This window comes from Labrys sp. E2SS-1L (assembly GCF_057073705.1).
This window is the reverse complement of sequence record NZ_CP172713.1, coordinates 1,368,710-1,484,052: the sequence shown is the minus strand read 5'-3', so window position 1 is coordinate 1,484,052 and position 115,343 is coordinate 1,368,710. Positions and strand designations below refer to the sequence as shown.

Sequence of the window (115,343 nt, the reverse complement as noted above, 5' to 3'; positions counted from 1 at the left end):
GCCTGGTGGATCTCCTGGGCACCCTTCGTGGGCGTGTTCATCGCCCGCATCTCGCGCGGCCGCACCATCCGTGAATTCGTGATCGGCGTTTTGCTGATTCCCAGCGCCGTTACTTTCATCTGGTTCACCATCATGGGCGGAACCGCCCTCCATTCGGAGCTGATGGGCGCCGGCGGCTTGGTCGAGGCGGTCAAGAACCAGGGCGCGCCGGTATCGCTGTTCGCCCTGCTGGCCCAATATCCGATGGCGACGGTGACCTCGACCATCGCCATGTTCCTGGTGGCGATCTTCTTCGTTTCCGGCGCGGACGCCGCCTCGGTGGTGATGGGCATGCTTTCCAGCAGGGGCGCACCGCATCCGCAGGCGGGCATCGTGGTGCTCTGGGGCCTGCTCGCCGGCGCCTCGGCCTGCGTGCTCCTGGTGATGGGCGGCCTCGCCGGCCTGCAGACGGCCTCGATCATCGCCGCCGCTCCCTTCCTCCTGGTGATGATCGGCCTGTGCATCTCGCTGTGGAAGGGGCTCCTGGACGAGTTGGAGACACATGGCGTTCTGCATGACGCCAAGGCAGTACAATCGGCCGAATAAGCTCGCCGATTTTCCGGGATGCGGACGGGCGGGCAGGACCCGCCCGTTTTCGCAAGGGCGGGAGGGATGATTTGCGGGCGCGCCCGCCGTAAGGTGCGGGACAGTCACGGCACCGGTCGTCGCTGGCCGGCTGCCACACTCGCAAGGAGCCGAACCCCATGAAGACTCCCTTCGGTCTCGAACTCCATGGCTCTCTCGCGGAGCTCTGCCGGCCCGACCGCATGGCCGTCATCGTCTATGACATGCAGGTGGGCATCCTCGGCCAGATCGCCGATGGTGCCGCCATCACCGCGCGCAATGCCGCCGTGCTGCAGGCCGCGCGGGCCGGCGGCTACCGCGTCGTCTTCCTGCGCCACATGTCGATGCCGCCCAAATTGATGGGTCGCTTCCAATATCGCCAGGCCATGGCCTGGCAGCGCACCGAGGATCCCGCGGCGGTGAAGCCTTGGTTCCTGCGCTCTTCCCCTGGCTTCGAGATCACGCCGGAACTGGCGCCGCGGGAGGACGAGGCTATCCTCGACAAGATCACCTTCTCGGCCTTTGCCGACACGCCGCTCGCCACCATCCTGCGCGATTGCGGCCTCACCGCCTTCGCCATCATGGGCGTTGCCATCGAGATCGGCATCGAGCCGACGGCCCGCCACGGCGCCGATCTCGGCTTCGTGCCCATCATCATCGAGGATGCCTGTGGCACCGGTCACAAGGAGGCGGCGGAGCGCAGCTTCACCTCGCTTGCCTATATGGGCGACGCCATTCTCACGCAGAGCGGGACGCTAACCGGGATGATGGGTCGGGCAACAGAGTGAAGCTCGCGGCACCGGAGGCCCGGCGCCGCATTCCAAACCGGCCTTCCCACTTGCTAGAAGGCCGGCCGGCGATCACTTCGCGGCCACGCCGACCAGCGTGTCGTAGATGAAAGCCGTACCCTCCTTCAAGGATTTGACGGCGATGCGCTCGTCATTGCCGTGCATGCGCTCCAGCGTTTCATTGTCCAGCGGGTAGGGATAGATGCCATAGGTCGGTATGCCGCGGTCCCGCCAGGCGGAAGCATCCGTGCCGGCCTCGAACAGGGCCGAAACCACGGTGGCTTCGGGCCAGGTCTTCTTGCCGGCCGTTTCGAGAGCCTTGAACAGGGGCGTATCGGTCGGGGATGCCTCGGCTTCCGTGCGCTTCTTGTAATAGGCCTTGGCATCGTCTTCCGAAAGGCTGGAGTCGACGCTGATCTTGATATCCGGATCGGCGATGGCTTTCTCGACCTGGCTTCGCACGTCCCAGGGTGTCGAGCCTGGCACGAGGCGCACATTCACATAGGCTTCGGCCGTGCCGGGAATGACGTTTTCCTTCACCCCGGCCTTGATGATCGTCGTCGCCACCGTATTGCGCATCAGGGCATGCCAGAGCAGCGGATAATCGCCGGTGGCGGAGACGCGTTTTCCGGCTTTCTTCAGCGCCGAAGGGTCGTTGCTCGAGGCCAGCGTCTGGAGATCCCGCTTCATCTGCCCGGTTGCGCTCGAGGCAAGGGCCTGGAAATAGGCCTTGGTCTGGCCGGTGAGGGTGGGCTCGGTGTCCCACACCGACAATTTCGCCAGGGCCCGGGTCAGTTTGCCGACCGCGCTGTCCGGTTGCGGGCGCGAGGAGTGGGTGGGCGTACCCGTCACCTTGAGCCGGAGGCCTGCATAGATCTTGTCACGCGTCGTGATGTTGACCTGCCGGGTGACCCCTTGCTTGTCCTGGAAGATCCAGCCGCCTTCGTTCAAGACGAATTCGGCATCGATCTTGTCCCAGTGATTTTTCGCCAGCCAGTCGGTGCCGTAATCGCCGGCTTCTTCGTCGGCTTCGGCCAGGAAGATCACGTCCCTCGACAGTGCGACGCCGCTCTTCTTGAGATCGAGGAGCGCCTGGACGAACACCGCCTGTCCGCCCTTGAAGTCCATGGCGCCCCGCCCCAGGACGTAGCCATCCTTGATTTCGCCGGCAAACGGATCGACGCTCCAGGTGTGCCGTTCGACCGGCACCACATCCGAATGCGCAGCCAGAAGCACGGGCTTCTTGCTGCCATCGCCCTTCAGGCGCGCGATGAAGTGAGCCACCCCATCCTTGGGGGTCTTGATGATTTCATTTTCGATGCCGGCATCGTCGAAGACCTTTTTGAGGTAGGTGACTTCCTCCAGCGTTCGTCCCGGCGGGTTGGATGTGTCGAAGCGCAGGAGCTGCTGAAGAAGCGCGACGGTCTTGTCGGATTCCTGAGCCGCAAGAGGGGAGGTTGAACCTATAAGGGCGATGACGCCCAAAGCCGCAGCGCAATTTGAAAGAATAGATGGACCCAATTTCATAACTTTTCCTCTTGGTATTCTATTTTTTTACGAACATTGCTCCTCTTTCCGGGCGCTTTATGTTGATTACCCTAGCCAAAAAACCTCCTACGACAAGCTGCGATAAATCGATACAACATGCCTGTCCTTGACCGGGCCGAAACAATGCAAGCCGTTGCCGGGAATTCGGGTCTGCGCTTGCGACCGGGGCTCCTTCCGAATGCCGCCACACTTGTTACTCCCACCCCTCCGCCTCCCGGTGGCACTCTCTCCTCACCGATAAAGAACCAAGGGCGGCGCGTGCCGATGCGCTTGAAGCATGCGGTACGGTGGGCGCTCGGATGAGGAGATTTGCGATGACCACTCCAGCCGGAAATGGACAGAACGGAGCCACGGGCATGCACACCCCGCCGGTGGTGTCGCCGCAGGAATGGCAGGCGGCCCATGAGCGGCTGCTGGCGATGGAAAAGGCCCACACCCGCGCCCGCGATGCCCTGGCGGCCCAGCGCCGGCGCATGCCCTGGATGGCGGTGGAGAAGGCCTATGTCTTCGAGGGGCCGCAGGCGCGCGCAAGTCTCGCCGAGCTGTTCGAGGGCCGCAGCCAACTCATCGCCTATCGCGCCTTCTTCGAGCCGGGCGTATTCGGCTGGCCCGACCATGCCTGCCGAGGCTGCTCGATGGTGGCCGACCAGGTCGCCCATCTTTCCCATCTCAATGCCCGCGACACCACGCTTGTCTTCCTCTCGCGGGCGCCGCAGGGCGATATCGCCAGGCTGAAGCAGCGCATGGGCTGGACCATGCCATGGTACACCGTGCTCGACGATTTCGACTGGGATTTCGGCGTGGGCGAGTGGCACGGCACCAATGTGTTCTACCGTGACGGCGAGCGGATCTTCCGCACCTATTTGGTCAACAGCCGCGGCGACGAGCAGATGGGCGGCACCTGGAACTATCTCGACATCACGCCGCTCGGCCGCCAGGAGGCCTGGGAGGATTCGCCCGAAGGCTATCCGCAGACGCCGCCCTATAAATGGTGGAACTGGAACGATGCCTATGTCGCCGGCGCAGCGCCGGACAAGCGCTGGGTGCAGGTGTCGGATGCGGGCGAGGCGAGCTTCCGCAAATAGGAACGCCGATGGCTCCCGGCGGGGTGGCCTCCATTCCATCCGGTGACGGAGCGAGATCGGCGCGCTGGTGCAGGCCTTGCCTGTGTGGGAGCCCGCTTGCCGGCTTGCCAGGGCTGGCGGGCGCCCGCATGATCGTCGGGCAAGGAGGCCGACATGCCCAACGAGATCACGCTGAGCGAGTTGCTGCGCCAGGAGGCGGTGCTCACCTTTCCAGCCTTCGACAACGAGATTGCCATTGATCTGGGCACGCTGGCGCTTGGCATTGCCCGCGAACGCGCCTTGCCGGTGGCGATCAATGTTACGCGCAACCGCCAGCAGCTCTTCCATGCTGCCCTGGCCGGCACTTCGCTCGACAATGACCAATGGATCGCCCGCAAATCGGCGGTGGTCTACCGGTTCGGTCATTCCTCCTTCTATATGGGCCAGTCGACGCTGCCGGGCGGCCCCTCCTTCCACGATCGCTTCATGGTCGACCCCAAGGAATATGCCGCGCATGGCGGCAGTTTTCCGATCATCGTTGAGGGCACCGGCCTGGTCGGCGCCATCACCATATCGGGCCTGCCCCAGCAGGCCGATCATGAACTGGTGGTGGAGATCATCACCCGCTTCCTCGAGCAGCGCTTCGGCAAGAAGGCATTGTAGCGCTCCTCCCGCCCGCAGGCCTGGTGCCGGTCGGCATTCCGGTGCAACTATGGGCTTCCGAGTTCGGTGGCGACGGCGTGGTGCCGAAGGATGTCGAGACGGTGGCACGCAATCTTGCCACCCTGCCGGAGATGCATGCCGCCGCCAAAGCCGGGCATTTCGCCTTCCTGGCGCCCTGCAGCGCCGAGTCTGCCAAGGCCGCCGCCGATTTCGGCGAGGCGGAGATCTGCGCGGATGGGGCAGGCTTCGATCGATTGCCTTCCATCGAGGCTTCAACGCCGAGCTCCTCGACTTCTTCCGGCGGCACCTTGGCGCAGGGCAGGGGCCTTGAGCCGCTGGCCGCCCTCATGCGATGGGTGTTTTGTCGGAGCAGCGTTGGCGCCAGCTCCGTGGTTCCGATCGAAAGCCCCCGCGATGAGTGTCACTATCTATCACAATCCGGCCTGCGGCACTTCGCGCAACACCCTCGCCATGATCCGCCAGTCGGGCGAGGAGCCGGTGGTCGTCGAGTATCTCGACGCCCCACCCTCACGGGACAAGCTCGTCGCACTGCTGGCCGCCATGGCGATGCAGCCGCGCGACTTGTTGCGCGAGAAGGGCACGCCCTATGCCGAGCTCGGCCTGGGTGACCCGAAATGGAGCGACGAGCAGATCATCGACTTCATGCTGGCGCATCCGATCCTGATCAACCGGCCCATCGTCGAGACGGCACATGGTACGCGCCTGTGCCGTCCTTCCGAGGCGGTGCTCGACCTGCTCGACCGGCCGGTCGAGCACTTCGTCAAGGAAGATGATGAAGTCGTGACCTATCGTCGGACCTGATTGCGACTGATCCAGACATGCATGCGGAACGCTCGCCCGTCGCGGCCATCATCGCCCTGGGCGTCACCCAGATCATCGGCTATGGCACGCTCTATTACAGTTTCAGCATCCTGGCCGCCGATATGGCGAAGGGCCTGGGCTGGACCACCGAATGGGTGTTCGGCGCGCTCTCGGCCGCGCTGCTGATCGGCGGTGCCACGGCGCCCTGGGTCGGTCGGCTGATCGATGCGATCGGAGCGGGCCGCGTGATGGCGGTCGGTTCCCTGGCTGCTTCGGCATCATTGGCTGCCTGTGCGCTGGCGCCGGGCGGCGTGGCCTTCGTGGCGGCGCTGATCGCGATGGAGACAGCCTCCAACCTGGTGCTCTACGGCGCTGCCTTCGCCTTGCTGGTGCAGATCCGCCCGCGGGCTGCCCAGCGCAGCATCACCTATCTCACCTTGATCGCGGGCTTTGCCTCCACTGTGTTCTGGCCTGTTACCACCGCTTTGCATGAGCGCATGAGCTGGCAGGACGTCTATCTCGTCTTCGCCGGGCTCAATCTGGCGGTCTGTTTTCCCCTGTATGTCTGGCTCTCGCTTGGGTTGTCGAAGCAGGGTGGTGCGGCCATCGGGCAGCAGTCGGCGGTGGCGGGCCTGCTCGCGCCCGCCCAGCGCAAGGCAGGCTTTCGGCTGATGCTCGTCGGCTTTGCCGCCTTGTCGCTGGTGGTTGCGGCCATCCTGGTCCACATGATCCCGCTGCTGTCCGGCCTCGGGCTCGGAACGTCGGCGGCGGTGGTCGGCACGCTGTTCGGCCCGTCCCAGGTGCTCAGCCGCCTGGTCAACATGGTGTTCGGGCGCAATCTGCCGCCGATCGCCCTCGCGCTGATCGCGGCGACGCTGATGCCGGCCTCCGTGGCCCTGCTCGCCCTCACGGCGCCCTCCACCACGGGCGCGATGGTGTTTGCGGTGGTGTTCGGCCTGGGCAACGGGCTGTTCAGCATCGTGATCGGTACCCTGCCGCTGGCTTTGTTCGGCAGCGAAGGGTATGGCACGCTGCAGGGCAAGGTGATGGCCGCCCGCCTGATCGTGGCCGCGATGGCGCCCTTTGCCTTCGCCTTCGCGCTGACCACCATCGGCGCCGGCCTGTCCCTGGCGGTGACGGCCCTGCTGGGCGGGCTCGGCGGACTGTCCTTCCTGGCGATCCGCTTCCTGGTGGGGCCGGCGCGGGCCGCTTGACGGTTGGGGCCGGCAATCGGCTCGAATGGGAGGATGCTGCATGACTGGCCGCTTGACGATCGAGGTCGGGCTGGTGCGCCGCCTGGTCGACAGCCAGTTTCCCGATTGGGCCGATCAGCCGGTCCGGCCGGTCGAGCGCAATGGCTGGGACAACTCCACCTTCCGCCTCGGCGAGGACAAGAAGGTGCGTCTGCCGACCGCCGCCTCCTATGTGCCGCAGGTCGAGAAGGAATGGCGCTTTCTGCCCGCGCTGGCCCCGCATCTGCCCTTGCCGATCCCAGCCCCGCTTGCCCTCGGCCGCCCGGCGGAAGGCTATCCCTATCCCTGGTCGGTCCAGCGCTGGATCGAGGGCAAGCCGGTGGTGTTCGAGCAACTCACCGATCCCGTCGGATTTGCGGCCGATCTTGCGCAGTTCCTGCTGGCCCTGCAGCGCGCGCCCGCCGAGGGGCCAGCCGCCGGGGCGGATAATTTTCATCGCGGTGGGGCGCTCTCAGTCTACGACGCCGAGACGCGGCGTTGCCTCGATCGACTTGCGGGCGAGATCGATGCCGCTGCGGCGGGCCAGGTCTGGGAGGCGGCACTGGCGGCGCAATGGCAATCGCCGCCCGTCTGGGTGCATGGCGATATCGCCGTCGGCAACCTGCTGCTGCGCAAGGGACGGCTGAGCGCCGTGATCGATTTCGGCAGCAGCGCGGTCGGCGATCCTGCCTGCGACCTGGTGATCGCCTGGACCTTCCTGCGGGGCGAAAGCCGTGCGGCTTTCAAGGCAAGACTGTCGGCGGCGGGATTTGACGAGGCGATCTGGGCCCGTGCCCGCGGCTGGGCCCTGTGGAAGGCCCTGCTCATCTGCTGCGGTCATGGCAGTACGCTGCCGACCGAGCTGTCAGCCAGGAAGGTGATCGCCACGGTGCTGGACGAGCATGCCGGAAGCGCTTCTGCGCCGTCTTGAAGGGGCCGCCCCCGCCCCCGACCCGCGTGCGGCCAGGGGCGGCACTTTTCTCCAGCGTCAATGGTGGCCCGGTCCCTCGACCTTCACCTCGCTGCCATTGGCATCATAGAGCTTGCCGTTGAGGAAATAGTCGCCCTCATGCAGCATCGAGATGTCCTGGTAGCGCAGAGTGCGCTCCATGCCGGCGACGAACACCGATTGCTGGTCGGAATTGCCGGCCCTGAAATGGTTGAACACCAGGTTCAGCGTGATCGCCATCAGCGCGGCCGAGCTGATGCCGGAATGGAAGATGGTGACGAACCAGGACGGGAAGTGCTCGTAGAACTGGGGCGCGGCGATCGGGATCATGCCGAAGCCGATCGAGGTCGCCACGATGATGAGGTTCATGTTGTTGGTGTAGTCGACCTTGGAGAGCGAGCGGATGCCGCTGGCCGCCACGGTGCCGAACAGCACGATGCCGGCCCCGCCCAGCACCGCGGGCGGCACGGCGGCGATCACCCGCCCCATCACCGGCAGCAGGCCGAGCGTCACCAGGATGAGGCCGGCGGTGGCGACCACGAAGCGGCTCTTGATGCCGGTGACGGCGATCAGGCCGACATTCTGGGCAAAGGCGCTCTGGGTGAAGGAGCCGAAGATCGGTGCCAGGGTCGAGGAGAGCATGTCGGCACGCAGGCCGTCGCCGAGGCGGCGCGAGTCGACCTTGGTGCCGATGATCTCGCCGACGGCCAGGATGTCGGCCGAGGTTTCCACCAGGGTGACGATGATGACGATGAACATCGAGACGACGGCGGCGATCTGGAAGGTCGGCCAGCCGAAATGGAACAGGCTGGGCAGGGCCGCGGTGGGGCCGCTGGCGACCTTGGAGAAATCGGTCATGCCGAAGGCCATGGCGATGGCGGTGCCGATCACCATGGCGAGCAGGATCGACAGGCGGGAGATCGCAGCGTTGCCGAGCTTGCTCAGGAGCAGCACGATGCCGAGCGTGGCACCGGCGAGCGCGATATTGGGCATGCTGCCGAAATCGGGGGCCTTGGGATTGCCGCCCATGGCCCAGCGTGCCGCCACCGGCATCAGGGTGAGGCCGATGGTGGTGATGACGATGCCGGTGACCAGGGGCGGGAAGAACTGGGTGATCTTGGAGAAGACCGGGGTGATCAGAAGCCCGAGCAGGGAGGCGGCCATGACCGCGCCGAGCACGGCCGGCAGGCCGCCGCCGGTGGGGCTGACGACGATGGCCACCATGGTGGCGACGCCGGCAAAGGAGACGCCCTGCACCAAAGGCAGGCGGCAGCCGAACAGGGGCAGGCCCAGGGTCTGCAGGATGGTGGCAAGGCCCCCCGCGAACAGCGAGGCGGTGATCAGCATGCCGACCTCCTCGGGCGCAAGCCCGGCCGCCTGGCCGACGATCAGCGGCACGGCAACGATGCCGCCATACATGGTCAGGACGTGCTGCAGGCCATAGGCCAGGTTGGCGCCGATGCCCAGATTCTCGTCTTCAGGGCGCTGCAAAGCTGGGGCAGCCGTGCCGATCGATGTGGAACTCAAGCCGGTTTCCTCCTTCACGCGTTCTTGTTCGAATGCAATTCCCGGACCAGACGAGCGCGGGGCGACGCCACGATGGCCGGTCGGCCTATGCGGGGGATGGCCCGCATGCAAAACGGGTACTTGGCCTGCTGCTCATCGTCCGCGCGGGGGCGCAGGCAAAGGCAAGCAGACATGACCTAGCGAGTAGCGTGCCGCGGCGCGTTCAAGGGCCTGAGGCGAGAGAGTGCAGCGTTCCGGTCTCCCTTGGCCAGCATGCACTCGAAGAATTGATTTAGCTCTATTGATTGCAGCTATGATCCATCAGGATAGAAGCCCTTGGAAGTGGCTCCCGATCGGAAGGACTTCCGCGCCAGATGTGATAATGCCTGTGTAGCGCGGTGGGCAGGGGCTGCGAATATTGCGGTGCCGGCATCAATACGATGCGGCTACTCGGCCGGTGCAGCCAAGGTGCGAGCCGGATCTGCCAGATTGAATGACAGGCTGTGATCCTAAAGCAAAAAGTGCTTACTCACGAGAGCCATCCCGGACGCACTGCAGCATGCAGCGATGCGGTGCAGATCCAGGATGACCAAAAGGTGAGTAATGAAAGCAAAAGCGTTCGGGCGCAAACGCTTCCTTATCTGCGTGCTTTGGTTCGAAGTCGCTTCGCGATCGACGCTTGCCTTCCGTAGCAAAAGGCTTCGGCAGGCTCAGCGCCCGGACGCAAACCACCAGCGGCTCTTGTTGCGCGAGGCGATCTGGTTGCTCGCCTTGCCGTTCCCGGTGACGACCACCAGCCTGTTGACCTCGCCATTGCGATAGGCGCGCAGGAAGCGGGCATAGTCCTTGAAGGAGACGCAGCCATTCGAATCGCCGCGCGGCCCGAGCATGTAGGTATGCGCCAGCAGGCCGTCGCGTCCGAGCACGGTGCCCGATCCGTTGGCAGGGATCATGCGCAGGGCGGCAACGCCATGGAACAGGGCTTCGCGCGGCTTGAGGTCATAGGTCTGCGGCGGCGTGGCGCCCCGGTTCTTCACATGCACCGAGCCGGGATCGTCGAGATAGGGGCCGAGGCCGGAATGGGCTTCGAGACGCTCGCCACTGGGCAGATAGACCGTGCGGGCGGAGATATCGTAGATGGCGGTGCGATTGCCGGCCATCGGGCGCGACAGCGGAGGCTCGATGGCGGGCCGGTCGAGGGGGCGTGCCTCATCCGGGTCGATGGAGGCGAGGGCCGTCAGGGGGATGGCCGGCCGGGTGGGCGGCAGCGGGACCAGATCGGCCGGATCGTTCTCGGCCAGGCCAGCGCCGATTTGACCCTCGGCGATCTGGCCGCCGTCGAGGGGGCGGATCGGCGGCAGGGGTAGGGCTTCGGCTGCGGTATCAGGCACGCTGCCGGTGGCGACGACATCCGGGGCCGCCGCTTCCGCCGGCGGCGAGGGCAAGGCCGCGACCGTCTGCACGGAACGGATGACGGGGAGGGCCTCATGCGTGCCGTCGTCATCAGGGGCAAAGGCCATCAGGCTGGCGAGCATGGGGGCAGACGGGTGAACGCGGCCGTCTGCGGCTGGCAGGCGCACACCCTGCGCGATTTCGGGACCGGTGTTGTCGGTTGCCGGTTTGGGTGCGGCGGCGGCAACCTCATGTTCCACCGGCAGTGGCGCTGGCCGGAGCACGCTCGCCTGTACCAGGGCCTTGGGCGCAAAGGGATCCTCGGCGCGCAGATGCAGATGGGAAGGCTTGGAAGCGGAGACCATCGAAGGCGCTACCAGTGCGACCGCCGTCCAGGTCGCGGCAGCAGCCCCGAAGCACAGGCCCGCAAGCGCCATCCAGCCGGTGGTGTTCCGGCGAGGCCTGCGGCTTCGGACATAGCTGCCGGTGGAACGGGCGTGGGTCATGCTACTCGCTTCCGGGTGGCCAGGCGGCCTTGCGGCGCGAGGACCCCAAGACGCGTCGAACCAAAGAGCTAGAGCAAAAAAGCGTTCACGCCTGAACGCGCTTTGCTCTAGGGGTGGGTACTGTTTGCGGGTGGTTGCGAGGGGGAACGCCCAGCGCCGTCGATCCGCCGACCGACGCGCAAATCTTTGCCCAATCTTGGTAACCAAACCCTTTACGCACGGGCCCGGATTGTCCCGTTCGCGTAATTGCGCGGTTGGTTGGATGTGGAGAGCATGGAAGTATCAGCCTCACGGCTCTATCCGATGATGGAGCGGGGCTGACATCTCGCCGATCGGCGCATGCTTCGTTTCTACGATGTCAGCCGGAGGCTGACACTCCGCATGGATGTGTCTCTTCGTTCTAACACGCCCTCGGTCAGACGATTCCCGGCACGCCCTCCGGTGGTACCGAAAGCAGGGCTGCCAGCGTGTTGAGGCCTTGGCGCAGGGCGTCGTGGCTCGGTGCCGCACCGAGCGAGATGCGCAACGCCGGCGGCGGGGCGCCGACTGCGAAGGCAGCGCTGCCGACCAGGGCGAGCCCGGCTTTGCGGGCGACGGCGCTGAGATCGGCCCCGACCCAGGCCGGCGGCAAGCTCAGCCAGAGATGGTGCGCATCCGCGGCCGCGCGATAGGTGAAGCCATTCAGCGCCGTCGCGGCGATGGCCTGGCGTGCATGGTTCTCGCGCCGGATGGCGGACGTCAGGCGGGCCATGGTGCCGTCCTTGATCCAGGCGGTCGCCAGGCCGGACATCAACGGGGGCGCCATCAGATTGATGATCCGGGTCTGGGCCGTGATTTCGAGCGCCTCGGCCTGGCCCGGCGTGGCGACATAGGCCAACCTCAGGGCGGGCGTCGCGCATTTGGACAACGTGGCGACGTGCCAGCTTCGTTCGGGGGCAAGGGCTGCAAGCGGGGCCGGCGCGTGTTCGGGCAGCGCGCCATAGGCATCGTCCTCGATGAAGGCGACATCGTACCTGCGGGCGATGGCGACCAAGGCCTGCCGCCGCTCGGCGGGCAAGGTCGCGGTGGTCGGGTTGTCGAGCGTCGGCACGCAATAGAGCGCTTTCGGCCGGTTGGCACGGCAGAGCGCTTCGAAATCGTCCGGCAGGAGGCCGTTCTGGTCGGTGCGCACCGCCGCTAGCCTCACGCCGCAGCGAGCGGCCACCGAACGCAGACCGGGATAGGTAACTTCGGGCGCCGCCAGCACCGATCCCGGTTCGAGCAGGGCCGAAACCACGGCGAAGAGAGCCGCTTGCGAACCCGAAGTCACGACCAGCCGCTCCGGCGCCACCGGACCGAGGCGGGGCGCCAGGAAACGGGCGCCGGCTGCACGGTCGCCGGGAATGCCGGCATTGTCCTGGTAATGCAGCCGCGCCAACGCATGGGGGGAGGCAAGGACGGTGGCGATGCCTTCGGCGATCGCCTCGCGCAGGCCGGCTTCGGCCGGCTGGGGCGGCATGTTCATGCTCAGATCGATCAGGGCCGTCGCCTCGGCCGGGCGGTGCTCGTCGACGATGATCCGGGCAGGCACGGTCCGGGAGGGGCTGACGATGGTGCCGCGTTTGGTGTTGCCCTCCACCAGCCCGGCGCGCCGGACCTCGTTGAACGCTCGCGTCACCGTGGTGAGGTCGACGCCGAGTGCCTTGGCGAGCTGGCGCTGGGGCGGCAATTGCACGCCCGCTGCCAGGCGTCCGGAGCGGATGTCGGCCGACAGCGCCTGGGCGATGGCGAGATATTTGGGTGCATCGCGGGCCAGTTCGGCGGGGAGCCAGAATGCCGCAGGCGAATTGTCTTGCATTTGTATGCCTACAATAATACAAAGCGTGTGTTGATTGACCCAGAAAATCGCAAAATTCTTCGATTCCAGGTCGATCCCTTGATTCTTGATGGCAGGATAGTCACATTTGTATGGAAATTCAATCCATACATTCTGCCGGAACGAAGGAGCCCTTCGATGGAAGAACAATCGGCAGCCTCTCAATCGATCTGGCGCTGCGGTATGCGTGGCCGTTGCCCGCGCTGCGGACACGGCAAGCTCTTCAACGGCTTCCTGACGCTTGCTCCCAAATGCAATGCCTGCGGGCTCGATTACTCCTTTGCCGACCCGGCTGACGGCCCGGCCTTCTTCGTGATGATGACCATGGCCTTTCCGGCCACCGGCTTCGGCATGTGGATGGAACTGAGCTTCGAGCCGCCGCTCTGGGTGCATTTCGTCACCACATTGCCCTTCCTGCTGCTCTCCTGCATTCCCATCCTGCGTCCGATCAAGGGCGTATTGGTGGCGAGCCAGTACATCAACAAGGCGGAGGAGGGGCGCCTGGTGCTGCAGGACGAAGCCCCGCACGAGCAGCCGCGCCTGGCCCGACAGAGCTGACGGGCCCGATTGCCTCACCCGGTCGCAATGGGCCAGAATGACGCTTCTTCCGGTGCAAACGCATTCGTGACCGAGCGCTGGGTTGCGCCGGTCTTGGGTTCGATACCTGAAACAGCGGGGCTCGCCTCATGTATTCGTCCTTCGCCGTTCCGGTGTCGCCGCGCGGTTTCCATGACCGGATCTATGCCGGCGAGATCGCTCGCTTTGGCGGGCTCTCGCCGATGCAGGCATTGGTAGCCTTCACCCGAGACCTGCTGGAAGAGGCCTTCCTTCCGCACCAGCCGCCGGAGATTCATCGTCATCTGTCTCACGACCGGCAGGTCGAGGAGTTTTCCCGGCTGCAGAAGGCGTTCGTCCAATCGGCGGAAGTCAAGCGCCTGTGGAGCGAGGTTTTCGCGGTGCTCGGGCTCGATCCGGAGAAGCTCGCGCGTGACCGGCTGCATCTCCGCTTCCAGCCTCACCAGGCGCCCGAAGCGAACCTGCCGAGGGCTCGCAGCACCGCCACCATCGCCTTTCACCGCGACACCTGGGGCTCCAATCTGTATGCCCAGACCAATTGGTGGGCGCCGATCTATCCGATCACGGCCGGGCGCACCTTCGCGATCTATCCGGATCTGTGGACCCGGGCGGTGCCCAATACCAGCGCCTCCTTCGATTTGGAGGCCGTGCTGGCCCGCGCCAAGATCGCCGGCCGCCATGCCGTCGATGCCGACGATGCCATTCCGCATCTGAGCGGGGCCGTGGATGTCGGGGCCGTCGAACCGGTGGTGGTCGAGCCAGGCGAGGTGATCGCCTTCTCCAGCGCGCATGCCCATGCCGGCGTGCCCAACAGCACCGACTTCACGCGCATTTCGCTGGAGACGAGGACGCTGTGGATCGAGGATGTCGCGGCCGGACGCGGCGCCCCCAATGTCGACGGCGATGCGCCCTGGATGGCCCCCGGCTGGTTTAGGCGCGTCAGCGACGGTGCCAGGCTGACGGAACTCCTGGGCCTCAACGCCCTCGAGCCTTACCGGCGCGAAAGCCCGGCGGCCTGACGTCTCACGTCGCCTGTTCGGCCTCGTGCCGCTTGCGGTGGCCGCTCATCGAGGCCCCCGCATTGTAAGGCAGCTTGGCGTTCACCGGCGAAGCCAGCAGGGAGATCGCGGTGACGAACAGGAAGGCCATCGAGAAATCCGTCAGCGTAGCGTGCTCATGGCCCAGGACCAGCTTCGAGCCGGTCAGAGCGAGGGCGCCGGCGCAGATGCCGAACGATAGCATCAACTGCTGGAAGGTGGTGTAGAAGCTGTTGGCCGAGGAGGTGCGGGTTGGCGGAATGTCGTCGTAGCAGACGGTGTTGTAGGCGGTGAACTGCAGCGACATCGAGAAACCGCAGACCAGCAGCACGGCGAAGATGGCCCAATGCGGCCAGTCGGGGCGGAACAGGGCACAGGCTGCATAGAGCAGGCTGGAAAAGATGCTGTTCCAGATCAGCGTGGTGCGGAAGCCGAAGCGCTTGAGGATCGGCTTGGCCGCCGCCTTCATCAGCATCGAGCCGCAGGCGGTGGCAAGGGTGAGCAGGCCGCTTTCCGCCGCCGACATGCCGAAGCCGATCTGCATCATCAGCGGCAGCAGGAAAGGCTGGGCGCCCTGGGTGATGCGCGAAAGCGAGCCGGCGACCAGCGAGATGCGAAAGGTGCGCACCCGCATCAGGCTGAGGTCGAGGATCGGGGCGAAGTCGCGCGGCTTGCGAGCATGGACGACATAGATCGCACCACTGACCAGGCCGATCACCAGGAGGGCGATGGCGAGCGGCGCCTCCTCGGCGCTGCCGCGGCTGGTCATTTCGAAGCCGAACAGCAGGCAGGCGAGCGAAATGCCGGAGAGCACGAATCCCTTCATGTCGAAGGGCTCGCGCTTGTCTTCCTTCATGTTGGGAATGAAAATCTGGGTCAGCACCAGGCCGAGCAGGCCGATCGGGATGTTGATGTAGAAGATCCAGCGCCAGTCGAGGAAGGTGACGATGAAACCGCCGACCGGCGGGCCGAGGATCGGGCCGATCAGCGCCGGCACCAGCAGCCATCCCATGGCGGAGACGAGGTCCGACTTGTCGACGGTGCGCAGCAGTACCAGGCGGCCGACCGGCACCATCATCGCCCCGCCCGCGCCCTGCAGGAGCCGCGCGGCGACCAGGACGGGCAGAGTCGGCGCCCAGGCGCACAGGATCGAGCCCAGCATGAACACCGCGATGGCGATGGAAAACACGCTGCGGGCGCCATAGCGGTCGGCGATCTTGCCACTGGCGGGAATCAGCACGGCCAGGCTGAGCAGATAGGACGTCAGAGCGATGCTCATATGCGCAGGCGAGACGTCGAAGGATTTGGCCATGGTCGGCAGGGCTGTCGCCAGGATGGTGGCGTCGAGCTGTTCCATGAACATGGCGCTGGCAATGATCAGCGCGGTGGTTCTGAAATTGGGCCGTGCCATCCGGGGCATCAGGCCAGCGGTCACTTCGGACATTGGAGCAGGCAATTCATGACAAGGCCCGTCCCGAGGGGCGGGCCAAAATGGTGGCCGACTCGACGCCGGTCATGACGCTTGATTGGTTATAGGCACGCTTTTGTTCTGACGAAATGGCAAAAGTAGGGAGAGGCAACATATAGTTTCGCATAGCTGAATCGCGCTGCGCGAGACACAGGTCGCTTGGCAGGCCGGATGCGCTACTGCCGGATGTTCCCAATATCTTATCCAGGGATATAAGATATTATCCATTTGGATCGCTCTCCTTGGAAAAGAGCTCGATTCTTCCGAAATTTTTGCTGTTTTTGCGCAGTGATGGTGCTTTCTCGCTTGATTTTTGTCGTTTTCGGGCGGCATAAGCCTAGTCATCGGGAAGGGGATGGGCCTCTTCCTTCAAGAGCCGGACATGCCGTTGCCGACCCATTTCGACATCTTTGCGTTTGCGGATGACGCCTCCTCCCTGCCGGCTTGCATGCCGGGCATGGGCGTGGCTACCCGCAGCCAATGCAAAGGTGCCGGCCGCGACCTGTCGAATGCGAACCGTATGATCGTCGCCCGACTGGCGCAGGATCACACGAGAATCTGAACCGGCGGCAGGGCAGTCCCCTCCGCCTTGATGGCAGGAGGGTATGTACGCCCGCGACACACTCCAGACAATCCGGACAGTCGGCATGCTCCGCATGCCAGTGCGTGACCGCGTGCACATCATCGTGCTGTCATCATTCCGTCTTTTCGTTGCCGGACAACTGTCCAGCTAGACCAGCCAACGGGGCTGGCGGGAGTCAGACAGCGAAAACCAGAAGCACCAGAAGCCGGCCGGGCGACCGGTCATCCATTCCTCCAACCAGTGTTAACTCCAGGAGTCGAGCGTTGAGGTAGTCATGTCGTCCCACCCTGCTTTGATATTGAATGCCGATTTCAGACCCTTGCGGTATTTTCCGCTGTCGCTGCTGTCGTGGCAGGATGCGCTGAGGGCCGTGTTTCTCGACCGCGTGAGCGTGGTGGCGGAATATGATGCCGTGGTGCGCAGCCCGTCGACGACGATGCGTCTGCCCTCGGTGGTTGCCTTGCGCGACTACCAGAAGGTGGAGCGCATGGTGCCGTTCACCCGTTTCAACCTGTTCTTGCGCGACGGCTTCACCTGCCAATATTGCGGCGATGGTTTCCAGGCCCGCGATCTGCAGTTCGAGCATGTGGTTCCCCGCTCCAAGGGCGGGGCGACCTCGTGGGAGAACATCGTCGCGGCCTGCGGCGACTGCAATGCCCGCAAGGCCGACCGCATGGACATGAAGCCCTTGCGCCAGCCGGCGCGGCCTTCGCCCTGGGAACTCCTGGAGGCGAGCCGGCATTATCCGCACAACTATCTGCACGAAAGCTGGGTCGACTATCTCTACTGGGACAGCGAACTGGTTTCGTGACAACCAAAAGGACAGGGAGGGCGGTGGCGACACCGCCCTCCTTGCGTTTGCGGCATGGGCGTCACGGCGTCTGCTGAATTCAGGGATTTTCGAGGAGGAACCAATGCCGGAACTGGCGGACTTCAAGGTCTTGACCTTCGATTGCTATGGCACGCTGATCGACTGGGAAACCGGCATCTGGAATGCGCTCCAGCCCCTGCTCAGTGCCGGCGGGCGGGTGATCGGCCGCGAGGAGGCGCTCGCTGCCTTCGCCCGCCGCGAGACCGAGCAGGAGCTCCAGACGCCTTCGCTGCTCTATTCGTCCCTGCTTTCAGTCACCCATGCGCGGCTGGCGCAGGATTGGGGCATTGCCGCCCATGCCGACCTGCATGAGCGTTTCGGCGCCTCCGTGCCGGACTGGCCTGCCTTTCCGGATTCGGCGGGGGCGCTCTCCTATCTCAAGCGCCACTACCGGCTGGTCGTGCTCTCCAATGTCGATCGCCGCAGCTTCGCGGCCAGCAATACCAAGCTCGGTGGCCTTTTCGATGCGGTCTACACCGCCGAGGATGTCGGTTCCTACAAGCCGGACCCGCGCAATTTCAGCTACCTGCTCGAGCATCTGTCGCTGCAGTTCGGTCTCGAGCCGGCCGATGTCCTGCACACCGCCCAGAGCCTGCACCATGATCATATGCCGGCGGCCCGTATCGGCCTGGCGCGAGCCTGGATCGACCGCCGCGCCGGCAAGCAGGGCGGTGCCACCTTGGTGGTGGAAGGCGTGCCGGAGCCGGATTTTCACTTCCACAGCCTCGACGCATTGGCCGAGGCGCATCGCAAGGATCCTGCCGGCTGAGGGCGACCCTATGGCGCCCTCGCATCGATCAGCCCCTGCTGGCGCAGATCGCTCCAGAAGGCGTCGGGAATGGCGACACCCAGCAGGCTGACATTCTCGGCCGCCTGTTCCGGCGTAACGGCGCCCGAGATCACGCTCGCCACGATCGGGTGGCGCAGCACGAACTGGAAGGCTGCCGCCTTGAGCGGCACCTTGTGGGCAGCGCAGACGGCCTCGATCTTGCGCACCTTCTCGATGATCTCCGGGGCGGCCGGGGTGTAGCGATAATAGGGCGTGGGCACGCCGGCACCGGTGGCGAGAATGCCGGAGGCGAAGGGCGAGCCGATCACCACGCCGACGCCGCGCTCCTGGCAGAGCGGGAATTCGAGGTCGAGCGGGCCCTGGTCGATCAGCGTGTAGGGCATGGCGACCAGGAAGAAATCGAGGTCGAAGCGCTTGAGCATTTCGGGAATGGTGCCGAGCACGTTGACGCCGGCGCCGATGCCCTGGATCTCGCCGTAGTGCTTGAGCATTTCGAGCGCCCGCCAGCCCGAGCGCTCCAGGTCGAGGAAATGCTGGGCGACGAGGTCGGCCGAGCCGACATGCGGAACGTCGAGGTCATGGATGAGCAGGAGGTCGATACGGTTGATGCCGAGCCGCATCTGGCTCTGCTCATAGGCGCGCATCACGCCGTCATAGGTGTAGTCGAAACGCTCCTGGAAGGAGAGGCCGCCATACCAGAACGGTCCCTTGAAAGTATCGACGTCCTTGGGTCGGTGGAAGGTGCGCCCGATCTTGGTGGAGAGGATGAAGTCCGAGCGCGGCCTCTGCCGCAGCGCCTCGCCGAAGCGCAGTTCGCTGAGGCCGCGGCCATACCAGGGCGAAGTGTCGAAATAGCGGATGCCGGCGTCCCAGGCGCCCCTGAAGGTGGCGCGAACCTTGTCCTCGTCGAGGTTCTCGAACATGTCCCCCATCGGGCCGCCGCCGAGGCCGACGGGCGTGAGCATGACGGAGGTCTTGCCGAGCCGGCGGGGCGCGGCATTGCCGGGCATGATGGGGAGTTGCATGGATTTCCGTCCCTGACGTCCTGAAGGTTGGATTCTGATTTGTCCGACAATGGTAGTGGCAAACTCCGTCCTGTCCAGAGGCCATGGCACCATTATGCCTGTTCCAGCCTCGCCCGCGCCGTACGCAGGATGGAGGCGGTGATGTCCTGGAGGCCCTTTTCCACGGCCCGGCTCCAATGCCAGTAGAGCGGCACCAGCAGACGCGAGCCGGGATGTATGGTGACGAGAGACCCCTCGTCGAGATAGGGAGACACCAGCGACAGCGGGTTCATGCCCCAGCCGAGCCCGGCCAGGGCAGCGTCGACGAAGCCGCGCGAGGAGGGGATCCAGTGGCTGGGCCGGCTTATGGGCCGGCCAAAGGTCTCGACCAGCCAGCGGTCCTGCAAGGCGTCCTTGATATCGAAGGTGAGGCAGGGGGCCTGCCGCAGAGCCTCCTCGCTGAGACCGTCGGGAAACCAGCGCCTGACGAAGGCGGGACTGGCCGTGGCGACATAGGTCTGCACGCCCAATGCGCGGCTGCCGCAGCCCTGGAAGGGGCCCGGTGCCATGGCGACTGCCGCGCTGACCTCGCCGCGTCGCAGCCATTCGGCGGTGTTGCTCTCATCGTCGAGCACCAGATCGAACAGGCGCCCCTCCAGCCCCGACAGGGCAGGGAGGAACCAGGTTGCCAGGCTGTCGGCATTGACGGCGATACGCACGGTAGGGGCAGCCCCCGACGGCATCAGGCCGCCAAGTTCGCTGCGCAGCGCATGCTCCATCAGGCCGACTTCCTCGGCATGGCGGCACAGCCGCCTGCCGGCCGATGTCGCCGTGCAGGGTTGGCCCCTGACGACCAGGCCGGTGCCGAGGCGCTCTTCCAGGAGCTTGACCCGCTGCGAAATCGCCGAGGGCGTCACCCCGATCTCCTGCGCCGCCTTGTCGAAGGAGCCGCTACGCACCACGGCGGCCAGGGCTTCCAGCAGGGCGTAATCCAGCATCGGATTAATTTTCCTAATCTAGAGATAGATTAATTAAATTCTCTAATTTCATCGGTGCGTGTAGTCAAACGCCGCCGCGACCAGTGGGTCGGATCGGGACAGCCCGTGATGGGGGAGACCATGACCAACGCGCTCATATCCGGATTTCTGCTCGGCCTCAGCCTGATCGTGGCGATCGGCGCGCAGAACGCCTTCGTGCTGCGGCAGGGCCTCAGGCGCGAGCATGTGTTCTGGGTCTGCCTCGTCTGCGCCCTGTCGGATGCCGTGCTGATCAGCGTCGGCGTTGCCGGCTTCCAGGCTGTCGGCGTAGCCGTGCCCTGGATCGAACCGGTGATGCGCTATGGCGGCGCCGCCTTCCTCATCCTGTACGGTCTCCGCAGCTTCCGCTCGGCGCTTGCCGATCATGGCGGGCTCGATCCGGCCGAGGGTACGGGGCTTGGACTTGGCCGGGCGCTCGCCACCTGCCTCGCCTTCACCTGGCTCAACCCGCATGTCTATCTCGACACGGTGGTGCTGCTCGGCTCGATCTCCACGCAATATCAGGGGGCCAAGCTCGCCTTCGGTGCCGGTGCGGTCACCGCCTCCTTCCTGTTCTTCTTCTCGCTCGGCTATGGCGCGCGCCTGCTGCGCCCGCTTTTCGCCCGGCCCGGCGCCTGGCGGGTGCTGGACGGGCTGATCGGCATGACCATGTGCGGGCTGGCGCTGAAGCTGGTAATGTGAGGGCATTGGGAGCCGGCCCTCGGACCGGGCTGGACCCGCGGCTTTTCCGGCAAAGGACGCCTTGAGAAGGAGGTGCTCTTTCTTCCCTTATTTCGTAGCCCCTCACCCTTACCCTCTCCCCGTAAGAACGGGGCGAGGGGGACGCAAGCGTCTCGACTTGTCTTCGAGACAGACACTCATCTCGCCCGACGGTTGGGCGAGATGAGACCGTGTCGGCAAAAACGAGTCGTCGAAGTTCCCCTCGCCCTGTTCTTACGGGGAGAGGGTAAGGGTGAGGGGCTGCGTTACTGATCAAACAAAGTACTTATTCTTTGGCCGGCCCGAAGACCGGCCCCCGCGCTCACTCCTCGTCCTTCAGGCGATAGCCGATGCCGGCTTCTGTCTGGATGATGCGGGGATTGGCCGGGTCGCGCTCGATCTTGGCCCTGAGCTGGCCGATGAAGACGCGCAGGTAATGCAGGTCCTCGGCATGCGCCGTGCCCCACACCGAGGTCAGCAACTGGCGGTGGGTGACGACGCGGCCGGCATGACGCGCCAGCATGGCGAGCAGGTCATATTCCTTGGGCGTGACGCGGATGGCCTCGCCGTCCCGGCTCACCAGCCGCTTCAGCGTATCGATCACCAGGCCGTCGCTCTCGAAGCGGGTGGCATTGCCCTCCTCATGGGCCCGATGGCGCAGGGCGGTGCGGATGCGGGCGATCAATTCGCCGATACCGAAGGGCTTTTCGACGTAATCGTCGGCACCGAGGTCGAGCGCGGCGATCTTCTCGCTCTCCCGATCCCGGGCCGACAAGACGATTACGGGTACTTTCGACCATTCCCGCACCTTGGTGATGATGTCCTTGCCGTCCATGTCGGGCAGGCCAAGGTCGAGAATGACGAGATCCGGCGCGGTGGTGGCGATCAGGCGCATGGCGTCGGTGCCGTTGACGGCCGGCGTCACCTCATAGCCGGCGGCGATCAACGCCGGTTTGAGGAAGCGCTGGATCTGCGGCTCGTCGTCGACAACCAGGATGTGCATAGGGGAGGGAACTCTCATTCACGGGGTGCGGATTTTCGGACTCGCTTTTTCGATGCGCGTCGTCAGGCGGGTCCGAAGACCCGCCCCCCAATGTCTTCATCATGCCTCGGCTGGCAGGCGGATGACAATGCGGGTGCCGCGCTTGCGCACGGCCGGGCTCTCGGCTGTGATGGTGCCGCCCATGGCCTCGATGAAGCCGCGGCTGATCGAGAGCCCGAGGCCGGTGCCTGGTGCCCGGCCGTCGACCTTGCCCCGCCGATAGAATTTGTCGAAGATCTTTTCCAGATCGGCCGGCGGAATGCCCTTGCCCTGGTCGGTGATGGTAACCACCACTTCGTTGTCCTCGCGCCGGGCGAACACGGCGGTCGAGGAATCCTCCCCGCCATATTTGTGGGCATTGTCGAGCAGGTTGAACAGGACCTGGCCGAGCAACGCCTGGTCACCGCGCACCAGCGGCAGGTCGGTTGCCAGGCTGGTCTCGACCAGGCGGGTCGGAAAGGCTTTTCGCGCGCGCTCCACCGCGCCGCGGACGACGTCGGCGACATCGAGGAGGTCGCGTCGTGCATTGAGGGCGCCGGCCTCCAGGCGGCTCATGTCGAGGAGATTGGCGACGAAGCGGCTCAGCCTGGCTGCTTCCTCCTCGATGGAGGCGAGCAGGTCGTCGCGGCTTTCCTCGTTCATCTTGGTGCCGAGCTGGCGCAGCGTGGTGACGGCCCCTGTAATGGAAGCCAAGGGCGTGCGCAGATCGTGCGAGAGCGAGGAGAGCAGGGCGCTGCGCAGCTTCTCGCTTTCCTCGAGCGCGGCGGTGCGCACATTCTCCTTGGCGAGCTTGGCCCTGTCGATGGCGATGGCGGTCTGGTCGAGAATGGCGACCAGAATACGCTCCTCGGCCGGGGAAAGTGGCTCGGCCCCCTCAGGCTGCGCCAGGCCGAGCACCCCGACGGCGCCATTCGGGGTCAGGATCGGCCTGAACTCGAAGGCGATGTTGGGCAAGGTGCCGGTGCCCCGACCGGCGATCTCCTTCTTCTCGAAGGCCCAGCGCAACGCCGTCATGTCGGTTGAATCGAGGTTGATGTCCGGTGGCCAGGCGGCCGTGACGGTGAGTTCGTCCTCCTGGGGCACGGCGATGACCACCCGTCCGTGCAGCGTCGCCTGCGCATGGGCGACGGCGGCCCAGAGCACGTCGTCCAGGCTGGTGATGCCCGAGAGCTTTCGGGAGAACTCGTAGAGCGACATGATGTTGGCGGCGCGCCGCCCTTCGCCCTCTGCCCGCTCGCGTACCCGGCCGGCAAGGTCGCCCGCCACCACCGCCACGATCAGGAACACCGCCAGGGCGAAGACCTCGTGCGGCTCGGCGATGGTGAAGTTGTAGAGCGGCGGGATGAAGAAGAAATTATAGGCGAAGAAGGACAACACCGCCGCCGTGATGGCACTCCAGCGCCCGACCGTGAGGGCACTGGCGAGCACCGCCATGAGGAAGAGCATGGAAGCGTTGGGCAGATAGACGAAATGCCGGAGGCCGACCCCGATGCCGACGGCGGCCGCCACGCAGCCCACCGCCATGGCGAGGCCGGCGAGCGAGGGCTGCAGGGCAAGCCGGCGCCACCAGCGCCGTGGGGGCGGGGCCTCGGTTCCGGTGTTGGTGATGACGGTGACGTTGATCTCGCCGGAGCGGTGCAGCAGGTCGTCGGCGAGAGAACGCCCGGTGACGCGCTGCCACCAGCTCGCCTTGCCGCTGCCGAGCACGATCTGGGTGACGTTTTCGGCGCTGGCGAGCCTGAGGATCTCGCCGACATAGTCATGGCCGTTGAGCCGCCTGACCTCCGCGCCCAGGCGCTCGGCGAGGCGCAGATTGGCCTCGAGGCCGGCAAGCGCCTCACCGCCGATTTCCTGGCCGGGCCGCTCGACCGTCACGGCCAGCCAATCGGCATTGAGCCCGGTCGCCAGGCGTCCGGCCGCCCGCACCACCTGCTGAGAAAACATGTCGGGCCCGACGCAGACGATCAGTCTGTCGGCCGTTTCCCAGGGCCCTTCGATGGCGTTCTGGCGCAGATAGGCCAGCATCTGGTCGTCGACGCGCTCGGTCGTGCGACGCAAGGCGAGTTCGCGCAAGGCAGTGAGATTGCCGGGCTTGAAGAAGCCGTCGGCAGCGCGCCTCGCATTGTCGGGCAGATAGACCTTGCCGTCCTCCAGGCGCTGGATCAATTCGGTGGGCGTGATGTCGACGACGATGACCTCGTCCGCCTTCTTGATCACGCTGTCCGGCACGCTTTCGCGCACCGTCACGCCGGTGATGCGCGAGACGACGTCGGTGAGGCTTTCCAGGTGCTGGATGTTGAGCGCCGTCCATACGTCGATGCCCGCGCCGATCAGTTCCTCGACATCCTGGTAGCGCTTGGGATGGCGGCTGTCCGTGGCATTGGTGTGGGCGAGTTCGTCGACGATGATCAGGCGCGGCCGGCGGGCGAGCGCAGCGTCGATATCGAACTCCTCGAGCTGGCGGCCGCGATAATCGACCCTGCGCCGCGCCAGCAGCTCGAGCCCGTCCGTCAGGGCGGCGGTTTCGCTGCGGCCATGGGTTTCGACGATGCCGACGACGACGTCGACGCCGGCCTGCTTCTCCCGCCGTGCCCGCGACAGCATGGCATAGGTCTTGCCGACCCCCGGCGCCGCGCCGAGAAACACGGTGAGGCGGCCGCGCCCCTCCCCTCCCGCCAGGCTCAGCAGGGCATTGGGATCGGGACGTCTGTCGGAGGGGCTTACGGGCAAACTTGCTTTCCAGGACTGGCGCCGATGCCTTCTCCACGAAGTGGGGAAGGTGTCATTGCGGAGCAATGACGGATGGGGTGTGGGCCGCTAGCTCTTGCCATCTTGATAGGGAGCATGAGCGGGCCGCACCCCATCCGACCCGACTGCGTCGGGCCACCTTCCCCACTTCGTGGAGAAGGCGCCCGCGCTTGTCCGGCAATCGTGTCACTTCGGCTTCATAGCATCAAGCGCCAGGTTCAGGGCGAGAACATTGACGCGCGGCTCGCCGATCAGGCCGAGGAGCCGGCCCGATGTCTGGCTGTCGACCAGGGCCTTCACGTCGGCTTCCGGCAGGTTGCGGGCCTTGGCGACACGCTGGATCTGCAGGGCGGCGTCGGCCGGCGAGATGTCGGGGTCGAGGCCCGAGCCTGAAGTCGTCACCGCATCGGCGGGAACGGCGCCGGTCACGCCCTGCTTGCGCAGGTCCTCGACCGAGGCGGCGACCCTGTCGGCCAGTGCCTTCGAGGTCGGGCCGAGATTGGAGCCGCTCGAATTGCTCGCATTGTAGGGTTGCGCCACGGTCTTGCTGGCGTCGTTGGGATCGGTGCCCGAGGTTGCCGAGGGCCGGCCCTGGAAATAGCGCTCGGAGGCGAAGTTCTGGCCGATCAGGGACGAACCGATCACCGTGCCATTGCTGGTGATCAGGCTGCCATTGGCCTGGCCGGGGAGGGCGACCTGCGCAATGCCGGTGATGGCGAGCGGATAGAGAATACCCAGCAACAGGGTGAACAGGGCCATCATCACGATGGCGGGGCGAAGATGGATCAACATGGGCTTGCTCCCTTGGAGCGTTGAAGGTTCTACCCTCCCCTGGAGGGGGAGGGTCGGCCAAAGGCCGGGGTGGGGTGGGAAACACATCGGTGGGCTGGCGTTGCGCTGCCACCCCACCCCGACGCTGACGCGTCGACCCTCCCCCTCCAGGGGAGGGTGTGTTGCCGTCACGCCAGGTGCAGGGCGGCGATGACGAGGTCGATCAGCTTGATGCCGATGAACGGCACCAGCAGCCCGCCGAGACCGTAGACCAGGAGGTTGCGCCTGAGCAGCGCGGCCGCGCCGACCGGCCGGTAAGAGACGCCCTTGAGGGCCAGCGGGATCAGGGCGACGATGATCAGGGCGTTGAAGATCACCGCCGAGAGGATGGCCGACTGGGGCGAGGCCAGGTTCATGACATTCAGGGCGCCGAGTTCGGGATAGGTCGCGATGAACAAAGCCGGGATGATGGCGAAATATTTGGCGACGTCATTGGCGATCGAGAAGGTGGTGAGCGAGCCGCGCGTCATCAGCAATTGCTTGCCGATGCCGACGATCTCGATCAGCTTGGTGGGGCTGGAGTCCAGGTCCACCATGTTGCCCGCTTCGCGCGCCGCCTGGGTGCCGGTCTGCATGGCGACGCCGACATCGGCCTGGGCCAGCGCCGGGGCGTCGTTGGTGCCGTCGCCGCACATGGCGATCAAGCGGCCGCCCGTCTGTTCCTTGCGGATATAGGCGAGCTTTTCTTCCGGTGTCGCCTCGGCCAGGAAGTCGTCGACGCCGGCCTCGGAGGCGATTGCGGCGGCGGTGATCGGGTTGTCGCCCGTCACCATCACGGTGCGGATGCCCATCGAACGCAGTTCGGCGAAGCGCTCCTTGATGCCGGGCTTCACCACGTCCTTGAGGTGGACGACGCCGAGGACGCGGCTGCCGTCGGTGACGCCGAGCGGGGTGCCGCCCGTGCGGGCGACCTTTTCGACCGCCTGCCGAAAGGCTGCGGGGGCGGCCTCCAGCGTGGTGCCGGCGAACTTCACGATCGCATCGACCGCGCCCTTGCGGATGGAGCGGCCGTCGATGTCGATGCCCGACAGGCGGGTCTGGGCGGCAAAGGCGATGGTGGTGATCGCCTTGCAGGTCAGGTCCGGCTGGGCCAGGCCATATTCGCCCTGGGCGAGTGCGATAATGGAACGCCCCTCGGGCGTCTCGTCGGCGAGGCTGGCCAGCAGCACGGCCTCGGCCAGGTCCTGTTCGCTGACGCCGGGTACCGGCAGGAACTCGGTCGCCATGCGGTTGCCGAAGGTGATGGTACCGGTCTTGTCGAGCAGCAGGGTGTCGACGTCGCCGGCGGCCTCGACCGCGCGGCCGGAGGTCGCCACCACGTTGAAGCGGATCAGGCGATCCATGCCGGCGATGCCGATGGCCGAAAGCAGGCCGCCGATGGTGGTGGGGATGAGGGTGACCAACAGTGCTACCAGCACGGTGATGGAGAGCAGCGTGCCGGAATAGCCGGCAAGGCCCCACAGCGTGACCACGGCGATCAGGAAGATCAGCGTCATGCCCGACAGCAGGATCGACAGGGCGATCTCGTTGGGGGTCTTCTGGCGCTCGGCGCCCTCGACCAGCGCGATCATGCGATCGATGAAGGAGGAGCCGGGCTGGGTGGTGATGCGCACCTTGATCCAGTCCGACAGCACCTGCGTGCCGCCGGTGACGGCGGAGCGATCGCCGCCGGATTCGCGGATCACCGGGGCGGATTCACCGGTGATGGCGCTTTCGTTCACCGAGGCGACGCCCTCGATCACCTCGCCGTCGCCGGGAATGAGGTCACCGGCTTCGACGATGACGATGTCGCCGACCACGAGCTTGGTGGCGTCGATCACCTGGAAGTTTCCCAAGGCAGCCGCGGCCGAAGGCATGCGCTTGGCCTTGAGGTCGGACTTGGTGCGCTTGAGGCTCTCGGCCTGCGCCTTGCCGCGCCCTTCGGCCACGGCTTCGGCGAAGGTGGCGAACAGTACGGTGAACCACAGCCACGCAGCGATCTGCGCGCTGAAGCCGATGCCGGCGCCGGTAAAGGCGTCACGCAAGCTGAGCACGGTGACCAGGGCAGCCACGACCTCGGTGACGAAGATCACCGGATTGCGGACGAGGAGTCTCGGGTCGAGCTTGACGAAGGCATCCTTGATGGCGGGCAGCAGGATGGCCGCGTCGAACATGGAGGGGAAGGTTGGTTTGGATGACATGATAGCCATTCCTCAAAAAGTCTTGCCGGCGAGCATGACGAAGTGCTCGACGATCGGCCCCAGCGCGAGCGCGGGGAAAAATTGCAGGCCGCCGACGATCAGGATGACGCCGACCAGAAGGCCGACGAACAACGGCGTGTGGGTGGGGAACGTGCCGGCCGAGGCGGGAACCCTGGTCTTGGCGGCCAGGGAGCCGGCAATCGCCATCACCGGCACGACATAGGCAAAGCGTCCGAGCAGCATGGCGATGCCGAGCGTGGCATTGAACCAGGGCGTGTTGGCCGACAGGCTGCCGAAGGCCGAGCCATTGTTGGCTGTCGTCGACGTATAGGCGTAGAGCAGTTCCGAGAGGCCGTGCGGACCGGCATTGCCGAGCTGCGACAGGGCGAAGGGCGCCATGGCCGAGATCGCGGTGAAGCCGAGGATCGCGGTGGGCAGGATCAGGATCGCCAGCACGGCGAATTTCATCTCGCGCGACTCGATCTTCTTGCCGAGGAGTTCCGGCGTGCGGCCGACCATCAGGCCGGCGATGAACACGCTAAGGATGGCGAAGACGATCATGCCGTAGAGGCCGGAGCCGACGCCGCCGGGCAGGACTTCGCCGAGCTGCATCAGGAACATCGGAATGAGGCCGCCGAGCGGGGTCAGCGAGGAATGCATGGCGTTGACGGCGCCGCAGGACAAGCCCGTGGTGACGGCCACGAAGACGGCGGTCATGGCCTGGCCGAAGCGGATCTCCTTGCCTTCCATGTTGCCGAGGTCCCCGTCGAGGCCGAGATGCGCCAGGATCGGATTGCCTGCCGTTTCGGACCAGTACACCACGGCCACACCGGCGATCAGAAGGACGCCCATGGCCGACAGCAGGGCCCAGCCCTGGCGGCGGGAGCCGACCATCTGCCCGAAGGCGTAGACCAAGGCCGCCGATATCGACAGCATCGAGAAGATCGACAGGAAGTTGGCCAGTGCGGTGGGGTTTTCGAAAGGATGGGCCGAATTGACGTTGAAGAAGCCGCCACCATTGGTGCCGAGCTGCTTGATCGCCTCCTGGCTCGCCATCGGCCCCATGGCGATGGTCTGCTTGGCGCCTTCCAGCGTGGTGGCGTCGACACCGGCCTGCAGCGTCTGCGGGATGCCCATGGCGACGAAGGCCAGCGCCACGACGATGGCGATCGGCAGCAGCACATAGAGAGTAGAGCGGGTGAGATCGACCCAGAAATTGCCGAGAGTCGTGCCGCCCGAGCGCATGAAGGCGCGAGTCAGGGCGAGGGCAAGGGCAATGCCGGTGGCGGCCGAGACGAAATTATGCACGGTAAGACCGGCCATCTGGCTGAAATGGCTCATGGTGCTTTCGCCGGCATAGTTCTGCCAGTTGGTGTTGGTGACGAAGCTTATCGCCGTATTGAAAGCCAGATCCGGCGCCACATTGCCGAAACCCTGCGGATTGAGCGGCAGATAAGCCTGCAGCCGCAGGATCGCGTAGAGCGAGGCAAAGCCCGCCGCGCTGAAGAACAGCATGGCCAGCGTATAGGCAAGCCAACCCTGTTCCCGGGCGGGATCGATACCGGATAATTTGTAGAAACCCTTCTCGACCGGGGCCAGCACGGGCGTGAGGAAGGTTCTCTCACCGGTGAAGACACGGGCCATGTAGGCACCCAGTGGCTTCACCGCTACGAGCACCAGAGCGAACAGAAGGATGATCTGAAGCCATCCGTTCAAGGACATGGAAATTCTCCAAAACAACGCGAGCCCCGCCGATCCTCAGGGGAGATCGTCCCTTGGGGGATTGGCGTGGAGCCCGAAAAAGCGAGAATGAGCAGGGAGCGGGACCGTTTCCCGATGAGCCGGTCCCGCGCCCCGTCACGCGCCATCGCACCGGTGCGGGGGCAGCCGGCGTGGGAGGGCGGTGAAGCCGTGGAACTCAGAAGCGTTCGGGGCGCACCAGCGTGAAGACGAGATAGGCGCCGAGCAGGACGGCCACGAGGAGGCCGAGGAGGGGATCGAACATGATGCGCCTCACAGCCTGTCGAGGACGCGGGCATAAAGGACCATCAGCAGCAGGCCACCGAGCCCCAGCGCCATATAGGCAAGATCTAGCATGACAAACTCCAACCCGATTGGGCATGGGTGTGGTTTGCCACCAAAGGGCGTCAGGGTTCGATTCCGATTATCGAGCCCGGGCGTAAGGAAAGTGTAAGGATTGGGGTCGGCGCCGACGACGTCAGAGTGTCCCCGGAGTCCATTTCAGATCGATGATCTTCCAAGCGTCGTAGAATCGCTCGTCAAAGCGAAGAGCATCCTTGCGCGCGAGACACCGCGTGGCGGCGCGAAGGACGTTGGCCCCGACCGTGGCGCTTGTGGCAGCAACCAATTCAGGTCGTCGCGCAAGCGTGCTGTCGCGATTGAAGAAAATACGCACGGTTGCCCATTGGGTGCCGGATTGCCCGATCGCGGGTGCCACACAGGGGCGCATGGCACGGGTCAAGATCTCCTGCATTTGCATGATCTGCGCAGGGGCGATCCTCGCTCTATCTGCCCGTGCTGCTGCCCCAGGGATCGCGAAGCAGGCAATGAGGGTCAGCCCAACCGCGACCGAGCGCAGGCCCGCGCCTTTCCAGATCAGGTTCGTACATGGCAAATTGCGTCGCAGGATCACTGTCCCGGCGCCCAATCAGGCAACGCCAGTTCGAAGCCTTCGAAGCGGAAGCCGGGGGCAACCGTACAGCCCACCAGAGTCCAGTCGCCTAGGCTGCGAGCCGCCTGCCACACGCCCGTCGGTACCACGCCCTGCGGCCGTTGGCCAGCGGCGAAATCGGTGCCGAGGATCAGGCGCTTGGTGGCAATTCCATCCGCCGAGAGGTCGAGGGCCAGCGGCGCGCCGGCATGGAAATGCCAGATCTCGGCGGCGTCGACCCGATGCCAATGCGAACGTTCGCCGGCCTGGAGCAGGTAATAGATCGCGGTCGAGGCCGACCGGTCGCCGTGAAGGGCGCTGTCTTCGAACGTGCGGACATAGTGGCCGCCCTCGGGGTGGGGCTGCATGTCGAGGAGGGCGATGATCTCGGCGGCGGTCTTCATAATCATTTCCATTGTGTCGAAGAGGGTATTCAGAACCGGTTCTTGCGCTCGCGCAGTTCGGTGAACACGGCGACGGGATCGGCCCCGGCCAGCCCGACGGCCTTGGCGACGCCGGGATCGTCAGCGCGCAGGAACGGATTTTCTTGCTTTTCGGCGCCCAGCAGCACCGGCAGGGTGAAGCGGTGGGCGCCGCGCTGGGCCTCGACCTCGGCGGCGCGCCGGACGAGCGCCTGGTTGGCGGGATCGACCGTGAGGGCGAAGCGGGCATTGGCAAGGGTGTATTCATGCCCGCAATAGAGCTGCGTATCGTCGGGCAAGGCTCGCAATTTCAGCAGGGACTGCCACATGTCGGCCGGCGAGCCCTCGAACAGCCGGCCGCAGCCCAGCGAGAACAGGGTGTCGGCGGCAAACAGCAGCTTCTGCTCGGCGAACCAGTAGGCGATATGGCCCACCGTGTGGCCCGGGGTGTCGATGATCTCGGCCACGAGCGAGCCGACATTGACGGTGCCGCCCTCCACGACGGTTTCGTCGACGGCCGGGATGCGGTGGGCATCGGCTTTGGCTGCGACTACCCGGCAGCCATAGGAGGTCTTCAACGCCTCGATGCCCTCGACATGGTCGGCGTGATGATGGGTGACCAGGATGTCGGTCAGCCGCCAGCCACGTCGTTCGAGGGCGGCTTCGATCGCTTCGGCCTCCGGTGCGTCGATGGCCGCGGTGCGTCCGGTCGCCTCGTCATGAAGCAGCACGCCGAAATTGTCGCTCCGGCACAAGAACAGTTCGATCAGCGCGCTCATTCTCATCCTCGCGGCATGCACATTTATTTGGAGATGCGTCCCCTTCTATGCGATTGGCGGTGCGAGGTCACGCAAACGATGGCGCGGGCCGACAGTGATGAGGGAACCCTGAAAATGTCCGGCGGAACTGTGGTGATCGGCGATGCGCCCCTGACCATCGATGCGCTCACCGCCATCGCCCGCGAGCGTTGCCATGTGATCCTGTCGCCGGCCGCCCGCGAACGCATCGGTGCGGCGCGCTCGGTGATCGAGCAGGCCATTGCCGAAAACAAGCCGGTCTATGGCCTGACCACCGGGCTTGGCGCGGGCGTCGACACCCGGCTTTCCGCCGACGATCTTGCCGCCTTCCAGCGCCGCGTTGCCTTTGCCCGCGCGGTCGGGGTGGGTGATGAAATGCCGGTCGCCGAGGTCAGGGCCATGATGGCGGCGCGTATCGCCGGCATGAGCGTCGGCCAGACCGGCGTGTCGCTCACGGTCGTGGAAGCGCTGGCCGCGGCCCTCAATGCCGGATTTCATCCCATCGTGCCGACGATCGGTTCGATCGGCGCCGCCGATCTCGCACCGCTTGCCCATATGGCCCTGGCACTGCTCGGCGAAAGCGAAGCCGACTATCGCGGCGAACGCCTGTCCGGTGCCGAAGCGCTGCGGCGGGCCGGGCTGCAGCCGGTGCCGATCGGACCGAAGGACGGGCATGCCCTGGTGGTGGCCAATGCGGCCTCCACCGGCCGCGGCGCCCTGGCGCTCGCCGAAGCGCGCCTGGCGCTCGATACGCTCGACCGCGCCGCGGCCCTGTCGATGGAAGCCTTCGGCGCCAATATCACTCCCCTGTCCGAGGCGGTGAACGCGGCCCGTCCGGCCCCGGGCCAGCGCGAGGCAGCCCGCGCGATCTATGCCCTGCTGGCCGGCGGCCCGCTCGGCGACAACAAGGCGAGCCGGCGGGTTCAGGATCCGCTCTCCTTCCGTTGTGTCGCACCGGTGCACGGTGCCGCGCGCATCGCCTTTGCCGAGGCGGAGGCGATGGTGCTGCTCGAACTCAACCATTCCGGCGACAATCCGGTGATCGTCGAGGGGCAGCTGGTTTCCAACGGCAATTTCGACATGACCGGCTTTACCCTGCGCTTCGAGGCGCTCTCGCAGGCGCTCTCCCATGTGGCGACGATCTCAGCCCAGCGCGCCTTGAAGCTGATGTCGCCCGTCTATTCCGACCAGCCGCGTTTCCTCACCCCGATGGGGCAGAGCCGCACCGGCTTCGCCACGCTGCAGAAGGCGATCGGTGCCCTGGAGGGCGAGATCCGGGCGCGGGCCCAGCCGGCGACCCTGGCCTTGCTGCATGCCGCCGACGGTGTCGAGGACCATGCCGCCAACGCGCCGGCGGCGGTGACCAAGCTCGGAGAAAGCGCGTCGCGGGTGCTGGTGCTGGCGGCCTGCGAGATGGTGGTGGCGGCGCAGAGCATCGACCTGCGCGGTACGGTTGCGCTGGGAGAGGGGACTGCGCGCATCCGCGATTTCGTGCGTGCCCATGTCGAGCGCCTGGAAGAGGATCGCCCGAGCGGCCCCGACGTCTCCCGCCTGGCGGAGGCAATCAGGGCGCGGGGGTGGTGAGGCTTTACGTATCGTTACGCCTACGATAGCTCTTCGAGGCACAGTCAAGTCCTTGAAAGTTGCCCATGTCCTGGTTGCGCCGCTGGTTCGAACGTAAGCCCGTCCGAGCTGTCCCCGTGCGGGACGAGCCCGACGAAGTCGAGGAATCCTCCGGTTGTAGCCATGATCAGGCCGAGATCGAGCAGCGGATCGGCACGCCGGACTTCGATCTCTTCGTCGCCGAGGGCGAATTGGAGATCGGCGGAAATCTGAAACACGGTGCGCATCATCTTGCCTGTCTGTTGCTGATCGATCCGAGCCGGCCCGATTGGCGCCAGTTGGCAGATCGCTATGTGGCGAAGGCCGGCAGTCGGCTCGACCGGCTCATCCCCGAAACCGCCGAGCGCTATGCGGCGACGGAAGCCTTGCGTGCCTATTTCTGGCACGCCCAGGGACGTGTAGAGGAAGCACTCCGGCACCTCGTCGGCGTTACCGAGGCGATGCATGATAAACGCTATCTCGATGCATGGGCGCATGAATGGCTGGCAGTCTCCGGCGCAGTCGAGGCGCTGCCGCCCGATCTCATTCTGAGGCTGCTGGGCTATGTCGTGACGAGGGCGCCAGAGCCTCACAAGGCATCGTTGCCGCAGTTGCGTATGGCCGAGCGCTGGGCGGATCTTGCTTGCCGTGCTCTGCCGGGGGAATTGTCCGGATTGCAGGCCATGTTCAAGGCGGGGTTGTTGCGCAAGGCTGCCCGCTATGAAGAGGCGCTCGTGGCTGTCGGGCCGTTGGCGCAAAGCGATGAAAATCAGGCGATGGCGCGCGGCTTGGTCCTGCGCCGGCTGAACCGTCCCGAGGAATCGCAGGAGGCCTTCGCCCGTGCCATCGAGCTTTCGCCGGGCAATGAGAGTCCTTTTCTGGAAGTTGGTGATACCTGGTTCGATCTTGCCCAGTGGCAGCATGCCCTGACCTGGTATGAAGGTGCGCTCGCCGTTGAGGCTGACCAACCCTGGGCGAAGGCCTCAGCTGCGTTTTGCCACTGGAAGCTGGAAGGAGGCGAGGCCCGCTACCAGCAGTTCATTGAACTAGCCAGGGAGGGGAACGGCAGAGCGAGGCAGATCTGGTACGCCCATTTCGACGCCTTGCCGCAATTCCATGATGCCACCGCCAATTGCTGGCGTCAGATGCGCTCTGATCTTGCGAAGGCAGCGCCGGGCCGGCCGGAGGGCGACCGGTTCGAATTCAAACTGGGGCTTTCGGCTCTGGAGGCTCCGAGCAATCGGCTGGCCATCGCGCTGGATTGTACCGCCGCCGGCAAAGCCCCGGCGATGGAGATCAGCGTCGATGCGATTCCTAGCCCGGATCCTCGTGTTCCTCTTACCACGGTCGACTACCTCCTATGGCGTTACGACGGTACAACGCCATTTGCTGCCGTTGATCCGCCTCGCGAGGCGATCTCGGAGCGCATCGCCGCGATGGCGCGCAAGCGCTATTCGATGGAGGCCAATTGCGCCGAGGCCAGCTTCGCCGCCGCCGAATTAGGCGTGGAAGCAATAGGGGATCTGCTCGCCGTTATGCTCCATCCGCCGGCCGTGCCGGAGGACGATCAGGCCTTGGCGTGGGTGCCTCGCATCCAATTGACGGCGGCTCTCGTCCTGGCGCAGATCGACCAGGGGTGGGACATATCGGAGCGGCGCAAGGCGTTGTATTCGATGTTGTTCGGGCCTTCCGACTGGATTACCGGAGCGGCCATTCGTGCCCTGGCCTGGATTGCGCAGACAGAGCAGGCACATGCCATGGATATCCACGAGCAGTTCCTTTTCCTGGAGCGGCAAATACCGGATATGGGAGGTTGCTGCTGGGCTGACATACTCTATGACCAATGGCGACATCTGCCCTTTCAGTCCGACGCTGAACGAGAACGATATGAGAAACGGCTGCAGGAACTGAGCGAATAGCAGTTTCGCGGCGGCGCGCCTCCACGGAGATCCCCATGCTCGACTACCCCATCATCGACAGCCATGTTCATCTGCTCGATCCGGCGCGCCTGGGCTATGCCTGGGCCGAGGGCATCACAGGCCTGCGCTCGAAGGCGGTGCCGGCGGATGTGTTCGCTGCGGCCAGACCCGTCGAGATCGAACGTTTCGTCTTCGTGGAAGTCGATGTCGATGCTGGCCAGCATCTCGACGAAGCCGCCTGGGTCAGCGAGCTTGCGGCGGCCGAGCCTCGGCTCGGCGCCATGGTCGCGAGCCTGCCGCTCGAAAAAGGGGCGGCGGTCGAGGCGGATCTCGATCGCCTGCGCGAGCACAAGCCGCTGCGTGGCATCAGGCGATTGATCCAGGGCCAGGCCGATCCGGAATTCTGCCTGCAGCCCGGTTTTCTGGCCGGCCTCAAGCTGCTGGCCCGCCACGATCTCTCCTTCGACATCTGCATCCTGCATCACCAACTGCCGAACGCGGTCCGCATGGTGCAGCAATGCCCGGACGTCCGATTCGTGCTCGACCATATCGGCAAGCCGGCGATCAAGGCGGGCGAAATGGAGCCCTGGCGCGCCGATATGAAGCGGCTCGCTGCCTTGCCCAACGTGCATTGCAAGATCTCGGGCGTATGCACCGAGGCCGATCACCGCAGCTGGACGCGCCAGGAGATCACGCCCTATGTCGAGCATGCCCTGGAAAGCTTCGGTTTCGAGCGCGTGATGTTCGGCTCGGACTGGCACGTGCTGGAATTGGCGGGGACCTATCCCGACTGGGTGCATGTCGTCGACGAGATCACGCATGACTGCTCGCCGTCGGAACGGCGCAAGCTGTTCAGGGACAATGCCGCGGCGTTCTATCGGCTGAGGTGAGGAGGCCGAGGATGGCGTTCTGTCGGGCGGCACCCCTCATCCCCCTGCCGGGACCTTCTCCCGCAAGGAGAGAAGGAATTTGATTGGGATGGGCCGCAAAATCTTGCATGCGGCCAGACCGCGCCCCTTGCCAAATGGAGCCCCTTCTCCCCTTGCGGGAGAAGGTGGCGGCAGCCGGATGAGGGGTGGACCGCCCTCTACTGCGTGACGACCTTGACGCGGTCGCCCGGCCTGAGCGGGCTGGTTTCGTCAAAGCCGTTCAACACCAGGAAGCGCTCGAGCTGGTCCTGGGGGCCGGCCATGCGGGCTGCCAGGGACTGCAGCGTGTCACCCGAGCGCACGGTGATGATGTCGATATGCTCGGGCCGCACGTTGCGCAGCTCGTCCGGCGTCATTCGCCGGAAGCTGTTGGCGGTTTCCTGGAACAGGGCGTCGGTGGCGGGGTTGAGGTCGCGGGCCGCCAGGATCAGGCGGTAGACGTCGCTGCCGAAGCGGATGGCATAGAGGCGGAAGCTCCAGTCCGTGCCACGGGCGAGGGCGGTTGCCGCCTCGTTGCCGTTGATGCGCAGGGTGGAGACGGAGGAGGTGTCCACGCCGCTGATCCAGCCGGAGGCAAGATAGTCGGAAAGCGACTGGCCGTCCTTGGTCTTGACCGTGTCGAGGCGCAGCGCACGGCCGTTGCCGTCGACGCCGAGAATGGCCTGCGGCGTGTTGTCGAGGGTGAAATTGGGGGGCGCGGTGAAGGTGAAGGCCAGGCGAGGCTGCCAGAAGATGCGGCCCTGCACATAACCCTGCGCGGGATCCTCGCCATAGGTGATGCCGTCGATCACCGACAGATAGCGGAACTTGTCATGCTCGCCCGAGCCGGGAGCGCCATATTGGGCAGCTTCGGTGTTGGCCTTGGCGATACGTTCGGGCGTGGAGGGATGGGTCGACAGGAAGTCCGGCGTCGCCTGGCGCGAACGCGCCTCCACCTGCCGGCGCATCGAGGTCAGGAAACGCGCGGCGCCATAGGGATCGAAGCCGGCCTTGGCGATCGTGCGAATGCCGATCTCGTCGGCATTCAGCTCCTGCTGGCGCGAAAAGCTCGCCAGGCTGTTCTGGCTCGAGGAGACCAGGCCGGGATTGTGCACCATGCTCGCCACCTTGGAGACGACCAGGGATTGGCGCTCGCGATCGGCACGCGCGGCAGCGTGGCGCGCCGAGACATGCGCCATCTCATGGGCGATCACGGCCGCGATTTCGGCATCGTCATTGGCCAGCGCGAGCAGGCCGCGCGTCACGTAGAGCCGGCCGGAGGGCAGGGCGAAGGCGTTGATTGACGAGGCGTTCAGCACCGTCAACTTGTAGGGAATGTCGGGCCGGTCGGACTGGGCGGCAAGACGCTGGACGAGATCGTCGAGATAGCGTTCCAGGGCGGCGTTGCGATAGGCACCGCCATAGGAAGCGAGAACGCGGGCGCTTTCGCGGTCCTCCGCATTGGGGGGAGCGATGACACGCGGGGCTTCGGCCGGAAGGGCTGCCGGCGTGGCGCGCGGAAGATCGCCCGCCTGGTCGTTGTCGCCCACGGTGGCGCAAGACGACAGGCCGAGCGCAAGCGCCAGGGCGCAAGCCCTCCGCCAGTTCGGTTGTCTCGCCGCGCCCCCCAGCATCTCGCTCAGCTTCCCACTCCTCCTACGGCGACACCGGTGCGACCTGTTCGATCGCCGCCGGCTCGGTAATTTCGATGCGGGGCCCGTCGCGCATCGTCACGACGCCACGAGCCCTGACATAGCTGCCCTCGAGAGCGGCAGCGGTGTGACCGGTTGCCTCGAAACGTGGCCATTGTTTGGCGGGTATCGCCAAAGTCACGTCTTCGCGCCAGATTTTGCCGAAATCGATCCACACGGTCGTCTTCGTCACTCCAACATGCAGCACGCGTCCCGCCACGATGGCGAAGCCATCGGCGTGTCGGGCAACGGCCTCAGGAGTCGCCGCATCGGCGACTGCATAGCCCGGTTCGGCCCAGAGGCCAAGCCGAGCCCGGCGGGCATTGTCTTCTGCAGTCATTAATTCTGTGTAACACACATCTTCCCCAACGGAAGGCCGAATGCGCGCCAAGCCGCGGGCTGCGAGATCGGCCGCCAGATCGCGGCCTTCGAAATAGAGCGCTCCGCGCCATGCGCCGTGCCTGTCGGGCGTGGCCGGGCCCACCAGGGTCGCAGTGGCATCGGCAAGATCGGGCAGCCTCAGCGAGGAAAGATCCACGCCCGCAAGCCTTATCCTGCGGCCGTCCGCGAGCAGGAGGTGGCCCTGTTCGTCCTTGCCGGCAATCGTCACATTCTCGCCTGCTTCCGCCGGGACGGCGCACGGATCAGCGAACGCCTTGTGCACGTTGCTCGAAAATATCGCAACGACGGCCATTGTGCCTAATATTTGCGCAACCCTTGGCAAGCGAGTGGTCCTTACATTGGGCAGAGGTAATTTTTATCGTGATTTTTCATGATCTTAGCATGGCGTTTGGCAGTTGGCACGCGGCTTGAAAGAGGATGTCTGACGCCAAATTGCAAAACGCCTTAAGGGGATAGAGCAGCATGAAAATAGTGATGGCCATCATCAAGCCGTTCAAGCTCGAGGAGGTGCGCGATGCCCTCACGGGTCTGGGCGTGCACGGTCTGACCGTGACCGAGGTGAAGGGGTATGGCCGCCAGAAAGGGCATACCGAGATCTACCGCGGCGCCGAATATGCCGTGAGTTTTCTGCCCAAGCTGAAGATCGAGGTCGCGGTGCCCAGCGAGCTGGTCGCCAAGGTGATCGATGCGATCACGGCGGCCGCCAAGACCGGCCAGATCGGCGACGGCAAAATTTTCGTCATGCCGATCGAAACTGCGGTGCGCATCCGCACCGGCGAGCGCGACGGCGACGCGCTCTAGGTCTGCCGCTGATGCCCTCGACTCCCATGAGACAGGATCCTTTCCCGATGACTTCCCTCCGTTTCCTCAAATCCGCCGTCATGGCCCTCATGGGCGCCGGGCTGCTTGCGGGCCCCGCTCTCGCCCAGACCGCAGCGCCGCCGCCCACCCTGAACTCGGGCGACACGGCCTGGATGCTGGTGTCCTGCGCGCTGGTGCTGATGATGATCGCACCGGGCCTCGGCCTGTTCTATGGCGGCCTGGTGCGCGCCAAGAACATGCTCTCCATCCTCATGCAGGTGCTGATCGTCGCCTCGGTGGTGATGGTGATCTGGGTCTTCTACGGCTACACCCTCGCCTTCAGCGACGGCGGTCCCCTCTTCGGCGGCTTCTCCAAGGCCTTCCTCGCCGGCATTACCAAGGACACGCTGAGCGGCACCATTCCTGAATATGTGTTCGTCTGCTTCCAGATGACCTTCGCGGCGATCACGCCCGCCCTCATCGTCGGCGCTTTCGCCGAGCGCATGAAGTTCTCGGCTGTGGTGCTGTTCTGTCTGCTCTGGGTCACCTTCATCTACATCCCGGTCGCCCATTCGGTGTGGCAGTCGACGGGCTGGCTGTTCAAGCTGGGCGCCTTCGATTTCGCCGGCGGTACCGTCGTGCACATCAATGCCGGTGTCGCCGGCCTGGTGGGCTGCCTGATGATCGGCAAGCGCACCGGCTTCGGCAAGGAGCAGATGCCGCCCCATTCGCTCACTCTGTCCTGGGTCGGTGCCGGCATGCTGTGGGTCGGCTGGTTCGGCTTCAACGCCGGTTCGGCCCTCTCGGCCGGCGCCAGCGCGGGCCTGGCCATGATGACCACCTTCGTCGCCACGGCGGGCGCTATCCTGGGCTGGTCGCTGGTCGAATGGTTCACCCATGGCAAGCCCTCGATGCTGGGTGCGGTCTCGGGTGCGGTCGCCGGCCTGGTGGCGGTGACGCCCGCTGCCGGCTTCGTCGGCCCGGCCGGCGCCATCGCGCTTGGCTTCATCGCCGGTATCGTCTGCTTCTTCTTCGTGACGACCGTGAAGAATGCCTTCGGCTATGACGACAGCCTCGACGTCTTCGGCGTGCATGGCATCGGCGGTATCCTCGGCGCTCTCGGCACCGGCGTGCTGGCATCGCCGTCGCTGGGTGGCGTCGGCTATGCCGATGGCGTGACGATGGGCGCCCAGCTCTGGGTGCAGGTCGAGGCGGTTGCCTTCACCATCGTGATGACGGGCGTGGGTTCGGCGATTCTGTTCAAGCTGGTCGATCTCGTCGTCGGCCTGCGTGTCGACCGCCAGACGGAGGCCGAAGGCCTCGATATCGTCGAACATGGTGAACGCGCCTATCACAGCTGACGTGATGGCATACGCAAGATCCGATCCCCGGCCGCATGGCCGGGGGTTTTCTGTTTATGGGCGGATGGATCCGATATCATCCGTTGTCGCTCGCGCCGGGCGAGATCCTTTTTGGCCGAAATTGACGAAAATTAGGCCTGCTGATTGAAAATTGGCCTTTACCCGACGTTCAAATTCGCAAATCGAGCCTGATTTGGGTTTCATGAAAATGAAAGAACGTCGCCCTGCTGTCATTTGATGTCGTTTGTAGGTCTCTTGCACAGCGGCTTGCAGGACACGATAGTGGGCAGGTCGAACGCTCGGGCAACGAGCGCAAATTCCATACAGGCGAGCCGCAGGGAACATTGACATGACGGGTAAGAACTTTACGCAGGGATCGGGCCTGATCCTCGACCGCCGCGAATTGATGAAGAGCGCTGCTGCGCTCGGTTTGAGCCTTGGTGGCCTGGGCGCGCTCGGCGGCTCGGCCCTGGCGGCTGATACCCCCAAGAAGGGCGGCACCTTGAAGCTGGGCATGGAGGGCGGTTCGGCCTCCGACAGTCTCGATCCTCGCACCTATGCCGATTCCGTGCCGATTTCCTACGGCTACCAGATCTGCAACGGGTTCGTCGAAATCGGCGATGACGGACTGCCCAAGGGCGAGTTGTTCGAAAGCTGGGAATACAAGCCCGGCGCCAAGGAATGGATCTTCAACATCCGCAAGGACGTGACGTTCCACAATGGCAAGACGCTCGATGCCGATGATGCGATCTATTCGATCAACCTGCATCGCGGCGACACCAAGTCCGCCGCCAAGGATCTGCTGAGCTCGATCACCGACGTCAAGAAGCTCAGCGCCAACCAGATCCAGATCACCTTGTCCGAGGGCAATCTCGACCTGCCCTACAACCTTTCCGATTATCACGTCCTGTGCGTGCCCAACGGCTATAGTGACTTCTCCAAGCTGGTCGGCACCGGTGCCTACAAGCTCGAAGTGTTCGAGCCCGGCGTGCGCGTGGTCACCAAGAACACCGGCAATTACTGGAAGCCTGGACGCGGCAATTTCGATGGCATCGAACTGCAATACATCCAGGACCAGGCGTCGCGCCTGCAGGCCCTGATTTCCGGCCAGGTCGACGCCATCAACCGTCTCGATGCCAAGACCATGGACATCGTGACCTCCTCGCCCGACGTGAGCGTGGTGCAGAGCAAGGGCACGGGCAACCGCTTCGCCTTCGTGGCGCTGTGCGACACCGATCCCTATACCAATGCCGACCTGCGCTGGGCGCTCAAATATGGCATGGACCGCAAGAAGATCGTCGACACCGTCTACCAGGGCTATGCCACCGTCGGCAACGACACCACCATCAGCCCGTCGCACAAATACTATGCCAAGGACGTGCCGCAGACGCCCTACGATCCGGAGAAAGCCGCCTTCCACTACAAGAAGGCCGGCAGCCCCAAGCTGGAACTCAAGGTTTCGGAAGGCGCTTATAACGGCGCAACCGACGCTGGCTTGCTCTACCAGGAAGCCATGAAGCAGGCGGGCATCGACCTGACCGTCACGCGCGTTTCGGGCGATGGCTACTGGTCGAATATCTGGCTGAAGGAACCCTTCTGCGCAGTCTACTGGGGCGGGCGCCCCAACATCGATCTGCAGCTGTCGCAGACCTTCCTGTCCACCGCCAATTGGAACGACACCCATTGGAAGCGGCCGGAATTCGACAAGCTCTTGATCTCCGCCCGCGTCGAGACCGACGATGCCAAGCGCGCGCAGATCTACTCGGAATGCCAGAAGATGATCCACGACGATGGCGGCATGGTCTGCTACGCGGTCGGCGATTATCTCGACGCCTACTCCAAGAAGATCATGGGGACGGCTCCGCATCCGCGCTACGACATGTGCGACCAGCGTGTCGCCGAAAAGGGCTGGTTCGCCTGAGAGCTCTGGAGCCGGGGGCGTTTGGCGACAAACGCTGCTTCGCCCCTGCTCCTTGTTTCGACGTGTCCTTGCGAATCCTGGCCTAGCCGCCAGATCGCAGGGCGTGTCGGGGGCGACGCGCGTGAGGCGCCTCGCTCTTTTCCTTTCATACTGCAGAGGGACGGGCGCGTGCGGGGGGAACTGCAGCGTGCCCGGCCTCCGTCGGCAACAGGTCGAAAGGGCACATTGTGGGACGTCTTATCGGTTGGCGCATCGTCCAGGGGGTGGCGACGCTCTTCGCCATCTCCCTCATCTTGTTTATTCTAACCCTCAACCTGCAGGGAAATGCGGCGGATGCCGTGCTCGGCCAGGCCGCAACGGCGGAAACCAAAGCCGCCTTCGAACGCAGCATTGGCCTCGATGTGCCGGCCTGGCAGCGCTATCTGAGCTGGCTGTGGAACATCATCACCCATTTTGATTTCGGCCGGTCCTATACCAACCAGAACGTCATCGTGAACGATCTGTGGCCGCGTTTCACCAACACGCTGTTCCTGGCTTGCTATGCTGCCGTGATCGCCGTGCCGCTCGCGGTCATCACCGGCATCACCTGCGCCATCACCGAGGGACGTCTGGCTGACCGGGCCGCCAACGTGCTGGCGCTGATCGCCATCTCGCTGCCGGAGTTCTTCATCGGCGGCGTGCTGATCCTGCTCTTCGCCGGTTATTGGCGCTGGTTCCCGCCGTTGGCGGCCGTCAACCCAGACATGGGTTTCTTTACGCGCCTCTACGTGACTTTCCTGCCGGCGGTGGCGCTGACCTGCCTGGTCACCGCGCATATGATGCGCATGACGCGCAATTCGGTGCTGTCGATCATGTCGACGCCCTATGTCGAAATGGGCTTCCTCAAGGGCCTGACGCGGGCCCGCGTCGTCACCAAGCATGCGCTGCCGAACGCGGCCTCGCCGATCATCTCGGTGGTGGCCCTGAACATCGCCTATCTGGTGGTCGGCGTGGTCGTCATCGAGAAGGTGTTCACCTATCCTGGCGTCGGCCAGTACATGATCGACGCGGTGACCAAGCGCGACGTGCCGGCGATCCTGGCCTGCGGCATCCTGTTTGCGGCCGTGTTCATCATCCTCAATACGATTGCCGACGTGCTGGCGATCATCCTCAATCCGCGTCTGCGGCATCCCCGGTAGAGAGGGCAGCATGGTCATTTTCGGACACAAGGCGCCGCTCACCGCCGTCATCGGCCTGTTCATCATCGCGCTCAACGTCGTCGTCGCCATAGCCGGCCCTTGGCTCGCGCCCTATTCGGAGACGCAGACCGTCGGCAAGACCTGGGCGACGATTTCAGCGACCAGCTGGCTGGGGACCGACCAGATCGGCCGCGACATGCTCACCCGCCTGATCTACGGCGCCCGCCTCACCATCGGCATCGCCCTGGTCACCACCATCCTGTCCTTCGCCATCGGTATCACGCTCGGCCTGGTAGCGGCCGTGACGGGCCGCTGGATCGATGCCGTGCTCTCGCGAACCGTCGACATCGTCATGTCGGTGCCGCTGCTGATCTGGGCGCTGATCATCCTGTCGATCTTCGGCCAGACCCTGACTTCGCTGGTGCTGACCATCGCCTTCCTCGATTCCAGCCGCGTCTATCGTCTCGCCCGCGCGCTCGGCATGAACCTCGCTTCGCTCGATTTCGTCGAGGTGGCCAGGCTGCGCGGCGAGGGCATCTGGTGGGTAGTCTGGCGCGAGATCCTGCCCAATGCCGCAGCACCGCTGATGTCGGAGTTCGGCCTGCGCTTCTGCTTCAATTTCCTGTTCATCGCCGCGCTGAGCTTCATCGGCCTCGGCGTGCCCCTGCCCTATGCGGACTGGGGCGGCATGGTGCGCGACAACATCACCAGCCTCAAGCTCGGGCGGGCAGCGGCCCTTTATCCGGCTGCCGCCATTGCTCTCCTCACCATCGGCATCAATCTGGTGGTCGATTGGTTCCTGTCGATCGATGCCCGCCCGTCCGGCGCGCAGGCGGAAATGTAAGGGGGCTGAGATGGCAAACGACAAGACCTCTTCCGATCTGATCCTCGAACTCGAAAAGCTCAGGGTCGAGACCATCACCGGCCGCGTTCTCGTCGACAATGTCGACGTGACGCTGCGGCGGGGCGAAATCCTCGGCCTCATCGGCGAATCCGGTGCCGGCAAGTCGACCATCGGCCTGGCGTCGATGGCCTATGCCCGGGCCGGCATGCGCATCACCGGCGGCTCGATCAAGCTCGACGGTACCGAGCTGCGCGCCTCCACCGCCGCGCAGCGCCGTAATTTCCGTGGCAAGAGCATCGCCTATATAGCCCAGAGCGCCGCCGCCTCCTTCAACCCGGCCATGACGCTGATGGACCAGGTCTGCGAGGCGCCGGTCGTGCATGGCGTGATGACGCGGCCGGAAGCGGAAGCCTATGCCCGCAAGCTTTTCCGCATCCTGCAGCTGCCCAATCCCGACACGATCGGCGATCGTTACCCCCACCAGGTCTCGGGCGGCCAGCTCCAGCGTGCCATGGCCGCGATGGCGATGAGCTGCCGGCCCGATGTGATCGTGCTGGACGAGCCGACCACGGCGCTCGACGTCACCACCCAGATCGAGGTGCTGGCGCTCTTGCGCGACCTCATCCGGGAATTCGGCACGGCCGGCCTCTACATCACGCATGACCTTGCCGTGGTGGCCCAGATCGCCCATCGCATCATGGTGTTGCGCCATGGCAAGACCGTCGAGGTCGGCGAAGCCCAGCAGGTACTGGAGGCGCCGCGGACCGACTATGCCCGCGCTCTGGTGAACGAGCGGCGCGAGGCCGAGCATCTCCAGCTGACCGCGCCGGCGGAGGGCGCCGAGCCCGTACTCTCCATGACCAACGTCACCGCTGGCTATGGCCCGGTTGCCATCGTCAAGAACGCCTCCTTCAAGCTCGCCAAAGGCGAGACGCTGGCGGTGGTGGGCGAGTCCGGTTCCGGCAAGAGCACGATCGCGCGCATCATCGTCGGCCTGCTGCCGCGCTGGGAAGGTGACGTCTCGCTGAACGGCAAGACCCTGCCGCCGGCACTGCCCCAGCGCAGCAAGGACATCCTGCGACGCCTGCAGATGGTGCACCAGATGCCGGATGTGGCGCTCAATCCGCGTCAGACCCTGGGGCAGATCATCGGGCGCCCGGTGAGCTTCTACTTCAACCGCTCAGCTGGCGACGTGCGCAAGCGCGTGCTCGAACTGCTGCGGCAGGTCGGCCTACCGGAGGAGTTCGCGGATCGCCGGCCTGGCCAGCTTTCGGGCGGGCAGAAGCAGCGTGTGTGTATCGCCCGCGCCCTCGCCGCCGAGCCGGAGGTGATCATCTGCGACGAGCCGACCTCCGCGCTCGACCCGCTGGTGGCGGAGGACGTGCTCAAGCTCCTCAAGAAGCTGCAGGACGATCTCGGCCTCGCCTACATCTTCATCACCCACGATCTCGGCACGGTGCGCCGCATCGCCCATCGCACGGCGGTGATGTTCAAGGGCGAGATCATCGCCCAGGGGCCGACGGCGGATATCTTCGCCCCGCCGTTCCATCCCTATACGGAGAAACTGATCAGCTCCGTGCCGGAGATGGATACGCATTGGCTCGACAATATTCTCGCCAGCCGCAAGGTGGCGTGATCCAATGGTTCGTTGAAAGGGCCGGTCTTCTGACCGGCCCTTTCGTTCGTTTTTCTTGAAGTATTTTCCAATGTCCCCAGTCCGCACGATCGAACATTTCTTCATTCCCCTCGCCGATGGTACCCGGCTTGCCGCGCGCCTATGGCTGCCCGAGGATGCCGAAGCCAAGCCGGTGCCGGCGATCCTCGAATATATCCCCTACCGCAAGCGCGACGGCACGCGCGGGCGGGACGAGCCGATGCATGGCTGGTTCGCGGCCAATGGCTATGCCGCCATCCGCGTCGACATGCGCGGCAGCGGCGAGTCCGACGGCCTGCTCGAGGATGAATATCTGCAGCGCGAACTCGACGATGCCTGCGAGGTGATCGCCTGGCTCGCGGCCCAGCCCTGGTGCTCGGGCTCCGTCGGCATGATGGGCAAGAGCTGGGGCGGCTTCAATTGCCTGCAGGTCGCGGCGCTCAACCCGCCGGCCCTCAAGGCCATCATCACCGTCTGCTCCACCGATGACCGTTACGCCGACGACATCCATTTCATGGGCGGCACCTTGCTCAACGACAATCTGTGGTGGGGCTCGATCATGCTGGCCTATCAGGCCAGGCCGGCCGATCCGGCGCTGGTCGGCGAGGCCTGGCGAGCGCAATGGCAGTACCGCCTCGACCATCTGCCCTTCTTCCCGGCGCTCTGGCTCGCGCATCAGAGGCGCGACGCCTATTGGCGGCACGGTTCGATCTGCGAGGATTTCTCGGCGGTACAATGCCCGGTCTTCGCCGTCGGGGGCTGGGGCGATGCCTATACGAATGCCATTCCCCGCCTGCTCGAGGGCCTCACCGTACCCAGGCTCGGCCTGATTGGGCCCTGGGCCCATATCTATCCGCAGGACGGCGTGCCGGGGCCGGCCATCGGCTTCCTGCAGGAAGCAACCCGCTGGTGGGATCACTGGCTGAAGGGGACGGATCGCGGCATCATGGCCGAACCGATGATGCGGGCTTTCGTCGAGGAGTGGACGCCGCCTGGTCATCGCGATCCGGTGCCTGGCCGCTTCGTCGGCGAGGCGACATGGCCTTCGCCGGCGATCGTCGCCAAGACCGTCCATCTGGCGCCGGGCACCCTGGCGGTTGAAGCCGGACCGGCCAGCGAGATCGCCTTCACCTCGCCGGCCTGGACGGGAGCGGCAGCCGGGGAATGGATGGGTACCGGCGTCACTGGCGAGGAGCCAGCCGATCAGCGCCATGACGACGCCTTCTCCTGCTGTTTCGATGGCGAAGTCCTGACCGAACGGCTCGAACTGCTCGGCGCCCCGGAGATCGAGGTCGAGATTGCCTCCGACAAGCCCCTGGCCCAGCTCTGCGCCAGGCTTTGCGACGTTGCGCCGGACGGCTCCTCGCGCCGTATCGCCTATGCGGTGTTCAACCTGACCCACCGCGACAGCCATGCCGAGCCCGAGGCGCTGGTGCCTGGCCGCTTCTATCCCATCCGCTTCAAGCTCAGCGATTGCGGCTATGCCCTCGCGCCGGGCCATCGCCTCCGGCTTGCCCTGTCGACCGCCTATTGGCCGCTGATCTGGCCGGCGCCCGAACCGGTGACGCTCACCTTGCGCTGCCCGGGCCGATTGGCCCTGCCGGTGCGCCAGGCCCGCGCGAACGACCCCGTCGTCGCCTTCGAGCCGGCGCTGAGCGCAGCCCGCACCCCGACGACCAAGGTCGCCGAAGGCCGCATGGCGCGTACCACCTCGCTCGACCTGCTGACGGATACGGCTACCTATGTCACGGAAGGGGAGGGCGGCCTGTTCGGCGAGGGCGTGCTGCGCTTCGACGAGATCGACACCACGCTCTCCCACAGCCTCCGGCGCGAGCTGACCGTCAGGGGCGATGACCCTCTCAGTGCGCGCTACCGCCTCAGCGAGAGCTATGAGATGGGGCGCGAGGGCTGGCAGATCCGCATCGAGGTGAAGACCGCGATGCAGGCGACCGCCACCGATTTCATCCTGGAGGGTGAACTCAGGGCCTCCGCCAATGGCGAGCTGGCCGCCGAGCGCCGCTGGTACGAGAAAATCCCCCGCGATCTCTTGTGACCGCAATTGCGCCTTAGGCGCGCCATAACCGGCCGTTCCACTGAGGGCTCCCTCCGGATGGAACGGCGCCATGGCCTATGTGGTCACCGAAAACTGCATCAGATGCAAATATATGGACTGCGTGGCCGAGTGCCCGGTCGATTGCTTCCGGGAAGGCGAGAATATGCTCGTCATCGATCCCCTAATATGCATCGATTGCGGCATCTGCGAACCGGTCTGTCCGGCGGATGCCATCCGCTCCGATGCGGAGCGCGGATTGGAGGCCTGGGTTGAATTGAACGCGCGCTATGCCCATCTCTGGCCGGAGATCACGGCGCGGCGCGAGCCGCCATTGGATGCTAAACAATGGGACGGCAAGCTTGGCAAGCTCGCCTTGCTCTCGCCTCGGCCGGGCGCCGGAGACGCAGGACAGGCCGGGTAGAGGACAGGTCCAGTGCTCCGTTTGTGATGAACTGAGTCAAAGCCTCTACCGCGGCGAATGGCTGCTCTGTGCAAGCGCGCCTTGAACCGTCGGCGCAGTTCGGCTAGGCAGTTTTAGCAAGATTATAAACTTTCGGGATTTTCTGGCATGACCTACGTGGTCACTGAGAACTGCATCAAGTGCAAATACATGGACTGCGTGGAAGTCTGCCCGGTGGACTGTTTCTACGAGGGTGAGAATTTTCTCGTCATCCATCCCGACGAATGCATCGATTGCGGTGTCTGCGAGCCCGAATGTCCGGCGGATGCCATCAAGGCCGATACCGAAAAGGGCCTGGAGGCCTGGCTCGAGCTGAATGCGAAATTCGCGCAGAGCTGGCCCAACATCACGGTCAAGCGTGACGGTTTTCCCGATGCCAAGGAGTGGGACGGCAAGCCGGACAAGCTGCCGCTGCTCTCGCCGGAACCGGGCCAGGGCGACGCCTGATTGCAAATTCCGGCCGAATCCGACAGGGTTCGGTTTCCCCTGCACGGGTAGCATGGCTGCCCGTTTTCGGGGCTTCGGCAGCGGGCATCTGTCGAGGCACCCTTTTGGACTGCCCGGCGCTTTTTGCATAGCGGCTATTCACAAAAACCGCGCAGTATCAACCTTAACGAGCGCTTTACGCGCCGTTTTGGCGTGTAAAAGCGTTGATTTTTGCCGATTTTTGGTATATACAGGGGCATGGTCAAGAGAGAGACCGAGTTACCCCGCCGCTGCTCCGCACAGGGGCAATTTTTTTGTGCTCAGCTTCAAGGGACCTCAGTCGGTCGGTGCGGGTAGCGCCGATAGATACATGGAATTTTTGACCGTCCTTCATTTCGACGTTCCTCGCGGCGGCTCTTGAAGCTTTGGCCTGGTTTCACTGTCGAATGGTGTTTGCGGCAACAGGCGTGAGCCTGCCCGTGGTTTGGTGCGGCTGCCGATTCGGCATCTGCCAATGATAGGAGCGTTGAAGCGTCATGACGACAGCGAAGAAGACGTCCACGAAGCAGGGTTTCAAGACGGGCGAGAGCATTGTGTACCCCTCGCATGGCGTCGGCAAAATCGTGTCGATCGACGAGCAGGAAGTAGCCGGTTTCAAGCTTGAGCTGTTCGTGATTTCCTTCTCCAAGGACAAGATGACGCTGCGCGTGCCCACCACCAAGATCGCTTCCGTCGGCATGCGCAAGCTCTCCGAACCGGCCGTGGTCGCCAAGGCGCTCGAAACGCTCAAGGGCCGTGCCCGCATCAAGCGCACCATGTGGTCGCGCCGTGCGCAGGAATACGAAGCCAAGATCAATTCGGGCGATCTGATCGCCATTGCCGAGGTCGTGCGCGATCTCTATCGCTCCGATGCTCAGCCCGAACAGTCCTATTCCGAGCGTCAGCTCTATGAAGCGGCTCTCGATCGTATGGCGCGCGAATTGGCCGCCGTCGATGACCTCATCGATTCCGAGGCCGTAAAGGTGATCGAAGCCAATCTCGCCAAGGGTCCCAAGCGCGGTGGTGCCAAGGAAGCCGAGGCCGAGTTCGACGATGCGACCGAGGAAGAAGAGGAAGCCGCCGCCTGAGGCGTTTCCCCATCAGACATACGGAAAACCCCGCTTCGGCGGGGTTTTCTTTTGGCTGCGAGGCCGAGAATGGCGGAAAGCCCAGACAGCAAGGGAGCAGGTAGGCCCTGGGTCTCGTCGTGCCCGGGTCCTGTCTCGCGGCAATGGCCTCAGGTCGGGTCGGGGCAGTCGGACCAAATCTCCGGCTTGGTTGCCTTCTCGGTGCCGACGAAGGTGAGGGCGAGGCCGACAAGGGCCAGCAATCCGCCGGCAATCGGAATGGCAGCATAGCCCAGGCCCAGGCTGAGGGTCGCGCTGCCGATAGCCGCGCCAAGGGCGTTGCCGAGATTGAAGGCGCCGACATTGATCGAGGAGGCCAGGCCCGGCGCGGCCGACGCCACTTGCATCACCCGCATCTGCAGAGGCGGCACGATGGCGAAGGCGGCCATGCCCCAGACCATGAGGCCGATGGCGGCGCCGTAGCGGGAGGTCAGGGCGAGCGGCAACACAGCCATGATCAGGCCGAGGGCCGCGAGCGAGAGCCTGGCGGCACCGTCGAGTGACCAGTCGGCCAGGCGCCCGCCCAGCGCGTTGCCCAGGGTCAGGCCGATGCCGATCAGGGCAAGGGCGAGGGTGATGAAGCCGGCCCCGGCGTGGGTAATCTCGATCAGGACCGAAGTCACATAGGTATAGAGCACGAACATGGCACCTGCCCCCATCACGGTCGCGGCCATGGCGGTCAGCACGCTGGGCTGGGCGATGGCGCCGAACTCCCGGCGAATGTCGGGCATGCGGCCGGGCTCCCCCTTCGGCAGGGCGAGGAAGAGCGCCAGGATGGCCACCAGCCCGAGCAGGGCCGTCGCTGCGAAGGTCTGCCGCCAGCCGATGGCCTGGCCGATCCAGGTGGCTGCCGGTACGCCGCCGACAGTGGCGATGGTCAGGCCCAGGAACATTGCGGCAATGGCGCTGGCCTGGCGTTCACGCGGCACGAGGCTGGCAGCAACGATGGAACCCAGGCCGAAGAAGGCTCCGTGATTGAGGCTGGTGATGATGCGGGCGGCCATCAGGGTCCAATAACCCGGTGCGATCGCGGCCAGCAGATTGCCGAGCGCGAAGATGCTCATCAAGGCGATCAGGGCCGTGCGTTTGCGTAAACGGGCCAGCAACAGCGTCATGATGGGAGCACCGGCCATCACGCCGATGGCATAGGCGCTGATCAGCAGGCCAGCCGTCGGGATGTCGACGCTGACGCCCTGCGCGATGTCGCGCAGCATGCCCATCGGCGAGAATTCGGTGGTGCCGATGCCGAAGGCCCCGATGGCCAGGGCCGTCAACGGCCAGAAGCTGGAAGGTGTATCGGTGTTGGCGGTGCGTGGTTGTACGGCCATGGCATCCATTGCGTCTCGACTTTCGATTTCATCGGTTCCAGTCAGCCGCGGCCCAGGCGGGGTTGGATATTCCGCGGAGTCCGCCTGATCGTGCCCGTGGCTCGATCAGGAGCCCCCTGCCTGGCCGGTGCTGAAGTCAGGAGGGAAATGGGCTCGTCGACGAGCGCTGGAAAGGCGCCCGGGATCACCTTATTTATGAAATCGTTTCATCAATGAGAGAGGCCCGACCATGGACAATCGCTTCGGCGAAATGCAGGTGTTCCGGCTGGTCGTCGAAACAGGCAGCTATTCGCGTGCCGCCCGGCAACTGCGCATGACGCCCTCCACGGTGAGCAAGCTGATCGCGCGGATCGAGGCGCGCCTGGGATTGCGCTTGTTCGAGCGTTCCACCAGGCGGCTGTCTCTCACCGAGGAGGGACGGGCCTATTACGAGCGCGGCGGCGCCGTCATCGACGATCTCGATGCGATCGAGCGGGATTTGAGCGGGCAAGCCGTCACGCCCACCGGCACCGTGCGCGTGACGACGTCGCTGGCCTTCGGGGCAATGGCGATCGAGCCGATCCTGCCGGCCTTCTGGCAGGCCTATCCGGAGATTGCCGTCGACCTGGCGCTTTCGGAAGAAAAGCTCGACCTCTATCTGGAGCGCATCGACGTCGCTTTCCGTGTGGGCGCCTTGCCCGATTCGCGCCTGCGGGCACGTCGTATCGGCACCTCGCGACGTCTGATCGTCGCCGCTCCTGCCTATCTCGACCGCCACGGCACGCCGCGATCAGTCGACGATCTCGTGCGGCACAATTGCCTGGGCTTCACTTTCCGCCGCGCTGTGCCGGTGTGGCCGCTCAGCGAGAGCGGTCGTATCGTCGACCGCGCCGTCCGCACGACCCTGCTTGCCAACAATGGCGAGACGCTGCGCCGCATGGCCGTCGCAGGCATAGGCCTGGCGCGCCTCGCCGACTATCATATACGCGACGATCTCAAGGCGGGGCGCCTCGTCGAGATCCTTGCAGACGTCGTCGCGCCGGATGAAGAGGACATGCACGCCCTCTTCTTCGGCGGGGACAACATTCCCCATCGCGTCAGGGTATTCCTGGATTTCTGCGTACCGAGGCTCCAGCGCTTTCTGCGGGAGGCTGCGGGTTGAAGGCATATCCGCGCAAATCAGGCCGGTCGCGGGTTCCCCGGCCACCTGCCTGCCAAGGCGCGGGGAACGCCCCCGAGGTCCCTGCGCGCCGGACCGAGCATCTCGAAGCCTGCACGACGCATCAGCCCGGCCACAGCCTCCTCCTGGCCGACGCCGAGCTCGAAGACCAGCAGCCCGCCGGGGCGCAGCAGGCGAGGGGCGTCGGCGGCAATGAGGCGATAGGCATCGAGGCCGTCGAGGCCGCCGTCGAGCGCGAGCAGGGGATCATGCTCACGTACCTCCGGTTCCAGCCCGGCAATGTCGGCGGAAGGGATATAGGGCGGGTTGGAGACGATGAGGTCGACTTCATCCTCCAGGCCCTCCATCCAGTTTCCCAGCCGGAAATCGGCTCTGCCGGCGACGCCGTTGTCGGTGGCATTCAGGCCTGCGACCGTCAGGGCGTCGGCCGCCTGGTCGATCCCGATCCCGCTCGCGCGCGGTCTTTCATGCAGCAGGGCGATCAGGATGGCACCGGTGCCGGTGCCGAGATCGAGCAGGCGGTAGGCTGCTTCGCGGTCGGGCACGAGGGACAGGCAGGTCTCGACGATCGTCTCCGTATCCGGCCTTGGCGACAGCGTGGCTGGGCCCAGGCGAAATTCCAGGCTCCAGAACTCCCGGTGCCCGAGGATACGGTCCACCGGTTCTCCCTGCAGGCGCCGGGCCTGGAAGGAGCGGGCCTTCTCCGCAGCCTCGACCGTCACAGGGCCGTCGGGGGAAAGCGTGATTGCGGTCGCCGGCAGGCCTGCGGCTTCGGCAACCAGCCAGCGGGCATCGAGTTCGGGCGTGGGCAGTGCGGCAGTGCGGAAGGCAGCGAGGAGTTCCCGGTAAAGACCGCCGAGCGTGCTCACGCCCTTGCCTCGCTGGCGGCGAGGAGCCTCGCCTGGTTCTCAGTCACCAGCGCGTCGATCACTTCATTGAGGGCGTCGCCGGCGATGATCTGGTCGAGCTTGTAGAGGGTGAGGCCGATGCGGTGGTCGGTCAGGCGTCCCTGCGGAAAATTATAGGTGCGGATGCGTTCGGAACGGTCGCCGGAACCGACCTGGTCGCGCCGATCGGCGGCGCGGGCACTGTCGACGCGTTCGCGTTCAGCTTCGTAGAGGCGCGCGCGCAGCATCGCCATGGCCTGCGCCCGGTTCTTGTGCTGGGAGCGCTCTGCCTGCACCGCCACGGCGATACCGGTGGGCAGATGGGTGATGCGCACGGCGCTGTCAGTGGTATTGACGTGCTGGCCGCCCGCGCCGGAGGCCCTGAAGACATCGACCTTGAGGTCCTTCTCCTCAATGGCGATGTCGACCTCTTCGGCCTCGGGCAGCACCGCGACCGTGGCAGCCGAGGTGTGGATGCGCCCGCCGGCTTCCGTCACCGGCACGCGCTGCACCCGATGCACGCCGGATTCGAATTTCAGCTTTGCGAACACGCCCTTGCCCCTGATGGCCAGCGCGATTTCCTTGTAGCCGCCCATGGTGCCTTCGGATTCTGACAGGATCTCGGTCTTCCAGCCCTGGAGATCGGCATAGCGCATATACATGCGCAGGAGATCGCCGGCGAAGAGCGAGGCTTCGTCGCCGCCTGTGCCGGCGCGCACTTCCAGAATGGCGGATTTTTCGTCGGCGGCATCCTTGGGCAGCAGTGAAAGCTTGATCCCCGTCTCCAACTCGCCGAGGCGTTCAAGCAAAGTCTTGCGCTCCTCCTCCGCCATCTCGGCCATCTCGCCGGCCATGGCCGGTTCGGCGATGATGGCCTCGACGCCTTTCAACTCGTCCTGCGCGCCCTGCCATTCGCGGATGAGCGCGGCAACGGGATCGAGCTCGGCAAGTTCGCGCGCCAGGGTCACATAGGTATCGGCGTCCGGGCCGGAGGCGAGCTCGGCCTCGACGAAATCGCGGCGGCGAAGCAGGGCATCAAGGCGGTCGAGGGGAAGCATAGGGCGGTCCTGGGAGTGTCGGAGCGCGGACATCCTGTCCGCATCTGGAAACGATGTGCATGGGGAGAAAAAGCGGACGAGGACGTCCGCGCTCCCAGGGCAGCCTCGCTATAACGGAATGCCGCGTTCGGCGGCGAATTCCCTGAGAGCAAGGCGCAGCGGCCTGTCCGCTTCCGGCTTGAGATGATGATCGACGAGCTCCATGATCTCGGCTGCGTCGATCTCGAGCAGCATGGCCTTGACCGGGCCGATGGCGGACGGCGTCATCGACAATTGCCGGAAGCCGAGGCCGATCAGGGCAAGCGCCTCCAGCGGCTTGGAGGCCAGCTCGCCGCACAGCGTCACCGGCACGCCGGCCGCGTTGGATTTATCGGCGATCATCTTCAGGGCCCGCATCACCGAAGGTGAGAGCGTGTCGAAACGGCCCGCCACGCGCGCATTGCCGCGATCGACCGCATAGAGGAACTGGAAGAGATCGTTCGAGCCGACGGACAGGAAATCGGTGCGCTGCAGGATCTCGTCGAGCTGGAACAGCAGGCTCGGCACTTCCACCATGGCGCCGAGCTTGACGAGATCGGGCAGGGGTTTGCCGTGGCGGCGCAGGAAGGTAATCTCGCGCTCCACCACTTGACGCGCCTGGTCGAATTCCTCGGAGGCCGAGATCATCGGGAACATCACCCTGAGCTCGCGCCCGGCGGCGGCCTGCAGCAAGGCGCGGAGCTGCGAGCGCATCAGGCCGGGACGGTCGAGGCCGAGGCGGATGGCGCGCCAGCCGAGCGCCGGGTTCTCTTCCTCGATCTGGTGCATATAGGGCAGCACCTTGTCGCCGCCGATATCGAGGGTGCGGAAGGTGACCGGCCGGTCGCCGGCAGCCTCCAGCACGGCCTTGTAGAGCGCATATTGCTCGCCGGTGCGCGGGAACTGCGAGGCGATCATGAACTGCAGCTCGGTGCGGAACAGCCCGATGCCATCGGCGCCGCTTTCCTTGATGTGCGGCAGGTCGACCAGGAGGCCGGCATTGATATAGAGCTTGATATCGCAACCGTCGCGGGTGCGGCTGGGCTTGTGGCGCAGGGCGAGATATTGCTCCTGGCGCTTGGCCCGGAAGCGCACCTTCTCGGCATAGGCATGCTCGACATCCGGGGCCGGGCGCACCTGGACCTCGCCGACCGAGCCGTCGACGATGATGGCATCGCCCTGTTCGACCAGGCTGGTGATGCCCTCGACCTCGCCCACGGTGGGAATGCCGAGTGCCCGCGCCACGATGGCGACGTGGCTGGTCGGCCCGCCCTCCTCGAGAATGAGGCCGCGCAGGTTGTCGCGCGAATAGTCGAGCAGGGCCGCCGGCCCCATCGAGCGCGCCACCAGCACTGCATCCTTGGGCATGGACTCGGAGGGGACGTGATGTCCGTCGCCGGTGAGCTGGCGCAGCAGGCGATTGGCGAGATCGTCGAGATCGTAGAGACGCTCGCGCAGGATCGGATCGGCGACGCGCTGCATGCGTGCTCGCGTATCGGACTGCACGCGCTGCACCGCCGCCTCGGCGGTGACGCCGGTGGCGATGACCTCGCGCATCTTGGTGATCCAGCCGCGATCCTGCGCGAACATGCGATAGGCTTCGAGCACGTCGAGCGTCTCGGTGGCGCGGGCGAGGTCGCCGCGGTCGAGCATGGCGTCGATCGCATCGCGCAGGCCGACGATGGCATTGTCGAGGCGATCGGTCTCGCGGCCGACATCGTCGGCGATCAGGGTCTTCACCACCACCCGCGGCTCGTGCAGCACGACATGGCCGAGCCCGACGCCTTCGGAGAGCGGTGCGCCGGTCAGCTGCAAAGCACGGCGGCTGGCGAGGTCGGCGCCCGGGCGGGCCAGGGCCTGGAGCTCGCCGGAAGCGATCATCTCGGCCAGCACCATGGCGACCGTGGCGAGCGCCTCGATCTCCTCTTCCGAATAGGCTCGCTGGGCCTTGTTCTGCACGACGAGGACGCCGAGCGTCTCGCCGGCACGCAGGATCGGCACGCCGAGGAAGGCGTTGTAGATCTCTTCGCCCGTTTCCGGCTTGTAGGCGAACAAGGGATGGTGCTGCGCGTCCGAGGTGGTGACCGGCTCGGCTTCCTTGGCGACGAGGCCGACCAGGCCTTCGCCCTTGCGCATGGTGGTCAAATGCACCGCGTTCGGATTGAGGCCTTCGGTGGCATAGAGTTCGAGCGTACCGTCGGTGCGCAGGACATAGACCGAGCAGACCTCCGCGACCATGTTCGCGGCGATCAAGACCACGGTCTTGTCCAGCCTCTCCTGCGCCGAAACAGGCTCCGCCATGACTTCGCGGAGCCGCTTGAGGAGCAGGCGCGGGCCGCCGATCGCGCCACGCATCCGATGCCTCCATGTCCTCGACAGGTCAGGTGACCCGGCGAACCCGGGGCCGTCCGCTGCCTCAGAGGGCCGGCCGGTTCTGGCGAAGCGGCCGGTCATAGAATGAATAGGGGGCGTGCCTCGCGCGAGAATCCAAACGAAGCACGCACTAACTTTTTGTTCTGTCGCAAGATTTCACGGAAATTGAAAGAAGTATTTCCGTTTCTGCCAGGCACTGCGTCATCGGGGCGCTGTGCCGTCGTCGTGAGAACAAGGCGCGGTTGCTCAGGCCTTGTCGAGCCCGTAGAGCGTGTGCAGCGTGCGGACCGCCAGTTCGGTATAGGCCGCATCGATCAGCACCGAAATCTTGATCTCGGAGGTGGTGATGGCACGGATATTGATACCGCGGCCGGCAAGGGCCTGGAAGCAGGTTGCCGCCACGCCGGCATGGCTGCGCATGCCGATGCCGATCACCGAAATCTTCGAGACGTCCATATTGGTCTCGACATTGTCGCACACCACGTCCTTGCGGGCCTTGTCGATCACGTCCTTGGCGCGCTGGAACTCGGCCTGCGGCACCGTGAAGGTGATGTCGGTGGAGGCGCCGTCGGCCGAAATGTTCTGGACGATCATGTCGACATTGATGTTGGCGTCGGCCAGGGGCACGAAGATGGCGGCGGCGACACCCGGACGGTCGGCCACGTCACGCAGGGTGATCTGCGCTTCATCCTTCGAATAGGCGATGCCGGTCACAACCTGCTGTTCCATGATGTCTTCCTCGTCGCAGATCAGGGTTCCGGGATTGGGGTTTTCAGGATCGTCGAAGGACGATCTTACATAGGTTTTCACCTTGTGGACCATGGCGAGTTCCACCGAACGCACCTGCAGCACCTTGGCGCCGAGGGAGGCCATTTCCAGCATTTCCTCGAAGGCGATGCGGTCCATGCGCTGCGCCTTGGGCACGATGCGCGGATCGGTGGTGTAGACGCCGTCGACATCGGTGTAGATGTCGCAGCGCTCGGCGCCGATCGCGCCGGCGATGGCGACGGCCGAGGTGTCGGAACCGCCGCGCCCCAGCGTGGTGATGCGCCCGCTCACGGGCTCGATGCCCTGGAAGCCGGAAATCACCGCGACTTCCCCGGCGGCGAAGCCGTCATCGAGATTCTTGGAAGGGATCGCCGAGATGCGCGCGGAACCGTGGGCGGCCGAGGTCTCGATCGGCACCTGCCAGCCCTGCCAGGAACGGGCCTTGATGCCGATGCTGGTGAGCGTCAGCGCGAGCAGGCCCGAGGTCACCTGTTCGCCGGAAGCGACGATGGTGTCGTATTCGCGCTGGTCATACAGCGGCGAGGCCTCGTTGCACCAGCCGACCAGCTCATTGGTTTTGCCGGACATGGCGGAGACCACCACCGCCACGTCATAGCCGGCGGCAACCTCGCGTTTGACATGCTGCGCCACATTCTTGATGCGCTCGACAGTGGCGACAGAGGTGCCGCCAAACTTCATGACAAGACGGGGACGCGGGCTGCCGGACATACGGCCACTAGGCTCCGATGAATTCTCGAACGTTGGTAAGACGCTCTCGATGAGGGGACGCCGCACAAAAGCGGGCCAGGATGCGGTCCCGGCCGTGGCTACATGCATGAGGCGAGGAGATGCGGAGACCTGCGGTCACCGCGCCGCGGGATTTAAGCGAAAGGGCCGAGGATGGCAAGCAAAAGCGGCGCGCATCCGACAGGGATGTGCGCCGCGATCGTGATGGTAGCCGTCAGTTCTGCAACAGGGGCGTGATGCGGCGCAGGGTCACGCGGCGATTCTCCTGCTCGGGCTCGGGCGTCGGGATCTTGAGATAGCGCTCGCCGAGGCCCGCCGTGACCAGGTTGTCGGGCGCGATCACGTAATATTGGGTCAGGGCCTGCTTCACCGCCTCGGCCCGCTCCTTGGACAGGCGCAGATTATAAGCATCGTCACCCACCGCATCGGTATTGCCCTCGATCACGAAGACCTCGTTGGGATGGGCGGCCACGATCCGCTCGATGATGCGGCCGATGCGGTCGAGATTGGCGATCTCCTCCTCGCGCACGAATGATTCGTTGAAGCCGAAATGAATGGTGTCCAGTTCCACGCTGGGGATGGACTGACGGATGGCCGGCTGTTCCATCACCGCTTCGGGCTGGGCAAGGAATTCGGACCGTGCATAACGGCGCGGCAGCGGCTTGAGCGGGCGGGAGGCGAATTGCTGCTCGATCTGGTCGTCGTCGACTTCCGCCGCCCAGACGCTCTGATAGCGCTGTCCGCGCGGATTGATGTCCACGTCGAAGCGTCCGTCGCCTTCATAGCGCCGTAGGCGATCGGTGCGCTGGCCGCGATCGCTCAGCAGGCGGCGGCGCAGGTCGTTGCGATCGTCCTGCAGATATTGTGCGAAGGCCTCGCGGTCCTCGGGGTTGTAGCGCTGGTCGTTGGCGGCATCGCGATAGACCAGGATGCGCCGGTTGAGCTGGTCGACGGTCAGCACGTTGGAGGGGCGCCGGTCCGCCAGGATGGCGGGGATGTCCTGCGGCCGGGGCGAGCCCTGGCGGAACTGGGAGCGGCCGAAGGGCGAACCCTGCCCACTCTGGCCCTGCTGCTGTTCGCCGCCATATTCCTGGTCGGCCACGCGGTTGCGCAGGGCGGCGCGCGCGCCGTTCAGGCGCTGGATCAGGGCCTGTTCGGTGGCTTCCGACAGGTTGCCGGCTGACAGGGCCGAGCGGTAGACGTTGAGGCGCTGGCGCAATTGCTGGTCGTTGAGGCGATCGGGCGGCGTGGCATCACCCAGCAGGCCGATGGCGCGCTGCTCCGCTGCCCGGTCGACCGGACCCTGCAGGGGGCGGCCCTGGCCTTGCTGGCTGCCGTTCTCCGGCTGCGGCGGAAGGCCCGGTCGGCCTTCCTGCCCCTGTTGCGTGCCGTCGGCCGGCAGGGGAATCCCGCCTTGACCGGGGAGTTGGTTGCGGCCGCCGGGGCGACCATCCAAGGGGCGGCTATCCGGCTGGCCGTTGTCGAGGCCCTGCGGCGTACCTTCGGTGCCGGGCTGGCCCTGGGTACGGTCGCGGCGCTTGCCGCGCGGTTCGGGCGTGCCGCCGCTCTCCTGTCCTGCACCCGGCTGGCCGTCGCCGGCGGCGGGCTGCTGGGGCACAGGCTTGGGCTGGACAGGCTTGGTCTGCGCGGGCGCGCCGCTGCCTTGATCCGCATCCGGCTCGGTGGGAGTGCGGGGTTTTGCTGCGGGCGTGTCTTGTCCCGTGGTGTCGCTAGGCGCTGTGGGCTTTTGGCGCTTGGGCTTTGCAGCCGGTGCCTCCTGTGCAGGTTCTCCCGCGGTTGGCTTGCCGGGAGCTTCCTGGCCGGCCGAATCGGCGGCCGGCTTCTGGCGCTTGGGCTTGGCAGCGGGGGGCGCTTCGCCGGGCGCGGGTTCGCCGGGCGCGTCCTGGCCGGCGGCCCCGGGGGTCGGCTTCTGGCGGCGGGGCTTGGCGGCAGGCGTTTCGTCACCGCCTGAACCGGATGCTGCGCCGTCCTGCTCGGCGTTCGGCTTCTGCCGCTTCGGCTTGGCAGCCGGAGCGCCGCCGTCCTGGTCCTGCGATTCGGCGGGAGCTGCCCGTTTTGCCGGCGCGCCCTCGCCATCCTGGCCGCCGCCCTTCTTGTGGCGCTTCAGCACGTCCTCGATCGAGGGCTTGGCACCCGGCGCGGGCGCTTCCGTGGTGGGCGCCTGGGCATCCTGCGCCAGCGCGTCCTGCACCAGCACGATCGCCGTGGGCGAGACGGCGAGCATCAGCGTACCAGCCAGACTGATCAGTTTCTTGCGCAGGAGCATCGCGACCTCTCTTGATTGGGCCGCCATCATCCCGATTGCGGCTGAACCGAAACTGAACGCGGATCGTCGAATATCCGTCGGTGCCGGGACACGCCTCACACGGCCGTGCTCGATTCCGAAATCGAACCCGTTGCCGTAAATCATTGTTATTGCATGATTTCTTCCGAGAATCGGCGCGCGCTTTTCGGTACGCCCTAGCGTTCGATCCGCGTCGACAGGATGAGGGAGGTCGACGTGCGCTCGACTCCTTCCAGCGCGCCGATGCGATCGGCCAGTTCGTCGAGCTCGCCGACCGAGCGAGCCTCGATCACCGCGATCATGTCGAAATTGCCGCTGACCGAATGCAGCGTGCGTACGGCCGGAATCTCGCGCAGGCCCGCCTCCACCTGGCGAATCAGCTTGGGCACGGTGGTGAGCAGCACATGGGCGCGCAGCAGCGAACGGGTATGCTCCTCCGAAAGCCGGATGGTGTAGCCGGCGATCACGCCGCGATGTTCGAGACGAGCCAGGCGGCTCTGCACTGTGGTGCGGGAAACGCCGAGGCGCCGGGCGATCTCGGCCGTGGAGGCGCGGGCGTTCTCGCGCAGGATGGCAATCAGGGCGTCATCGGCGGGCGTCGTCATAACGACGATATAGCGGATGGCATTGTGCAAAGATAGTTCGGCATTTCGTCGAAATGCAGGCTTCGAAAAGCAGGGAGGCAGGCGTAGGCTTTGCTCAGGGAAACACGGCAGGGGAGGCGGACAATGCGCAAGATCGTGGTGGCGGGAGCAGGCAAGATCGGCGCATGCATCGCCGATATCCTGGCGGTCAGCGGGGACTATGAAGTCACGGTGATCGACCGGTCGGCCGCGCAACTGGAGGGCGCCGAACTGTCGGCGGGCGTGGAGCAGCGTGAACTCGATCTCGAGGACGGAGCAGCCCTGCGCACCGTCCTGGACGGTGCCTATGCCGTGCTCAGCGCCGCGCCCTTCCATCTCACCACCCGTATCGCCGAGGCGGCGGCGCGCGCCAACGTTCATTATCTCGACCTGACCGAGGACGTCGCCTCGACCCGCCGGGTGCGTGACCTCGCGGCTTCGGCCAGGAGCGCCTTCATCCCCCAATGCGGTCTGGCGCCCGGCTTCATCTCGATCGTCGCCAACGATCTCGCCCAGCAGTTCGACAGCCTCGATTCCATCCGCATGCGCGTCGGCGCCCTGCCGCAATATCCCTCCAACGCGCTCAACTACAACCTGACTTGGTCGACGGACGGGGTCATCAACGAATATTGCGAGCCTTGCGAGGCGATCGTCGACGGTCATCGCGTCGAGGTGCCGGCGATGGAGGAGCGCGAGGAATTCTCGCTCGACGGCGTCACCTATGAGGCCTTCAACACCTCGGGCGGGCTCGGCAGCCTGTGCGAAACCTATCTGGGGCGGGTGCGCACGTTGAACTACCGTACCATCCGCTATCCCGGCCATGCGGCGATCATGAAGGCGCTGCTCAACGACCTCGATCTCCGGCATCGCCGCGACGTGCTCAAGGACATTCTCGAAAATGCCCTGCCGGCGACGATCCAGGACGTGGTGGTGATCTTCGTTACCGTCAGCGGCAAGCGCCACGGCCATCTGGTGCAGGAAACCTATGCCAACAAGATCTACAACCGCCGCGTCGGCTCGCGCCTGCGCAGCGCCATCCAGGTGACGACGGCCTCGGCCATCTGCGCCGTGCTGGACATGCTGGCCAAGGGCGAGCTGCCGCAGAAGGGCTTCATCCGCCAGGAGGATATCGCGCTCTCGGCCTTCCTCGCCAATCGCTTCGGCAGCGCCTATGCGCAGACGGCGGCGCGATAGGTTTCCAGAGATCGCGGGCGTCCTCGCCCGCATTCGCTTTCCCTGCGTAGCCAGAGTTTTCAAGAGCGGGCAGGGTGCCTGCGGTCCCAGGACGTCCCCCTTGATAATTAAGCATAGTGCTTTAATAATTGAAGGATCTTTCCGGCTCGAGATCCTTCATTCCTTGGAGCACGATGGCGATCATGTCCCAGCCGAACGCGCCCGCGAGCCGCAAGGGCAGCAATTCCGTCCAGGTGCGGCGCTACAATGAGCGCGTGGTGCTCGAGGCGTTGCAGCGCCTTGGCCAAGCTTCCAAGGCAGAGCTCGCCCGTTCCGCCAATCTCACGCCCCAGGCCGTGGCCGTCATCGTCGATCACCTCGAGGAAGTCGGGCTGGTCCGCCATGAGGGCAAGCGCGCCGGACAGGTCGGGCAGCCTTCCACCCTCTATGCGCCGGCGCCCGACGGCGCCTTCTCGATCGGCCTGCATGTCGGCCGGCGGGCCTTCGATGCCGTGCTGGTCGATTTCACCGGCCGCACCCTGCGCATGGAGACCAGCGAATACGAATATCCCGAGCCGCAGATGGTGGCGGAGCTGGCGGCCGCCTATGTCCGCACCTTCCGGGCCGGCCTGGCGCCCGATTTGCGCAGCCGGGTGGTCGGCGTCGGGGTGGCGATGCCCTATTTCATGGACAGCTGGACCAAGGAACTGGGCATGCCGGGCTCGATCACCCAGGCCTGGGAGGATTTCGACTTTGCCAAGGCCCTGAACGACAGCATCGACCTGCCGTTGTTCTTCGAGAACGACGCCTCCGGCGCGGCGACGGCCGAACTGGTCTATGGCCGGGGCCGGGAGGTCCGGGACTTCATCTATCTGTTCATCTCCACCTTCATCGGTGGCGGACTGATCATCAACGGCAATCTGGAGACCGGCCCGAACGGCAATTCGGCGGCCTTCGGTCCCTATCCGGTGACGCCTTCGCTGCTGTCGAGCGTGCCGGCGCCGAAGGGACCCTTCGAGATCCTGCTGCGCCGCGCGTCGATCTATGTGCTGACCAATCATCTGCGCGAGAACGGCGTGCCGATCCGCCGGGCTCTCGAGCTCGACGAAATCGGCGAGAAGGCCGAACCCTTTCTCGGCGAGTGGGTCGAGGACTGTGCCGATGCCCTGGCTCAGGCCATCGTCGGTGCCATCGCCGTGGTCGATGTCTCGGCCATCGTGATCGACGGCATCCTGCCGGCGGCCATCCTGCAGCGCACGGTCGAGGCGGTGTCGCGTCGCTTCGGCGAGATCGTACCCGAAGGCCTGTTCGCGCCCGAGATCGCGGTCGGCACCATGGGGCCGCGCGCCGCAGCGATCGGCGCAGCCATCCTGCCGCTCTATGCCATGTTCGCGCCGGACAGCGCCACGCTGGTGAAGGCCAAGGCGCCGGGCATCGGGCGCGCCAGCCTGAGAACCTATATCGGTGCCGCTTAGGCGCGAGGGCATGCGCTTGACAGTTTGGGGTCATCGATATATCCATTTGCTTTAATAATTAAAGGTGAGGGGACGTTGATGATGGGCGCATCTCGGTCGCATCGTCGCCGGCGGGCAAGGCCATGAAGAGCAGCCTGGCGGATGAGGATTTCGGAGCCTCGATCGCGTCCCCCGTCGCGGCCGCCGGCTTGGTGAACGCCTCCAAGCGCTTCGGAGGAACGATCGCCCTTTCCCACGCCAGTTTCGATCTCCTGCCCGGTGAGGTGCTGGCCCTGTTGGGCGAGAACGGTGCGGGCAAGAGCACCTGCGTCAAGCTGCTTGCCGGCGTCTACAGGCCGGACGAGGGTGCGGTGACCATCGGCGGCGATCCGGTGGAGCATTGGTCGCCCCTCGAAGCGCAGCGACGCGGCATTGCGGTGATGCACCAGCATCCCGGCCTGTTCGGTGACCTGACGGTGTTCGAGAACATTTTCGTCGGCCACATGCCGCAGCGTGCCTTGGGACGCATCGACTATGAACGCATGCGCGAGGAAGCGCGCGCGCTGCTCGATGTGGTCGGGCTGCAGTGCTCGCCCGAGGATCCCTTGAAGGAGCTGCGCACCTCCGAGCAGCAATTGGTCGAGATCGCCCGCGCCCTGTCGGTCAATGCCAAGGTGCTGATCATGGACGAGCCGACCGCGGCGCTGTCCCAGCGCGAAGTCGAGCGTCTCTTCGCCGTGGTCGCCGACCTCAAGGCCCGGCAGGTGGCGATGATGTTCGTCGGCCATCGCATGGAGGAGATCTACCGGATTGCCGACCGCATCGCCGTCCTGCGCGATGGGCACCTCATCGGCGTGAGGCAGGCAGCCGAGCTCGACCGCGACCAGGCCGTGCAGATGATGATCGGGCGGCCGCTCAAGGCCATCTATCCGCAATGGGAATCAAAACCCGGCCAGGAGGTGCTCTCCGTCTCCGGCCTGTCGCGCGAAGGGGCGTTCGAGGATGTCTCCTTCAATGTCCGGGCCGGCGAGATCGTCGGCCTCGGCGGGCTGGTAGGCAGCGGGCGCACCGAGATCGCCCGCGTGTTGTTCGGCATCGACCAGCCGACGGCGGGCCGCATCGAGATGGAGGGCAAGGCGGTGGCCTTTGCCGATCCGCCCGCCGCCATGGCCGCCGGCATCGCCTATGTCTCGGAGGACCGGCTCGGCCAGAGCCTGGTGATGGATTTTCCCATCCTCGACAATGCGTCCCTGCCGGTGATCGAGAAGGCCACGATGGCCGGGCTGGTGATGCGGCGGCAGGAACTGGCTTTGGTCGAGCCGCATCTCAAGCGCCTGAAGCTGAAATTCCGCAGCTTCGACCAGCCTGTGAAGACACTCTCGGGCGGCAATCAGCAGAAGGTGGTGCTGTCGAAATGGCTCGCCACCCAGCCCAGGCTGCTCATCCTCGACGAGCCGACCCAGGGCATCGACGTCGAGAGCAAGTCCGAAGTCCATACCATGATCGCGGAACTTGCCCAGCAGGGGCTGGCGATCATCCTGATCTCCTCGGAGCTGCCGGAACTGGTCAGCATGTGCGACCGCATCGTGGTGCTGCGCGAAGGCCGGATGGCCGGCGCCTTCACCCGCGAGGAGGCCGACCAGGAAAAGGTCATACGCGCGGCCACGGATGCCGGCGGGGTGATTGCGGACAAGCAACCGGCGCTGGCATCGCGGGATGACGCCACCAAGGCCGATGAGGCCAAGGCGGGCTGGCTCAAGGCGCTGCTGCGCCGGCGCGAGGTCGGGCTGGTCGGGGCCATGGCCGCCGTGGTCCTGCCGGTGATGTTCCTCAATCCGCGCATGGTCAGCCCGGAAAACCTCACAGCCATCGCCATGGACGCGGCGCTGCTGATGATCGTCGCCGTGGCCCAGATGCTGGTCCTGCTCACGCGCAACATCGACCTGTCGGTGGCCTCGGTGATCGGCCTGTCGGCCTATGGCGCGGCGAGCTTCATGCATGCCCACCCGGACAGCTCGGTGCTTCTGGGCGTCGGCGTGGCCTGTGTGGTCGGCCTGGCCTGCGGTGCCCTCAACGGGCTGGTGGTGACCCTTGGGCGCGTGCCGGCCATCGTGGTCACGCTCGGGACGCTTTCGGTCTTCCGGGGCCTGAACAGCCTGTGGGCGGGCGGCCGACAGATCAGCGCCGACCAGGTGCCGCAGGCTTGGCTCGACATGACCAGCGCCCGCATCGCCGGCATTCCAGCCGTGATTCTCATCGCCCTTGCCTGCCTGGTGGTGATCGGGCTGATCCTGAGGCACTGGCCTGTCGGCCGGGAGCTCTATGCCATCGGCTCCAATCCGGACGGCGCTGCCCTGATCGGCATCCGCCGTACGGCCCTCGTGCTCGGGGCCTTCATGCTGGCAGGCCTGCTGGCCGGCTTCGACGGCGCCCTTTGGGCCTCGCGCTATGCCACCATCGACGCCCGCGTGGCGCTCGGCTTCGAACTCACCGTGATAGCCTCGGTGGTGGTGGGCGGCGTCGCCATCAGGGGCGGGGCCGGAACGGTGCTCGGCGTCGCCCTGGGGGCGCTCACCTTGCTGGTGATCCAGAACGGACTGACGCTGGTGCGCGTCGATCCCCTCTGGCTGCAAGGGGTCTATGGCCTCGTCATCCTGCTCGCCATCGGTGTCGATACCATCATCGGGCGGCGAACCCATCAGGGACGGAGGGCGCGATGAAGACCAGCCTCATCGAAAGGATCGCCAGCTGGGAGAACTTCCTGGCCCTGCTGACGGTGGCGGTTCTCGCCTATGCGGTGTTCGCCGTGCCGAACTTCGCCACGGTCTTCAACATCTCTCAGGCCATTGCAGGCGCATCCGAGCGGGCGCTGATCGTGCTGCCGATGGTGCTCCTAATCATCGCCCGCGAGATCGACCTCTCCGTCGCCAGCATCCTGGCGCTGTGCAGCGTGGTGTTCGGCGTGCTGATCCGCGAGGGCCTGCCGCTGGAGGGGGCGATCGCGCTGGCGCTGCTGGCGGGCATCCTGGCAGGCGCCTTCAACGGCGTGCTGGTGACCTATCTCGGCCTGCCCTCGCTGGTGGTGACCCTCGGCACCATGGCGATGTTCCGCGGCATCGGCTACATCCTGCTCGGCACCGGCTCGGTGAACGAGTTTCCCGAGAGCTTCACCGATTTCGGCATCGACACGCTGGGCGACACGCCGATCCCCTGGACGATCGTGCCCTTCCTCGTGCTGGCGCCGGTCTTCGCCATCCTCCTGCAGATGAGCAGTATCGGCCGGCGTATCTATGCCATCGGCGGCAGCCCCGATGCGGCACTCTATGCCGGCGTGCGGGTGGCGCGCATCCGCCTCGGCCTGTTCGTGCTCAGCGGCTTCATCTGCGCCATTGCCTCCATCGTATTCACTGCCCGCCTTGCCAATGCGCGGGCCGACAATGCCATCGGCCTGGAGCTCGACGTGATCACCATCGCGCTGCTCGGCGGCGTCAGCGTGTTCGGCGGCAAGGGCAAGCTCACCGGCGTGTTCCTGGCGCTGGTGCTGATCGCCACGCTGCGCAACGTGCTGGGCCTGAGCCAGATCGGCGGCGATGCACAGGGCACGGTGATCGGGCTCTTGCTGATCGTCTCGCTGCTGCTCAGCACCACGGCCCAGCGCCTTTATGGCGGTCTCCAGGCGAAGTTCAAGACAGCCAGCCTGCCGAAAGGGCCGGAACGAACGACCTGACTGAAAGCGTAGACAACAACGACCTCGAGAAAGGCGTGAAGGAGGAGACAAGCCATGAAAAAAGCGACGAGAACCCATCTGATCCTGACCACGGCCATCGTGCTGGGCGCCCTGGCGGCGCCGGCTTTCGCAGCCGAGAAATGCGCGAAGGAACCCGTCACCGTCGGCTTCCTGCCCAAGCTCGACACCGATCCCTATTTCCAGGTGGCCAGGACCGGGGCGGAGGAGGCCCAGAAGGAGATTGGCGGCAAGGTGATCCAGCAGGCGCCGTCCCAGGCGACTGCCGAAGCCCAGATCGAGTTCATCAACAATCTCGTGTCCCAGAAGGTCGACGTCATCGCCATCTCCGGCAATGACGCCAATGCCGTGGCGCCCGCCCTCAAGCGCGCGGCCAAACAGGGCGTCAGGATCGTCTCCTATGATTCCGACGTTTCGGAAGCCGCCCGTTCACTGTTCTTCAACCAGGCCAAGGGCGACAGCCTGGCCGAGATGATGCTGGAGAGCATGGGCCAGATGATCGGCTATGAGGGGGATTTCGCCATCCTGTCCTCGACCCCGACGGCGACCAACCAGAATGCCTGGATCGACTTCATCAAGAACAAGATGAAGGAGCCGAAATTCGCCAAGATGAAGCTGGTGCAGATCGCCTATGGCCAGGAGAGCGAGCAGGTCAACCAGCAGCAGGCCCTGGCGCTCGTCCAGGCCTTCCCGAACCTCAAGGGCATCATCATCCCAGCCGGCATCGGCCTGCCGGCGGCGGCGCGCGCCCTCGACCAGGCGGGCAGCCTCGGCAAGGTCAAGCTGACGGGGCTCGCTCCTGCCACCCTGATCAAGAAATACATCCAGAACGGCTCCGTCCAGGACATCTGGTGGAACGTCAAGGACCTCGGCTACCTGACCTATTACGGCGCCCAGCAACTGGCGCAGTGCAAGATCGCCGGCAAGCCGGGCGACAAGTTCAAGGCCGGGCGCCTCGGCGACTACACGGTGGGCGAGAAGGGCGAGGTGGTCCTCGGTCCTGCCAAGATCGTCACGCCGGCCAATGTCGAGGAATTCAAGTTCTAGCCGAACCGGCGAAGGGAGTGAACTTTGTCATGCCCGGGCTTGACCCGGGCATCCAGTGAGCCGGTCGTCGCCGCTTCGAGCGGAAGGCTGGATTGCCGGGTCAAGCCCGGCAATGACAAGGCTCGCGCCACTTCAAACCGTGTAGCGCGGGACAGTCATGCTGTTGTAATCGCAGCTCGATCTGCCCTCGGTTAGACATTTGGGAACATCCACATGCCGCAAACCTGGTCGCTCGACTGGTCGCATGGCCAGGTGACGGTACATGCCGGCGCCGCCGCCCTGGGCCGCACGCGCTTTCGCCTCGACGATGGCCGTTTCGTCGAACCCTTCCACGAGGCGCCCTGGATCACGGCCGGCGAAGCCGTCGAACCCGGCCTGGAGAACCTCAGGGGCGACTGGCCCTGCCTGCCCTTTGGGCGGCTCTACGGCCGCGATGATCCCCTGGTCGGTGCCTGGAGGGGGCTGGTCGATGCTCCCTTGCCGCAGGCCGCCGATCCGCTCGGCCCGAGCGATCATTTGCTGCATGGCTACAGCGCTGCCTCCGAATGGAAGCTGATGTCGCTCACGCGGGAGGCGATCACCCTCGACCTCGATTATCCCGGCGACTCGCCGATCGAGCGGATCACGCGCACGATCCGGCCGATCGACGGGCAGGCCGGGCTCGATGTTTCCGTCGAGATCCAGGCCCGGCGCCCCTGTGTCAGGCCTTTCGGCTTTCACCCCAACTTCGCCCTGCGTGGAAATCCCGGATCCTTCCGCATCGAGCCCGGACCTTATCGCTTCGGCCTCAGCCATCCCGTGGCCGAGGCGGCGGCCCGGGCCGAGCCCGACAGGAAGTTCACCACGCTTGCCGAGGTCGCAATCAAGTCAGGCGGGCACGAGCGTTTCGACAGGCTGCCCTTCGCCGATGACCGCGAGGACATCCTGCAACTCTGCGGCATCGAGGGCGGCGTGCATCTTGTCGACGAGCACGACCGAGTTGCCTGGGATCTTTCCTGGGACACGGCGAAGCTGCCGTCCTGCCTGCTATGGATGAGCAATCGCGGGCGCAAGTTCGCGCCCTGGAACGGGCGCCACCTATGCGTCGGCGTCGAGCCGGTGGCCTCGGCCTTCGATTTCGGATCGGTGATCGCCGCCTCGGACAATCCCATCGCGCTTGCCGGCGTGCGCACGGCAATCACACTCGAGCCGGGAACGCCGCTCACGCTCGGCTGGCGCATTCGTGGCCACGCCTTGGCGCCAATTTAGCTCGTAGATTCTGTCGGCTGGACTTTGTGAGCGTATGTTTTAACGGTCTGATGGGGCGTTGACCGCAAATTGGGCGGCAAAGGCCCTGACATAGGCGGGCCGGGCTTCGCCGCGAGCGACATAGGCCGCCAGGTTTTGATATTCGTCCAGCAGGCCCGACATTCTCAGGCGCAGCAGCACGGACACCATCAACAAATCGCCTGCGCTGAACGCACCGTCGAGCCACTCGGCGTTGCCCAGCCGTGCTGAAAGCTGGTCGAGCCTAGCCCGAACGCGGTCCTTAACCAGGGGCAGGCGCTCCGCGCTCCAAGGCTTGTCGGCTTCGAATATCCTGGCTGTCGTCAGGTCGAGGATCGGCGGCTCGACGGTGTTGAGCGCGGCAAACATCCAGGTGATCGCCCGCGCCCGTGCATCGCGCCCCTGCGGGAGCAGGCCCGCATGCTTCTCGGCAAGGTGAAAGACGATCGAGCCGGTCTCGAATAGGCACAGAGAACCCTCCTCATAGGTGGGAATCTGGCCGAAGGGATGGAGGGCCAGATGGCCGGGCGCCTTCATGTCTGCGAACGAAACCAGGCGAACCTCATAAGGCTGGCCCACTTCCTCGAGCGCCCAGCGAACGCGCGTATCGCGCGCCAGTCCCTTGCCGCCATCGGGCGAACGTTCAAAGGCCGTGATGGTGATTGTCATCGCATCGGTTTCCTGCCTGGCCGACTTGCTCGGCCGCCTATCGTGACGACGAACGAGCCTGCCGGAGGGCGACATCGGCCTTGAATTATTTTCATTGCCGGGCGCAGATCGCATAGGCCCGATTCCGATCTAGGGGCGTGGGTGCAAGAGCGAGGTCGCATGAACTATCCTGCCGGAACAGCCTATATCGATGGCGCCTTCGTGCCCATGTCGGAAGCCAAGATCTCGGTGCTCGACTGGGGCTTCCTGCATTCGGATGCGACCTATGACGTCGTGCATGTCTGGAAGGGGCGCTTCTTCCGCCTCGACACCCATGTCGAGCGGTTCCTGCGCTCGGCCGACAGGCTGCGCCTCACGCTGCCGGTCTCGCCCGGAAAGCTCGTCCAGATCCTTGGCGAATGCGTCGCCCGCTCCGGGTTCGAGGATGCCTATGTCGAGATGGTGCTGACGCGCGGCCTCTCGCCGACCTTCTCGCGCGATCCCAGGGAGGCCCATAACCAGCTGATCTGCTTTGCCATTCCCTTCGGCTGGATCCTCAAGCCCGAACAGCGCGAGGGCGGGCTTTCCATCGTGCTGTCCGACATCCGCCGCATCCCGCCGGATTCGGTCGATCCCACCGTCAAGAACTATCACTGGCTGGATTTCGTCATGGGGCTCTACGATGCCTATGCCCGTGGTGCGCAAAGCGCCGTGCTGACGGATGTCGATGGCAATCTCGCTGAAGGCCCGGGCTTCAACATCTTCACCGTGCGCCAGGGCCGGATCGCCACGCCGGATCGCGGCGTGCTGCGCGGCGTCACCCGCCAAAGCGCCATCGAACTCGCCGCCGAGTTCGGCTTTCCCCTGGAGGAGCGGGTCGTGGCGGCGGCCGAGGCGCTGGCAGCCGACGAGGTCTTCATCACCTCGACCGCCGGCGGCATCATGCCGGTGACGCGGATCAATGCCGCCGCCGTCGGCGAGGGGCGTATGGGGCCGGTCACAAGGGCGCTGCTCGAGGCCTATTGGGCCAAGCACACGGATAGCGGATGGTCGACGGCGGTCGCGGATGTGCTGCCGGGCCGGCGGGCAGGGTAGGGCGCGACCGGCCCGATGCACTCGGACGAAGTTGATCTTGTCATTCCGCGCGCATGGCAGCACGCAGTGATACGATGCAGAGGCGGGGTCGCCAGACGACAAAGAGATCCTTTCATCGTGGCTCCGGGTCTCTTTGCTTATTCATCGGGTCCACGATTGAGCATCTAAGCAGGCCAGTTCTTCTGCTCACCAGACTTGGCTCATCCCAGAGATTGAGGGACTGTCCGATGCCTTTGAGCTTAGCACTCTGAAGCATTTCGAAGTCCCAGCTGATGTCAAGAACGGCTATACCGAAGGCGATGGAGATCACGCGATTGCTTGGATTCTCGCGTCCGGGATTCTTGTCATTGATCACATTGCCCAGCCTGGTTGCTTCCTTCGAGCCAGGCAGCCTGCTCGGATCGAATGCATCTTAAGATTGTTAAGCTAAACTTAAAGACGCATCCGAATATATGCCACTAATCAAAGAATGCGATTGGCTCTATCCCTTTCTCAACGGTATGCAGGTTGAAAGGGACGGGTGCCTTGAGTTCTCGCAATCGGTTCGTCGCATCGTCGCTCGCGGCTGCAGCGATGCTTGCTTGTGCCGCCGCAACAGCTGATCAAAAAGGAAAAACGGAACCTCTGACCATCCTGGAGCAAGGTAGCTTCGCTACCGGTGGGAAAGTGGTGAGCACTCCAGGTACCTACAACAACAACAAGCCGACGGCCGAGGGGCAGACATTCCACGGCGATCATCTCTACACCTTTTATCAGATCCCGCTGACCCTCAAGGCGCTCCCCATCGTCATGCTGCATGGCGCCTACCAGTCGGGGCGCAGTTGGGAGACCACGCCAGATGGCCGCGAAGGATTTCAGAGCATTTTCCTGCGTCGGCACTTCACGACCTACATTGTCGATCAGCCACGCCGCGGCCGGGCGGGCAACAGCACCGCCGCCGCGACCATTGAGCCGACACCCTATGACCAGCTGTTCTTCGACCAGTTCCGCCTCGGAAAATGGCCGAACTTCTTCGATAACGTGCAGTTCGATCGTAAGTCTGAAACGCTGGATCAATTCTTCCGCTCTGTCACGCCCAACACGGGACCCTACGATGCCGGTGTGATCTCGGATGCGATGTCGGCGCTGTTCGACAAGATCGGTCCCGGCATCCTCTTCACGCATTCGCAGGCTGGCGGACCCGGTTGGCTGACGGCGATCAAGAGCCCCAATGTCAAGGCGATCGTCGCTCTCGAACCAGGCAGCGGCTTCATCTTCCCGGAAGGTGAGTTGCCTCCTGCGATGCAGAGTGCCGCCGGCACCTTGTCGCCCGAGGCCGTTCCGCTGCGGGATTTTCAGAAGCTCACCCGTATTCCGATCGTCATCTATTACGGCGACAACTTCCCGACCGAGCCGACCACTGAGCGGGGACAGGACAACTGGCGGGTGCGGCTCGCCATGGCCAGGCTCTGGGTCGATGCCGTCAACAAGCATGGCGGCGACGCACGGCTGGTGCATCTGCCGGACATCGGTATTCGCGGCAACACGCACTTCCTGATGTCCGATCTGAACAATGTCCAGATCGCCGACCTGATCTCGCAGTTCCTTGCCGAGAAGAAGCTGGATTGACCCGTCCGCGCGAACACTCGGTGGCACAAGTTCGCTGATCAAAGAGTGGAGTTCGATATGGCCAACGAAGTCATCGACGAGAGAAGGCGCGAGTTCCTCGGAGCCTCCGTGCTTGTTCTGTCGGGTGCAACGCTAGGAGTTACAGCAATGACCAATGCTACCGCCGTCGCGGCCGATTTTAAGCAAAATCCGTTCTCGCTGGTCTATGACGGCGCGATCACCGAGAACGCGCCTGGCAAGGTCAATATCCATCCGGTCAAGTACAAGCTCAATGGCCTGGATATCGTTGCCAACGTCTATACGCCGGCGAACTACGATCCGAACCGGAAATATCCGGCGATCGTCGTTGCGCACCCCAATGGCGGCGTGAAGGAACAGGTTGCGGGCCTCTATGCCCAGCATCTGGCGCAACGGGGCTACATCACGATCACGGCGGACGCCGCCTACCAGGGTGGCAGCGGCGGCGAACCGCGAAACGTGGACAAACCCGCATCTCGCATCGAGGACATCCACGGCATGGCGGACTTCATCACCCGCTATCCGGGCGTCGATGCCACACGCCTTGGCCTGCTCGGCATCTGTGGCGGTGGCGGATACTCGTTGGCGGCAGCCAAAACCGACAAGCGCTTCAAGGCCATTGCGACGCTCAGCATGTTCAACTCCGGGCGGGTTCGCCGCAATGGCTTTGCGGATTCGCAACTGGGCACCATCCAGGAACGCCTGAAGCAGGTTTCGGCTGCCCGCGCCCAGCAAATGGCCGGTGGAGACATTCTCTATGCGGGGGATGCCAATCTGACCGACGCGCAGATCGCCGCGCTGCCGTTCGAAATGTATCGCCAGGGGTACGAGTACTACTGGAAGACGCATGCGCATCCCAACTCGACATTCAAATACACCATGAGCAGCCTGCTCGAGCTGATGCGTTGGGACGCAACGGATCAGGTCGACCTGATCGACCAGCCGCTGCTGATGATCGCCGGAAGCAAGGCCGACAGCCTGTATATGACCGAGGAGGCATTCCCCAAGGCCGGTGGAACAAAGGACAAGGAACTGTTCAAGATCGAGGGTGCGACCCACATCGAGACCTATTGGGTTCCCCAATATGTGGACGCCGCATTGGGCAAGCTGACGCCATTCTTTGCCCGAACCATCTAATTGCTGGCCGCGATCAAACCCAATGGCCCAGCATGGTCTCCAGGGGGCAGGCAATAAGAGCCTTCAGCAACACAGCGGCCGAAGGTCTGCCCCATCGCTGAGTCCGCCTCCAACGGCGAGGAAAAATCCATTGAAGAAACACACCCGAAATCTGTTCGTCGCAGCCGGTCTGCTTGTGTCCGGAGGAATTTCCACCATGGCAATCGCCCAGAACCAGCCTCCCGCCACATCCGATGCAGGACCGGCCCAGCAGCCGTCCCGCGCGCAGCAATTGATGGGAGGGACCGCACCCAAGCTCGCTGAACTGACAGACGATGTCCTCTACGGTGATATCTGGGAACGCCCAGGGCTTTCAAAGCGAGATCGGAGCCTTGTCACGATTTCCGCCTTGATCGCACTCAATCGCCCGGATCAGCTTCGATCGCACATCAAGATTGGCCTTCAGAACGGCCTGACCAAGGACGAGGTCGTCGAGACGATCACCCACATGGCCTTTTATTCGGGCTGGCCGAGTGCGGTTTCCGGCGTCGCGGTCGCCAAGGACGTCTTCCAGGAAAATGGAAAGTGAATGGGAAAGGTGAAGTCCCGTGCCGCGATCATCCTTTCTCTCATGTTCACCTCGTCGGCCTCGGCCCAGTCGAATCCAATGATCAGCGTTACGCGTCCAGGCTTACAACCGTCCATCATCGCCCCGGCCGACCATTTTACTGGTTCGGTGCGCGTGGATTCGCGTTTCAAGGGCAGCGACCCAGCCCGGATAAGCGGCGCGATCGTCACATTCGAGCCGGGGGCGCGGACTGCCTGGCACACCCATCCCCTCGGCCAGACGCTCATCGTCGCGGTGGGCGTGGGGCTCGTGCAGGAATGGGGCGGTCCCGCCCAGGAAATCCGGCCCGGCGATGTCGTCTGGATTCCGCCCGGGGTGAAGCATTGGCATGGTGCAAGCCCTGCTGTCGGCATGAGCCATATCGCTTTCTCCGAGGCGCTCGATGGAAGGACCGTCGAGTGGATGGAGAAAGTTTCGGACGAGCAGTACCGACGCTGACCTGATTCACCCCGAAATGGCTCCTCGGGGTGAACGGCCACAAGGCTTCCATCAGTCGCCGCGATATCGGAGGAGGTCCGCAAACAGGGCCAGCGCCGGCGACCGCTGCCGCCGGCTCGGATAGTAGAGGTGATAGCCGGGAAAGGTGGGGCACCAATCCTCAAGAACGCGGATCAGCCTACCATCTGCGATATAGGGCATCGCATGGTCTTCAGGCATATAGGCGACCCCCAGGCCGTCCAGTGCCGAACTCAACCGCATGCTGAGGCTATTGAAGACGAGTTGTCCCTCTCCACGGACCTTGACCTCGCGCCTGTCTTTTTCAAGGTCCCAGGCAAACAGCCCGCCATAGGTTGGAAGGCGAACATTGATACATTTGTGGGCGGTCAGATCCTGCGGGATCTTCGGGGCTGGATTCCGCTCGAAATAGTCGGGCGAGGCGACAACTGCCATGCGCATGTCCGGCCCAATACGGACAGCGATCATGTCTTTGGCGACCTGTTCGCCCATGCGAACGCCCGCATCATAGCCTTCCGCCACGATATCGGTGAGGCCATAGTCGATAATGATCTCGACCTGGATATCGGGGTAGTCCGGTAGAAAGCGTTTGAGTGCCGGTTGCAGGACCGAGATCGCGGCATGTTCGCCGGCGGTAATGCGAACCGTTCCGGCCGGCTTGTCGCGAAGTTCGCTCAAGGCCGCCAGTTCGGCTTCTATCTCTTCGAAGCGCGGCGTGATCGTGCGCAGCAGCCGCTCGCCTGCCTCGGTGGACGCAACGCTGCGCGTGGTGCGGGTCAGGAGCCGCAGCCCCAATCGCTCCTCGAGATTACGGATAGTCTGACTGAGAGCGGACGGCGAAACGCCAAGCTTGGCGGCAGCGCGCGTGAAGCTCCGCTCTCGGGCAACGGCCGCAAACGCAGCGAGGTCGTTGAGGTTTTCCATCGTGATTTATTAGTCCAGCTTAATGGCTCATATGAATTATGTCATCTTATCGCAAGCTCAGGCAGGGGCTAAATTGCAGGCATCAATAAAACAGATCAAAATGGCCGGCCCTTGATGGCGGTCCCATTTCTGCAAATCACCAAATTCCAGGAGAATTGAAGATGGAGACCTTGATCGATCTGGGTTCAGCGGTCGTGCTCATGAGCGTTGCAGGCTTGTTGGCGCACATGGCTTTTTGCTGAATCCGCCATCCTGCCTTGCGGGGAGCAATGCGCCCGCAATGACCATGTCGTGTCGCTCACCCGATTGCCATGGCTGCCTACCTTCCCAGACAGTGCCGTGGCATTTTTTCTTGTCTCTTGGCAGACGGCAGCCCTATGTGCATTCATGCTGTCATGCAGCATGACGATGCTGCGGGGCATTTCCCGCCTTTCGACACCTTGTTCCAACGGCCTAGAGACTTCCCTCCATGTATGATTATGACATGCTCGTCATCGGTTCGGGCCCGTCCGGCCGGCGTGCCGCCGTACAATCGGCCAAGCTTGGCAAGTCGGTCCTGGTGGTGGAGAAGGGGCGGCGCGTCGGCGGCGTGTCGGTGCATACCGGAACGATTCCCTCCAAGACGCTGCGCGAGACGGTGCTCAATCTTTCGGGCTGGCGCGAGCGTGGCTTCTATGGCCGGGCCTATCGGGTCAAGCAGGATATCGGCGCCACCGACCTGATGGTCCGCCTGCAGAAGACGCTCGACCACGAGGTCGAGGTGTTGGAGCACCAGTTCAGCCGCAACACCGTACGCACGGCCCGCGGCGAGGCGCGCTTTCTCGGCCCGCACGAAATCGAGATCACCACCGAGACCGGAACCAAGAGCACGGTAACGGCGAACTACATCCTGATCGCCTGCGGCACGCGCCCCTTCCGCCCCGACTACGTGCCGTTCAATGCCGACAATGTCTTCGACAGCGACGAGATCATCGAGCTGCCCCGGTTGCCGCGCAGCCTCACCGTGATCGGCGCCGGGGTGATCGGCGTCGAATATGCCACCATCTTCAGCGCGCTCGACGTCGCCGTCACGCTGATCGAACCGCGCTCGAGCTTCCTCGATTTCATCGACAAGGAACTGATCGAGGAGTTCATGCATGAACTGCGGGACCGCAACGTCTCGCTACGCCTGGGCTCCCCGGTGGTCTCGATCGAGCGCGAGGACAGCCGCGTCGTCACCAAGCTGGGGGACGGGCGCAGGGTGTCCTCGGAGATGCTGATGTTCGCCGCCGGGCGCGTCGGCAATACGGACAGGCTGAACCTCGATGCGGCCGGCCTGAAGACCGATCACCGGGGACGCATCGGCGTCACGCCCGCCACCCTGCAGACCGAGGTGCCGCATATCTATGCGGCCGGCGACGTCATCGGCTTTCCCAGCCTGGCCTCCACCTCGATGGAGCAGGGGCGGGTGGCCGCCTGCCACGCCTTCGGCCTCGATCCGCCGCCGCCGCCGGAATATTTCCCCTATGGCATCTATTCGGTGCCGGAGATCTCCACCACCGGCCTGACCGAGGAGGAAGTGCGCCAGAAGGGCATTCCCTACGAGGTCGGCATCGCCCGCATGCGCGAGACCTCGCGCGGCCACATCATGGGGCTCGACAGCGGCATCATGAAGATGATCTTCTCGACCAAGACCCGCCGCCTCCTCGGCGTGCACATCCTGGGCGAGGGGGCGACCGAACTGATCCATATCGGCCAGGCCGTGCTCAACCTCAAAGGCACGATCGATTATTTCATCGAGAACACCTTCAACTATCCCACCCTCGCCGAGGCCTACAAGATCGCTGGCCTCGACGCCTGGAACCGGATGGGGCGCTGACGCGGTTCGTTCCGTGCCACGCCCGCCGTTCGCGTAACCTCACAGGAGTTCGCCGTGTCCCCTGACCGCAAGCTCGTCGTCCTTCTCGACGTCGACAACACGCTGCTCGACAATGACCGCTTCGGCGAGGACCTCGGCGACCATATCGAGGAAGCCTTCGGCGCCGACCAGCGCGCACGCTACTGGGCGATCTACGGCAAGATCCGCGACGAATACGGCTATGCCGACTATCTCGCTGCGCTGCAGCTCTTTCGCGCCGGGCTGGACGATGATCCCGACCTCCTGCAGATGTCGAAATTCCTGCTGGAATATCCCTTCGCCGAGCGCGTCTTCCCCAAGGCCCTGGAGGCGATCGCCCATCTCAAGACGTTCAGCGCTCCCGCCGTGCTCTCGGATGGCGACATCGTGTTCCAGCCGCGCAAGGTGCAGCGCGCGGGCCTGTGGGACGCGGTGGAAGGGCGGGTAATGATCTATCTGCACAAGGAGCAGATGCTGGATTCGGTGCAGCGCCACTACCCGGCCGAGCATTACGCCATGGTCGACGACAAGCCGCGCCTGCTCGCCAAGATGAAGGCTGTGATGGGCGACAAGCTCACCACCATCTTCGTGCGCCAGGGCCACTATGCCCTGGAGGCGGACATGAGCACCATCGAGCCCAAGCCCGACGTCACCATCGAGCGCGTCGGTGATCTCCTAGCGCTGGATCGGACGGCCTTTACAAAGGTGGCATGAAACCGGGGGCGAGTTTTCGACCCCCCATCTCAAGGTCCTTCGAAACAAACCGGAGAAAGGCTGGATAGCGCATCACGACCCCTCATCCGCCCCTACCGGGCACCTTTAGTCAACTCAAGAGCGTTGACGACACCCGCAAGGGGAGAAGGCGGCCGGCTCGTGCCACGACTTCAAAACAATCCCCTTCTCCCTTGCGGGAGAAGGGGCCGGCAGGCGGATGAGGGGTTGCACTGCTCTATCGGCACTCCATACCCGGCATTTCTTTCCCGGCAGGCTCAGCGCACCAGTTCGAGGATTTCGAGCGTGCTGCAGCAGGTTTGCGGCAGTTCCAGGCGCAACTTGCGCGGGCCGGCCTTGAACAGATAGGCGACCGCATCGGATTTGGGCGAGGCGCCATAGGCGACCGGCGGATCGTCGCCATTGGCATTGCCGCCGAGGAAGACGAAACGGGTGTTGCTGACGCGATAGAGAAAGCCGCTGACGCGCTGGGAACCGTTCACCTTGGCGAAGAAGAGCTTGCCGCCGCGCTCGCTGATGGCGCATTTGAAATAGGGATAGGTATAGACGCTGCCCTTGCCGTCATTGGCCTTTGAGCCATCGTCGAGCTGGGCGCTGCGGCAGCGCCAGGTGCCGACGAGTTCGCGCGTATTGGCGATCGGCCTGGGATCGCCGGCGAGGATCTCCTCCAGGGCCATGCCGTCGGCGGTGTGGCGGGCATTGGAGCCGAGCACCGCATCGATGGCGCTGCGGCGCGTCGCCTCGAAGTTCATCAGGCGGGTGCGGTCGGCATCCTCGATCGACACGGGCAGCAGCGGCGTGGGATCGAAGTCGGAGGCGGCCAGGGCCGTGCCGGCGGAGGCCGCGAACCAGGCGAAAGCGGCGACGACCCAATGGCATCTAGTCATGATGGAACTTCCAAGTGGCGGGGCGTCCTGTTTGCACCAGTCGACGCGATCCTGGCAAGGCGGGCCCGGCGTCATGGGTCATCGCATGGCATCTGGAGCGCCGCAGTGTTTTCGCCTAAATGCTAGCTTGCCCCCAACGGCGAGACATTGTCTGTGAACGTTCGTTATCTCATTGCAGCAGCGCTGCTGTCGGCAGCTTTCGCTTGCCTTGCCATGCCGGGGAAGGCTCAGGCCCGCCAGGAGAGCCTGGACGAGGCGATCTGCCGCCTGATCGAGACCTCGGCGCGTGCCAACGACATTCCACCCGAGCTCTTCACGCGGCTGATCTGGCGCGAAAGCAGCTTCCGGCCGCACGTCGTCTCCAGTGCCGGCGCGCAGGGCATCGCCCAGTTCATGCCGGGCACGGCCGCCGAATGGCAACTCGACGATCCCTTCGATCCCGAAAAGGCGATACCGGCCTCGGCCGCCTATCTTACCGCCCTGAAGAAGCAGTTCGGCAATTGGGGCCTGGCGCTGGCCGCCTACAATGCCGGGCCCAAGCGCCTCTCCGACTGGCTGGCGGGTGGGCGCTACCTGCCCTCGGAAACGCGCGCCTATGTCTATTTCATCACCCATCGCAATGTCGACGACTGGGTTTCCGGCGATGGCCTCAAAGCCGGGGAGGAACCCGCTGCCAAGCCAGTCGATTGCCTCGCCGTCGTCACGGCCGTGCGCAAGGAGGTGCCGCGCCTGATCGAGGGGCCCTACGCGCCTTTCGGCGTGCAGCTCTCCGGCAATTTCTCCAAGACCATCGCCATCGCCTCCTATGAGCGGGCGGTCAAACGCTTCCCGGCCATCCTGGCGGGCCGGGAGACGCTGATCCTCGGCACGCGCATGGCCGGGCGCGGCCGGCGAGCCTTCTATCGCGTCCGCCTGCCGGCCCGCAGCATGCGCGAGGCCAGCCTCATCTGCGACAAGCTGCACCGGGCCGGCGGCAGTTGCGCGGTGCTGCGCAACTGAAGCCGATACGGCCGGTGCAAAGAAAAAGCCGGATGCGGGGGCACCCGGCAGTTGGGTCGTTGGGTCGGGCCACAGAGCCCGAGGAAACTACGAGTGCGTCAACAGCTCGAAGTCATGCGGGCGGGCCCGCTCGAATGCCAGGAACGGTCTCAAGGCATCCGACTGGAGACTGAACCGGTGGGCCAGGATTTGGTTCCATGCTTCGTGCGAAAATTTTTTGAGCTGCCACGAATGCGCTGCCGAGAGCGTCGGCTAGGAGTTGTGGACACTTATCTGATCCATAGAACTGTAGCGGCAAGGGTTATGACGGCGAGATAATTTCTAGCGGTTTTCTCGAAACGAGTAGCGACCCGTCGGAACTGCTTGAGCTTTGAGAAGCAACACTCGATGAGGTGGCGCTGGGCGTAGAGGTGCTTGTCGACAGGGTATTTTCGAGCCCGCGACGGGTTGCTTGGGATGACAGCCACAGCATCTTTGTCTGCAATTGCCTGGCGCAGGCGATCGGCGTCGTAAGCGGCGTCGGCCATCACGACCTTGGCGGGTAAGCCGTCGATCAAGGCATAGGCCTGAGGGCAATCGCCTCTGTGGCCGGCGGTCAGGGTGAAGCGCACCGGGCAGCCAAGACCTCTGACAGCCATATGGATCTTGGTGCTCAGGCCGCCGCGAGAACGGCCAAGGGCCTGATCTTCAGACCCCCTTTTTTGGCGCCCGAAGCATGCTGATGGGCACGGATGATGGTGGAATCAACGATCAGATACTCGAAGTCCGGATCGTCCGACATCGCCGTGAAGATGCGCCACCATACACCCTTATGGCTCCAACGGCTGAAGCGACGGAAGACACTGTTCCACTCACCGAAGACCTCGGGCAGGTCACGCCAGGGCGAACCGGTGCGCACGATCCACAACACCGCTTCCACAAACATCCGGTTATCGTGACCAGACGAACCGCGCGTCCGTTCGTCACCGATAATATGCGCCGAAATACGCTCCCATTGATCGTCGCGTAGAATCAGACGGTCCAAAACACCCATCGCTGCCTCCAAAAGACAGCTTTGAATCACATACCCCCACTCTTGGGAATCCCAAGAGTCCACAACTCCTAGGGCGTGACGGCTTTGTCGATATTAGAACATATCATGAACAAAAAGCTCGACAGCCACGGCACCCTCGCCTAATTTTCCGGTCTCGATTCCGAAATCCTCCAGCGGTTTGCCGGCAACGGCAGAGACCAGGCCGGGTGGGATTCGTGCATCGTCCCGGTGGAGCGCGATATCCGCTGGTTCCAGTTTTCTGAACAGGGAGATCCGTCAATGACGTCGCAAGCCAGCAAATCCGAACAGGCTTTGCCGGAGGATCTGGAGGCGAGCGTGGAGCGCGTCATCGCCGATTGCGACGGCGATGCGCGGATGGCCGTGCGCGTCCTGCTGGTCGCCAACAGCCACGCCATGGCCGAAATCGCTGCGATCGAAGCCGAGATGGCCAAGCTCCTTGCCGACGTCTCGCGCGGCTATGCCCGCGGCCACTGGGAGTGGCTGCTGGAACGGGCCGAGATCGGCATTCCCTATTCCCGCGGATAACCGAACGGAAGCTGGTGCAGCCCGGCGCCCCTATCAATGCAGGCAGGAAAAGAAAAAGCCCGCTTGCGCGGGCTGGGAGGTTAGACGAGAGAGAGACGAGCTGGAAAGACGCGAACAACACGGCAGGGAGGGGATCTGTTCGGAGATTGCCGCGCCGTTCGCAGAATCAACTTAGCCGGTACGCTGTGTTCGCGCACACCGGCAAATTTGACGGACATTCGGAGGGACCCGCATGCGGTGGCTGTCAGGCCGCCCGGCGTCGTGGAGCCCGCAGGATCGCTTGCCTCGCTCGGGGCCGGTGGCTTATGACGATCGGCATATCCGGTCCGGAGGCTGCATCCGGGAGCCGGCTCCCGGCGCCCGCCGGGACGGCGGCCCGAATGGCCGGCCGGGATTTCTGCAATGATGTGAAATGGATAATGAGCTACCTCGATAATTTCATCAATCGCATGACGGCCCAGCGCAATTGCCTCGACCTTGCCGTCGAACTCGTCCGGGGGATCGAGGGGCCGGTGCTCGAATTCGGCCTTGGCCACGGCCGGACCTATGACCATCTGCGCCAGAACTTTCCCGATCGGGACATCTATGCCTTTGAGAACCGGGTAAGCCCCAATGTCTTCGTGCGCCCGGCGGATGAACTGCTCTTCCTCGGCGACATCGCCGATACGATCCGCACTGCCGCGGCGCGCCTGCCGCGCAAGGCGGCGCTCGCCCATTCCGACCTCGGCCTCAAGGACAGGCAGGGCGCCGTGCCGATCGTGGCCGACATCATCGCCTATCTGCCCGGCTTGATGGCGAAGGGCGGCTTCTACATCTCCAATGTCGACATCGCTCTGGTCGACGGCAGCGTGCCGCCCGCCTTCCGGCGTCGAGACTTTCCGCAGGCGACGGGCGACCAGTATCACATCTACGAGATCGTCTGAGGTCGGAGCCACCGGCACATGCCGCTGCGACGGGCCGCTTAGGAGAATAGTCATGAGCGACAGAGTCGAGGAGATCCGGGGCATCCGGGTGCTCATCTGCGCCGAGGACGGTAAGAAACTCGCCGGCGAAGGCGATATCAACGGTTTTCTCGGCAAGGCCTGGGAGCAGGAAGCGACGATGGTGGCGATCCCTGTCGCCCGGCTTGTCGACGACTTCTTCCGTCTGCGCACGCGGCTCGCCGGCGCCGTGGTGCAGAAGTTCGTCAATTACCGCCTGCGTCTTGCCGTGATCGGCGACATCTCGGCCTGGGTTGCCGAGAGCGACGCCCTACGCGATTTCGTCCGCGAAGCCAATCGCGGCCGGGACATCTGCTTCGCCGCCGATTTGGCCGAGCTGCGCAGCCGGCTGTAAGCCGGCAGGGATTGGACGGGTGTTTCCTGCAGCCACACCTGTTGGCGCCGAGGCTCGCCGAGGTGAAAGTTCCGGGCGGAATCGTAGCAGAGGCCGCAGATGACGGTGACGCCCGCCTGCGCTTCCTTTTCATCGCCCCAGACATAGTCGGCCTTGGCCAGACCGGTCTCGCAGGCATCGCACCAGGCATCGGATCTGGGATTCACCGGATCGTCGCCGAACCAGAAGCCGACACGATAGCCACGTTGGGCACCCTGGACGATGTGCTGGCAGACAAAGGCCGCCTGCTGCCGTCCGTGGATGGGGCAGTGAATGGTTCTGTCTGCTGGATCCACGATCGGCCCCGGCGGCTCTTGGTGACGATGCACGATAGGTTGCCCGGTCCGATCTGACAATCGTGTCGGGCTCGGCACGCCTGCCGGCCTGCCTGTTGCTTAGAGCAAAGCGCGTTCAGGCGTGAACGCTTTTTTACTCTAACTCTTTGATTCGACGCGACTTTGCGATTCTTGGTGGTTCAACCAAATCGCAAAACGCTTTAGTGCTTCGATGGTCTCCATGGAAGATAGGAGGGGCCCTGTTGTATTGGCGACAGTTCCCAACGCTTCGCGGATCCTTGTTCCCAGTTGATCATCCGAGCCAGTCGCCGAACGGATGTTGATGGCGAGTGCGAGAAAAATGGTGCGAGGCCATGGCCGTTTCTCCACGTCGGAGCGAATGGAGGCGACGATGTTTGAGTGTCCATTTCCTGGCACCGAGTTTACCCGGTAGCCCACCTGTCAAAGGTGCCGGCGCCTGTAACTCCCAGTATGACGGCATTGGGCGTGGCGGTGTCGATGGCATCGCCTTCGGTCGGCAGCACGGCAGGCATCCAGCTGGCTGCACCTGTCGAGTTCTGCGCCTTTAACCATGCCGACCAAACAATACGCGGTCAGCATCATTGTCACAAGTAGATCATCGAAATGGGGACAAGTGTGACACATTTTCTTCGCTGCAATGTGTCACCCAGAGCCATGAACCACGTCTTTCAAGTAGAATTTCTATGGAAGAACAAGATGATCTCTATTCGATTTGAAGGCTGCCTTGCAGAGATCTCTTGCTAAGCAATCCAGATCTTGAAGCCGACGCTTACGACCATCGCCTGCCTTGGCCGAACGGGTCAATCGATCTGCAGGGAGATCGCCTGGTGGAGCTTCTTGAGATTGGGTAGGGACTTGCTCTGCCAGGGAATCTCGGAACTGCCGCGCACGACGAGCGTCACGTCTGGGTGCTTGCGCACCTCGATTGTAAACTTTGCCAACAAGTTAATTCCTGAAGAATTGAGGAACTCGAGATCGGTCAGGTCGAGGACAATCGTCGGCGGCGCGGCCGTCAGGATGTCAGTCATGAGTGTCATGATCGGAGCATAAGCATCCGTTCCCGACAGGCGCATCGTGCCGTCGAAATGGATGACATTGTCTTCGGCCCAGACTCGATATTCGTCAGTCGTGATCTCAATATTTGGCTTCATGGTTCACTGTTAAAAATGAGTGACGGGAAGGGTGGCGAATGTTCCTACATGCACCCGGCTGCCATCTTCAACGGGGTTGAAAATCCAGGCCAGGCGAGCGCCATAGTCATTCATCAAGGTCAGCAATCCAAGACCCGATCCGGAAGTCTCTGGATCTGCAGCGTTGGCTTCGATGCGCTCGATGAGCAGGTCACCAGGGTCACCAACAGTAATTTCAGCGAGTAGTGCCTGGAATGAGGTGGCCGCGTTGGCACTGACAACATTGGAAACCTTCACTTTAAAGGCATCGGTATCCATCGCCGCCTCGACTCTGATCTCACCGGGCTCATGGAACTTGACCGCATTCTCGATCAACTCGTTTACCAGGTACCCGATATTGTGCCGGACCGCGCGATAGTCGTTGCGTGAAGTTCGGAATGGCAGGGCGAATATGTCGGCGATGAAATCCGATGTCGTTGCGCAATGGTGCCATCGCAGGTCGAGGGGACCGTCGAATAGGCTCACGCGGCTCACGCGTTCGTTCATACCGATCACAATGTCTTTCGATCCGTACAAAGTGGTCATGATGTTACCTGTGCCTAATAACGACGAGCGTTATGTCGTCGTGGATCTTACTGGTTCCAATGTAGTCCATCAGATCTTGAATAATCCCGTTCTTTATTTCCTCAGCGCTCGAGCCATGACGCTGACGTGCGCTCTCGACAAGACGATCCAAGCCGAACAGTTCGCCCTTCCCACCTTCGGCCTCGGTCACACCATCGGTATGTAGCACCACCACGTCACCGCTTGCGAAAGCTATGTTGCGGGTGGCGACAAAAGGCAAAATGTCCTTTTCGAGTCCAATCGGAAATCCCAGATCAATGGTATCGATACGCTCAACTCCACCGCCTGCACGCACCACCACGACTTCCTCGTGCTGGCCCGAAAGCGTGAGCTTACCATCCTCATAGTCTAGAAATGAGAGCGACAGATGCTTGTCCGAATTGGTTCGCTCGAGATTTTTGAATATTGCTCGGTTGAGCCGATCTAGGAACTGGGCGGGATTATTCTCGCCGGTTTCTTGGAGCGCACGCGCTACCGACTGCACCATCAGCATTAGAACGCCGCTCTCCAAGCCGTGGCCGGTGACGTCACCGATGCCCACCTTAAGCTTCTTGCCGTCCCGCAATACGTCGTAATAGTCGCCCCCCACCTCGTCCGCGGGGCGCATGTAGGCTGCGATCTCTACCCCTGGCATTGCGGCTAGTTCGCGCTCTTTGGGGAGCACCATTTTCTGGATCTGGCGGGCCACGTCGAGTTCGGCACCGAGCCGCAAATTTTCGCTGCGCAGCTGTTCGTTAAGCGATGAAATTTCCAGGTTGGCGCTCTCGAGATCGCGCGTGCGATCCTCGACGAGCTTCTCCAGGTTCTCGGTATGGTAGCTTATCTCCTCGGCCATTCGATTGAATGCCACCCCAACCTCGCCGACCTCATCCTTGGTCGGAATGTGGACCCGAACAGAATAATCCTTGGCCTGCAGCTTACGCGCCGCTCCGGCCAAGGCGCTGAGGCCAGCCGTGATGCGTTTCGACAGACCGAATACCGCTGCAAATACAATGCATAACGCAACGAAAATTGCTGCGAGTTGATAAAGAAGAATACGGTTTGTCGCCTTGGAAATACTATCCTGAGCGGCAATCAAGGTGGCGTATATCTCGTGCTCGGGAACGACGATGCCGACCGTCATTGTTTCCTTTGTTATCGGGCCGGCACTCCACATGTTCGTCGGTCTGAGTTTTTTGAGGACGACGATGTAGTTGACCTTTTCGCCGTTCCGGTCGAGCGAAATGGTCTGTATGACGCCATCGTTGTTCTGATCGAGTGGTAGCGCCGCGACTGCAGCGTCGGTGCTTTTGCGCAGTGACCGGTCGAACACCGTCGGGCTCGAATTGCCGATGCCCAGTGTTTTCTCACCCTCGGGCGTGACGGCGAGTACGTTCCCATTGGACATAGCGAGGAATGCAAACCCGGTGTCTGCAATCTTCACGCTTTGCACGATGTCTGCCATCTGATCCAATGTAAGGTCAGCACCAACGACGCCGGCGAGGTCCTTGCGGTCCTTGGTCCATACGGGTTCGAAGAAACTGACGATCAGCTTGCCCGTGACTCCGTCCTTATAGGGCGAAAGCGTCGTGATTTTCTCGTCGACCGGCTTGCTCGCGGGATCCTTGAGCCACCGCTGCCAATCCTCGTAAAGTTGAGGAAAAAAGAAGTCCCACCAATTCGTTGCGTTATGGCCCGGATAGACGCGATCGAACGTGGTGCCTTGGTCAGTATAGGGGGTTGAACGCAAAATGGGAGCGCTCTTTGGGCCGATATAGTAGACTTGCAGCTTTCGTGTGCCGTTCGCCTGGACTGCGGGACCGAAAATGTTGAAAGCCGTGCTGTCGCGTACGACTTTTGCAACGTCTGGCGGCAGGTTTTTGGTCGCATTGAGGAGGTACCCCCAAACCGTCACCGCTGACGGGTCACCAGCTCCATTTTGCCACCAATTACTCGATGGATTGTAGGTAAGCGGAGTGGAGAACGTCGGATCGCGCTCGATTGCCTCCCCCACCGTGGCCGCGATTTGGGGATGATCGATCAGGGCCTGCGTCGAGCCAGCAAGAATATTCACCTCCGTATGGACCTGATCGAGCAGAAGATCGGTCCGTTCGGCAGTGGTCTCGATGTAGTTGTGCAGGTATTCGCCGGTTGCCTTCGTCAGGCCGAGGCCGACTTGCTGGGTGGCATCCACCGAAAGTCGGTTCACGTTCCAAAGAGCAAGGCCGCCACTGATCAACAGATCGAACAGGACGGCGCCACCGACAACCAGTACAAACTTCGCTCGGAACGAGCGCAAGCCAAACCGCGACGAATTTCCGCCTTTCGCACTCATAGCGGCTTTCGTCCCGACGCAACCCAGATCGGCCAGCCAGCGTATCCCTTCGGATGCAATGCTGCGAAGATATGGTCCTGAAAGCCTTTGCGAAACTGCTTGATGAACTCGGGATCGTCGCCGCGTTTCTGGGACATTTCTCCCGCGAATGTATCCTCCCACGCCTGGACGATATCGGCGAAATCCTGCGGGTCACCATCGAGATTGGTGACCATGAAGGATTCTGCACGAATATCATCAAAACCGGCATCCATCAGATAATGCCGGCTCTTGGGACCCAGTTCGAGATCCATGTTGAAATGGCCGAAGAGTTTGGACAGTTCGTTATATGTCCATTGAATGGACTCGCCGCGAGGTTCTCCCAAGCATTGCGAGATCTTCTCATTGGTTACATATACGCGGCCGCCGGGCTTACAGATTCTGTACATTTCTTTGAGGATCAGCGCAGGGCGATCGAATATCTGCAACGAGTGGCGACAGGTGACGAGATCGAATTGATTGTCTTCGAGCAGCATCTCCGAGGCGTCGCCGTAAATATACTCGATCCCACTGATCTTGAACTCCGACGCCACCCGACGTGCATAGGCAAGACTGGAGCGCGAGTGGTCGAGGGCGACAATTCGCGCGGGTGTGAACTCCTTTTGAACGAGTGCAGCGAAATCGCCGATCCCGCAACAGATATCCGCCATGTAGACCCCAGCCCGCATGCCGTGGCGAGGCAAGATGTTGCGTTCGTGCCGCCATGTCATCTTAGTTTGGGTGCGCAAAACCGGAATGAAGCCGCCTTCTTCGAGAAAGCTCTGACCTGGATAGAAGCTGGCGTCATATTCCTGGACTTTGATGGCCGGTTCGATCCGACTCAGGCGGCCGAACTTCTCAGTTGTCCATCCGACCACGCTGGAGGTCACGATAATAAACTGCATGTCCGGCCTCGCCCGGCTGGCGTCCAGCATCTCACGTGCGAACGCATGGAATGCCAGGTTGTTCATCTGCGCAAGCCGCCGAACGTTGAGATAGAACACGCCACTCACACGGTTGATCGAATCCCGCAGCAACGCCAAGCTTGACGCCATCTCGTTCAAGGACTGGGGACGCAATGTGCCAGAAAGCGAGTATTCCTGATTGCTAAGGTCGAATTGCGCATTGAAGCGTACATCGTAGGCGAAGGTGATCGCGCTCAATGTGTCAAGCCTCCAAGTGGCAGATCGACAGAGAGCGTTATGGTGTTGTCGCCAACCGTGGTTAGGGTCACCGCAGCGTTGTAGCTGATGGCTAATTCGACCAGGAGCATGTCACGGCTCAGGTCGGCGGCGTTCGACAACGAGTCCATGTAGTTGGCTTCAGCGTGACTGCCTCGAAGGCGGATCACCGCCTGCTTGAAGAAATCACGTTCATCTTCGCTACAGGTGAAGGTGAGCTCGACCCTTTCGGTATCGCCGTGGCGCGAAATCTTGCAGACGAAAGTTCCCCCGACATGGTTGCTGCGGAAGGTGATCTCCAGCAACTCATTGAGTGCAGATGAAAACAAGTTTGCAAATAGTACAGAGTCTGGCCGATTATGGCTAATCACCCGAGCTAAGAAGGTGGCGATATAATCGCAATGTGTCCAATTGGAGTTGAACGCCTCCATTTCCATGTCAATTTGTACCATGATACGAAAATCATGATCCAAGCTATCGTTGTGCGTGACGTTCGGCGCCATATTACTCTCTGCTATTGCGATGCCTGGCGGAATGTGTCGATTCAGTTGACGCGCTCTCGACGTCTTCGTGGGGCTCCGGCCTTGGAAGCGAATATCCGTGCTCTCTCGGCACTCATGGCCTGGCCGAGATGGTGGCCCTGGAGGACGTCACACCCTTCCTTGATCAGCCATTGCGCTTGTACGGCCGTTTCCACCCCTTCGGCTGTCACCATCATGTCCAGACCGTGCGCCATGCCGATGATTGCCCGTACAATTGTCTGGCTTTTATGCTCTTTTTCGACATTTTGAATGAAGTACTGGTCTATTTTCAATGAGTCGAAGGGAAAATTCTTGAGATAGTTGAGCGACGAATATCGCGTGCCGAAGTCGTCTAGGGAGATGCGGATACCGAGTACGTTCAGCGTATTCAGGGTGTCCAAATTATCGACGGTCTCCTCCAGCAGCACTGACTCCGTGATTTCCAGTTCTATTCTGTCTGCGTTGATGCCGGTACTATCGATGACCTGAGCCACGATGTCAGTGATGGACCCGCCGAGAAACTGCGCGGGCGATAGGTTGACGGCGACATTCAGAGTTTCTGGCCAGGTCATCGCTTGTTTGCATGCTTCCTCGAGCACCCAGCGGCCGATTTCATCCATCAATCCATCCGCTTCGGCGATCGGAATGAACACATTGGGCGTTATCCGCCCGATTTCCGGGTGATCCCAACGCACCAGCGCCTCAAAGCCGACGACCTTGCCCGATGAGCGGAGTAGGGGTTGGTACTCAAGCAGAAGTTCGCGTCGCTCCAGCGCCAGTCGAAGGCTGCGTCTTAGGCTTTCTCGCTGTTCGATCAAAAGCATCATCGAGCGATTGAAGGTCCGCGCACAACCCCGCCCCTCTCCCTTGGCAGCATAAAGCGCGATATCAGCCGCCTTCATCAGTTCCTCGCTCTGCGTACCATGCTGAGGGCCGAATGCGATGCCCACGCTGGCGCCAACGAAGAGCGGTATTTCATTGATCATGAAGGGTATCTTGAAAGCATCAACGAGAGCTTGTGCCACACTCTCGGCTTCGATCGGGTCCTTGCCAAACTGGATGATCGCAAACTCATCGCCGGCGTAGCGGAAAGCCGAATCGCCCTCCTGCAGCACACCTCGTATCCGATCGGCAGCCATTTTGAGTAGGGCGTCGCCCGTGCCGTGTCCCAAGGTGTCGTTGACTGATTTAAAATCGTCAAGATCGATCTGCAGCAGCGCCGAACGCGTATGCTGGCCGTCGGTCGCGGCCAAGATCTCCTTGAGCCGATCACTGAGGCGTTGCCGGTTCTGGAGGCCGGTCAACACGTCATGATTGGCTTGATACATCAGCCTGTTGTGCTCGGCCTCCGCGCGCCTTGCAGGAGAATTCGCCACTTCGATCAGGCCGATCCCGTCGGCGGCGGGAAACGCCCAGGCTTCCATTCCTTGGTTGGACGCGGTGGCAATATTGAGGATCATAGGAGCCCTGGTAGCAAGTACCTTGTCCACTGCCTTCCGCGCTTCGCCCGTAGCAACGCCAGGATAGATATCAAACAGGCTCGCACCAATTGACATACTGCCATTGCGCACAGTCCCAAGCTGGGCTGCGAATTGGATAAGTCTTAATTCTCCATCGTAGAAAGAGATTAATTCCTGTGTATGTTTTAGAAATTCTGAGAGAGCTTGCTCGCCCGCTTCAATCTTTTCGACCTCTACTGGGGTCCCTTTTGGTAACCTAAACTTTCTCCAAAAGCGGAACAATTCCAGATCCTCTGACGGTTGTTCAGACAGTCATATATTCACGGTAAATTCCTACTCCGATTTCCGTACGGGATACAATTCAGAATGTCGATTCATTGACGAAAACATTGCGAAGAACGGTCACGGCGCTGGAACGATTCAAATAGGTGAGCCGCAAGGTGACGGCCGACACACGACCGATTGTAGCCATGTGGGGTTTCGCCGAAGTGTAACTGCGAGCGGGGCTGCGGATAGCCGCTCCGTCGCCTGGCCTCCATCAGCTTGGGCCGGCAGACCCGGCTGGAGCTCGAAAGCCCAGGCGTCTGCGGGCGTCGAGTTAAGGTGATGGCACAACTGGCGAAGGGAAGGCTCGTCGAGGGATCGAGGATCAATCCTCCTCCATTGCCGTCTGCGTCGAGATCAATCCACGCCTCGTCAAGATCGGCCGCAAGCTGTTGCCGGAAGCACGATGGATCTGTGCCGACCTGCTCGACCCTCGGTAAGGGTGGAAGGATCAACTTGAGGCAGCCGTGTTCGACTGGGCCATTGTCAGCCCGCTCTTCGGGAAGGAGGCAGCCTCGAGTGATCGTCGCGGCTTCAAATCCTTCGAGTTCGCGGCGATCGATATTGCGTCCGAAATCGCGGACAATGACGTATTCGTCCTGCCGTAAGGCTCGGCCTCGTTTCGCTATTCCAGTCGTCCATGCGTCGAGCGTCTGACCTTGGGAACGTGCATCGGGTTCGAGCAGCGAACAGGCCTATTCATGGACTGCGGCATCGACACCAGCATCTATCGCGGTCAATGGCGCGGCGTCGCACCCTTGTGCGAGATCGTCACGATGAAATTTTCTGGTTGGCTGAGATGTCCTCGGGCCCAAGCCTCGGCGGACGGAAGTGTGCAGCCTATCTTGTTTTAAGGGAACAGGCCAGTGTGCCAACAGGTGCATGTAGATCGAATGTTCTCTAATCACTTATTTTTATAGTGATTTGCACAGAGGGCACGAGCGATCGAAACAGAATCCGAAAAGGCTCGAAATAGTGCACAGGCAGCCATGATCATCCCCGAGGATGATCTTTACAGTTACTGGAATTTGCCGGAGAATCTGAGCCAGCGCAGCGAACGGGTCCACAATGCTGCGTTCATAAAGAAAAACAGCACTCACTTCGACATCACCACAAAAAACAAGAAGGTGACTGAATATGTCTGAGGACGACGCAAGTCTGGTCGACCTGACAGTCGACATCGTCTCTGCCTATGTTTCCAACAACCAGGTTGCCACCGCATCCCTCGCGGATCTGATCCATTCGGTGCACAAAGGACTAACGGATCTGAACAATCCAAGGTCGGCCGAGGTGGTTACCCCGCCAAAGCCCGCCGTTCCGATCAAGAAATCCGTCACCCCCGATTATCTGATCAGTCTGGAAGACGGGCGCAAGTTCAAATCGCTGACCCGGCATTTGCGGACGACCTATGACAATGACGCCCGAGCAGTATCGGGAGAAGTGGGGCCTGCCCAGCGACTATCCCATGGTTGCGCCGAACTATTCAGCTACCCGCGCGCGCCTGGCCAAGGAACTCGGACTGGGCCAGATGAATCGAAAGGCGAGTAGCGCCCCGCCACCGTCACCGCCTCCCGCGCCCAGCAGGGGCAGAAAGAAAAAGGCGTCATAGCGGCCTTGGCGTAGGGCGGAATGAACCCAGCGCATGTGATCACGGACGTTCTTGTCGGCCTGCGGATGTCTACGGATCACCCATAAATACCGGGACGGGACGCCGTTGAAGCGTTCTTGCCATACCGGCACGCCGTCAGGCAGCTTGGGATCGTCTTCCTCGATTTCAAGCTAGGATGGCGTGCCGTCCCTTTGGCGAAGTCGCCGGCACATGGGAGCCCTCCTTGCGCAGCCTTTCCAAGGTTCCGGAAAAGCCTTCGGCAGTGCGGTGAGTTCCTCGCATTTGACGACATTGACGATCTCCGCCCTCGTATCCAGCCACTTCACGGCCCAGAAGCGGACATAGCTCGGCAGCCGGGTATAGATGCCGGTGGCCGAAAATCACATCTGAGCAATCCACAGCGGTCGAGCCTTCGGTTCATTCGGAGGAGTTCTGTGAAAACCTGTCTGATCCTTGTGATCGGATTACCACCGCGGAGCACCGTCTCTTGGCGGCCGTCGATAGCGGTGACGACAAGCACATAGAGGATATTCGCCATCGATTGGACAGGCTATATCGCCAGTTCATCTACCTGTGAGCTTGGTTATGGCGTGATTTCCTGTGATGTCGTCGATTTGGACGCTGTTCCGATGGTGTCGAAATGCGAGGCCGTGCAGGGATGGCGCGGGAAAAGTGGAATGAAGACAAGAACTCCGCCTGTTGGGGCGAGCATTTCTGGCAATGGACAGGTTGAGCGTCCCTCATGCGTGCAGGTTCGCGGAGCGCGTCAGAACAACCTCAAGAATGTCGACGTCGATATTCCGCGCGATGCCTTCGTAGTGTTCACCGGCATATTCGGCTCGGGCAAGTCGTCACTCGCCTTCGGAACCCTCTATGCGGAAGCGCAGCGACGCTACCTGGAATCGGTCGCACCTTATGCGCGTCGCCTGATCGATCAGGCTGGCGTGCCGGAGGTCGATGCGATCGACGGATTGCCGCCCGCCGTCGCGTTGCAGCAGCAGCGCGGTGCGACGAACGCGCGATCCTCCGTCGGCAGCGTGACGACGCTCTCCAGCCTGGTGCGGATGCTCTATTCGCGCGTCGGCGCGTATCCACGCAATCAGCCAATGCTCTATGCGGAGGATTTTTCGCCCAACACCGTGGCCGGGGCTTGCCCGACATGCCATGGGATCGGTCGCGTCTATGACGCGACCGAGAAGACGATGGTGCCGGACGATACGCTCACCATTCGCGAGCGGGCGATCGCCGCCTGGCCGCCGGCGTGGCACGGCCAGAACCAGCGCGATATCCTCGTGTCGCTCGGCTATGACGTCGATACGCCATGGCGCGATCTGCCGAAAAAGGATCGTGACTGGATTCTCTTTACCGACGAACAGCCGACGGCACCGGTCTATGCGGGCCTAACCCCCGAGCAGACCCGTGTCGCACTCAAGCGCCGGATGGAACCGAGCTATCAGGGCACCTTCACCGGCGCCCGTCGCTACGTGCTGGAAACGTTCGCCAACACGAAAAGCGCTTTGATGAAGAAGCGCGTTTCCCAATATATCATCGGTCGCGATTGCCCAACCTGTCATGGCAAGCGCCTGAAGCGCGAAGCTTTGTCGGTGAAATTCGCCGGGCTCGATATCGCCGAGTTCGGTGACCTGACGCTGCTGAAGCTCATGGATTTGCTGACGCCCATCGCGCACGGCGAGTACGGGGAAACCACGGCAACCCCGAAGGGCCATATCCTGAGCAAGGTGGCCCGTGATGCGGCGGTCGAACGCCGGGTCGCTGCAGGTGGTTCGGCGCATAAGAGTGCGCCCGACGTGCGCCGCACTCCCAACCTTTCCGATGAAAAGCGGGCCGCCGCGCAACGCCTCGCGTCCGAATTGCTCGAACGGCTCGGACCGCTGATCGATCTCGGTCTCGGCTATATCTCGCTCGACCGCAGCACGCCGACGCTTTCCTCAGGGGAACTGCAACGTCTGCGCCTTGCGACCCAATTGTCGTCCCAGCTTTTCGGCGTGGTCTATGTGCTGGACGAGCCTTCGGCGGGATTGCATCCGGCGGATGGGGAAGCCTTGCTGTCGATCCTCGAGCGGTTGAAGGCGGCGGGTAACTCCCTGTTCGTTGTCGAGCACGATCTCGACGTGATCCGCCATGCCGAGTGGCTGGTCGATGTAGGACCGGGCGCCGGCGGGAAGGGCGGCGAGGTGATCTATAGCGGGCCGCCCGAGGGGTTGGCCGACGTGGAAGAATCGATCACGCGCCGCTATCTGTTCGCTGCACCCGTGGCCAATAATAGGACACCGCGCCAAGCCAGAGCATGGCTCCGTCTGGAGGGCGTGACCCGCAACAATCTGCACGGTCTCGATGTCGCGTTTCCGATCGGCTGCTTCACGGCGGTCACGGGCGTATCGGGATCGGGCAAGTCCAGCCTTGTGAGCCAGGCGCTGCCGGAACTCGTTGCCGAACATCTCGGCGGCCCCCCGCCGACGACCGAAGACGAGGATGTCGATCCGCTGCTCGACGTCGCGCAGGAGGAAACGGAAGGACGCATCACCGCAGGAATGGAGTACATCCGGCGCCTGGTGCGGGTCGATCAGAAGCCGATTGGCCGCACTCCTCGCTCGAACCTCGCTACCTATAGCGGCCTGTTCGACCACGTGCGCAAGATCTTCGCCGATACGCCCCTGGCCCGCCAGCGCCGCTACAGCCCCGGCAGATTCTCGTTCAATGTGGCACAGGGCCGATGCTCTGTATGCGAGGGCGAAGGCTTCGTGATGGTGGAATTGCTGTTCCTCCCCAGCGTCTATGCGCCCTGTTCGACCTGCCATGGCAGCCGCTACAACCCGCAAACGCTGGAGGTCGAATGGAACGGACGCAACATCGCCCAGGTCCTGGAGATGACGGTGGACGAGGCTTGCGGGTTCTTCGCCGAAGAACTGCCCATCCTGCGACCCCTCGACGTGCTGCGACAGATCGGCTTGGGATATCTGCGGCTCGGCCAGCCTGCGACAGAATTGTCGGGCGGTGAGGCACAGCGCATCAAGCTCGCAACGGAGTTGCAACGCGCGCAGCGCGGCAACACCATCTACATTCTGGACGAGCCGACTTCGGGTCTGCACCCCTCCGACGCCGATCGTCTGATGCGGCATCTGCAGGGACTTGTCGATGCCGGCAATACGGTCGTGGTCGTCGAGCATGACATGCGTGCCGTTGCCCAAGTCGATTGGGTCGTCGACCTGGGACCGGGAGCCGGCGAAGATGGCGGCCATATCGTCGCCAGCGGCAATCCCAACGATGTTGCCGACGCGAAAGGAAGCCTGACCGCGCCCTATCTGAAGGTGGCGTTGCAACCGTTTGGCGCGGCGGCGACAGAAGAGGATGAGACAACGACAGCTGCGCCGATGTGAAGGGGTTCTAGGCGCTTTCTCCGGGCGAGCGGTCGCATCGTAGGAGGCAATGCGGCAGCACGAAGCAATAATCCGGGATCACTATAAAGTAGGGTTTCCAGTGCGTTGCGGTGTTTCTCAAATGATCGAAGGTAATGATTATATCCCGACACGCTGCCAATTCTTCTATGAATCGCTCGTCATCCGACTCTATTTGCCCCGATGGTTTATGGTGCTTGATCGCCGACTTAGGCGAACGAAGCAGTTCCACCGGTTCCTATTTCTATCAGCGCCGCCAGTAACAAACATTGATGTAGCGCGGTTTCGGAATGGCAGCGAGGCGCGGGCGAAAGGCTTCGTAGGCACCGAACTCTCCCGCCAGCCAGATGAAATAGTCTTTTGAGCCCACGCAGACTTCGATCTTCTCCCTGACGGACTCGATGAAGCCTCTGCCCGGCCCCTGATCCCTTGGCCACCGGTCGACCCACCTGATCGTCATGCCGGCCGGTGCGGCGAAGGGCAGCCGGTCTTCCGGTCCGCATGTTTCGATGACGATATCGCCCCGAACATCGGGCGGCAATGTCTCCGCGATCCGCGCGATGGCGGGCAGCGCCGTTTCATCGCCCGCCAGGAGGTAGCGGCTCGCCTTCTTGACGCCGAGACCACAAGGCCCGGAAATACCGCAGATGTCGCCAGGCTTTGCCTGCAAGGCGAAATTGCAGGCGGGGCCCGCATGGGCATGCAGCACGAAATCGATGTCGAGCCAGCCGGTGGCGGCGTCGATGCGCCGGATCGTGTAGTAGCGCGTCACCACGTTCGACGAGGCGCCCTTTCGACGAGGGCCGTCGCCAGCCCCCTCAACAGGCGTCCCGGCTTCCGCCTTGTGCCGCGCTTCGACATGGAGCCGGACATGCAGATTGCCGAGCGTGTCGAAATGGGCGAGATCGTCACCGGCCAGGCGCAGGCGCTGCATGTGCGGCGCGATACGTTCGACGCCCACGACACGCATCATGCGGAAGCCGTCGCCTTGCTTGCTCATCCTCGCCTCGCGATCAGCACCAACAGGAAGGGCCCGCCGACCATGGTGGCGAACAGGCCGGCAGGGATCTGGAATGGAAAAATGATGTTGCGGCCGAGCCAATCGGCGACCAGAAGGATGAGGCCGCCAATGATGGCCGATGCCGCGAGCTGCATGCCCGCCCGATGAAAGCCGGCAAGGCGGGCGATATGCGGCCCCATCAGCCCGGCAAAGCTCAAGGGGCCGACCAGGATGGTCGCCCCTGCCGTGAGCAGGGCCGAGATCGAGAACAGGATGTTGCGGCTATGGGCGATGGGCATGCCCGAGGCCGTCGCCGTGGCAAGGCCGAGCGGGAGCAGTTCGAGCCAGCGCCGGATGAGGGGTATGGAGGCGAGAGCAAGGGCCAGCAGGGCCGCCGACAGCAGGGCCTCTGCCCGCCGCACCGCATAGGTCGAGCCCGACAGCCAGGCCAGCAATTGATCGAGGCGCGGATCCTGCGACGTCATCAATACGGCCATGACGAAGCCGGAAACGGCTCCCAACGTGATACCGATCAGCAGCATTCGATCACCGGAAAAGCCGGGTTTGCGTGATAGGCCGAGCATCAGGAAGAGGACGGCCAGGGCACCGGCAGCACCGGCGGCTATCTGCTCGGCGCGGGTCGGGGCAGTTGCCGTCAGGAGCAGAAGGATCACGCCCAGCATTGCGCCGGAAGAAACACCGAGCACCTCGGGTGAGGCCATGGGGTTGCCCGTCACGCGCTGAAGGATGGCGCCGGCCAGGGCCAGCATGGATCCTCCGCTGAAGGCGGCGAGGGCGCGAGGCCCCCGCCAATCCAGAAAGGGTACGATCTCCTCTCTCGCCGCGAACGACCAGCCATCTGGTCCCCGCCCCAGAGACAATGCCAGCCAGAAGGCGGGGACGAGCAGCGTCGCCAATAGGAAGAGTGCGACGGCCGGATGTCTCAGCCTGCCCGGAACCGCGCCTGGCGCCATGTGCGGGGGAGCCAGCAGTTTCAGGCGCCTGATCAGCATGAACAGCAGCGGAGCGCCCAGCAGGGCCGTCGCCGCTCCCGTCGGAAACAGGCGGTAGGTCACGGGCAAGGAGAGCACGGTCTGGTCGGTGGCCATGAGCAGCAAGGCCCCCAGCAGTGCAGACCAGGCCAGATGCTCGCCCGCCCGCCTGGCACCGGAGGCGCGTGCCAGTGCAGGACCGGCAAGCCCGACGAAGCTGATGATGCCGACCGAGGCAGTGACGATCGCCGCCAGGGCTGCCGCGGCGACCAGCGCGACCAGGCGATAGGCTGCAACGGACAGGCCGAGACTCCTGGCGCTGTCGTCATCGACGCCAAGCAATGTCAGCGGGCGCACGAGAAAGGCGAGGAGGATGGCGACGAGCAGGAGCCTTGGGTACAGAAACTGCACCCCGCTCCAATCCTGCTGGTCGAGATAGCCGGCGCCCCAGAGAAAGATGCCGGTGAGAAAATCGTGATTGAACAAGGTCAGCGCGGCGCTGACCGCCCCGCAATAGAGGCTGACGATCATGCCGGCCAGGGTCACGGTGACGGGCGACAGCCCCTTGCGCCAGGACAGGGAGAGGACCGCAAGAAGGGCCAGGGCGGCGCCGGCAAAGGCAATCCACTCGCGGCCGAATGTAAGCCATGCCGGAAACCACAGGGTGACGATGGACAGAACGAGATAGGCGCCGGCCGAAATGCCGAGCGTGGCTGGCTCGGCCAGGGGGTTGCGCAGAATGCGTTGCAGGACGGCGCCGGCAAGCCCAAGCCCGGCTCCGACCATCAGGCCGACGACGATGCGGGGAAGCACGGTGTGATGCAGCATCATCTGCGCCGTGACATCGGGATCCGGAAAAACGATTGAGCGCCATGAGGCGCTGTCCGGCAGCAGCCCCCTCACGTTGAAGGCAGCGAGGGACAGGGCCAGGACCGCAAGAAGAAGTGCCGGGATCGGCGTAACGGCATGCGGCCTAGCCATTCGGTCCACCTGCCGAGAGAGCGGCGGATGCCAGCCGCGCGAAGCGGCGCACGGGTGGCAGGCCTCCGTAGAAGAGGACGTCCGGAATGCGCACGATACGGTTCTGCTTCACGAAGGGCAGGCTGGCGATGACGGGAGATTCCAGCAGGCTCTTCAACGTATCGCGGCTGGTGTCGCCCACGCAGAGCAGCCGCGCATCGGGGCGAGCCGCCAGCCGATCGGCGCTGACCGTGGTATGGCCATAGCGGGATACGGAGCCGGCCCAGGCGTTCTCGATGCCGAAATGATCGAGCACGTCCTGAAAAAGGCTGTTCCTGCCGAAGATCAGCAGGCGCCTGCCATCGATCACCGTCGCCACGTAAAGGGGGCGGCGGTCATATCGGGCCATCAGCCGTTTTCCCGCCGCCAGTTCCGCGTCCAGCGTTTGCATGAAACGCCCGAACGCACCCGACGCGCCGAGCTGCCCGGCAAGGGCCGAAAGAGCCAGGCGGGCGTGCGCCAGGCGGCCGGATTCCCCAAAATGATCGGGATCGAAGGAGCATATCGGCGCGATGGCCGCCAAGCGCTCCCGCATCGGCGCGAGGTCGCCATTCATGACCACCAGTTTGGGCTTCAGGCGATGGATCAGCTCGAGATTGGGCTCCGACCGCAGGCCTAGTTCGCGCATGTCCGATGCTGGCGCCGGTTCCACCACCAATTGGGAGTAGCGTTCGATTTCAGGCATGGCGAGAGGCGCGATACCCAGGGCGAGCAGGTTCTGCCCGCTCACCCAGTCTATCGCCAGGGGCCGCCTGGCAGGCTCCTCGGACGAATGCGCGGCACGGGCAAGGCACATCGCTGCCGCTCCGCCGAGAAGGGCCCGGCGGGACAAGCCTATAGGCTGCATCCCCATCAGAACTTCATCTGGGCAGAAAACGCGACCGTTCTCGGGGCTCCCAGATAATAGCTGTTCTGCCAGTAGTTCTTGTTGGTCACGTTGCTGACATTCAGCCGCAAGGTCAACGGATTGCCGAACCGCTCGGTCGTGTAGCGCATGCCGACATCGAGGGTAGTATAGGCGGCAAGGCGGTCGTCATTGACATCGTTCGCCCATTGCTTGCCGGTGTAGTAGACGCCGCCAGTCAGCACGAGGCCCTGAATGGCGGGAATCTCATATTCGAGATAGAGCTTGGCCAGCACCTTGGCCACGTTCATCGGCTGTTTGCCGTCAAATTCGCCGCCCTCCACCTTGGCGTCCAGCACGGTGACGCCGCCCAGAAGCGTGAGTTCGTCGGTTACCTTGCCCGTTGCCGTGACCTCCACGCCGCGATGCCGCTGCCGCCCGTCCTGGGTGTAGACGCCGCTCGCATTGGTGAATTCATAGGCCTTTTCGATATCGAACAAGGCGCCGGTCAGGAGCATGCCGCCCATTTCAGCCTTGACGCCGATCTCCTTTTGCTTGCTCACCATCGGGGCCATGACCTGCCCGTAATTGCTGCTCGTGTCTGGGGCGACGCCGCCCTGCTCCAGGCCTTCGATGTAGCTGCCATAGACCGTCATCCACGGCACGGGCTTGAAAAGGAGCGAGGCCGAGGGCGAGAACCGCCCCTCGTCGTAGTCGGGCTGGGTGCGCGTGCCTGTTATGTCGAGCGAGCGACTCATGATGCGGCTGTAGTTGACGCCCACCAGAGCCGACCAGCGCTCGTTGAATTCGATCTGGTCGCCGATGACGAAATTATGATTGCGCACATAGCCCTGATAGTAGGGCGACGAAGTATCGACTGGGAAGGTCGGCCTGGGAAGGTGGACGGGCGAGGACATCGGAAACGGCCCGATCCAGCCTGTGTTCGGGCTGTAGGGCGTCTGCCAGGCCCGATCCGAATACATATGGTAGCCGGCGGTGACCTTGTGGGAAATCGGCCCGGTATCGAACGTGACATCCGCAAAGGCCTGCGCCGCGTCGAAGATGTTCTTGGTTTTGCCCGAGTGAATCCCGATCTGATAATATTCCCCCGGCGACCGCACCGAATTCATCGTGTGGTCCTGGACCGGCCGATCGAGATATTCACGCATATAGGCGCCGCGCAGCGTGATGAAGTCGTTGAGTTTGTAGGTCAGCTTGCCGGAAAGGCGCGTCTTCTCGAATTCATCGCGAACCCAGGGCTGGCTCCAGTTCCTGCTGGCGTCCGGCGCCGAGCCATGGGGAACGCCGGGATTGAAAAACCAGTAGGAATTGGGAACGTCCGTCTTGTACTTGCTGTAGGACGCGTTGAGTTCCAGCTTCAACCTGTCGGTAATGTCCCAATCGATGGCCCCGCTGACGAGGAACCGATTGATGTTCTGGTCGTCTATCGCGGTATCGCCGCCTTGCTTGACGATGTTGAGGCGATAGCCGGCACGGCCTTCGGGATCGATGCGGCCGCCGAAATCGCCGTGGATGTATTTCTGCTCGGCGCCATAGGTGCCGATGGTCAGGCTGTTCAGGCGCTCGATCGTCGGGCGCTTGTAGACATAGTTGATCATGCCGGCCGGGGCAGCGGCCCCATACAGGAATCCCGAAAGCCCGGTGAGGACTTCGATACGCTCCTTGTCCTCGAGATTGGTCGCGTGACTATAGGAACGCCGCAGGCCGTCCTCGGCCGTGTCATAGGTGGTGAAGCCGCGCATGTTGACCATCGGCGACCATCCCGACGCCTGCGGCGTCTGAATACGGGTCGTCGGGCTGATCCGGAAGATGTCGTCGGGAGACTGGGCCTGGATATTCTGAATGAGCTCGCGCGGCACGACGCTGACCGAAAAGGGCGTATCCCGGATGGATGTCTGTCCCAGGGGCCCCAGCGAGGAGATGGTGTTCGTGCGGTAGCCATCCTTTGCGAGCCCGTCCTGCTGAATCGCCGCAGTGCCCTTGGCTTCGACGATGACGGGATCGAGGAGGATCGCCCCATCCGCGCTTTCGCCGCCGGCGGGCTCCGCCGACATGGCAAGCAGGGTCACGGCATTGCCGCCGGTAAAGGAATAGCCAAGCCCCGAGTTCGAAAGAAGCCGGGCCAGCGCTGCCTGCGTGGTCATGCCGCCGGTTACGCTTGGTGCGCGCGTATTTGCCGCGATGGAGGTCTTGTAGGCGATCTGAACGCCGGATTGGTCTGCAAGCATACGCAAGGCCCGGGCCAGCGGCTGGCTGGGAATGTTGAAGTTATGCGTGATTGCGGTCTGGGCGGCAGCCGGTGACATCGGTACGAGCAGTGCCGGCACTGCACAAAACGCCGCGCTCACCAGGAGCTTCGTCACCAGACCGCTAGGCGCGCTTCGCCTCGATCCCTTCGCTATCCTGCCGTGCACCACCGAGCCCCCTCAACATGTCCCCTGGAAACAGCCCTCGCGGGCTCAAATGAAGGGAGTGGGTGTGTGCTGCCTCGGCCCTTCGCCATATTGACGCGCGAGCGAGGCGATCGCCTAAAGACGGCGTCTCAATTTTTTTGAAGGGATGCCGCGTCAGGAAATCAGGAGCAGGACACCGGGAATCCGACGCACCGACAGCCCCTGGGTTTTCGCCAGCGCCTGGACGGCAGCAAATGCTTCCGCCGTCGAGAAGACCGCACTGACGGGGACGGATCGATCGATGCCGGGCCGGATCACGATCCGTTCGGGGACATAGCGGCCGAGTTCGGCCATCGCCCGGGAAAACGGCCGCCCCTCGAAGATGATGCGGCCTTTCCGCCATGCGAGCGCCGCCTGGACATCGGCGGACTGGGCCGGTCGCGGCGCTTCTCCCCGCGCATACAGGGTTTGCTGGTTCGCAGCCACCTCGACGCCCGTGACGCCGGGATCGTCGGTTGCGGTCGGGCTGGCCGGGCCGGCAACGTCGATGCGCCCTTCGGCGGAGGTAACCGTTGCCACATCCTCCAAGATCCCGACCGAGAAGCGGCCCGCTTTGGCGGTGCTGTTGCCGCCCAGCGCCGCCACCCGGAACACCGAGTTCCGATCCGGAGCGACCTTGAATTCGGCTTCGCCTTTCAGCAGCTCGACCAGTCTGAGGCCAGGCCGGTAGCCGATGCTGACGGCACTATCCGTGTTGAGGGTGGCGACCGACCCATCCGGCAGGGTGAACTCGCGCTGGTCGCCGACGGCTGTCGAGAGGTCGGCGTTCCACCAGACTTGCAGCCTCGGTACGGCCACGAGGCCGATGGCTGCGGCAGCCACAGCCGCACCGCCGATGACAAAGCTGCGCCGCCCCATCAGGACATGGCGGCTCGGCTCGGCGGCAGCCGGCAAAGGCATGCCGGCCGACCCGGTATCGATGGCCTGTAGTTGCTGCCAGAACGAACGCTCGCGCTCGAAAGCCAGCTTGTGATCGGGAGACAGGTCCCGCCAGGCCTTGAAACGCTGGAGGTCGGCGTCGCTGACATTGCCCGAGGTCAACCGCACGATCCAATCGCGTGCGTCCAGGCCGATGCGGCGTTCAATGTCCTTGCGTTGCTTGTGCTCGTCCATGCGCTCGAAAGCCGGTGCGGATAGGGACTCGATTCGAGCTGTTCTAACCTATTGACGCGTGAACGCACCCGCCACCTAAACACGATCCGGAAAATTTCTCAGTCGGCGAGTTCGCCGCGCAGATCGGCAAGGTGTTCCAGGGCCCGGCGGATATGATAATAGACCGCCTCGCTCGTGATGCCGTGCAGTTCTGCCAGCTGGCGATGCGATATGCCGTCGATCCGGTTCATCAGGAAGATCGTGCGGGTTTTTTCCGGCAGTTCGTCCAAGGCCTTCCTGACTGCCTTTAGATTTTGGCGGCCGATCAGCACCCGTTCCGGCGAAACCAGGTCGCAGTTTTCCCACAAGATGTCGGTGAGTTCATCGTCGATTTCATTGCGCCTGCGCTGGTTGCGCAGATGGCTGGTGACGGCATGCTGCGCAACGCGGGTGATGAATCCGGCCGGATTGCGGATCGCATTGTCTTCCAGACCGGCGTTTTCCAGTTTCAGCCAAGTGTCCTGCATCAAGTCCTCGGCTGTCGCCGAGCAACCGGTGCGTGCCTTGGCCACCGCCTGCAGCCGCGGCCGCATCTTCGCAAAGGCACTGATCAGTTTTCCGAGAGACAGCCTGTCCACGCCAGCCCGCAACATAGATAAGAAGAACAATGCTCCTGAAGGTGAAGCAATCCCAACCTAGAGGATGAGGAAAAACCCTGCAATAGCAATGATTTATAGAGATTCTAACTTGCGCGGCGACCCATGCGGCGGTTCTGCAACTCCGCGCCTCGTCAAAAGATCAGAGCCCCCGGCGCTCGTCCTTCTTCACAAGAAGACCATTGGGGAGCTTATCGCCATCCTTCAGTGCCCAAAGCACGGCGATGGCTTCGTCGCGATATGCTTCCCACACGGGCTTGCCATCGAACCGACTGCTGCCAGAGTGACCATGGTGACGGCACAAAGCCCGGCAGACACGCTCGATGGGGTCTTTTCGAAATATCACAGGATGCCGCTCAGATTGGCTGGGGTCTGGCCATAACGCGCCAGGACCACCGCGCCTTCAAAACCACCGGCGTCCCGATTCACCGTGCGGGACAGGGCCATGGCCCCGACATAGGTGACCGCATCGAATCCCGGCCCCACGCCCCTCGCGATCGTGGCTGACGTCCCGACCATCGTTGAGGCCATCTCCCTTGCCTTCGGCTCATCGGGCATGTCGATGGCAGATTGGGCGAGAAGATCTCCATCAAGAGTGCGGATAAAGGGAAGCGCGAGATAGCGTGTGATCCTGGGCATTGTCAGTTTGCCTCTCCAAGAAACTTGATGAAATTGATGGCCTGCCGATATTTGTCTGCCGGTAGCCGACGCAAAAGCTCCAGCATCTCATTTTCGCTGTTCGGGTCGACACTGATGAGTTCAGCCGGCGAGCAATCAAGAGCTGCCGCCAAGGCCTCCAGAACCTCCTGGCTATAGGGCTGCTTGCTCATCTCGATCCGGTTGATCGAGACATGCGTGATCATGGGTTTGCCGTCCGGCAGTGTTTCAAGACGATCCTCGAGCCTGCGCAAAGACAGCCCTCGCTTCAGTCGCCACTCCTTGATGTAGGTCTTGCCAAGGCTACGGTGCCGTATGCTGCCCATATTGCTCTTTTTCGCTACACAGGAGGTTGCATCGTTCGGACTCTATAGGCCTTTTGCTAAGGCTGAACAACTCAGATGTAACGCATGGTGGAACAATCGTTGATGAGCATTGATCTGGATCAACGCGAGTGCCGGCGTCCTGTGTCTTCCTATTTCAGGCGCGGTTGCTGCACATAGTCGGCAGGAATGGCGCCTGTTCCATCCGATCCATTCAGTAGGGAAGATCCATGTCAGGCGGTGAAGTTCTCATGCTTACGATGATTATTGCAGGCACCTCGATCTTGGGTATTGCCCTCGCGATTGCCGGCTGGCGTAATTGATCGAATGAAATCCGGGTGGTGCTGACGCTCGGCTGGGCTTTGCAATCTTCGCTGCCGCAGTTGGCTGGCCGATTGCATGATGGCGGTTGACTTGCCGCCTCTCCTTAGGAGGAAAATTCAATCGCCAGCCCTCTTGTCCTTCCCGGATGGAGAACCCGATTGGAGATTTCGCCAATAGCCCGCCAGGCCCTTCAGCGTGCATATTTGTCAGCGCTTTCCAGGTGCGAACGCCTGACAAGCCATCGCGCTGCGTCGGTGGCAACCGTGTCCGGCAAAATCTGCCATTGAATGTCTAGATGGCCTTCTGGAACACAGGCGATCACCGCATTGCGGTCCGGTTCCCTAACGACCTCGTCAATGATCCAGGTCTGCAAGCCAGGGCCGGCAAGTCGCTTGCCGGCGATGTCCGGAAGCAGATCCATCCCGTACTCGATCAGAACATTCATGGCGATCCGGCCACTGTGGCCCAAACGGCCGAGGAGAGTGCGGCAGGTCATTTCGTCGAACTCGGTGGCGTAGTCGAATCCGGGGCCACCGACGTCGACGGCAATCGCATCGAAGCAATCCCGATTGTAGGTGATGAAATCCTTGAAATCGGCGGCGATGCATCGAACGTCCGACGGCATCCAGAAATATTCGCGCGCAAGCGTGAAGCTCAGCGGGTTTCTGTCGATGACTGTAACGGACTTACCCTGCCGATGCAGCATCGTGGCCAGCGTGCCGCCGGCACAACCAAGCACCAGAACGTCTCTGGCCGGCTGCAGGAGAGCCTTCATCAGGTGAACATAGGTGAAGCAGCTCTCTCCGGACCGCCAGGCATGGCTCTGGAAGGAGCCTCCCTCATAGTACCGACGGGCACCCGTGGCTTTCTCCTCGATGACGAAGATCCTGCCATGGATGCCCTCGAAACGGGCTAGCAACTGCACGGTGCCTCCCTCCATATGCGGATAATGTGCCGAATGCTGCTCGGGATACTCAACCGCGTCCATCCAGCATCACCAGCTTCTCGGCGACCGCCCTGCCGTGCATCGACCAGACAAGCGTTCGAAGGTGACTCTGCGACCCTTCATTCGATCACGAACCGACCGTTCGTTGAAAGAAAGACCAATGTCTGTCGATAAAACAGGGGGATGGTCAGAATGGGCTCATTGTCCCGATAGCCTTGGATCGGCGGGCCGATCACGGCAGCGTGGCGCCTCAGATATGCTTCCCATATCGTCGGGAAATCCAGACCTTCCGCGATCATGTCGTTGCATTTTCGAACCAGATTATCGGTTTTTCCCATGTGGCAGCGCCATCATTGAGTTCCTGCATAGAGATCGGGCATGAACTCATTGGCGTGGCATTGATTTGGATCAATGCCACAGTATGCCTGGGCAAGATCAGCATTGCGACAATGGCCGCCTTCCAGGCTAAGTGCGGAAATGGAGATGCGGCTGCCCTCAAAGATGGCGCCGCGACCCATCAACGCTTGCGCACGAACTCCGTGCGCAGAACCAGGCCCTTGATTCCTTCATAGCGGCAGTCGATCTCCTCATCGTTGTCAGTGAGGCGGATCGACCGGACCACCGTCCCCTGCTTCAAGGTGAGACTGGTTCCCTTGACCTTGAGATCCTTGATGAGGGTGACCGCGTCGCCATCGGCAAGGACATTGCCAGCCGAGTCACGAACCGTTTTTTGGCTGGCCTCAGCGGCGGCCTTTACTTGCGAAGCGGGCAGCCATTCGCCGCTCGCCTCATCATAGATATAATCTTCATTGTCGTTGGCCATGGCCACTCCATCTAATGTTGGTCGAGCAGACTATCGTGCAGCGAGAGGCCGTTCGTCCGAGGCTGGTCCGATGTCGAACATGCGCTGCATGAACAATTCGGCCAGTTGCCGCTCCAACCCGCTCACGGGTGTTTTTTGTCTGTGATGATAGGGGGCCAAGGGGCTGCGCGGAGGCCTTTTCGTCCAAGGAACATTGTCCAAGGCAGTCCCGTATACCTCATCTCGCAGGTTGTGATGCTCAGTGGGCGGGAGGCGAACAAGCACGGCGTTGAAGTCCCGCTCTCCGATCTGGTCGTAGATCCACAGGCCGGCACCTTCGGCCATGAGCCCTGAGGCGATATGATCGGCGAGCGTATCGGCGGCCTCGGGAATGATCAGGTTCATGGCCAGGCGGCCGGCTGGGCTTAGCCTCTTGCAGATTGCCTCGCAGGTTGGCGCATCGAACAGATCCTGGAAGGCGACGGTCGGCCCACCGATGTCGACCGCGATGCCGTCAAATTGGGCGCTCTCCGTTTCCAGGTAATCTCGAAAATCCGCTGCCACACATCGTATGGCTGGCGCCATGCCAAAATAGTGGCGTGCGATGCGAAAACTCTCCGGATTGTTGTCGACAACGGTCACGCGCTTGCCGGATCGGTGGAGCATCGTCGCCAGTGAGCCGCCGGCACAGCCCAGCACCAGGACCTCTTTGCAGGGAGAGAGGACATCCGCCATCAGGCGAACATAGGACAACAGGCTGGTTCCATCCGGGTCGGCGTAGGTCTGAATGGCGCTACCTTCCAGATAGATACGGCCGCCTCGACGATCTTCGTAAATCGCGACCACGCCCGATTTTGAGTCGATGAGATCGATCTGACGCATTGAACCCCGATTGAGCGTGCTGGCGATCGGCAGACTTGTTGCCTCCACCATACAAAACCAGCGCAGAACGGACGCCAGTTTGATGTTTAAAACATCAATGATAATGCTATATATAGCAATAAGCAGGTGCAGGCCGCAAGAGGAGTAAATCATCCAGGCCGCGCTCAATCATTCACTGCGCCGCTGAAGTGCGCGCAACCGCCCTCTCGTGGCTGTGACGATTACATCTGCGTTCGGCTCAAAAGCGCCAGAAGGCCTTTGAGAAGCGCGGTGGGTGTGGGCGGACAGCCGGGGATATGGAGATCGACGGGTATGACGTCGGATACCCCCTTCGCGCAGGCATAGCTACCCGCGAACAGGCCGCCATCCAGCGCACATCCTCCGGCAGCAACGACCCATTTGGGCGAGGGCATGGCCTCATAGGTCCTTTGCAACGCCTCGCGCATGTTCAGCGTCACAGGTCCTGTAACCAACAGCACGTCGGCGTGCCGTGGCGAGGCCACGAGATGCAGGCCGAAGCGCTCGAAATCGTAGAAGGCGTTGCCAAGAGCGTTGATCTCAAGCTCGCAGCCATTGCAGGAGCCGGCGTCGACCTCGCGGATGGCGAGGCTCCGGCCCAGGCGCGCCTGGGCAGACCGGCCCAGTTGAGCAATGAGGCCGGCGATTTCCGGGTCGTGGGGGGAGGGGGCCGGTTCGGTGAGCGGGGCTTTGCGCAATGTATCGAACAGCAAACGTCTCATGACCGGAACCTCACAGATCATGTCCGGAATAGGAACAGTTGAAGGATTTGTTGCAGAGCGGAAAATCGGCCACGATGTTGCCGTCGATCGCCGCTTCGAGCAGAGGCCATTGGAACCAGGACGGATCGCGCAGATGGCAGCGGCGGATTCGTCCGTGCTCATCGAGGCTGACCCAGACGAGGATATCGCCGCGAAAGCCCTCCACCAAGGCCATCGCCTCGCCGGCTCTTGCCTGGGATAGATCGGCGTGGACGGGGCCTGGGGGGAGGCGCTCGAGGATCTGGTCGATCAGCGACAGGCTCTGCTCGACCTCCCTGATCCGGATCCAGACCCGGGCATTGACGTCGCCATCGGAAAGGACGGGTATTTCGAACCGCAGATCGTCATAGGGGGGATAGGGCAGGACGCGACGCGTGTCGAAACGCCGACCCGACGCCCGGCCGATGAACCCGCCGCATCCGTATTGGCGTGCCAATGCGGGATCGACGATTCCGGTTCCTACCGTCCGGTCCTGCAGCGAGGCCGTATTGTCGTAGAGCTCCACGAGCGCCGGAAAGACGTGGCGAATTTCAGTCAGGAGGTCCTTTAGCGCGACCTCCCCGTCCGCGACCAGATCGTTGCTGATGCCGCCGGGAATGATGCGATCCATCATCAGGCGGTGCCCGAAGCAAGTCATGGCAGTGCGCAGGACGCGTTCGCGCAGCACGCTGCAATGCGCGTGCATCAAGGCGAAGGCCGCATCGTTGCAGATGGCGCCGATATCGCCGAAATGATTGGCGAGCCGCTCGAGTTCGGCCATCAGGCCCCGCAGCCATACAGCACGCGCCGGCACTGTGGCGTCGTGGACAGATTCAACAGCATTCGCAAAGGCCAAGGCATAAGCGACGGTGCTGTCGCCGGACACGCGACCGGCCAGCTTGGCAGCATGCCCGATATCGGCACCGATCATCAGCCCTTCCACTCCCTTGTGGGTGTAACCGAGCCGTTCCTCGAGCCGGACAACCGTCTCGCCGCCGGCCGTGAATCGGAAATGTCCCGGCTCGATCACGCCGGCATGGACAGGACCAACAGGAATCTGGTGCAGGCCTTCGCCTTCTGCGCCGAGGAAGGGATAGGGCACGGCCAATGCGGGGGAAGGGGTCTGGCCGCCGAGCGGATGCCGCACCGGCCACATTCCGTGATCGAGCCATGGCCTCGTGTCAGGCAGGCCGATCGGCAGCAACCCGAAGAGATCGTGCACGGTGCGTTCCAGGCGCATCGCCGGCGGATGAGACTTGCTCAAGGCGGGGTATTGCCCACCGGGGCAATCATGGGTGACCACCGCCCCGGTCCGCTGCGCTTCATCGACCACCGCGACGCGAACGACGCTGCCGCTCGGCCGATTTTCCCCCCACAGGCCCAGCAGCGTGACGGCACCTTGTTGCAACTGTTCGGCCAGGTCGTGCCACAGGGCATCGTCGGCCGTGATGTGGGGCCAGGAAAGATGCGCCCCAGGCGTAGGATTGGCGGTCAGCAGCTCTTGGAGCGTTGCCATGGCGTGCATCCTAACCAAGCATGTTCGCGACGTGCTGGAACCAGGCAACCAGCGGTGCAGGCAGATAGAAGCCTGCGATCAAGACCAGGGTCAGATGGAGGGCCAGGGGAACATAGGATGCCTTGACCGGCGCCATCGTTCCTTTCGGGGCGCCGAAGGCAAGCCCCTGCATGCGCAGGATCAGGGCTCCGAAGGCGACCAGCAATCCGATCACCAGCGCCAAGGCCAGCAGGGGCTGCCGCCCAAACGTGGCGCTCACGATCAGGAATTCGCTCATGAATACCCCGAACGGCGGCAGGCCGGCGATGGCGAGCACACCAAAAACCAGCCCCCAGCCGAGCGGTGGGTGGCTCTGGGTCAGGCCGCCGATCTCGGCCATCTTCTGGGTGCTTTTGGCTTGGGCGACATGGCCGACGGCAAAGAAGATCGCCGATTTCGTCAGGCTATGCATGGTCATGTGCAGGAGGCCGGCAAAATTGGCGAGCGGGCCTCCCATGCCAAAAGCAAAGGCGATGATGCCCATGTGCTCGATGGAGGAGAAGGCGAACATGCGCTTCATGTCGCGGCGCCGATAGAGCATGAAGCCGGCGAAGATGAGCGAGACGAGGCCCATCGTCACCAGCATCGGACCGGGCGCGATGGCCGCGGGGTTGGCGGCGAGCAGGAGCTTGAAACGCAGCACCGCATAGAGGGCGACATTGAGCAGCAGGCCGGAGAGCACGGCCGAGATCGGTGTCGGCCCTTCGGCGTGCGCGTCGGGCAACCACGCGTGCAGGGGCACCAGGCCCGCTTTGGTGCCGTAACCCAGCAGCAGGAAGATGAAGGCGAGATTGAGCAGCGAGGGATCGAAGTCGGCGGCGTGCCGCAGCAGAACGGTCCAGACCATGCCATCCACGCCTTCGCCCACGATGGGGCGGGCTGCCATATAGACCAGGATGGTGCCAAAAAGGGCCAGTGCAATACCGACACTGCCGAGAATGAAATATTTCCAGGCCGCCTCGATGGCCTCCTGGGTCTGGTAGATCCCCACCATCAGGACGGTGGTCAGCGTGGCAACCTCGATGGCGACCCAGATCAGGCCGATATTGTTGGCCAGCAGAGCAAGGTTCATCGCAAAGAGCAGGACCTGGTACATCGCGTGATAGAAGCGCAGATGCGAGGGCGTCAGCCTGCCGATTTCCAGCTCATGGCCGATATAGCTGGCGCTGAACACGCTGGTGGTGAAAGCCACGAAGGTGTTGAGGAGAAGGAAGACGATATTGAGATCGTCGACCACGATGAAGGAACCTGGGTCCGGTCTGTAGAACAAGAGAGAGAATGCGGCCGCCAGGGTCAGGAAGGCGGAAAGCGCGTTCAGCCTCGCCGACAGCCGGAAATCCGGCAGGACCGCCATGAGGATGGCGGCCAATATCGGAATGATCAGAATCAATGTCGAACCGTCCAGGGCAAGGCCGCTCATTGACGTTCTCCCTGAAAACGGTCGAGAGCCTTGGAATCCACGGTGTCGAAGCGCTCGCTGATGCGAAACAGGAAGATGCCGATGACGAAAAGGGCAATCAGCACCGAAAAGGCGACACTGATCTCGACCACCAGGGGCATGCCCTTTGCCCCGGTGCCTGCGAGGATCAGGCCGTTCTCGATCGACATGAAGCCCACCACCTGGCTGACGGCGTTGCGGCGTGTCACCATCATGAGAAAACCGAGCAGGACGACCGAGAGAGCGAAGGAAAGGTCCTCGCGTGCCAGGGGATCGGCGCCGGCCGTGACGCGCAGCATTATCACCATGGACAGGGCCACCAGGCCGATGCCCGCGAGCATGGTCAATCCCACGCCCACGACCGTCTCCACCTCCCGGTGAATCCCGAGGCGGGCGATGATGCGATGCAAGGCGACGGGAATGATGATCGCCTTGAAGATGAGGGCGATCACCGCGGTGACGTAAAGGTGTGTCGCGCCTTGAACCCAGGCTTGCCAGGCCACCGACAGCGACAGCACCACGGCCTGAAGCGCAAAGATGTTGAGCAGCGCGTAGAGGCGGTTCTGGTAGAGCATCATGAAGCTTACCAGCACCAGGCCGCCGGCCAGGACATGGGCTATGTCGAAGGTGAGCCCGTTCATGTCACAAACTCCTCGACACGAAGAGAAGCAGCGCCCCCAGCAGGCTGAGCATCAAGGCTGCGCCAAGAAAATCGGGGACACGGAAGACGCGCATCTTGGCCACCATCGTCTCGAAAACGGCGAGGAGGGCAGCGGCAAGCAGGAGCTTGATGAAGTAGACGATGGCGCCGATAAAATAGGCGCCGGCGGGCGCACCGGCAGGGGCAAGCCACCAGGGAGCGAAGACGCAACCGATCAGCGAGATATAGAGCACGAGCTTGAGGGAGGCCGACAGCTCGATCAGCGCGAGGTGGCGTCCGGAATATTCCAGCACCATCGCCTCATGCACCATTGTGAGTTCGAGATGCGTGGCCGGATTGTCGATGGGGATCCGCCCGTTCTCGGCAATGGCCACCATCACCAATGCGATCAGGGCGAGCGCGAGCGATACCCTCAGCCCGACCGAGACCATGAAGCCGGCGAGATAGGAAAGCTGGGTCGAACCGGCGAGGAGCGCGACGGAGAAGACGATCATGATCATCGCCGGCTCCGCCAGCGTGGCAATCATCATTTCCCGGCTGGCGCCGATACCGCCGAAACTCGTGCCGACATCCATGCCGGCCAGGGCCAGGAAGAAGCGGGCACTGCCCAGGAGAGCGATCACGACGATGAGGTCGGCCGACCAGCTGAACTGCAGTCCGGTGGCAAAGGTCGGCACGAGAGCGGCGGCCACCCATGTCGCGGCGAAGATCGCATAGGGCGTGACGCGAAAGAGCCAGGAAGCATTGTCGGCCAACACCACCTCCTTGCGCAGGAGGCGCAGAAGGTCGCGGTATGGCTGGAATGGGGAGGGCCCGCGCCGGCGCAACAGATGAGCCTTGATCCGCCGCACCAAGCCGGTGACGAGCGGTGCCAGGCAGAGCACGAGAAACATCTGCAGGGCCTGGATGGCCAGGCTTTCGATCACGGCCATGACGCCAGCACCACGAGGAGGAAGACAAGCAGGAGGAAGACCAGGCTCAGATATTGCCGGATGGTGAGATATTGCAGGCGGTCGAGCCGGTCGGCGGCGAGCAGGACGGCCTTGACCAACGGTCCGTAGATCCCATCCCAGACGAGGTCCCGCAAACTCACCAGAAGACGAGCGGGCCGCTGGTCGCCAGGCCTGGGCATGTCAACGCTTTCGCGCGCGCGGAACAGGGTGGCGCCGTAGACGCGCCGGATCGGCTGGGAAAAGCTGGTGGCGCTGTATTGCGTGATCGGATTGGCGTCCGGAAAGCCGCAATCCCAGGCGGGACCTCGCCTTACGGCCCGCGACGCCAGGCGGTGGATGGCGTAGGCGGACAATGACGCCGAAAAGGTGATGAAGACGAAGACGAGCAGGCCATTGTAGGAACTGCGGCTCGCCGCCACCGGTATGATGGTGAGCCAATCCACACCGGCCTGTGCCGGCATGCGCGCCTTAACCGCGTAGGACACCGCCGGTGCGATGCCATCGATGATGAAGCCTGGAAGAATTCCCGCCAGCAGGCACAAGCTGGCAAGTGCGATCATCGCGCTTTGTGACCAGCGATCAACCTCGCGTGCTTCCTGGGCTGCGAGCGTGCGGGGGCGCCCCAGGAAAATCGTGCCAAAGGCGCGAACGAAGCAGGCCGCCGCCAGGGCTGCGGACAAGGCGAGCAGGGCGCCGATGGCCGGCACCAGCAGCTTGAGGCCCCATTGGGGAATCTGCGGGCTGAGCAGGATGGCCTGAAACGTCAGCCATTCGGATGCGAAGCCGTTCAACGGAGGCAGAGCCGAGATGGCGACACAGGCGACCAGTACGACGACGCTCGTCACGGGCATGCGGTGAATGAGCCCGCCCAGCGCGTTGAGGTCACGTTGCCCGGTCGCCGTCAGGATGGCGCCGGCTCCGAAGAACAGCACGCTCTTGAACAGGGTATGATTGAGGATGTGGAACAAGGCAGCCGTCATGGCCAGCGCGGCCGCTGCGCCAAAACCATTGGCCTGAAAAGCCAGTGCCAGGCCGAGGCCGGCGAATATGAGCCCGACATTCTCGATCGTGCTGTAGGCGAGCAGCCGCTT

At 63.5% G+C, this 115,343-nt stretch carries 99 protein-coding genes and 1 pseudogene (2 of these 100 running past the window's edge); 47 read left to right on the top strand and 53 right to left on the bottom strand.

All coding sequences use genetic code 11. The annotated features are described in order from the left end of the window. Together ACIGJE_RS32380 and ACIGJE_RS32375 are read left to right on the top strand one after the other, a co-directional pair. Window positions 1–585: the end of a BCCT family transporter gene (locus ACIGJE_RS32380; protein ID WP_394315108.1), read on the top strand. Its footprint begins 951 nt before the window's first position; only the last 585 of its 1,536 coding nucleotides appear in the window; the start codon falls outside the window, past its left edge; its stop codon occupies window positions 583–585. 158 nt (window positions 586–743) lie between these two features. After that, window positions 744–1,391: a cysteine hydrolase family protein gene (locus ACIGJE_RS32375; RefSeq protein ID WP_483680660.1), complete on the top strand. Its 648-nt coding sequence runs from the start codon at window positions 744–746 to the stop codon at window positions 1,389–1,391. A gap of 72 nt (window positions 1,392–1,463) precedes the next feature. On the opposite strand, the gene ACIGJE_RS32370 is transcribed toward ACIGJE_RS32375, so the two are convergent. Beyond that, window positions 1,464–2,918: a M20/M25/M40 family metallo-hydrolase gene (locus ACIGJE_RS32370; protein WP_415087356.1), complete on the bottom strand. Its 1,455-nt coding sequence runs from the start codon at window positions 2,916–2,918 to the stop codon at window positions 1,464–1,466. A gap of 335 nt (window positions 2,919–3,253) precedes the next feature. Here ACIGJE_RS32370 and ACIGJE_RS32365 point away from each other — a divergent pair, with 335 nt between their 5' ends. From ACIGJE_RS32365 to ACIGJE_RS32345, 5 genes are all read left to right on the top strand, one after another. Continuing rightward, a complete protein-coding gene (locus tag ACIGJE_RS32365) occupies window positions 3,254–4,024 on the top strand; it encodes a DUF899 domain-containing protein (RefSeq protein ID WP_415087357.1) in 771 nt (256 codons plus the stop codon). A gap of 153 nt (window positions 4,025–4,177) precedes the next feature. Continuing rightward, on the top strand, window positions 4,178–4,666 hold the full coding sequence (locus ACIGJE_RS32360) for a heme-degrading domain-containing protein (protein ID WP_311942992.1): 489 nt from the start codon (window positions 4,178–4,180) through the stop codon (window positions 4,664–4,666). A gap of 414 nt (window positions 4,667–5,080) precedes the next feature. Beyond that, on the top strand, window positions 5,081–5,488 hold the full coding sequence (gene arsC / locus ACIGJE_RS32355) for an arsenate reductase (glutaredoxin) (RefSeq protein ID WP_311942990.1): 408 nt from the start codon (window positions 5,081–5,083) through the stop codon (window positions 5,486–5,488). A gap of 17 nt (window positions 5,489–5,505) precedes the next feature. Next, window positions 5,506–6,702: an arsenite efflux MFS transporter ArsK gene (gene arsK, locus ACIGJE_RS32350; protein WP_311942988.1), complete on the top strand. Its 1,197-nt coding sequence runs from the start codon at window positions 5,506–5,508 to the stop codon at window positions 6,700–6,702. Window positions 6,703–6,742: 40 nt separating this feature from the next. Then, window positions 6,743–7,651, top strand: coding sequence for an aminoglycoside phosphotransferase family protein (locus tag ACIGJE_RS32345; RefSeq protein ID WP_311942986.1), 909 nt, complete (start codon window positions 6,743–6,745; stop codon window positions 7,649–7,651). 57 nt (window positions 7,652–7,708) lie between these two features. On the opposite strand, the gene ACIGJE_RS32340 is transcribed toward ACIGJE_RS32345, so the two are convergent. The 3 genes from ACIGJE_RS32340 to ACIGJE_RS32330 all read right to left on the bottom strand — a co-directional run bounded on the left by ACIGJE_RS32340 (window position 7,709) and on the right by ACIGJE_RS32330 (window position 12,910). Beyond that, window positions 7,709–9,196: a nucleobase:cation symporter-2 family protein gene (locus ACIGJE_RS32340; protein ID WP_311940302.1), complete on the bottom strand. Its 1,488-nt coding sequence runs from the start codon at window positions 9,194–9,196 to the stop codon at window positions 7,709–7,711. Between the two features lie 689 nt (window positions 9,197–9,885). Next, window positions 9,886–11,073, bottom strand: coding sequence for a DUF2778 domain-containing protein (locus ACIGJE_RS32335; protein ID WP_415080742.1), 1,188 nt, complete (start codon window positions 11,071–11,073; stop codon window positions 9,886–9,888). A 415-nt stretch (window positions 11,074–11,488) separates the two neighbouring features. Beyond that, on the bottom strand, window positions 11,489–12,910 hold the full coding sequence (locus ACIGJE_RS32330; protein ID WP_415080744.1) for an aminotransferase-like domain-containing protein: 1,422 nt from the start codon (window positions 12,908–12,910) through the stop codon (window positions 11,489–11,491). Between the two features lie 156 nt (window positions 12,911–13,066). On the opposite strand from ACIGJE_RS32330, the gene ACIGJE_RS32325 reads away from it, so the two are divergent. Next, window positions 13,067–13,486 (top strand): DUF983 domain-containing protein, encoded by a 420-nt coding sequence (locus ACIGJE_RS32325; protein WP_394315621.1) that lies wholly within the window; start codon window positions 13,067–13,069, stop codon window positions 13,484–13,486. A 128-nt stretch (window positions 13,487–13,614) separates the two neighbouring features. Further along, window positions 13,615–14,523 (top strand): hypothetical protein, encoded by a 909-nt coding sequence (locus ACIGJE_RS32320; protein WP_415080746.1) that lies wholly within the window; start codon window positions 13,615–13,617, stop codon window positions 14,521–14,523. A 4-nt stretch (window positions 14,524–14,527) separates the two neighbouring features. Here the strand turns inward: ACIGJE_RS32320 and ACIGJE_RS32315 are convergent, their stop codons facing one another. Next, window positions 14,528–15,985 (bottom strand): DHA2 family efflux MFS transporter permease subunit, encoded by a 1,458-nt coding sequence (locus ACIGJE_RS32315; protein ID WP_311944252.1) that lies wholly within the window; start codon window positions 15,983–15,985, stop codon window positions 14,528–14,530. 406 nt (window positions 15,986–16,391) lie between these two features. On the opposite strand from ACIGJE_RS32315, the gene ACIGJE_RS32310 reads away from it, so the two are divergent. The 3 genes from ACIGJE_RS32310 to ACIGJE_RS32300 all read left to right on the top strand — a co-directional run bounded on the left by ACIGJE_RS32310 (window position 16,392) and on the right by ACIGJE_RS32300 (window position 18,232). Then, window positions 16,392–16,571 carry a hypothetical protein gene (locus ACIGJE_RS32310; RefSeq protein ID WP_394315617.1) on the top strand — a complete coding sequence of 60 codons (180 nt, stop codon included), beginning with the start codon at window positions 16,392–16,394 and terminating at the stop codon, window positions 16,569–16,571. A gap of 295 nt (window positions 16,572–16,866) precedes the next feature. Continuing rightward, a complete protein-coding gene (locus ACIGJE_RS32305) occupies window positions 16,867–17,403 on the top strand; it encodes an HNH endonuclease (protein WP_311944254.1) in 537 nt (178 codons plus the stop codon). 103 nt (window positions 17,404–17,506) lie between these two features. Then, window positions 17,507–18,232, top strand: coding sequence for a haloacid dehalogenase type II (locus tag ACIGJE_RS32300; protein ID WP_311944256.1), 726 nt, complete (start codon window positions 17,507–17,509; stop codon window positions 18,230–18,232). 8 nt (window positions 18,233–18,240) lie between these two features. On the opposite strand, the gene ACIGJE_RS32295 is transcribed toward ACIGJE_RS32300, so the two are convergent. Both ACIGJE_RS32295 and ACIGJE_RS32290 read right to left on the bottom strand, forming a co-directional pair. Next, a complete protein-coding gene (locus ACIGJE_RS32295) occupies window positions 18,241–19,278 on the bottom strand; it encodes an aldo/keto reductase (protein ID WP_311944258.1) in 1,038 nt (345 codons plus the stop codon). Between the two features lie 92 nt (window positions 19,279–19,370). Then, on the bottom strand, window positions 19,371–20,255 hold the full coding sequence (locus ACIGJE_RS32290; RefSeq protein ID WP_311944259.1) for a LysR family transcriptional regulator ArgP: 885 nt from the start codon (window positions 20,253–20,255) through the stop codon (window positions 19,371–19,373). Window positions 20,256–20,363: 108 nt separating this feature from the next. On the opposite strand from ACIGJE_RS32290, the gene ACIGJE_RS32285 reads away from it, so the two are divergent. Continuing rightward, entirely contained in the window at window positions 20,364–20,975 is a 612-nt protein-coding gene (locus ACIGJE_RS32285; protein WP_415081131.1) for a LysE/ArgO family amino acid transporter, read from the top strand. Window positions 20,976–21,315: 340 nt separating this feature from the next. Here ACIGJE_RS32285 and ACIGJE_RS32280 read toward each other — a convergent pair whose 3' ends face one another. From ACIGJE_RS32280 to gloB, 9 genes are all read right to left on the bottom strand, one after another. Then, window positions 21,316–21,996: a response regulator gene (locus ACIGJE_RS32280; RefSeq protein ID WP_394314213.1), complete on the bottom strand. Its 681-nt coding sequence runs from the start codon at window positions 21,994–21,996 to the stop codon at window positions 21,316–21,318. A 99-nt stretch (window positions 21,997–22,095) separates the two neighbouring features. Further along, a complete protein-coding gene (locus ACIGJE_RS32275; protein ID WP_415080751.1) occupies window positions 22,096–24,765 on the bottom strand; it encodes a DUF4118 domain-containing protein in 2,670 nt (889 codons plus the stop codon). Between the two features lie 204 nt (window positions 24,766–24,969). After that, window positions 24,970–25,575 carry a potassium-transporting ATPase subunit KdpC gene (kdpC, locus tag ACIGJE_RS32270; RefSeq protein ID WP_311937467.1) on the bottom strand — a complete coding sequence of 202 codons (606 nt, stop codon included), beginning with the start codon at window positions 25,573–25,575 and terminating at the stop codon, window positions 24,970–24,972. A 167-nt stretch (window positions 25,576–25,742) separates the two neighbouring features. Further along, entirely contained in the window at window positions 25,743–27,794 is a 2,052-nt protein-coding gene (kdpB, locus tag ACIGJE_RS32265; protein ID WP_415080753.1) for a potassium-transporting ATPase subunit KdpB, read from the bottom strand. A gap of 12 nt (window positions 27,795–27,806) precedes the next feature. Continuing rightward, complete coding sequence (gene kdpA, locus ACIGJE_RS32260; protein ID WP_415080755.1) at window positions 27,807–29,516, bottom strand: potassium-transporting ATPase subunit KdpA; 1,710 nt, start codon at window positions 29,514–29,516, stop codon at window positions 27,807–27,809. A gap of 196 nt (window positions 29,517–29,712) precedes the next feature. Next, a complete protein-coding gene (gene kdpF, locus ACIGJE_RS32255; protein ID WP_195826137.1) occupies window positions 29,713–29,811 on the bottom strand; it encodes a K(+)-transporting ATPase subunit F in 99 nt (32 codons plus the stop codon). A gap of 201 nt (window positions 29,812–30,012) precedes the next feature. Beyond that, a complete protein-coding gene (locus tag ACIGJE_RS32250) occupies window positions 30,013–30,447 on the bottom strand; it encodes a hypothetical protein (protein ID WP_415080758.1) in 435 nt (144 codons plus the stop codon). Further along, on the bottom strand, window positions 30,444–30,869 hold the full coding sequence (locus tag ACIGJE_RS32245; RefSeq protein ID WP_311937452.1) for a cupin domain-containing protein: 426 nt from the start codon (window positions 30,867–30,869) through the stop codon (window positions 30,444–30,446). Before ACIGJE_RS32245 ends, ACIGJE_RS32250 begins: the two co-directional genes overlap by 4 nt. A gap of 29 nt (window positions 30,870–30,898) precedes the next feature. Beyond that, window positions 30,899–31,666 (bottom strand): hydroxyacylglutathione hydrolase, encoded by a 768-nt coding sequence (gene gloB, locus ACIGJE_RS32240; RefSeq protein WP_483680652.1) that lies wholly within the window; start codon window positions 31,664–31,666, stop codon window positions 30,899–30,901. A 114-nt stretch (window positions 31,667–31,780) separates the two neighbouring features. On the opposite strand from gloB, the gene ACIGJE_RS32235 reads away from it, so the two are divergent. From ACIGJE_RS32235 to ACIGJE_RS32225, 3 genes are all read left to right on the top strand, one after another. Next, window positions 31,781–33,268, top strand: a complete 1,488-nt coding sequence (locus ACIGJE_RS32235; RefSeq protein ID WP_415080760.1) for an HAL/PAL/TAL family ammonia-lyase — start codon at window positions 31,781–31,783, stop codon at window positions 33,266–33,268. 65 nt (window positions 33,269–33,333) lie between these two features. Beyond that, window positions 33,334–35,205 carry a tetratricopeptide repeat protein gene (locus ACIGJE_RS32230; protein ID WP_415080762.1) on the top strand — a complete coding sequence of 624 codons (1,872 nt, stop codon included), beginning with the start codon at window positions 33,334–33,336 and terminating at the stop codon, window positions 35,203–35,205. Between the two features lie 35 nt (window positions 35,206–35,240). Then, window positions 35,241–36,095, top strand: a complete 855-nt coding sequence (locus ACIGJE_RS32225) for an amidohydrolase family protein (RefSeq protein WP_311937441.1) — start codon at window positions 35,241–35,243, stop codon at window positions 36,093–36,095. Window positions 36,096–36,292: 197 nt separating this feature from the next. Here ACIGJE_RS32225 and ACIGJE_RS32220 read toward each other — a convergent pair whose 3' ends face one another. Beyond that, window positions 36,293–37,747, bottom strand: coding sequence for a M48 family metalloprotease (locus tag ACIGJE_RS32220; protein WP_311937438.1), 1,455 nt, complete (start codon window positions 37,745–37,747; stop codon window positions 36,293–36,295). Window positions 37,748–37,769: 22 nt separating this feature from the next. Then, window positions 37,770–38,498, bottom strand: a complete 729-nt coding sequence (locus tag ACIGJE_RS32215) for a thermonuclease family protein (protein WP_367624862.1) — start codon at window positions 38,496–38,498, stop codon at window positions 37,770–37,772. Window positions 38,499–38,668: 170 nt separating this feature from the next. Here ACIGJE_RS32215 and ACIGJE_RS32210 point away from each other — a divergent pair, with 170 nt between their 5' ends. From ACIGJE_RS32210 to ACIGJE_RS32165, 10 genes are all read left to right on the top strand, one after another. Beyond that, entirely contained in the window at window positions 38,669–39,007 is a 339-nt protein-coding gene (locus tag ACIGJE_RS32210) for a P-II family nitrogen regulator (protein WP_068293571.1), read from the top strand. Window positions 39,008–39,054: 47 nt separating this feature from the next. After that, a complete protein-coding gene (locus tag ACIGJE_RS32205; RefSeq protein ID WP_311937432.1) occupies window positions 39,055–40,368 on the top strand; it encodes an ammonium transporter in 1,314 nt (437 codons plus the stop codon). 349 nt (window positions 40,369–40,717) lie between these two features. Beyond that, entirely contained in the window at window positions 40,718–42,289 is a 1,572-nt protein-coding gene (locus ACIGJE_RS32200) for an ABC transporter substrate-binding protein (RefSeq protein ID WP_311937430.1), read from the top strand. Between the two features lie 227 nt (window positions 42,290–42,516). Next, on the top strand, window positions 42,517–43,467 hold the full coding sequence (locus tag ACIGJE_RS32195; protein ID WP_311937427.1) for an ABC transporter permease: 951 nt from the start codon (window positions 42,517–42,519) through the stop codon (window positions 43,465–43,467). Between the two features lie 10 nt (window positions 43,468–43,477). Further along, a complete protein-coding gene (locus ACIGJE_RS32190; protein WP_068293556.1) occupies window positions 43,478–44,311 on the top strand; it encodes an ABC transporter permease in 834 nt (277 codons plus the stop codon). 10 nt (window positions 44,312–44,321) lie between these two features. Continuing rightward, entirely contained in the window at window positions 44,322–45,947 is a 1,626-nt protein-coding gene (locus ACIGJE_RS32185; RefSeq protein ID WP_311937422.1) for an ABC transporter ATP-binding protein, read from the top strand. Window positions 45,948–46,017: 70 nt separating this feature from the next. Next, window positions 46,018–48,018 (top strand): CocE/NonD family hydrolase, encoded by a 2,001-nt coding sequence (locus ACIGJE_RS32180; protein ID WP_483680647.1) that lies wholly within the window; start codon window positions 46,018–46,020, stop codon window positions 48,016–48,018. 70 nt (window positions 48,019–48,088) lie between these two features. Beyond that, a complete protein-coding gene (fdxA, locus tag ACIGJE_RS32175) occupies window positions 48,089–48,439 on the top strand; it encodes a ferredoxin FdxA (protein ID WP_483680645.1) in 351 nt (116 codons plus the stop codon). A gap of 147 nt (window positions 48,440–48,586) precedes the next feature. Then, entirely contained in the window at window positions 48,587–48,925 is a 339-nt protein-coding gene (fdxA, locus tag ACIGJE_RS32170) for a ferredoxin FdxA (RefSeq protein WP_311937414.1), read from the top strand. A gap of 515 nt (window positions 48,926–49,440) precedes the next feature. After that, window positions 49,441–50,031 (top strand): CarD family transcriptional regulator, encoded by a 591-nt coding sequence (locus ACIGJE_RS32165; RefSeq protein WP_367624859.1) that lies wholly within the window; start codon window positions 49,441–49,443, stop codon window positions 50,029–50,031. A gap of 149 nt (window positions 50,032–50,180) precedes the next feature. Here ACIGJE_RS32165 and ACIGJE_RS32160 read toward each other — a convergent pair whose 3' ends face one another. Continuing rightward, window positions 50,181–51,398, bottom strand: coding sequence for an MFS transporter (locus ACIGJE_RS32160; protein WP_483680643.1), 1,218 nt, complete (start codon window positions 51,396–51,398; stop codon window positions 50,181–50,183). 229 nt (window positions 51,399–51,627) lie between these two features. Here ACIGJE_RS32160 and ACIGJE_RS32155 point away from each other — a divergent pair, with 229 nt between their 5' ends. Beyond that, window positions 51,628–52,539: a LysR family transcriptional regulator gene (locus ACIGJE_RS32155; RefSeq protein WP_483680641.1), complete on the top strand. Its 912-nt coding sequence runs from the start codon at window positions 51,628–51,630 to the stop codon at window positions 52,537–52,539. 17 nt (window positions 52,540–52,556) lie between these two features. On the opposite strand, the gene prmC is transcribed toward ACIGJE_RS32155, so the two are convergent. The 6 genes from prmC to ACIGJE_RS32125 form a co-directional block, all read right to left on the bottom strand. Further along, window positions 52,557–53,426, bottom strand: coding sequence for a peptide chain release factor N(5)-glutamine methyltransferase (gene prmC, locus ACIGJE_RS32150; protein ID WP_311937404.1), 870 nt, complete (start codon window positions 53,424–53,426; stop codon window positions 52,557–52,559). After that, on the bottom strand, window positions 53,423–54,502 hold the full coding sequence (gene prfA / locus ACIGJE_RS32145; protein WP_311937400.1) for a peptide chain release factor 1: 1,080 nt from the start codon (window positions 54,500–54,502) through the stop codon (window positions 53,423–53,425). Before prfA ends, prmC begins: the two co-directional genes overlap by 4 nt. Before the next feature lie 108 nt (window positions 54,503–54,610). Continuing rightward, window positions 54,611–56,875, bottom strand: a complete 2,265-nt coding sequence (ptsP, locus tag ACIGJE_RS32140; protein WP_367624854.1) for a phosphoenolpyruvate--protein phosphotransferase — start codon at window positions 56,873–56,875, stop codon at window positions 54,611–54,613. 264 nt (window positions 56,876–57,139) lie between these two features. Further along, a complete protein-coding gene (locus ACIGJE_RS32135) occupies window positions 57,140–58,390 on the bottom strand; it encodes an aspartate kinase (protein WP_246683842.1) in 1,251 nt (416 codons plus the stop codon). 232 nt (window positions 58,391–58,622) lie between these two features. After that, the gene (locus tag ACIGJE_RS32130; RefSeq protein WP_483680639.1) at window positions 58,623–60,695 is read right to left on the bottom strand and encodes an OmpA family protein; all 2,073 of its coding nucleotides are present in this window, start codon (window positions 60,693–60,695) and stop codon (window positions 58,623–58,625) included. Window positions 60,696–60,889: 194 nt separating this feature from the next. After that, on the bottom strand, window positions 60,890–61,318 hold the full coding sequence (locus tag ACIGJE_RS32125; RefSeq protein WP_068293722.1) for an Lrp/AsnC family transcriptional regulator: 429 nt from the start codon (window positions 61,316–61,318) through the stop codon (window positions 60,890–60,892). Window positions 61,319–61,441: 123 nt separating this feature from the next. Between ACIGJE_RS32125 and ACIGJE_RS32120 the strand changes: the two genes are divergently transcribed. The 6 genes from ACIGJE_RS32120 to ACIGJE_RS32095 all read left to right on the top strand — a co-directional run bounded on the left by ACIGJE_RS32120 (window position 61,442) and on the right by ACIGJE_RS32095 (window position 70,003). Continuing rightward, window positions 61,442–62,530, top strand: a complete 1,089-nt coding sequence (locus ACIGJE_RS32120) for a saccharopine dehydrogenase family protein (RefSeq protein WP_311937392.1) — start codon at window positions 61,442–61,444, stop codon at window positions 62,528–62,530. A gap of 182 nt (window positions 62,531–62,712) precedes the next feature. Beyond that, window positions 62,713–63,984 carry an ROK family transcriptional regulator gene (locus ACIGJE_RS32115; RefSeq protein ID WP_415080780.1) on the top strand — a complete coding sequence of 424 codons (1,272 nt, stop codon included), beginning with the start codon at window positions 62,713–62,715 and terminating at the stop codon, window positions 63,982–63,984. 122 nt (window positions 63,985–64,106) lie between these two features. After that, window positions 64,107–66,683 carry an ATP-binding cassette domain-containing protein gene (locus ACIGJE_RS32110; RefSeq protein ID WP_415080782.1) on the top strand — a complete coding sequence of 859 codons (2,577 nt, stop codon included), beginning with the start codon at window positions 64,107–64,109 and terminating at the stop codon, window positions 66,681–66,683. Further along, entirely contained in the window at window positions 66,680–67,690 is a 1,011-nt protein-coding gene (locus ACIGJE_RS32105; protein ID WP_311937384.1) for an ABC transporter permease, read from the top strand. The genes ACIGJE_RS32110 and ACIGJE_RS32105 overlap by 4 nt, the downstream gene beginning before the upstream one ends. Window positions 67,691–67,744: 54 nt before the next feature. Continuing rightward, on the top strand, window positions 67,745–68,755 hold the full coding sequence (locus ACIGJE_RS32100; protein ID WP_394314250.1) for a rhamnose ABC transporter substrate-binding protein: 1,011 nt from the start codon (window positions 67,745–67,747) through the stop codon (window positions 68,753–68,755). Window positions 68,756–68,968: 213 nt separating this feature from the next. Beyond that, on the top strand, window positions 68,969–70,003 hold the full coding sequence (locus ACIGJE_RS32095) for a hypothetical protein (RefSeq protein ID WP_415080785.1): 1,035 nt from the start codon (window positions 68,969–68,971) through the stop codon (window positions 70,001–70,003). 39 nt (window positions 70,004–70,042) lie between these two features. Here the strand turns inward: ACIGJE_RS32095 and ACIGJE_RS32090 are convergent, their stop codons facing one another. Then, window positions 70,043–70,690 (bottom strand): glutathione S-transferase family protein, encoded by a 648-nt coding sequence (locus ACIGJE_RS32090; RefSeq protein ID WP_415080787.1) that lies wholly within the window; start codon window positions 70,688–70,690, stop codon window positions 70,043–70,045. 159 nt (window positions 70,691–70,849) lie between these two features. Between ACIGJE_RS32090 and ACIGJE_RS32085 the strand changes: the two genes are divergently transcribed. From ACIGJE_RS32085 to ACIGJE_RS32065, 5 genes are all read left to right on the top strand, one after another. After that, window positions 70,850–71,764: an aminotransferase class IV gene (locus tag ACIGJE_RS32085; RefSeq protein ID WP_415080789.1), complete on the top strand. Its 915-nt coding sequence runs from the start codon at window positions 70,850–70,852 to the stop codon at window positions 71,762–71,764. 573 nt (window positions 71,765–72,337) lie between these two features. Further along, window positions 72,338–73,372 (top strand): alpha/beta hydrolase, encoded by a 1,035-nt coding sequence (locus ACIGJE_RS32080; protein WP_415081133.1) that lies wholly within the window; start codon window positions 72,338–72,340, stop codon window positions 73,370–73,372. Window positions 73,373–73,519: 147 nt separating this feature from the next. Continuing rightward, window positions 73,520–74,527 (top strand): alpha/beta hydrolase, encoded by a 1,008-nt coding sequence (locus ACIGJE_RS32075; RefSeq protein ID WP_415081135.1) that lies wholly within the window; start codon window positions 73,520–73,522, stop codon window positions 74,525–74,527. 130 nt (window positions 74,528–74,657) lie between these two features. Beyond that, the gene (locus tag ACIGJE_RS32070) at window positions 74,658–75,095 is read left to right on the top strand and encodes a carboxymuconolactone decarboxylase family protein (RefSeq protein WP_376717675.1); all 438 of its coding nucleotides are present in this window, start codon (window positions 74,658–74,660) and stop codon (window positions 75,093–75,095) included. Window positions 75,096–75,137: 42 nt separating this feature from the next. Further along, window positions 75,138–75,572 (top strand): (R)-mandelonitrile lyase, encoded by a 435-nt coding sequence (locus ACIGJE_RS32065; RefSeq protein WP_415081137.1) that lies wholly within the window; start codon window positions 75,138–75,140, stop codon window positions 75,570–75,572. 51 nt (window positions 75,573–75,623) lie between these two features. Here the strand turns inward: ACIGJE_RS32065 and ACIGJE_RS32060 are convergent, their stop codons facing one another. After that, window positions 75,624–76,514: a LysR family transcriptional regulator gene (locus ACIGJE_RS32060; RefSeq protein WP_415080791.1), complete on the bottom strand. Its 891-nt coding sequence runs from the start codon at window positions 76,512–76,514 to the stop codon at window positions 75,624–75,626. 469 nt (window positions 76,515–76,983) lie between these two features. Here ACIGJE_RS32060 and sthA point away from each other — a divergent pair, with 469 nt between their 5' ends. Beyond that, window positions 76,984–78,372, top strand: a complete 1,389-nt coding sequence (sthA, locus tag ACIGJE_RS32055; protein ID WP_415080793.1) for a Si-specific NAD(P)(+) transhydrogenase — start codon at window positions 76,984–76,986, stop codon at window positions 78,370–78,372. Between the two features lie 54 nt (window positions 78,373–78,426). Further along, window positions 78,427–79,104: an HAD family hydrolase gene (locus ACIGJE_RS32050; RefSeq protein WP_394314261.1), complete on the top strand. Its 678-nt coding sequence runs from the start codon at window positions 78,427–78,429 to the stop codon at window positions 79,102–79,104. 275 nt (window positions 79,105–79,379) lie between these two features. Here ACIGJE_RS32050 and ACIGJE_RS32045 read toward each other — a convergent pair whose 3' ends face one another. Beyond that, a complete protein-coding gene (locus ACIGJE_RS32045; protein ID WP_311937358.1) occupies window positions 79,380–80,009 on the bottom strand; it encodes a DUF4893 domain-containing protein in 630 nt (209 codons plus the stop codon). Between the two features lie 153 nt (window positions 80,010–80,162). Between ACIGJE_RS32045 and ACIGJE_RS32040 the strand changes: the two genes are divergently transcribed. Beyond that, window positions 80,163–81,008, top strand: coding sequence for a lytic transglycosylase domain-containing protein (locus ACIGJE_RS32040; protein ID WP_415080796.1), 846 nt, complete (start codon window positions 80,163–80,165; stop codon window positions 81,006–81,008). A 269-nt stretch (window positions 81,009–81,277) separates the two neighbouring features. Here the strand turns inward: ACIGJE_RS32040 and ACIGJE_RS32035 are convergent. Further along, a protein-coding gene (locus ACIGJE_RS32035; protein ID WP_440727486.1) for an IS5 family transposase occupies window positions 81,278–82,041 on the bottom strand; the annotation gives its coding sequence in 2 pieces (ribosomal slippage) (window positions 81,278–81,703 and window positions 81,706–82,041; 762 coding nt in all). A gap of 279 nt (window positions 82,042–82,320) precedes the next feature. Here ACIGJE_RS32035 and ACIGJE_RS32030 point away from each other — a divergent pair. The 3 genes from ACIGJE_RS32030 (at window position 82,321) to ACIGJE_RS32020 (ending at window position 83,922) form a co-directional block, all read left to right on the top strand. Next, window positions 82,321–82,587 (top strand): hypothetical protein, encoded by a 267-nt coding sequence (locus ACIGJE_RS32030; RefSeq protein WP_311937349.1) that lies wholly within the window; start codon window positions 82,321–82,323, stop codon window positions 82,585–82,587. A gap of 419 nt (window positions 82,588–83,006) precedes the next feature. Then, entirely contained in the window at window positions 83,007–83,510 is a 504-nt protein-coding gene (locus tag ACIGJE_RS32025) for a class I SAM-dependent methyltransferase (protein WP_311937346.1), read from the top strand. Window positions 83,511–83,562: 52 nt separating this feature from the next. Continuing rightward, window positions 83,563–83,922: a DUF4180 domain-containing protein gene (locus ACIGJE_RS32020; protein ID WP_367624840.1), complete on the top strand. Its 360-nt coding sequence runs from the start codon at window positions 83,563–83,565 to the stop codon at window positions 83,920–83,922. 1,156 nt (window positions 83,923–85,078) lie between these two features. Here the strand turns inward: ACIGJE_RS32020 and ACIGJE_RS32015 are convergent. From ACIGJE_RS32015 to ACIGJE_RS31990, 6 genes are read right to left on the bottom strand one after another with little or no spacing between them, the layout of a single operon-like run. Further along, window positions 85,079–85,417: a slr1659 superfamily regulator gene (locus ACIGJE_RS32015; RefSeq protein WP_311937522.1), complete on the bottom strand. Its 339-nt coding sequence runs from the start codon at window positions 85,415–85,417 to the stop codon at window positions 85,079–85,081. Window positions 85,418–85,438: 21 nt separating this feature from the next. Beyond that, window positions 85,439–85,993 carry a slr1658 superfamily regulator gene (locus tag ACIGJE_RS32010; protein WP_311937338.1) on the bottom strand — a complete coding sequence of 185 codons (555 nt, stop codon included), beginning with the start codon at window positions 85,991–85,993 and terminating at the stop codon, window positions 85,439–85,441. 4 nt (window positions 85,994–85,997) lie between these two features. After that, entirely contained in the window at window positions 85,998–88,346 is a 2,349-nt protein-coding gene (locus ACIGJE_RS32005) for a SpoIIE family protein phosphatase (RefSeq protein WP_415080799.1), read from the bottom strand. Beyond that, entirely contained in the window at window positions 88,343–89,518 is a 1,176-nt protein-coding gene (locus ACIGJE_RS32000) for a class I SAM-dependent methyltransferase (protein WP_415081139.1), read from the bottom strand. Before ACIGJE_RS32000 ends, ACIGJE_RS32005 begins: the two co-directional genes overlap by 4 nt. A 5-nt stretch (window positions 89,519–89,523) precedes the next feature. After that, entirely contained in the window at window positions 89,524–90,048 is a 525-nt protein-coding gene (locus ACIGJE_RS31995; RefSeq protein ID WP_311937334.1) for a ubiquinone biosynthesis methyltransferase UbiE, read from the bottom strand. 41 nt (window positions 90,049–90,089) lie between these two features. Further along, a complete protein-coding gene (locus ACIGJE_RS31990) occupies window positions 90,090–91,808 on the bottom strand; it encodes a putative bifunctional diguanylate cyclase/phosphodiesterase (protein WP_311937331.1) in 1,719 nt (572 codons plus the stop codon). Window positions 91,809–92,839: 1,031 nt separating this feature from the next. Here ACIGJE_RS31990 and ACIGJE_RS31985 point away from each other — a divergent pair. The 3 genes and pseudogenes from ACIGJE_RS31985 to ACIGJE_RS31975 all read left to right on the top strand — a co-directional run bounded on the left by ACIGJE_RS31985 (window position 92,840) and on the right by ACIGJE_RS31975 (window position 96,857). Further along, window positions 92,840–92,995 (top strand): hypothetical protein, encoded by a 156-nt coding sequence (locus ACIGJE_RS31985; RefSeq protein WP_311937328.1) that lies wholly within the window; start codon window positions 92,840–92,842, stop codon window positions 92,993–92,995. Next, window positions 92,988–93,459 (top strand): annotated as a pseudogene (locus ACIGJE_RS31980) (Ros/MucR family transcriptional regulator). Before ACIGJE_RS31985 ends, ACIGJE_RS31980 begins: the two are co-directional and overlap by 8 nt. Window positions 93,460–94,136: 677 nt before the next feature. Further along, window positions 94,137–96,857, top strand: a complete 2,721-nt coding sequence (locus ACIGJE_RS31975) for an excinuclease ABC subunit UvrA (protein WP_483680633.1) — start codon at window positions 94,137–94,139, stop codon at window positions 96,855–96,857. A gap of 265 nt (window positions 96,858–97,122) precedes the next feature. On the opposite strand, the gene ACIGJE_RS31970 is transcribed toward ACIGJE_RS31975, so the two are convergent. From ACIGJE_RS31970 to hyfB, 18 genes are all read right to left on the bottom strand, one after another. Further along, the gene (locus ACIGJE_RS31970; protein ID WP_311937323.1) at window positions 97,123–97,875 is read right to left on the bottom strand and encodes a siderophore-interacting protein; all 753 of its coding nucleotides are present in this window, start codon (window positions 97,873–97,875) and stop codon (window positions 97,123–97,125) included. Next, window positions 97,872–99,848 carry a Fe(3+)-hydroxamate ABC transporter permease FhuB gene (gene fhuB, locus ACIGJE_RS31965; protein WP_483680631.1) on the bottom strand — a complete coding sequence of 659 codons (1,977 nt, stop codon included), beginning with the start codon at window positions 99,846–99,848 and terminating at the stop codon, window positions 97,872–97,874. Before fhuB ends, ACIGJE_RS31970 begins: the two co-directional genes overlap by 4 nt. Further along, complete coding sequence (locus ACIGJE_RS31960) at window positions 99,841–100,740, bottom strand: ABC transporter substrate-binding protein (protein ID WP_367624834.1); 900 nt, start codon at window positions 100,738–100,740, stop codon at window positions 99,841–99,843. The genes fhuB and ACIGJE_RS31960 overlap by 8 nt, the downstream gene beginning before the upstream one ends. Beyond that, window positions 100,740–103,100, bottom strand: a complete 2,361-nt coding sequence (locus tag ACIGJE_RS31955; protein ID WP_483680630.1) for a TonB-dependent siderophore receptor — start codon at window positions 103,098–103,100, stop codon at window positions 100,740–100,742. The genes ACIGJE_RS31960 and ACIGJE_RS31955 overlap by 1 nt, the downstream gene beginning before the upstream one ends. A 219-nt stretch (window positions 103,101–103,319) precedes the next feature. Beyond that, a complete protein-coding gene (locus tag ACIGJE_RS31950; RefSeq protein ID WP_367624832.1) occupies window positions 103,320–104,318 on the bottom strand; it encodes a FecR family protein in 999 nt (332 codons plus the stop codon). Window positions 104,319–104,416: 98 nt separating this feature from the next. Then, window positions 104,417–104,935 carry an RNA polymerase sigma factor gene (locus ACIGJE_RS31945; protein WP_311937310.1) on the bottom strand — a complete coding sequence of 173 codons (519 nt, stop codon included), beginning with the start codon at window positions 104,933–104,935 and terminating at the stop codon, window positions 104,417–104,419. Window positions 104,936–105,295: 360 nt separating this feature from the next. Beyond that, window positions 105,296–105,472, bottom strand: coding sequence for a type 2 periplasmic-binding domain-containing protein (locus ACIGJE_RS31940; RefSeq protein ID WP_187829455.1), 177 nt, complete (start codon window positions 105,470–105,472; stop codon window positions 105,296–105,298). 122 nt (window positions 105,473–105,594) lie between these two features. Beyond that, entirely contained in the window at window positions 105,595–105,936 is a 342-nt protein-coding gene (locus tag ACIGJE_RS31935; protein WP_149249266.1) for a helix-turn-helix domain-containing protein, read from the bottom strand. Between the two features lie 511 nt (window positions 105,937–106,447). Continuing rightward, window positions 106,448–107,245 carry a polyamine aminopropyltransferase gene (locus ACIGJE_RS31930; RefSeq protein ID WP_367624831.1) on the bottom strand — a complete coding sequence of 266 codons (798 nt, stop codon included), beginning with the start codon at window positions 107,243–107,245 and terminating at the stop codon, window positions 106,448–106,450. Between the two features lie 77 nt (window positions 107,246–107,322). Further along, entirely contained in the window at window positions 107,323–107,541 is a 219-nt protein-coding gene (locus tag ACIGJE_RS31925; RefSeq protein ID WP_311937299.1) for a hypothetical protein, read from the bottom strand. Window positions 107,542–107,720: 179 nt separating this feature from the next. Next, on the bottom strand, window positions 107,721–108,026 hold the full coding sequence (locus ACIGJE_RS31920) for a zinc ribbon domain-containing protein YjdM (protein WP_149249269.1): 306 nt from the start codon (window positions 108,024–108,026) through the stop codon (window positions 107,721–107,723). A gap of 30 nt (window positions 108,027–108,056) precedes the next feature. Beyond that, window positions 108,057–109,055, bottom strand: a complete 999-nt coding sequence (locus ACIGJE_RS31915) for a spermidine synthase (protein ID WP_311937292.1) — start codon at window positions 109,053–109,055, stop codon at window positions 108,057–108,059. Window positions 109,056–109,108: 53 nt separating this feature from the next. Then, a complete protein-coding gene (locus ACIGJE_RS31910; protein ID WP_311937290.1) occupies window positions 109,109–109,627 on the bottom strand; it encodes an NADH-quinone oxidoreductase subunit B family protein in 519 nt (172 codons plus the stop codon). 10 nt (window positions 109,628–109,637) lie between these two features. Continuing rightward, entirely contained in the window at window positions 109,638–111,161 is a 1,524-nt protein-coding gene (locus ACIGJE_RS31905; RefSeq protein WP_483680627.1) for a hydrogenase large subunit, read from the bottom strand. A gap of 10 nt (window positions 111,162–111,171) precedes the next feature. Further along, on the bottom strand, window positions 111,172–112,620 hold the full coding sequence (locus ACIGJE_RS31900; protein WP_483680625.1) for a hydrogenase 4 subunit F: 1,449 nt from the start codon (window positions 112,618–112,620) through the stop codon (window positions 111,172–111,174). Further along, window positions 112,617–113,279, bottom strand: coding sequence for a hydrogenase-4 component E (locus tag ACIGJE_RS31895; protein ID WP_149249274.1), 663 nt, complete (start codon window positions 113,277–113,279; stop codon window positions 112,617–112,619). Before ACIGJE_RS31895 ends, ACIGJE_RS31900 begins: the two co-directional genes overlap by 4 nt. A gap of 1 nt (window position 113,280) precedes the next feature. Beyond that, on the bottom strand, window positions 113,281–114,231 hold the full coding sequence (locus ACIGJE_RS31890; protein WP_483680623.1) for a respiratory chain complex I subunit 1 family protein: 951 nt from the start codon (window positions 114,229–114,231) through the stop codon (window positions 113,281–113,283). Beyond that, window positions 114,222–115,343 carry the 3' portion of a hydrogenase 4 subunit B gene (hyfB, locus tag ACIGJE_RS31885; protein WP_483680621.1) on the bottom strand. The gene runs 888 nt beyond the window's last position, so 1,122 of the gene's 2,010 nt are visible here — the last part of the coding sequence; the start codon falls outside the window, past its right edge — the gene reads right to left on this strand; its stop codon occupies window positions 114,222–114,224. Before hyfB ends, ACIGJE_RS31890 begins: the two co-directional genes overlap by 10 nt.

Bases quoted from the DNA above. Each gene is read 5' to 3' on its own strand.
- arsK (WP_311942988.1), top strand. From the start codon at position 5,506: ATGCATGCGGAACGCTCGCCCGTCGCGGCCATCATCGCCCTGGGCGTC.
- fdxA (WP_483680645.1), top strand. From the start codon at position 48,089: ATGGCCTATGTGGTCACCGAAAACTGCATCAGATGCAAATATATGGAC.
- ACIGJE_RS32285 (WP_415081131.1), top strand. From the start codon at position 20,364: ATGGGGGAGACCATGACCAACGCGCTCATATCCGGATTTCTGCTCGGC.
- ACIGJE_RS31910 (WP_311937290.1), bottom strand. From the start codon at position 109,627: ATGAGACGTTTGCTGTTCGATACATTGCGCAAAGCCCCGCTCACCGAA.
- ACIGJE_RS31920 (WP_149249269.1), bottom strand. From the start codon at position 108,026: ATGGCCAACGACAATGAAGATTATATCTATGATGAGGCGAGCGGCGAA.
- ACIGJE_RS32100 (WP_394314250.1), top strand. From the start codon at position 67,745: ATGAAAAAAGCGACGAGAACCCATCTGATCCTGACCACGGCCATCGTG.
- ACIGJE_RS32375 (WP_483680660.1), top strand. From the start codon at position 744: ATGAAGACTCCCTTCGGTCTCGAACTCCATGGCTCTCTCGCGGAGCTC.
- ACIGJE_RS32345 (WP_311942986.1), top strand. From the start codon at position 6,743: ATGACTGGCCGCTTGACGATCGAGGTCGGGCTGGTGCGCCGCCTGGTC.
- ACIGJE_RS31900 (WP_483680625.1), bottom strand. From the start codon at position 112,620: ATGAGCGGCCTTGCCCTGGACGGTTCGACATTGATTCTGATCATTCCG.
- gloB (WP_483680652.1), bottom strand. From the start codon at position 31,666: ATGAGCGCGCTGATCGAACTGTTCTTGTGCCGGAGCGACAATTTCGGC.
- ACIGJE_RS31890 (WP_483680623.1), bottom strand. From the start codon at position 114,231: ATGGCCGTGATCGAAAGCCTGGCCATCCAGGCCCTGCAGATGTTTCTC.
- ACIGJE_RS32190 (WP_068293556.1), top strand. From the start codon at position 43,478: ATGGTCATTTTCGGACACAAGGCGCCGCTCACCGCCGTCATCGGCCTG.
- ACIGJE_RS32130 (WP_483680639.1), bottom strand. From the start codon at position 60,695: ATGCTCCTGCGCAAGAAACTGATCAGTCTGGCTGGTACGCTGATGCTC.
- ACIGJE_RS32005 (WP_415080799.1), bottom strand. From the start codon at position 88,346: ATGAGTGCGAAAGGCGGAAATTCGTCGCGGTTTGGCTTGCGCTCGTTC.
- ACIGJE_RS32280 (WP_394314213.1), bottom strand. From the start codon at position 21,996: ATGCACATCCTGGTTGTCGACGACGAGCCGCAGATCCAGCGCTTCCTC.
- sthA (WP_415080793.1), top strand. From the start codon at position 76,984: ATGTATGATTATGACATGCTCGTCATCGGTTCGGGCCCGTCCGGCCGG.
- ACIGJE_RS32180 (WP_483680647.1), top strand. From the start codon at position 46,018: ATGTCCCCAGTCCGCACGATCGAACATTTCTTCATTCCCCTCGCCGAT.
- ACIGJE_RS32235 (WP_415080760.1), top strand. From the start codon at position 31,781: ATGTCCGGCGGAACTGTGGTGATCGGCGATGCGCCCCTGACCATCGAT.
- ACIGJE_RS31950 (WP_367624832.1), bottom strand. From the start codon at position 104,318: ATGGACGAGCACAAGCAACGCAAGGACATTGAACGCCGCATCGGCCTG.
- ACIGJE_RS32295 (WP_311944258.1), bottom strand. From the start codon at position 19,278: ATGCAACTCCCCATCATGCCCGGCAATGCCGCGCCCCGCCGGCTCGGC.
- ACIGJE_RS32105 (WP_311937384.1), top strand. From the start codon at position 66,680: ATGAAGACCAGCCTCATCGAAAGGATCGCCAGCTGGGAGAACTTCCTG.
- fhuB (WP_483680631.1), bottom strand. From the start codon at position 99,848: ATGGCTAGGCCGCATGCCGTTACGCCGATCCCGGCACTTCTTCTTGCG.
- ACIGJE_RS32080 (WP_415081133.1), top strand. From the start codon at position 72,338: ATGCTTGCTTGTGCCGCCGCAACAGCTGATCAAAAAGGAAAAACGGAA.
- ACIGJE_RS31975 (WP_483680633.1), top strand. From the start codon at position 94,137: ATGAAGACAAGAACTCCGCCTGTTGGGGCGAGCATTTCTGGCAATGGA.
- ACIGJE_RS32185 (WP_311937422.1), top strand. From the start codon at position 44,322: ATGGCAAACGACAAGACCTCTTCCGATCTGATCCTCGAACTCGAAAAG.
- ACIGJE_RS32165 (WP_367624859.1), top strand. From the start codon at position 49,441: ATGACGACAGCGAAGAAGACGTCCACGAAGCAGGGTTTCAAGACGGGC.
- ACIGJE_RS31895 (WP_149249274.1), bottom strand. From the start codon at position 113,279: ATGAACGGGCTCACCTTCGACATAGCCCATGTCCTGGCCGGCGGCCTG.
- ACIGJE_RS32370 (WP_415087356.1), bottom strand. From the start codon at position 2,918: ATGAAATTGGGTCCATCTATTCTTTCAAATTGCGCTGCGGCTTTGGGC.
- ACIGJE_RS32215 (WP_367624862.1), bottom strand. From the start codon at position 38,498: ATGGCCGTCGTTGCGATATTTTCGAGCAACGTGCACAAGGCGTTCGCT.
- ACIGJE_RS32305 (WP_311944254.1), top strand. From the start codon at position 16,867: ATGTCGTCCCACCCTGCTTTGATATTGAATGCCGATTTCAGACCCTTG.
- ACIGJE_RS32090 (WP_415080787.1), bottom strand. From the start codon at position 70,690: ATGACAATCACCATCACGGCCTTTGAACGTTCGCCCGATGGCGGCAAG.
- ACIGJE_RS32335 (WP_415080742.1), bottom strand. From the start codon at position 11,073: ATGACCCACGCCCGTTCCACCGGCAGCTATGTCCGAAGCCGCAGGCCT.
- ACIGJE_RS32205 (WP_311937432.1), top strand. From the start codon at position 39,055: ATGACTTCCCTCCGTTTCCTCAAATCCGCCGTCATGGCCCTCATGGGC.
- ACIGJE_RS32225 (WP_311937441.1), top strand. From the start codon at position 35,241: ATGCTCGACTACCCCATCATCGACAGCCATGTTCATCTGCTCGATCCG.
- ptsP (WP_367624854.1), bottom strand. From the start codon at position 56,875: ATGCGTGGCGCGATCGGCGGCCCGCGCCTGCTCCTCAAGCGGCTCCGC.
- ACIGJE_RS32125 (WP_068293722.1), bottom strand. From the start codon at position 61,318: ATGACGACGCCCGCCGATGACGCCCTGATTGCCATCCTGCGCGAGAAC.
- ACIGJE_RS32200 (WP_311937430.1), top strand. From the start codon at position 40,718: ATGACGGGTAAGAACTTTACGCAGGGATCGGGCCTGATCCTCGACCGC.
- ACIGJE_RS32135 (WP_246683842.1), bottom strand. From the start codon at position 58,390: ATGTCCGGCAGCCCGCGTCCCCGTCTTGTCATGAAGTTTGGCGGCACC.
- ACIGJE_RS32020 (WP_367624840.1), top strand. From the start codon at position 83,563: ATGAGCGACAGAGTCGAGGAGATCCGGGGCATCCGGGTGCTCATCTGC.
- ACIGJE_RS32290 (WP_311944259.1), bottom strand. From the start codon at position 20,255: ATGCTGGATTACGCCCTGCTGGAAGCCCTGGCCGCCGTGGTGCGTAGC.
- ACIGJE_RS32220 (WP_311937438.1), bottom strand. From the start codon at position 37,747: ATGCTGGGGGGCGCGGCGAGACAACCGAACTGGCGGAGGGCTTGCGCC.
- kdpB (WP_415080753.1), bottom strand. From the start codon at position 27,794: ATGTCATCCAAACCAACCTTCCCCTCCATGTTCGACGCGGCCATCCTG.
- ACIGJE_RS31905 (WP_483680627.1), bottom strand. From the start codon at position 111,161: ATGGCAACGCTCCAAGAGCTGCTGACCGCCAATCCTACGCCTGGGGCG.
- ACIGJE_RS31940 (WP_187829455.1), bottom strand. From the start codon at position 105,472: ATGGTCGGGACGTCAGCCACGATCGCGAGGGGCGTGGGGCCGGGATTC.
- kdpA (WP_415080755.1), bottom strand. From the start codon at position 29,516: ATGTCCTTGAACGGATGGCTTCAGATCATCCTTCTGTTCGCTCTGGTG.
- ACIGJE_RS31960 (WP_367624834.1), bottom strand. From the start codon at position 100,740: ATGGGGATGCAGCCTATAGGCTTGTCCCGCCGGGCCCTTCTCGGCGGA.
- ACIGJE_RS32025 (WP_311937346.1), top strand. From the start codon at position 83,007: ATGAGCTACCTCGATAATTTCATCAATCGCATGACGGCCCAGCGCAAT.
- ACIGJE_RS32160 (WP_483680643.1), bottom strand. From the start codon at position 51,398: ATGGCCGTACAACCACGCACCGCCAACACCGATACACCTTCCAGCTTC.
- ACIGJE_RS32245 (WP_311937452.1), bottom strand. From the start codon at position 30,869: ATGAAGACCGCCGCCGAGATCATCGCCCTCCTCGACATGCAGCCCCAC.
- ACIGJE_RS32365 (WP_415087357.1), top strand. From the start codon at position 3,254: ATGACCACTCCAGCCGGAAATGGACAGAACGGAGCCACGGGCATGCAC.
- ACIGJE_RS32115 (WP_415080780.1), top strand. From the start codon at position 62,713: ATGTCCCAGCCGAACGCGCCCGCGAGCCGCAAGGGCAGCAATTCCGTC.
- fdxA (WP_311937414.1), top strand. From the start codon at position 48,587: ATGACCTACGTGGTCACTGAGAACTGCATCAAGTGCAAATACATGGAC.
- ACIGJE_RS31930 (WP_367624831.1), bottom strand. From the start codon at position 107,245: ATGGACGCGGTTGAGTATCCCGAGCAGCATTCGGCACATTATCCGCAT.
- ACIGJE_RS32010 (WP_311937338.1), bottom strand. From the start codon at position 85,993: ATGACCACTTTGTACGGATCGAAAGACATTGTGATCGGTATGAACGAA.
- ACIGJE_RS32320 (WP_415080746.1), top strand. From the start codon at position 13,615: ATGTATTCGTCCTTCGCCGTTCCGGTGTCGCCGCGCGGTTTCCATGAC.
- ACIGJE_RS32230 (WP_415080762.1), top strand. From the start codon at position 33,334: ATGTCCTGGTTGCGCCGCTGGTTCGAACGTAAGCCCGTCCGAGCTGTC.
- kdpC (WP_311937467.1), bottom strand. From the start codon at position 25,575: ATGTTGATCCATCTTCGCCCCGCCATCGTGATGATGGCCCTGTTCACC.
- ACIGJE_RS32110 (WP_415080782.1), top strand. From the start codon at position 64,107: ATGAAGAGCAGCCTGGCGGATGAGGATTTCGGAGCCTCGATCGCGTCC.
- ACIGJE_RS32325 (WP_394315621.1), top strand. From the start codon at position 13,067: ATGGAAGAACAATCGGCAGCCTCTCAATCGATCTGGCGCTGCGGTATG.
- ACIGJE_RS32085 (WP_415080789.1), top strand. From the start codon at position 70,850: ATGAACTATCCTGCCGGAACAGCCTATATCGATGGCGCCTTCGTGCCC.
- ACIGJE_RS31985 (WP_311937328.1), top strand. From the start codon at position 92,840: ATGATCATCCCCGAGGATGATCTTTACAGTTACTGGAATTTGCCGGAG.
- ACIGJE_RS32330 (WP_415080744.1), bottom strand. From the start codon at position 12,910: ATGCAAGACAATTCGCCTGCGGCATTCTGGCTCCCCGCCGAACTGGCC.
- ACIGJE_RS32360 (WP_311942992.1), top strand. From the start codon at position 4,178: ATGCCCAACGAGATCACGCTGAGCGAGTTGCTGCGCCAGGAGGCGGTG.
- ACIGJE_RS32045 (WP_311937358.1), bottom strand. From the start codon at position 80,009: ATGACTAGATGCCATTGGGTCGTCGCCGCTTTCGCCTGGTTCGCGGCC.
- ACIGJE_RS31970 (WP_311937323.1), bottom strand. From the start codon at position 97,875: ATGAGCAAGCAAGGCGACGGCTTCCGCATGATGCGTGTCGTGGGCGTC.
- prfA (WP_311937400.1), bottom strand. From the start codon at position 54,502: ATGCTTCCCCTCGACCGCCTTGATGCCCTGCTTCGCCGCCGCGATTTC.
- ACIGJE_RS32310 (WP_394315617.1), top strand. From the start codon at position 16,392: ATGCCGTTGCCGACCCATTTCGACATCTTTGCGTTTGCGGATGACGCC.
- ACIGJE_RS32095 (WP_415080785.1), top strand. From the start codon at position 68,969: ATGCCGCAAACCTGGTCGCTCGACTGGTCGCATGGCCAGGTGACGGTA.
- ACIGJE_RS32060 (WP_415080791.1), bottom strand. From the start codon at position 76,514: ATGGAAAACCTCAACGACCTCGCTGCGTTTGCGGCCGTTGCCCGAGAG.
- ACIGJE_RS32315 (WP_311944252.1), bottom strand. From the start codon at position 15,985: ATGTCCGAAGTGACCGCTGGCCTGATGCCCCGGATGGCACGGCCCAAT.
- ACIGJE_RS32300 (WP_311944256.1), top strand. From the start codon at position 17,507: ATGCCGGAACTGGCGGACTTCAAGGTCTTGACCTTCGATTGCTATGGC.
- ACIGJE_RS31995 (WP_311937334.1), bottom strand. From the start codon at position 90,048: ATGGCGCCGAACGTCACGCACAACGATAGCTTGGATCATGATTTTCGT.
- ACIGJE_RS32065 (WP_415081137.1), top strand. From the start codon at position 75,138: ATGTTCACCTCGTCGGCCTCGGCCCAGTCGAATCCAATGATCAGCGTT.
- ACIGJE_RS32030 (WP_311937349.1), top strand. From the start codon at position 82,321: ATGACGTCGCAAGCCAGCAAATCCGAACAGGCTTTGCCGGAGGATCTG.
- arsC (WP_311942990.1), top strand. From the start codon at position 5,081: ATGAGTGTCACTATCTATCACAATCCGGCCTGCGGCACTTCGCGCAAC.
- ACIGJE_RS31935 (WP_149249266.1), bottom strand. From the start codon at position 105,936: ATGGGCAGCATACGGCACCGTAGCCTTGGCAAGACCTACATCAAGGAG.
- ACIGJE_RS31925 (WP_311937299.1), bottom strand. From the start codon at position 107,541: ATGGGAAAAACCGATAATCTGGTTCGAAAATGCAACGACATGATCGCG.
- ACIGJE_RS32155 (WP_483680641.1), top strand. From the start codon at position 51,628: ATGGACAATCGCTTCGGCGAAATGCAGGTGTTCCGGCTGGTCGTCGAA.
- ACIGJE_RS32120 (WP_311937392.1), top strand. From the start codon at position 61,442: ATGCGCAAGATCGTGGTGGCGGGAGCAGGCAAGATCGGCGCATGCATC.
- ACIGJE_RS32210 (WP_068293571.1), top strand. From the start codon at position 38,669: ATGAAAATAGTGATGGCCATCATCAAGCCGTTCAAGCTCGAGGAGGTG.
- ACIGJE_RS32075 (WP_415081135.1), top strand. From the start codon at position 73,520: ATGACCAATGCTACCGCCGTCGCGGCCGATTTTAAGCAAAATCCGTTC.